The 111995-nt window shown below is 70.4% G+C and carries 104 protein-coding genes, 3 rRNA genes and 3 pseudogenes (2 of these 110 cut by a window edge); 52 read left to right on the top strand and 58 right to left on the bottom strand.

From position 1 onward, the window contains the following. The 3 genes from BLU27_RS06715 to rrf form a co-directional block, all read left to right on the top strand. A 16S ribosomal RNA gene (locus BLU27_RS06715) occupies nucleotides 1–1465 on the top strand (it extends 52 nt beyond the left edge of the window). A 455-nt stretch (nucleotides 1466–1920) separates the two neighbouring features. Then, a 23S ribosomal RNA gene (locus tag BLU27_RS06720) occupies nucleotides 1921–5048 on the top strand. A 187-nt stretch (nucleotides 5049–5235) separates the two neighbouring features. After that, nucleotides 5236–5352, top strand: a 5S ribosomal RNA gene (gene rrf, locus BLU27_RS06725). The 16S, 23S and 5S rRNA genes sit together here, the layout of an rRNA operon. 199 nt (nucleotides 5353–5551) lie before the next feature. On the opposite strand, the gene BLU27_RS06730 is transcribed toward rrf, so the two are convergent. The 4 genes from BLU27_RS06730 to BLU27_RS06745 are packed head-to-tail and all read right to left on the bottom strand — an operon-like array spanning nucleotide 5552 to nucleotide 11191. Next, nucleotides 5552–7006: a glycosyltransferase gene (locus tag BLU27_RS06730; RefSeq protein WP_092651629.1), complete on the bottom strand. Its 1455-nt coding sequence runs from the start codon at nucleotides 7004–7006 to the stop codon at nucleotides 5552–5554. Next, complete coding sequence (gene wecB / locus BLU27_RS06735) at nucleotides 7003–8115, bottom strand: non-hydrolyzing UDP-N-acetylglucosamine 2-epimerase (protein WP_092651631.1); 1113 nt, start codon at nucleotides 8113–8115, stop codon at nucleotides 7003–7005. The genes BLU27_RS06730 and wecB (BLU27_RS06735) overlap by 4 nt, the downstream gene beginning before the upstream one ends. Beyond that, nucleotides 8112–9437, bottom strand: a complete 1326-nt coding sequence (locus BLU27_RS06740) for a glycosyltransferase (RefSeq protein WP_092651632.1) — start codon at nucleotides 9435–9437, stop codon at nucleotides 8112–8114. The genes wecB (BLU27_RS06735) and BLU27_RS06740 overlap by 4 nt, the downstream gene beginning before the upstream one ends. Beyond that, nucleotides 9431–11191, bottom strand: a complete 1761-nt coding sequence (locus BLU27_RS06745; RefSeq protein ID WP_157728274.1) for a glycosyltransferase family 4 protein — start codon at nucleotides 11189–11191, stop codon at nucleotides 9431–9433. Before BLU27_RS06745 ends, BLU27_RS06740 begins: the two co-directional genes overlap by 7 nt. 366 nt (nucleotides 11192–11557) lie before the next feature. Between BLU27_RS06745 and BLU27_RS06750 the strand changes: the two genes are divergently transcribed. Then, a complete protein-coding gene (locus BLU27_RS06750; RefSeq protein WP_157728275.1) occupies nucleotides 11558–13627 on the top strand; it encodes a hypothetical protein in 2070 nt (689 codons plus the stop codon). 51 nt (nucleotides 13628–13678) lie between these two features. On the opposite strand, the gene BLU27_RS06755 is transcribed toward BLU27_RS06750, so the two are convergent. Genes BLU27_RS06755 through BLU27_RS06775 form a run of 5 tightly spaced genes read right to left on the bottom strand, consistent with a single transcriptional unit; the run spans nucleotide 13679 to nucleotide 19340 of the window. Continuing rightward, a complete protein-coding gene (locus tag BLU27_RS06755; RefSeq protein ID WP_172804895.1) occupies nucleotides 13679–14503 on the bottom strand; it encodes an ABC transporter ATP-binding protein in 825 nt (274 codons plus the stop codon). Then, on the bottom strand, nucleotides 14496–15458 hold the full coding sequence (locus tag BLU27_RS06760; protein WP_241827823.1) for an ABC transporter ATP-binding protein: 963 nt from the start codon (nucleotides 15456–15458) through the stop codon (nucleotides 14496–14498). The genes BLU27_RS06755 and BLU27_RS06760 overlap by 8 nt, the downstream gene beginning before the upstream one ends. Then, nucleotides 15455–16387: an ABC transporter permease gene (locus BLU27_RS06765; protein ID WP_092651640.1), complete on the bottom strand. Its 933-nt coding sequence runs from the start codon at nucleotides 16385–16387 to the stop codon at nucleotides 15455–15457. The genes BLU27_RS06760 and BLU27_RS06765 overlap by 4 nt, the downstream gene beginning before the upstream one ends. 9 nt (nucleotides 16388–16396) lie before the next feature. Next, nucleotides 16397–17407 (bottom strand): ABC transporter permease, encoded by a 1011-nt coding sequence (locus BLU27_RS06770; RefSeq protein WP_092651642.1) that lies wholly within the window; start codon nucleotides 17405–17407, stop codon nucleotides 16397–16399. 10 nt (nucleotides 17408–17417) lie between these two features. Beyond that, nucleotides 17418–19340 (bottom strand): ABC transporter substrate-binding protein, encoded by a 1923-nt coding sequence (locus tag BLU27_RS06775; RefSeq protein ID WP_157728276.1) that lies wholly within the window; start codon nucleotides 19338–19340, stop codon nucleotides 17418–17420. Between the two features lie 348 nt (nucleotides 19341–19688). On the opposite strand from BLU27_RS06775, the gene BLU27_RS06785 reads away from it, so the two are divergent. Further along, nucleotides 19689–20942 carry a nucleotide sugar dehydrogenase gene (locus BLU27_RS06785; RefSeq protein ID WP_197681711.1) on the top strand — a complete coding sequence of 418 codons (1254 nt, stop codon included), beginning with the start codon at nucleotides 19689–19691 and terminating at the stop codon, nucleotides 20940–20942. After that, the gene (locus BLU27_RS06790) at nucleotides 20942–22069 is read left to right on the top strand and encodes a glycosyltransferase family 4 protein (RefSeq protein WP_092651650.1); all 1128 of its coding nucleotides are present in this window, start codon (nucleotides 20942–20944) and stop codon (nucleotides 22067–22069) included. The genes BLU27_RS06785 and BLU27_RS06790 overlap by 1 nt, the downstream gene beginning before the upstream one ends. Before the next feature lie 33 nt (nucleotides 22070–22102). On the opposite strand, the gene BLU27_RS06795 is transcribed toward BLU27_RS06790, so the two are convergent. The 3 genes from BLU27_RS06795 to wecB (BLU27_RS06805) all read right to left on the bottom strand — a co-directional run bounded on the left by BLU27_RS06795 (nucleotide 22103) and on the right by wecB (BLU27_RS06805) (nucleotide 24457). After that, the gene (locus BLU27_RS06795; protein WP_092651652.1) at nucleotides 22103–22558 is read right to left on the bottom strand and encodes a VTT domain-containing protein; all 456 of its coding nucleotides are present in this window, start codon (nucleotides 22556–22558) and stop codon (nucleotides 22103–22105) included. Further along, nucleotides 22558–23250 (bottom strand): CDP-alcohol phosphatidyltransferase family protein, encoded by a 693-nt coding sequence (locus tag BLU27_RS06800; RefSeq protein ID WP_197681712.1) that lies wholly within the window; start codon nucleotides 23248–23250, stop codon nucleotides 22558–22560. Before BLU27_RS06800 ends, BLU27_RS06795 begins: the two co-directional genes overlap by 1 nt. Before the next feature lie 139 nt (nucleotides 23251–23389). After that, on the bottom strand, nucleotides 23390–24457 hold the full coding sequence (gene wecB / locus BLU27_RS06805) for a non-hydrolyzing UDP-N-acetylglucosamine 2-epimerase (RefSeq protein ID WP_092657283.1): 1068 nt from the start codon (nucleotides 24455–24457) through the stop codon (nucleotides 23390–23392). 219 nt (nucleotides 24458–24676) lie between these two features. Between wecB (BLU27_RS06805) and BLU27_RS06810 the strand changes: the two genes are divergently transcribed. Continuing rightward, nucleotides 24677–26002 carry a nucleotide sugar dehydrogenase gene (locus BLU27_RS06810; protein ID WP_092651654.1) on the top strand — a complete coding sequence of 442 codons (1326 nt, stop codon included), beginning with the start codon at nucleotides 24677–24679 and terminating at the stop codon, nucleotides 26000–26002. Between the two features lie 47 nt (nucleotides 26003–26049). Here BLU27_RS06810 and BLU27_RS29800 read toward each other — a convergent pair whose 3' ends face one another. After that, a complete protein-coding gene (locus tag BLU27_RS29800) occupies nucleotides 26050–27306 on the bottom strand; it encodes a lysozyme (RefSeq protein WP_197681713.1) in 1257 nt (418 codons plus the stop codon). Nucleotides 27307–28019: 713 nt separating this feature from the next. On the opposite strand from BLU27_RS29800, the gene BLU27_RS06825 reads away from it, so the two are divergent. Next, nucleotides 28020–28697, top strand: a complete 678-nt coding sequence (locus tag BLU27_RS06825; RefSeq protein ID WP_092651656.1) for a sugar transferase — start codon at nucleotides 28020–28022, stop codon at nucleotides 28695–28697. Between the two features lie 87 nt (nucleotides 28698–28784). Here BLU27_RS06825 and BLU27_RS06830 read toward each other — a convergent pair whose 3' ends face one another. Then, complete coding sequence (locus tag BLU27_RS06830) at nucleotides 28785–29489, bottom strand: LbetaH domain-containing protein (protein WP_092651658.1); 705 nt, start codon at nucleotides 29487–29489, stop codon at nucleotides 28785–28787. Between the two features lie 206 nt (nucleotides 29490–29695). On the opposite strand from BLU27_RS06830, the gene cysD reads away from it, so the two are divergent. Together cysD and cysN are read left to right on the top strand one after the other, a co-directional pair. Further along, nucleotides 29696–30601 (top strand): sulfate adenylyltransferase subunit CysD, encoded by a 906-nt coding sequence (cysD, locus tag BLU27_RS06835; protein WP_092651660.1) that lies wholly within the window; start codon nucleotides 29696–29698, stop codon nucleotides 30599–30601. Then, nucleotides 30601–31851 (top strand): sulfate adenylyltransferase subunit CysN, encoded by a 1251-nt coding sequence (gene cysN / locus BLU27_RS06840; RefSeq protein ID WP_092651662.1) that lies wholly within the window; start codon nucleotides 30601–30603, stop codon nucleotides 31849–31851. Before cysD ends, cysN begins: the two co-directional genes overlap by 1 nt. Nucleotides 31852–31973: 122 nt before the next feature. On the opposite strand, the gene BLU27_RS06845 is transcribed toward cysN, so the two are convergent. From BLU27_RS06845 to BLU27_RS06855, 3 genes are all read right to left on the bottom strand, one after another. Beyond that, nucleotides 31974–33143 (bottom strand): glycine C-acetyltransferase, encoded by a 1170-nt coding sequence (locus BLU27_RS06845; RefSeq protein ID WP_197681882.1) that lies wholly within the window; start codon nucleotides 33141–33143, stop codon nucleotides 31974–31976. Nucleotides 33144–33154: 11 nt separating this feature from the next. Beyond that, complete coding sequence (gene tdh / locus BLU27_RS06850) at nucleotides 33155–34225, bottom strand: L-threonine 3-dehydrogenase (RefSeq protein WP_092651666.1); 1071 nt, start codon at nucleotides 34223–34225, stop codon at nucleotides 33155–33157. A gap of 124 nt (nucleotides 34226–34349) precedes the next feature. Then, entirely contained in the window at nucleotides 34350–34922 is a 573-nt protein-coding gene (locus BLU27_RS06855; protein ID WP_092651668.1) for a TIGR03086 family metal-binding protein, read from the bottom strand. Between the two features lie 57 nt (nucleotides 34923–34979). On the opposite strand from BLU27_RS06855, the gene BLU27_RS06860 reads away from it, so the two are divergent. Continuing rightward, on the top strand, nucleotides 34980–35345 hold the full coding sequence (locus tag BLU27_RS06860; RefSeq protein WP_157728278.1) for a hypothetical protein: 366 nt from the start codon (nucleotides 34980–34982) through the stop codon (nucleotides 35343–35345). Nucleotides 35346–35366: 21 nt separating this feature from the next. Here BLU27_RS06860 and BLU27_RS06865 read toward each other — a convergent pair whose 3' ends face one another. Then, nucleotides 35367–36884 carry a serine hydrolase domain-containing protein gene (locus BLU27_RS06865; protein ID WP_092651672.1) on the bottom strand — a complete coding sequence of 506 codons (1518 nt, stop codon included), beginning with the start codon at nucleotides 36882–36884 and terminating at the stop codon, nucleotides 35367–35369. A 183-nt stretch (nucleotides 36885–37067) separates the two neighbouring features. Here BLU27_RS06865 and purF point away from each other — a divergent pair, with 183 nt between their 5' ends. Beyond that, entirely contained in the window at nucleotides 37068–38558 is a 1491-nt protein-coding gene (gene purF / locus BLU27_RS06870; protein WP_092651675.1) for an amidophosphoribosyltransferase, read from the top strand. A gap of 58 nt (nucleotides 38559–38616) precedes the next feature. Beyond that, nucleotides 38617–39705: a phosphoribosylformylglycinamidine cyclo-ligase gene (purM, locus tag BLU27_RS06875; protein WP_092651677.1), complete on the top strand. Its 1089-nt coding sequence runs from the start codon at nucleotides 38617–38619 to the stop codon at nucleotides 39703–39705. 15 nt (nucleotides 39706–39720) lie between these two features. Here the strand turns inward: purM and BLU27_RS06880 are convergent, their stop codons facing one another. Next, nucleotides 39721–39927, bottom strand: a complete 207-nt coding sequence (locus BLU27_RS06880) for a DUF3073 domain-containing protein (protein ID WP_092651680.1) — start codon at nucleotides 39925–39927, stop codon at nucleotides 39721–39723. Between the two features lie 545 nt (nucleotides 39928–40472). Between BLU27_RS06880 and BLU27_RS29510 the strand changes: the two genes are divergently transcribed. Together BLU27_RS29510 and BLU27_RS06890 are read left to right on the top strand one after the other, a co-directional pair. Further along, nucleotides 40473–41339, top strand: a complete 867-nt coding sequence (locus BLU27_RS29510) for an NAD-dependent epimerase/dehydratase family protein (RefSeq protein WP_172804896.1) — start codon at nucleotides 40473–40475, stop codon at nucleotides 41337–41339. Nucleotides 41340–41474: 135 nt separating this feature from the next. Continuing rightward, nucleotides 41475–42152, top strand: coding sequence for a ThuA domain-containing protein (locus tag BLU27_RS06890; protein WP_157728279.1), 678 nt, complete (start codon nucleotides 41475–41477; stop codon nucleotides 42150–42152). Nucleotides 42153–42251: 99 nt separating this feature from the next. Here BLU27_RS06890 and BLU27_RS06895 read toward each other — a convergent pair whose 3' ends face one another. After that, nucleotides 42252–43334 carry a Glu/Leu/Phe/Val dehydrogenase family protein gene (locus BLU27_RS06895; RefSeq protein WP_092651686.1) on the bottom strand — a complete coding sequence of 361 codons (1083 nt, stop codon included), beginning with the start codon at nucleotides 43332–43334 and terminating at the stop codon, nucleotides 42252–42254. 135 nt (nucleotides 43335–43469) lie between these two features. Here BLU27_RS06895 and BLU27_RS06900 point away from each other — a divergent pair, with 135 nt between their 5' ends. From BLU27_RS06900 to BLU27_RS06930, 7 genes are all read left to right on the top strand, one after another. Continuing rightward, nucleotides 43470–44300 (top strand): DUF8083 family protein, encoded by an 831-nt coding sequence (locus BLU27_RS06900; RefSeq protein ID WP_157728280.1) that lies wholly within the window; start codon nucleotides 43470–43472, stop codon nucleotides 44298–44300. Nucleotides 44301–44540: 240 nt separating this feature from the next. Further along, nucleotides 44541–44759: a BldC family transcriptional regulator gene (locus BLU27_RS06905; protein WP_092651690.1), complete on the top strand. Its 219-nt coding sequence runs from the start codon at nucleotides 44541–44543 to the stop codon at nucleotides 44757–44759. Nucleotides 44760–45081: 322 nt separating this feature from the next. Further along, complete coding sequence (locus BLU27_RS28840; RefSeq protein ID WP_197681714.1) at nucleotides 45082–45990, top strand: DUF4129 domain-containing protein; 909 nt, start codon at nucleotides 45082–45084, stop codon at nucleotides 45988–45990. Then, nucleotides 45987–46622, top strand: a complete 636-nt coding sequence (locus BLU27_RS06915; RefSeq protein ID WP_092651691.1) for a hypothetical protein — start codon at nucleotides 45987–45989, stop codon at nucleotides 46620–46622. The genes BLU27_RS28840 and BLU27_RS06915 overlap by 4 nt, the downstream gene beginning before the upstream one ends. After that, nucleotides 46619–47659: an AAA family ATPase gene (locus tag BLU27_RS06920; protein WP_241827824.1), complete on the top strand. Its 1041-nt coding sequence runs from the start codon at nucleotides 46619–46621 to the stop codon at nucleotides 47657–47659. The genes BLU27_RS06915 and BLU27_RS06920 overlap by 4 nt, the downstream gene beginning before the upstream one ends. After that, the gene (locus BLU27_RS06925) at nucleotides 47656–49002 is read left to right on the top strand and encodes a DUF58 domain-containing protein (protein WP_092651693.1); all 1347 of its coding nucleotides are present in this window, start codon (nucleotides 47656–47658) and stop codon (nucleotides 49000–49002) included. The genes BLU27_RS06920 and BLU27_RS06925 overlap by 4 nt, the downstream gene beginning before the upstream one ends. Continuing rightward, entirely contained in the window at nucleotides 48999–49613 is a 615-nt protein-coding gene (locus tag BLU27_RS06930; protein WP_092651695.1) for a hypothetical protein, read from the top strand. The genes BLU27_RS06925 and BLU27_RS06930 overlap by 4 nt, the downstream gene beginning before the upstream one ends. Nucleotides 49614–49704: 91 nt before the next feature. On the opposite strand, the gene BLU27_RS06935 is transcribed toward BLU27_RS06930, so the two are convergent. Both BLU27_RS06935 and BLU27_RS06940 read right to left on the bottom strand, forming a co-directional pair. Then, nucleotides 49705–50154 (bottom strand): DoxX family protein, encoded by a 450-nt coding sequence (locus tag BLU27_RS06935; protein ID WP_092651697.1) that lies wholly within the window; start codon nucleotides 50152–50154, stop codon nucleotides 49705–49707. Nucleotides 50155–50245: 91 nt separating this feature from the next. Beyond that, nucleotides 50246–50767, bottom strand: a complete 522-nt coding sequence (locus tag BLU27_RS06940; RefSeq protein WP_092651699.1) for a VOC family protein — start codon at nucleotides 50765–50767, stop codon at nucleotides 50246–50248. A 105-nt stretch (nucleotides 50768–50872) separates the two neighbouring features. Here BLU27_RS06940 and BLU27_RS06945 point away from each other — a divergent pair, with 105 nt between their 5' ends. From BLU27_RS06945 to BLU27_RS06955, 3 genes are read left to right on the top strand one after another with little or no spacing between them, the layout of a single operon-like run. Further along, on the top strand, nucleotides 50873–51373 hold the full coding sequence (locus tag BLU27_RS06945; RefSeq protein ID WP_092651701.1) for a MarR family winged helix-turn-helix transcriptional regulator: 501 nt from the start codon (nucleotides 50873–50875) through the stop codon (nucleotides 51371–51373). A gap of 45 nt (nucleotides 51374–51418) precedes the next feature. Then, complete coding sequence (locus BLU27_RS06950) at nucleotides 51419–52072, top strand: HAD family hydrolase (protein ID WP_092657291.1); 654 nt, start codon at nucleotides 51419–51421, stop codon at nucleotides 52070–52072. Nucleotides 52073–52079: 7 nt separating this feature from the next. After that, nucleotides 52080–52589: a hypothetical protein gene (locus BLU27_RS06955; protein ID WP_092651703.1), complete on the top strand. Its 510-nt coding sequence runs from the start codon at nucleotides 52080–52082 to the stop codon at nucleotides 52587–52589. 45 nt (nucleotides 52590–52634) lie between these two features. Here BLU27_RS06955 and BLU27_RS06960 read toward each other — a convergent pair whose 3' ends face one another. After that, nucleotides 52635–55553, bottom strand: a complete 2919-nt coding sequence (locus BLU27_RS06960; RefSeq protein WP_206744640.1) for a helix-turn-helix transcriptional regulator — start codon at nucleotides 55551–55553, stop codon at nucleotides 52635–52637. A 148-nt stretch (nucleotides 55554–55701) separates the two neighbouring features. Here BLU27_RS06960 and BLU27_RS06965 point away from each other — a divergent pair, with 148 nt between their 5' ends. After that, entirely contained in the window at nucleotides 55702–56070 is a 369-nt protein-coding gene (locus BLU27_RS06965; protein ID WP_092651707.1) for a nuclear transport factor 2 family protein, read from the top strand. A 165-nt stretch (nucleotides 56071–56235) separates the two neighbouring features. Beyond that, on the top strand, nucleotides 56236–57207 hold the full coding sequence (locus tag BLU27_RS06970) for a zinc-binding dehydrogenase (protein ID WP_092657293.1): 972 nt from the start codon (nucleotides 56236–56238) through the stop codon (nucleotides 57205–57207). 182 nt (nucleotides 57208–57389) lie between these two features. Here the strand turns inward: BLU27_RS06970 and BLU27_RS06975 are convergent, their stop codons facing one another. After that, the gene (locus BLU27_RS06975; protein WP_241827825.1) at nucleotides 57390–58517 is read right to left on the bottom strand and encodes a L,D-transpeptidase; all 1128 of its coding nucleotides are present in this window, start codon (nucleotides 58515–58517) and stop codon (nucleotides 57390–57392) included. 535 nt (nucleotides 58518–59052) lie between these two features. On the opposite strand from BLU27_RS06975, the gene BLU27_RS06980 reads away from it, so the two are divergent. Continuing rightward, nucleotides 59053–59991 (top strand): sulfotransferase domain-containing protein, encoded by a 939-nt coding sequence (locus tag BLU27_RS06980; protein WP_092651709.1) that lies wholly within the window; start codon nucleotides 59053–59055, stop codon nucleotides 59989–59991. Between the two features lie 28 nt (nucleotides 59992–60019). Here BLU27_RS06980 and BLU27_RS06985 read toward each other — a convergent pair whose 3' ends face one another. Further along, nucleotides 60020–60496: an NUDIX hydrolase gene (locus BLU27_RS06985; RefSeq protein WP_092651711.1), complete on the bottom strand. Its 477-nt coding sequence runs from the start codon at nucleotides 60494–60496 to the stop codon at nucleotides 60020–60022. 260 nt (nucleotides 60497–60756) lie between these two features. Between BLU27_RS06985 and BLU27_RS06990 the strand changes: the two genes are divergently transcribed. Beyond that, complete coding sequence (locus BLU27_RS06990; protein ID WP_092651713.1) at nucleotides 60757–62172, top strand: SGNH/GDSL hydrolase family protein; 1416 nt, start codon at nucleotides 60757–60759, stop codon at nucleotides 62170–62172. Between the two features lie 98 nt (nucleotides 62173–62270). Here the strand turns inward: BLU27_RS06990 and BLU27_RS06995 are convergent, their stop codons facing one another. Then, a complete protein-coding gene (locus BLU27_RS06995) occupies nucleotides 62271–62657 on the bottom strand; it encodes a VOC family protein (protein WP_092651715.1) in 387 nt (128 codons plus the stop codon). Between the two features lie 69 nt (nucleotides 62658–62726). On the opposite strand from BLU27_RS06995, the gene BLU27_RS07000 reads away from it, so the two are divergent. The 3 genes from BLU27_RS07000 (at nucleotide 62727) to BLU27_RS07010 (ending at nucleotide 65512) form a co-directional block, all read left to right on the top strand. Then, the gene (locus tag BLU27_RS07000) at nucleotides 62727–63500 is read left to right on the top strand and encodes a TetR/AcrR family transcriptional regulator (protein ID WP_197681715.1); all 774 of its coding nucleotides are present in this window, start codon (nucleotides 62727–62729) and stop codon (nucleotides 63498–63500) included. 129 nt (nucleotides 63501–63629) lie between these two features. Continuing rightward, nucleotides 63630–64427, top strand: coding sequence for an SDR family NAD(P)-dependent oxidoreductase (locus tag BLU27_RS07005; RefSeq protein ID WP_092651717.1), 798 nt, complete (start codon nucleotides 63630–63632; stop codon nucleotides 64425–64427). A gap of 65 nt (nucleotides 64428–64492) precedes the next feature. Continuing rightward, nucleotides 64493–65512, top strand: a complete 1020-nt coding sequence (locus BLU27_RS07010) for a pentapeptide repeat-containing protein (protein WP_092651719.1) — start codon at nucleotides 64493–64495, stop codon at nucleotides 65510–65512. Here BLU27_RS07010 and BLU27_RS07015 read toward each other — a convergent pair. Together BLU27_RS07015 and BLU27_RS07020 are read right to left on the bottom strand one after the other, a co-directional pair. Beyond that, nucleotides 65484–66029 (bottom strand): hypothetical protein, encoded by a 546-nt coding sequence (locus BLU27_RS07015; RefSeq protein ID WP_092651721.1) that lies wholly within the window; start codon nucleotides 66027–66029, stop codon nucleotides 65484–65486. The two genes, BLU27_RS07010 and BLU27_RS07015, sit on opposite strands and share 29 nt — an antisense overlap. Before the next feature lie 3 nt (nucleotides 66030–66032). Beyond that, entirely contained in the window at nucleotides 66033–67238 is a 1206-nt protein-coding gene (locus BLU27_RS07020) for an MFS transporter (protein ID WP_092651723.1), read from the bottom strand. 174 nt (nucleotides 67239–67412) lie between these two features. On the opposite strand from BLU27_RS07020, the gene asnB reads away from it, so the two are divergent. Beyond that, a complete protein-coding gene (gene asnB / locus BLU27_RS07025) occupies nucleotides 67413–69359 on the top strand; it encodes an asparagine synthase (glutamine-hydrolyzing) (protein WP_092651725.1) in 1947 nt (648 codons plus the stop codon). 26 nt (nucleotides 69360–69385) lie between these two features. On the opposite strand, the gene BLU27_RS07030 is transcribed toward asnB, so the two are convergent. Further along, nucleotides 69386–69961 (bottom strand): GNAT family N-acetyltransferase, encoded by a 576-nt coding sequence (locus BLU27_RS07030; protein WP_092657299.1) that lies wholly within the window; start codon nucleotides 69959–69961, stop codon nucleotides 69386–69388. 116 nt (nucleotides 69962–70077) lie between these two features. Here BLU27_RS07030 and BLU27_RS07035 point away from each other — a divergent pair, with 116 nt between their 5' ends. The 3 genes from BLU27_RS07035 (at nucleotide 70078) to BLU27_RS07045 (ending at nucleotide 73619) form a co-directional block, all read left to right on the top strand. Then, the gene (locus BLU27_RS07035) at nucleotides 70078–71103 is read left to right on the top strand and encodes a serine hydrolase domain-containing protein (RefSeq protein WP_157728281.1); all 1026 of its coding nucleotides are present in this window, start codon (nucleotides 70078–70080) and stop codon (nucleotides 71101–71103) included. Between the two features lie 167 nt (nucleotides 71104–71270). Beyond that, a complete protein-coding gene (locus BLU27_RS07040; protein ID WP_197681716.1) occupies nucleotides 71271–72338 on the top strand; it encodes a YihY/virulence factor BrkB family protein in 1068 nt (355 codons plus the stop codon). Between the two features lie 120 nt (nucleotides 72339–72458). Further along, a complete protein-coding gene (locus BLU27_RS07045) occupies nucleotides 72459–73619 on the top strand; it encodes a mechanosensitive ion channel family protein (protein WP_197681717.1) in 1161 nt (386 codons plus the stop codon). On the opposite strand, the gene BLU27_RS07050 is transcribed toward BLU27_RS07045, so the two are convergent. The 4 genes from BLU27_RS07050 to BLU27_RS07060 form a co-directional block, all read right to left on the bottom strand. After that, nucleotides 73560–74468, bottom strand: coding sequence for an aminoglycoside phosphotransferase family protein (locus BLU27_RS07050; protein ID WP_241827826.1), 909 nt, complete (start codon nucleotides 74466–74468; stop codon nucleotides 73560–73562). The two genes, BLU27_RS07045 and BLU27_RS07050, sit on opposite strands and share 60 nt — an antisense overlap. 125 nt (nucleotides 74469–74593) lie before the next feature. Then, entirely contained in the window at nucleotides 74594–74770 is a 177-nt protein-coding gene (locus BLU27_RS28845; protein WP_157728282.1) for a hypothetical protein, read from the bottom strand. After that, nucleotides 74767–76524: a DUF222 domain-containing protein gene (locus tag BLU27_RS07055; RefSeq protein ID WP_092651729.1), complete on the bottom strand. Its 1758-nt coding sequence runs from the start codon at nucleotides 76522–76524 to the stop codon at nucleotides 74767–74769. The genes BLU27_RS28845 and BLU27_RS07055 overlap by 4 nt, the downstream gene beginning before the upstream one ends. A 155-nt stretch (nucleotides 76525–76679) precedes the next feature. Beyond that, nucleotides 76680–77201, bottom strand: a complete 522-nt coding sequence (locus BLU27_RS07060) for a DinB family protein (RefSeq protein ID WP_092651731.1) — start codon at nucleotides 77199–77201, stop codon at nucleotides 76680–76682. A 162-nt stretch (nucleotides 77202–77363) separates the two neighbouring features. Between BLU27_RS07060 and BLU27_RS07065 the strand changes: the two genes are divergently transcribed. After that, nucleotides 77364–77753, top strand: a complete 390-nt coding sequence (locus BLU27_RS07065) for a hypothetical protein (protein WP_092651733.1) — start codon at nucleotides 77364–77366, stop codon at nucleotides 77751–77753. Between the two features lie 63 nt (nucleotides 77754–77816). On the opposite strand, the gene BLU27_RS07070 is transcribed toward BLU27_RS07065, so the two are convergent. The 3 genes and pseudogenes from BLU27_RS07070 to BLU27_RS31125 all read right to left on the bottom strand — a co-directional run. Beyond that, nucleotides 77817–80210, bottom strand: coding sequence for an N-acetylmuramoyl-L-alanine amidase (locus BLU27_RS07070; protein ID WP_197681718.1), 2394 nt, complete (start codon nucleotides 80208–80210; stop codon nucleotides 77817–77819). A 163-nt stretch (nucleotides 80211–80373) separates the two neighbouring features. Then, a complete protein-coding gene (locus tag BLU27_RS07075) occupies nucleotides 80374–81354 on the bottom strand; it encodes an aminotransferase-like domain-containing protein (protein WP_197681719.1) in 981 nt (326 codons plus the stop codon). 2 nt (nucleotides 81355–81356) lie between these two features. Next, nucleotides 81357–81557 (bottom strand): annotated as a pseudogene (locus BLU27_RS31125) (hypothetical protein); the annotation flags it as partial. A 46-nt stretch (nucleotides 81558–81603) separates the two neighbouring features. Here BLU27_RS31125 and BLU27_RS07080 point away from each other — a divergent pair. Beyond that, on the top strand, nucleotides 81604–82290 hold the full coding sequence (locus BLU27_RS07080; RefSeq protein WP_197681720.1) for a pyridoxamine 5'-phosphate oxidase family protein: 687 nt from the start codon (nucleotides 81604–81606) through the stop codon (nucleotides 82288–82290). On the opposite strand, the gene BLU27_RS07085 is transcribed toward BLU27_RS07080, so the two are convergent. Both BLU27_RS07085 and BLU27_RS07090 read right to left on the bottom strand, forming a co-directional pair. Next, nucleotides 82269–82964 carry a TMEM175 family protein gene (locus BLU27_RS07085; protein ID WP_092651735.1) on the bottom strand — a complete coding sequence of 232 codons (696 nt, stop codon included), beginning with the start codon at nucleotides 82962–82964 and terminating at the stop codon, nucleotides 82269–82271. The two genes, BLU27_RS07080 and BLU27_RS07085, sit on opposite strands and share 22 nt — an antisense overlap. Nucleotides 82965–83086: 122 nt before the next feature. After that, nucleotides 83087–84457 carry a serine hydrolase gene (locus BLU27_RS07090; protein WP_092651737.1) on the bottom strand — a complete coding sequence of 457 codons (1371 nt, stop codon included), beginning with the start codon at nucleotides 84455–84457 and terminating at the stop codon, nucleotides 83087–83089. 337 nt (nucleotides 84458–84794) lie between these two features. Between BLU27_RS07090 and BLU27_RS07095 the strand changes: the two genes are divergently transcribed. Beyond that, entirely contained in the window at nucleotides 84795–85772 is a 978-nt protein-coding gene (locus BLU27_RS07095; RefSeq protein WP_092651739.1) for a hypothetical protein, read from the top strand. A 29-nt stretch (nucleotides 85773–85801) separates the two neighbouring features. On the opposite strand, the gene BLU27_RS07100 is transcribed toward BLU27_RS07095, so the two are convergent. Together BLU27_RS07100 and BLU27_RS31130 are read right to left on the bottom strand one after the other, a co-directional pair. After that, nucleotides 85802–86434: a C1 family peptidase gene (locus BLU27_RS07100; RefSeq protein WP_241827827.1), complete on the bottom strand. Its 633-nt coding sequence runs from the start codon at nucleotides 86432–86434 to the stop codon at nucleotides 85802–85804. Between the two features lie 87 nt (nucleotides 86435–86521). Continuing rightward, a pseudogene (locus BLU27_RS31130) lies at nucleotides 86522–86659 on the bottom strand (hypothetical protein); the annotation flags it as partial. Between the two features lie 149 nt (nucleotides 86660–86808). Between BLU27_RS31130 and BLU27_RS31135 the strand changes: the two are divergent. Beyond that, a complete protein-coding gene (locus BLU27_RS31135; RefSeq protein ID WP_172804898.1) occupies nucleotides 86809–87930 on the top strand; it encodes a hypothetical protein in 1122 nt (373 codons plus the stop codon). On the opposite strand, the gene BLU27_RS07105 is transcribed toward BLU27_RS31135, so the two are convergent. Together BLU27_RS07105 and BLU27_RS07110 are read right to left on the bottom strand one after the other, a co-directional pair. Further along, nucleotides 87923–88801, bottom strand: a complete 879-nt coding sequence (locus BLU27_RS07105; protein WP_157728284.1) for a phosphotransferase — start codon at nucleotides 88799–88801, stop codon at nucleotides 87923–87925. The genes BLU27_RS31135 and BLU27_RS07105 overlap by 8 nt on opposite strands. A gap of 102 nt (nucleotides 88802–88903) precedes the next feature. Further along, a complete protein-coding gene (locus BLU27_RS07110; protein ID WP_092651744.1) occupies nucleotides 88904–89773 on the bottom strand; it encodes an alpha/beta fold hydrolase in 870 nt (289 codons plus the stop codon). 246 nt (nucleotides 89774–90019) lie between these two features. Here BLU27_RS07110 and BLU27_RS07115 point away from each other — a divergent pair, with 246 nt between their 5' ends. Together BLU27_RS07115 and BLU27_RS07120 are read left to right on the top strand one after the other, a co-directional pair. Beyond that, entirely contained in the window at nucleotides 90020–90679 is a 660-nt protein-coding gene (locus BLU27_RS07115; RefSeq protein ID WP_092651746.1) for an SGNH/GDSL hydrolase family protein, read from the top strand. A gap of 200 nt (nucleotides 90680–90879) precedes the next feature. Beyond that, nucleotides 90880–92316 (top strand): globin domain-containing protein, encoded by a 1437-nt coding sequence (locus BLU27_RS07120; RefSeq protein WP_172804899.1) that lies wholly within the window; start codon nucleotides 90880–90882, stop codon nucleotides 92314–92316. Between the two features lie 168 nt (nucleotides 92317–92484). On the opposite strand, the gene BLU27_RS30795 is transcribed toward BLU27_RS07120, so the two are convergent. The 6 genes from BLU27_RS30795 to BLU27_RS07150 all read right to left on the bottom strand — a co-directional run bounded on the left by BLU27_RS30795 (nucleotide 92485) and on the right by BLU27_RS07150 (nucleotide 96158). Beyond that, a complete protein-coding gene (locus BLU27_RS30795) occupies nucleotides 92485–92607 on the bottom strand; it encodes a hypothetical protein (protein WP_277869285.1) in 123 nt (40 codons plus the stop codon). A gap of 122 nt (nucleotides 92608–92729) precedes the next feature. Continuing rightward, nucleotides 92730–93323: a class I SAM-dependent methyltransferase gene (locus BLU27_RS07130; RefSeq protein ID WP_092651752.1), complete on the bottom strand. Its 594-nt coding sequence runs from the start codon at nucleotides 93321–93323 to the stop codon at nucleotides 92730–92732. Between the two features lie 70 nt (nucleotides 93324–93393). Beyond that, on the bottom strand, nucleotides 93394–93897 hold the full coding sequence (locus BLU27_RS07135) for a GNAT family N-acetyltransferase (RefSeq protein ID WP_241827829.1): 504 nt from the start codon (nucleotides 93895–93897) through the stop codon (nucleotides 93394–93396). 82 nt (nucleotides 93898–93979) lie between these two features. Further along, the gene (locus tag BLU27_RS07140; protein ID WP_157728285.1) at nucleotides 93980–94930 is read right to left on the bottom strand and encodes an aminoglycoside phosphotransferase family protein; all 951 of its coding nucleotides are present in this window, start codon (nucleotides 94928–94930) and stop codon (nucleotides 93980–93982) included. Nucleotides 94931–95019: 89 nt separating this feature from the next. Then, the gene (locus tag BLU27_RS07145; RefSeq protein WP_092651756.1) at nucleotides 95020–95658 is read right to left on the bottom strand and encodes a class I SAM-dependent methyltransferase; all 639 of its coding nucleotides are present in this window, start codon (nucleotides 95656–95658) and stop codon (nucleotides 95020–95022) included. Further along, nucleotides 95655–96158: a MarR family winged helix-turn-helix transcriptional regulator gene (locus BLU27_RS07150; protein WP_092651758.1), complete on the bottom strand. Its 504-nt coding sequence runs from the start codon at nucleotides 96156–96158 to the stop codon at nucleotides 95655–95657. The genes BLU27_RS07145 and BLU27_RS07150 overlap by 4 nt, the downstream gene beginning before the upstream one ends. Before the next feature lie 127 nt (nucleotides 96159–96285). Between BLU27_RS07150 and BLU27_RS07155 the strand changes: the two genes are divergently transcribed. Beyond that, on the top strand, nucleotides 96286–96534 hold the full coding sequence (locus BLU27_RS07155; RefSeq protein ID WP_092657311.1) for a hypothetical protein: 249 nt from the start codon (nucleotides 96286–96288) through the stop codon (nucleotides 96532–96534). Here the strand turns inward: BLU27_RS07155 and BLU27_RS07160 are convergent. Further along, complete coding sequence (locus tag BLU27_RS07160) at nucleotides 96525–96932, bottom strand: VOC family protein (protein WP_197681721.1); 408 nt, start codon at nucleotides 96930–96932, stop codon at nucleotides 96525–96527. The genes BLU27_RS07155 and BLU27_RS07160 overlap by 10 nt on opposite strands. Nucleotides 96933–97048: 116 nt before the next feature. Between BLU27_RS07160 and BLU27_RS07165 the strand changes: the two genes are divergently transcribed. Next, nucleotides 97049–97639, top strand: a complete 591-nt coding sequence (locus tag BLU27_RS07165; RefSeq protein ID WP_092651760.1) for a GNAT family N-acetyltransferase — start codon at nucleotides 97049–97051, stop codon at nucleotides 97637–97639. Here the strand turns inward: BLU27_RS07165 and BLU27_RS07170 are convergent. Then, nucleotides 97628–99679 (bottom strand): beta-L-arabinofuranosidase domain-containing protein, encoded by a 2052-nt coding sequence (locus BLU27_RS07170; RefSeq protein WP_157728286.1) that lies wholly within the window; start codon nucleotides 99677–99679, stop codon nucleotides 97628–97630. The genes BLU27_RS07165 and BLU27_RS07170 overlap by 12 nt on opposite strands. Before the next feature lie 212 nt (nucleotides 99680–99891). Here BLU27_RS07170 and BLU27_RS07175 point away from each other — a divergent pair, with 212 nt between their 5' ends. Next, complete coding sequence (locus tag BLU27_RS07175; protein ID WP_092651764.1) at nucleotides 99892–100239, top strand: DoxX family protein; 348 nt, start codon at nucleotides 99892–99894, stop codon at nucleotides 100237–100239. 42 nt (nucleotides 100240–100281) lie between these two features. Further along, complete coding sequence (locus BLU27_RS07180; protein ID WP_092651766.1) at nucleotides 100282–100818, top strand: DinB family protein; 537 nt, start codon at nucleotides 100282–100284, stop codon at nucleotides 100816–100818. Nucleotides 100819–100825: 7 nt separating this feature from the next. Here BLU27_RS07180 and BLU27_RS07185 read toward each other — a convergent pair whose 3' ends face one another. Next, nucleotides 100826–101725 carry an aminoglycoside phosphotransferase family protein gene (locus BLU27_RS07185; protein WP_092657315.1) on the bottom strand — a complete coding sequence of 300 codons (900 nt, stop codon included), beginning with the start codon at nucleotides 101723–101725 and terminating at the stop codon, nucleotides 100826–100828. A gap of 216 nt (nucleotides 101726–101941) precedes the next feature. Between BLU27_RS07185 and BLU27_RS07190 the strand changes: the two genes are divergently transcribed. From BLU27_RS07190 to BLU27_RS07200, 3 genes are all read left to right on the top strand, one after another. Then, nucleotides 101942–102646 carry an alpha/beta fold hydrolase gene (locus tag BLU27_RS07190; RefSeq protein ID WP_172804900.1) on the top strand — a complete coding sequence of 235 codons (705 nt, stop codon included), beginning with the start codon at nucleotides 101942–101944 and terminating at the stop codon, nucleotides 102644–102646. Nucleotides 102647–102721: 75 nt separating this feature from the next. Continuing rightward, on the top strand, nucleotides 102722–103318 hold the full coding sequence (locus BLU27_RS07195; protein ID WP_197681722.1) for a hypothetical protein: 597 nt from the start codon (nucleotides 102722–102724) through the stop codon (nucleotides 103316–103318). Nucleotides 103319–103347: 29 nt separating this feature from the next. After that, nucleotides 103348–104175: a serine/threonine protein kinase gene (locus BLU27_RS07200; protein ID WP_157728287.1), complete on the top strand. Its 828-nt coding sequence runs from the start codon at nucleotides 103348–103350 to the stop codon at nucleotides 104173–104175. Between the two features lie 31 nt (nucleotides 104176–104206). On the opposite strand, the gene BLU27_RS07205 is transcribed toward BLU27_RS07200, so the two are convergent. Next, complete coding sequence (locus tag BLU27_RS07205) at nucleotides 104207–104581, bottom strand: VOC family protein (RefSeq protein ID WP_092651770.1); 375 nt, start codon at nucleotides 104579–104581, stop codon at nucleotides 104207–104209. A gap of 16 nt (nucleotides 104582–104597) precedes the next feature. Beyond that, complete coding sequence (locus BLU27_RS29805; RefSeq protein WP_197681723.1) at nucleotides 104598–105554, bottom strand: GNAT family N-acetyltransferase; 957 nt, start codon at nucleotides 105552–105554, stop codon at nucleotides 104598–104600. Nucleotides 105555–105920: 366 nt separating this feature from the next. Here BLU27_RS29805 and BLU27_RS07220 point away from each other — a divergent pair, with 366 nt between their 5' ends. Continuing rightward, nucleotides 105921–106655, top strand: a complete 735-nt coding sequence (locus BLU27_RS07220; protein WP_197681724.1) for a hypothetical protein — start codon at nucleotides 105921–105923, stop codon at nucleotides 106653–106655. A 29-nt stretch (nucleotides 106656–106684) separates the two neighbouring features. Here BLU27_RS07220 and BLU27_RS30260 read toward each other — a convergent pair whose 3' ends face one another. Beyond that, a complete protein-coding gene (locus BLU27_RS30260) occupies nucleotides 106685–107275 on the bottom strand; it encodes a hypothetical protein (protein ID WP_338417604.1) in 591 nt (196 codons plus the stop codon). 11 nt (nucleotides 107276–107286) lie between these two features. Beyond that, a complete protein-coding gene (locus BLU27_RS30265; RefSeq protein WP_241827830.1) occupies nucleotides 107287–107703 on the bottom strand; it encodes a glutamine synthetase beta-grasp domain-containing protein in 417 nt (138 codons plus the stop codon). Between the two features lie 190 nt (nucleotides 107704–107893). Here BLU27_RS30265 and BLU27_RS07230 point away from each other — a divergent pair, with 190 nt between their 5' ends. After that, complete coding sequence (locus BLU27_RS07230; protein WP_092651773.1) at nucleotides 107894–108715, top strand: phytanoyl-CoA dioxygenase family protein; 822 nt, start codon at nucleotides 107894–107896, stop codon at nucleotides 108713–108715. 48 nt (nucleotides 108716–108763) lie between these two features. On the opposite strand, the gene BLU27_RS28850 is transcribed toward BLU27_RS07230, so the two are convergent. Together BLU27_RS28850 and BLU27_RS31140 are read right to left on the bottom strand one after the other, a co-directional pair. After that, nucleotides 108764–109177: a LytR C-terminal domain-containing protein gene (locus tag BLU27_RS28850; RefSeq protein WP_157728288.1), complete on the bottom strand. Its 414-nt coding sequence runs from the start codon at nucleotides 109175–109177 to the stop codon at nucleotides 108764–108766. A 340-nt stretch (nucleotides 109178–109517) separates the two neighbouring features. Beyond that, nucleotides 109518–110420, bottom strand: a pseudogene (locus BLU27_RS31140) (LCP family protein); the annotation flags it as partial. Nucleotides 110421–110513: 93 nt separating this feature from the next. On the opposite strand from BLU27_RS31140, the gene BLU27_RS07245 reads away from it, so the two are divergent. After that, nucleotides 110514–111902 (top strand): phenylacetate--CoA ligase family protein, encoded by a 1389-nt coding sequence (locus BLU27_RS07245; protein WP_092657326.1) that lies wholly within the window; start codon nucleotides 110514–110516, stop codon nucleotides 111900–111902. A gap of 8 nt (nucleotides 111903–111910) precedes the next feature. Here the strand turns inward: BLU27_RS07245 and BLU27_RS07250 are convergent, their stop codons facing one another. Then, nucleotides 111911–111995: the 3' portion of an SDR family NAD(P)-dependent oxidoreductase gene (locus BLU27_RS07250; protein WP_241827999.1), read on the bottom strand. Its footprint extends 677 nt past the window's final position; only the last 85 of its 762 coding nucleotides appear in the window; its start codon lies off the right edge, out of view; the stop codon is at nucleotides 111911–111913.

Here is a 111995-nt window from a genome sequence, read left to right on the forward strand (position 1 = left end):
ACATGCAAGTCGAGCGGAAAGGCCCTTCGGGGTACTCGAGCGGCGAACGGGTGAGTAACACGTGAGCAACCTGCCTTCAGCTCTGGGATAAGCCTGGGAAACTGGGTCTAATACCGGATATGACCTCTGCCTGCATGGGTGGTGGTGGAAAGATTTATCGGCTGAAGATGGGCTCGCGGCCTATCAGCTTGTTGGTGGGGTGATGGCCTACCAAGGCTTTTACGGGTAGCCGGCCTGAGAGGGCGACCGGCCACACTGGGACTGAGACACGGCCCAGACTCCTACGGGAGGCAGCAGTGGGGAATATTGCACAATGGGCGGAAGCCTGATGCAGCAACGCCGCGTGAGGGATGACGGCCTTCGGGTTGTAAACCTCTTTCAGCGGGGACGAAGCGTGAGTGACGGTACCCGCAGAAGAAGCGCCGGCCAACTACGTGCCAGCAGCCGCGGTAACACGTAGGGCGCGAGCGTTGTCCGGAATTATTGGGCGTAAAGGGCTCGTAGGCGGTTTGTTGCGTCGAAAGTGAAAATCCGGGGCTTAACTCCGGACTTGCTTTCGATACGGGCAGACTAGAGGTAGGCAGGGGAGAGTGGAATTCCTGGTGTAGCGGTGGAATGCGCAGATATCAGGAGGAACACCGGTGGCGAAGGCGGCTCTCTGGGCCTTACCTGACGCTGAGGAGCGAAAGCGTGGGGAGCGAACAGGATTAGATACCCTGGTAGTCCACGCCGTAAACGTTGGGCGCTAGGTGTGGGGGACTTCCACGTTCTCCGTGCCGCAGCTAACGCATTAAGCGCCCCGCCTGGGGAGTACGGCCGCAAGGCTAAAACTCAAAGGAATTGACGGGGGCCCGCACAAGCGGCGGAGCATGTTGCTTAATTCGATGCAACGCGAAGAACCTTACCTGGGTTTGACATGCAGAGAAATCTCGTAGAGATACGGGGTCCGTAAGGGCTCTGCACAGGTGGTGCATGGCTGTCGTCAGCTCGTGTCGTGAGATGTTGGGTTAAGTCCCGCAACGAGCGCAACCCTCGTCCTATGTTGCCAGCGGGTAATGCCGGGAACTCATAGGAGACTGCCGGGGTCAACTCGGAGGAAGGTGGGGATGAGGTCAAGTCATCATGCCCCTTATGTCCAGGGCTGCAAACATGCTACAATGGTCGGTACAATGGGCTGCGAAATCGTAAGGTGGAGCGAATCCCTAAAAGCCGGCCTCAGTTCGGATCGGGGTCTGCAACTCGACCCCGTGAAGTTGGAGTCGCTAGTAATCGCGGATCAGCAACGCCGCGGTGAATACGTTCCCGGGCCTTGTACACACCGCCCGTCAAGTCATGAAAGTCGGCAATACCCGAAGCCGGTGACCTAACCCCTTGTGGGATGGAGCCGTCGAAGGTGGGGCTGGCGATTAGGACTAAGTCGTAACAAGGTAGCCGTACCGGAAGGTGCGGCTGGATCACCTCCTTTCTAAGGAGCTTTTCTGGTGGCCGCCGTTGGTGGTTGTCCAGGGCGCCGTTGTCCGGCCGTGTGTGTCGGAGCGGTGAGCTCATTAGTGGAGCATCGGCTAGTGGGTGTTCGTCCACGGTTTCCGCGTGGCCTAGTACTACCCCTCTGTTTGCTTGCTGCCTTTGGTGGTGGGTTGGGGGGTGTGGAACGGGGCGTGGGTTGTGGGTGGCGCTGAGGCACGTTGTTGGGTCCTGAGGGATCAGGCCAGGGCCATGTGTGGTTGTGGTTTGGTTTCCTTGGGTTGTCGGGCCGTTCCTTCACCGGACGGCCACCCGGGTTCGCGCTGGCGGTTGTTTTTTGCCGGGGTTTGCTTGTGGTGGTTTGCGGTGGTTGTGGGGTGGTGTCCGTTCGTTTCTTGAGAACTGCATAGTGGACGCGAGCATCTTTGTTTTGCCGAGAACTGTGTCTGTTTGTTGTGACAAGTTAGTAAGGGCACTCGGTGGATGCCTTGGCACCAGAAGCCGATGAAGGACGTAGGAGCCTGCGATAAGCCCCGGGGAGTTGGCAACCGAGCTGTGATCCGGGGGTGTCCGAATGGGGAAACCCGGCTGGAGTCATGTCCAGTCACCGGCGCCTGAACACATAGGGCGTTCGGAGGGAACGCGGGGAAGTGAAACATCTCAGTACCCGCAGGAAGAGAAAACAATTGTGATTCCGTGAGTAGCGGCGAGCGAAAGCGGAAGAGGCTAAACCGTGTAGGTGTGATAGCTGGCAGGTGTTGCCTATGCGGGGTTGTGGGATCGTCCGGTCGGAGCTGCTGATCCGGCGAGGAGTTATAAACCGCTGCGGAAGTCGAAGGGTCTGGAAAGTCCCGGCATAGCAGGTGATACCCCTGTAGACGTAACGTGGTGGCTCCTGGGCGTGTTCCCAAGTAGCACGGGACCCGTGAAATCCTGTGTGAATCTGGCGGGACCACCCGCCAAGCCTAAATACTTTCTGGTGACCGATAGTGAACCAGTACCGTGAGGGAAAGGTGAAAAGTACCCCGGGAGGGGAGTGAAATAGTCCCTGAAACCGTGTGCCTACAATCCGTCGGAGCGTCCCTTCGGGGGTGTGACGGCGTGCCTTTTGAAGAATGAGCCTGCGAGTTAGTGGTGCGTGGCGAGGTTAACCCGTGTGGGGAAGCCGTAGCGAAAGCGAGTCCGAACAGGGCGTTGAGTCGCGTGCTCTAGACCCGAAGCGGAGTGATCTACCCATGGGCAGGGTGAAGCGCGGGTAAGACCGCGTGGAGGCCCGAACCCACCGGCGTTGAAAAGCCGGGGGATGACCTGTGGGTAGGGGTGAAAGGCCAATCAAACTCCGTGATAGCTGGTTCTCCCCGAAATGCATTTAGGTGCAGCGTCGCGTGTTTCCTACCGGAGGTAGAGCACTGGATGGTCTAGGGGGCCGACAAGCTTACCGAAATCAGCCAAACTCCGAATGCCGGTAGGTGAGAGCGCGGCAGTGAGACTGCGGGGGATAAGCTTCGTAGTCGAGAGGGAAACAGCCCAGATCACCAGCTAAGGCCCCTAAGCGTTCGCTAAGTGGAAAAGGATGTGGAGTCGCAGAGACAACCAGGAGGTTGGCTTAGAAGCAGCCACCCTTGAAAGAGTGCGTAATAGCTCACTGGTCAAGTGATTCTGCGCCGACAATGTAGCGGGGCTCAAGCGAACCGCCGAAGCTGTGGCATTCACGTATTGTTCGGCTCTGCCCTTCGGGGTGGGTCCAGACGTGTGGATGGGTAGGGGAGCGTCGTGTGGCGTGTGAAGCGGCGGGGTGACCCAGCCGTGGATGCTACACGAGTGAGAATGCAGGCATGAGTAGCGAAAGAGGAGTGAGAAACTCCTCCGCCGAATGACCAAGGGTTCCAGGGCCAGGCTAATCCGCCCTGGGTAAGTCGGGACCTAAGGCGAGGCCGACAGGCGTAGTCGATGGACAACGGGTTGATATTCCCGTACCGGCTTTGTCGCGCCCATGCCGAGCCCGGTGATGCTAAGCGCCCGAGCCTGGTTCGACCTTTCGGGGTTGTTCTGGGTGAGCGCGTGACCCGATCCGGTAGTAGGCAAGCGATGGGGTGACGCAGGAGGGTAGCTCTACGCGGCGATGGTAGGCGAAAGCTGATCCGCGGGCAAAGGTGTAGGACGAGACGTTGGCAAATCCGCGTCTCATGTGTCTGAGACCTGATGCCGAGCCGATTGAGGCGAAGTGAGTGATCCCATGCTGCCGAGAAAAACCTCTAGTGAGTGACAAGGCCGCCCGTACCCCAAACCGACACAGGTGGTCAGGTAGAGAATACCAAGGCGATCGGGCGAACCGTGGTTAAGGAACTCGGCAAAATGCCCCCGTAACTTCGGGAGAAGGGGGACCGGATCCGTGAGGGGACTTGCTCCCTGCAGCGGTGAAGGTCGCAGAGACCAGGCCCAAGCGACTGTTTACTAAAAACACAGGTCCGTGCGAAGTCGCAAGACGATGTATACGGACTGACGCCTGCCCGGTGCTGGAACGTTAAGGGGACCGGTTAGATCCTTCGGGGTCGAAGCTGAGAACTTAAGCGCCAGTAAACGGCGGTGGTAACTATAACCATCCTAAGGTAGCGAAATTCCTTGTCGGGTAAGTTCCGACCTGCACGAATGGCGTAACGACTTGGGCGCTGTCTCAACCACGGACCCGGCGAAATTGCACTACGAGTAAAGATGCTCGTTACGCGCAGCAGGACGGAAAGACCCCGGGACCTTTACTACAGCTTGGTATTGGTGGTCGGTTCGGTTTGTGTAGGATAGGTGGGAGACTGTGAAGCCCGGACGCCAGTTCGGGTGGAGTCAACGTTGAAATACCACTCTGATCGTATTGGCTGTCTAACCTCGGTCCGTTATCCGGATCAGGGACAGTGCCTGGTGGGTAGTTTAACTGGGGCGGTTGCCTCCCAAAATGTAACGGAGGCGCCCAAAGGTTCCCTCAGCCTGGTTGGCAATCAGGTGGCGAGTGCAAGTGCACAAGGGAGCTTGACTGTGAGACCGACAGGTCGAGCAGGGACGAAAGTCGGGACTAGTGATCTTACGGTGGCACGTGGAAGCGCCGTGACTCAACGGATAAAAGGTACCCCGGGGATAACAGGCTGATCTTGCCCAAGAGTCCATATCGACGGCATGGTTTGGCACCTCGATGTCGGCTCGTCGCATCCTGGGGCCGGAGCAGGTCCCAAGGGTTGGGCTGTTCGCCCATTAAAGCGGTACGCGAGCTGGGTTTAGAACGTCGTGAGACAGTTCGGTCCCTATCCGCTGTGCGCGCAGGAGACTTGAGAAGGGCTGTCCCTAGTACGAGAGGACCGGGACGGACGAACCTCTGGTGTGCCAGTTGTTCTGCCAAGAGCACCGCTGGTTGGCTACGTTCGGAAGTGATAACCGCTGAAGGCATCTAAGCGGGAAGCACGCTTCAAGATGAGGTCTCCCACCGGGTCAACCGGGTAAGGCCCCCAGAAGACGACTGGGTTGATAGGCCAGATGTGGAAGCGAGGACTAACGACTCGTGAAGCTGACTGGTACTAATAGGCCGAGGGCTTGTCACACACCACACCCGCAGGGTGTGAACACGACACGTGTGACCTCGAAGCGAAACAAACGACTGTGTGCGTCCACTATGCGGTTCTGAAGACACGAACCACCCACCCCGGCCGGCAACCGGCATCCCACAAAGGATTGCTGGTTTTTGCTGGTGCGCGGTCTGCTGGTTGCTGGTTCACATCTTCACAGCGTTACGGCGGTCATGGCGAAGGGGAAACACCCGGTCCCATTCCGAACCCGGAAGTTAAGCTCTTCAGCGCCGATGGTACTGCAGGAGGGATCCTGTGGGAGAGTAGGACGCCGCCGGACATACATTGGTTGAGGGCCACCCCACACGGGGTGGCCCTCAGTCATTTCTGAAGCTCTTTCACGTGCCGCCGGGTCCGTTCACCAAAACGCCCGGGTCCATTCACCCCAACGCGACACTGACCCGTCGGCGGCTGAGCCCGGGCTACCGGGTGCGCGGAGGGGGTCCGGTACCGCTCCGGGGATTCCGGAGGTTCCCGGGTCAGGCGTGGTCGGTGACCGTCCGGCGTCGGTCCGCTTCGGCCTCCGCCGGCCACCGGTAGACGTCGTGGGCGATCGCGAGGCGACGGGCGCGGTAGGCCGGGGAGCTGTCCGGCAGCACGTGCTCGACCGGATGGTCGCCGCGCAGTTGGGCCGGGTCCAGCCGGTCGGTGACGATCGGCCGGACGGCCAGGGGGCGGGTGGGCCCGGGGACCGGTATCCGACCCAGCGCGCGGCGCACGGCGGAGGTCCCTGCCGGACCGAGCATGCGCATCACGCCGGCCCGGGCCTCCAGGTCGAAGGCCCGCAACCGTTCGGCTCGGCCGGCCCGATGGCCGGTGAAGCGCGCCAGGTCGCCCAGCAGCTGCGCCATGGCCAGGTGTCCGGTCGGCGTCGGCAGTCGCGCACACGTGGCAGCCAGCTCGGTCCGTACGGCGGGGTCCAGCAGCCGTGCACACGCCGCCGCGACGCCGGGCGCGGAGTCGTCCGCCGCCAGCACGGCGAGCCCGTCCTGGGCCACCGCGGCGGACCGCGCTTGTTGGTCGTCGGTGGCGGTGGCGGCGTTCGGCACCAGAACGGTCGGGACCCCGGCCGGCAGCAGTTCGTGCACCGCGTTGTAGCCGGCCGCGCTCACCGCCGCGTCGAACGCCGCGAGGTGGCGGGCCAGCGGGTAGACGCCCACGAGCTCGTGGACGCGAGCCGCCTCCGCGGGTGGCAGCCCGGACCGGGCCAGCGGCGCCCGGGTCACCGCCACCTGCCACTCCGGGCGGTCGAGAAACGTCCGGATCGCCGCCAGCGCGGGAGTGACCGCGTCGTTGATCGACCCGGCGCCGAGGGTGACCAGGGCGGTGGGCCGTTCCGGGTCGAGGCCGAGCGCGGCCGCCGCCTCCGGTCGCGACAGTGGGCGACTCTGCGGCCAGACGCTGATCGGAGGCACCCGTACGGCGTTCCGGCGCCCGGCCGTGGCGCCCCGGTCGGCCTCCGCGGCCAGGTCGCCTGGTTCGACGACCAGGTCGAAGAACGGGTCGGCGGCCAGCGCCCGCCGGTTCGCGCCCGGCCGCCACATCCCCCGGCGTACCCAGACGAACGCGACCTCGGGGTGTGCGGCCCGGGCCCGGAGCAGTCCGAGGTAGGGCGCCACTCCGTCGAAGACGAAGGTGTCGGCGCCCGTCTCGGCCAGCAACGCGCCGACGCGCGCGGCGAGGTAACCGTGCCAGGACAGGTGCGGCATCCAGTTGCGGTGGTGGCTCGGGCAGTACTCCGCCCGCAGCCCGTGCCGGGTCACCACGTGCACGGCCTGGGAGAGGGAGAAGACGATGGGTTCGGCGTCCACCGTGTCCTGGACCGCGAGCGCGACGGCGGCCTGGCGGGCCAGGTGACCCATCCCGGTGCCGTTGCTGGTGGCCAGGACGATCCGGCGCGCCGGGGCTCGCCCGCGGGCGGAGGTGTCGCTCATCCGGTCGGGTCGACCGTGCCCGCCGCGGAGGACCGGTCGGCCAGCCAGGCGGAGACGATCGCGGCGATCCGCGGCCCGGCCTGCCCGTCCCACAGCGGCGGAACCGGCCACGACGACGGGCGCCCGCGGTCGGCGATCTGCGCCAGTTCGGCCGGCAGCGTGTCCGCCCGTACCAGCCGGTTGGTGCCGTGGCTGATGGTCGCCGGTCGTTCGGTGGACGGCCGAAGGGTGAGGCAGGGTACGCCGAGCACGGTGGTCTCCTCCTGCACGCCGCCGGAGTCGGTGAGAACCGCCTCGGCGCCGCGGACGAGCGACATGAACTCGACGTACCCCAGCGGGTCCACGACCTGGATGCCCGGGTGGTCGGCGAAGCCCAACTCGAGCAGCCGGGCCCGGCCGCGCGGGTGCAGCGGAACCACGATCGGCATCAGGTCGGCGCACTTGTGCATCGCCTGCACCAGCGTGCGGGCCTGCGTCTCGCTGTCGACGTTGCCGGGACGGTGCAGCGTGGCCACGGCGTACCGGCCGTTCAGCCCGTGCGCATCCTGCGCCGGACCGGGCTCGAAACGGTCCAGGTGGGTGAGCAACGTGTCGATCATCGGGTTGCCGACGAGGTGGATCCGGTCGTCCGGTACGCCTTCGCGGGCCAGGTGGCCGATCGCCTCCGGGCTGGTCACGAACGCGAGATCGGACAGCGCGTCGGTGACCTTGCGGTTGATCTCCTCCGGCATGGTCAGGTCGAAGCTGCGCAGCCCGGCCTCCACGTGTGCCAGCGGTACGCCGAGCTTCGCGCAGACCAGGGCCGCCGCCACCGTGGAGTTGACGTCGCCGTACACGACGACGAGTTCGGGCGGCTCGGCTGTGAACAGTTCCTCCAGCGCGACCATCACCGCTGCCGTCTGACTCGCGTGCGAGCCCGAGCCGACGCCCAGGTTGACGTCCGGGCGGGGCAGGTCCAGCTCCTGGAAGAAGATCTCCGACATCCGGTCGTCGTAGTGCTGTCCGGTGTGCACCAGCCGCTGCTCGACCCCGAGGCGGGCGAGTGCGGCCAGCACCGGTGCGGCCTTGGGAAAGTTCGGTCGGGCGCCGGTGATGTGCACGACGGTCACGGTGTTCCTCCTTGGACGTGGTCTGGGTCGTGCCCTGAGGCGAGCGCAGGGTCGGGCTCTGGGTCGTGCTCTGGGTCGAGCCAGCCGCGCACGGCGGCGGCGAAGGTGGCCGAGACCCGGGCGGGGGCGAGGCGCGCGGCGGCCGCGGCGGCGCTCGCCCGGGCCTGTGGTGTGGCGAGCACCTGCGCTGCCTCGGTGAGGGCTTCGAGCAGGCCGTCGACGCTGCCGGCGGTGGGGTTGCCGAAGGCGCCGGCGTACGAGGATTCGGCGTACGAGGATTCGGCGTACGAGGTACCGGTGTGCGTGGTCCTCCCGTCGTACCGCAGCGTGTGGTTCGCCTCCAGCCGCAGCCCGGGTGCCGCGTCGTCGCGGACCACCGCCGGCAATCCGAACGTGAGCGCGAGCGCTCGGGCGCCGGAGTTCAGCGAACGGCGGTACGGCAGCACCGCGACGTCGGCTGCCCGGAGGTAGACCTGCATCTCCTCCACCGGGATCTTCCGCAGCGAAGCGTGCGCGGTGGGATGCGCCCGCACCCGGTCCCGGAACGCCAGCGTCTCCGGGTCCGACCCCGCCGGTCCGGCGACGAGCAGGGCGTACCGCCCGGGTTCGCGTTCACACAACCGGTCGAACGCGTCGAGCAGTTCGGTGATCCCCTTGTACGGCTGGACCCGGCCGAGCAGCAGGAAGACGGTGGTGCCGTCGGGCAGGCCCAGCTCGGCCCGGGCCTGCGCGCGCGGCATCCACGAGGGATAGGCGTCCTGGTAGCACGGGTGAGGGACCGCGAGCTCCTTGGCCGCGGGGATGTCGAACCACGGCGCGACCAGCTCGCGGGTGCGCGGGCTCATCACGTGCACGCGTTCGGCCAGGGAGACGACGTTCTGCCGCAGCTCGGCGTCCAGCTCCGGGTAGCGGGTCTCGTGCGGAAGTATGTTGTGCACCGTCCACAGCAGCCGCGCGCCGGTGTCGCACAGCTGTGCCAGCCCGTCCAGGAACGCCTTCACCCGATCGCGGGCGTCGGCCTCGTCGCGTGCCTTGGCCAGCACGAAGTTGAGCCAGTGCAGATGTACGACGAACTCCACGCCCGAGCCGGCGACCATCTCCGCCACCTGCCGGGTGATGGTGAGGTCGTACGTCGGCAACGGCGTGAACCCGGCCGGGCGCAGCCGAGAGTAGAGCAGGTCCTGGAAGGGGTTCCCGGGCATGACCGGGAAGTATCCGAACAGCACGCCGTCCGGCCGGGTCCAGTCGTGCGCGGCCAGTTCGCGGGCCGCGTCGTCGACGGCCAGGGCGGCTTCGTGGCCGAGGCGCCGGGTGATCAGCACACCGATCCCTCTCGTGCAGTACGTCTCAGCCGGCCCTGCTCACCCTCACGGCCCGACCGGCCGGGCCGGAGCAGGTCGGCGTACGCCTGACCGAACGCGCCGGCCACCGCGTCCCAGGACCGCTCGGCGGCGACCCACTCCGCCGCGTTGTCAACCAGCAGTTGCCGGGCGGGCACGTCGTCCATCAACTCGGCGGCCGCGGCTGCCAGCGCACCCGCGTCGCCGGCCGGGAACACCTGTCCACGTGGGGCTCCCGCGACTCCTGGCGTGCTGCCCACGATCTCGGCCAGCGCGGGCAGGTCGGCGACCAGAACGGGGATCCGCATCGCCATCGCCTCGAACGGCTTCATCGGCGAGACCATCCGGGCGGCGCGCTCGTCCACCCGGGGCACCACGAACAGGTCGATCTGGGCGTAGTGCCCGGCCACCTCGTCGAAGGACACGTTGCCGGTGAACACCACGTGCTCGGCCACGTCGAGGCGCCGAGCGAGCTGCTCCAGCTCGGGACGGCGGCCACCGTCGCCGACCAGCAGCCCGGTCACCCCGCGTCCCCGCGCCCGCAGCCTGGCCACCGCCTCGATCAGCACCTCCTGTCCCTCCCGCGGGTGGGACAGGTTGCTCACGTAGCCGAGGGTGAACGTGTCCGTCAGTCCCAGTCTGCGGCGCAGGTCCGGGTCACGCGGGCGGGGCGCGAACCGGTCGAGGTCGACGCCGTTGGGCACCACCCGCACCTTGTCGGCCGGGATGCCGTGGCGTTCGACGATCTCGTCCCGCATCGGCGAGGACAACGTGAGGACGAGGGAGGCTTCGCGCATCATCGCGGTCTCGGTGGCGAACCGGCGGCGCGGATAGTCCGCGGTCTCGGCGAGTTGGGCGTCGGCGGTCCAGGTCGTCTCGAAGAAGCTGCGCACCTCGTACAACCACGGGATGCCGGCCCAGCGGGCGACCGCACCGGCGGCCAGCGCGGCCTCGTATCCCCGGTGCCCGGACGAGACGTGCAGCAGGGCGGGGCGCTCGCGGGCGACGACCCCGGCGAGGGTGGCGGCGGCCAGACCGGCGTACTCGTCGTAACCGAGGTCGCGGAGGCGGCGGCCGGCGTTCGGCAGCAGATGGTGGTACGTCACGCCTTCGACGATGCTGCGCTCCGGCGCGGGCGTCCCGTCGGTCAGGTCCAGGGTGCCGGGGAAACCGGGCTCGGTCACGCCCATGACGTCCCAGCCCGCGCGGGCGAGTGCGCGCAGCGACTCGTGGGACCGGGTGCAGAACCCGTTGTGCAGATAGGGCCTGGACTCCTTGGCGACGTAGAGCACCCGGCCCTCGCGCGCGCGGTAACCCCGCGGAGCGGGTGCGGTGACCACCGGCCGCCAGCGCGGGTCGGTCTCCCGGGCCCGGCCGACCGCCCTGCGGGCCTCCCGCCAGTGCGCGGGCAGCCCTGTGAGCTCGGCCCGGGCGACCGCGTACGACCCGGCCTCGGTGACCGCACCCCGCTTCGTCGCCACCCGAAGTCCCAGCTCGAGCGCGGCCTCGTCGACCGGGTCGCGCCGCAGCACGGCCTCTACGCGCGCCGCGGCCTCGGCGTACTCCCCGGCGCCGAGGCTCGCCCGGGCGGTGCTCAGACCGGTCCGCGCCACGAGCGCGGTCTGCCCGCCGAGCACCGTCCGCTGGAGCTGACGCAGCCGCCGACGGGCCCTAGGAGAGAGGTGCTGCCGGGCGAGCGCACGCCCGCGCCGGGCCAGGTCGTCCGCGAAACTCAACCTCCGCCCCCTTTGGCTCGTACGAGGTGCCGCGTCGGTCTGCACTCTGTCCCGGACCGGTCGCGCGCGGTGAGCGCGGGCCCGGATTGCCCAGCTTGCCAAACAAAGTGAGGCACCGGCGGCGAACAGCGAGATCGGGCGGATCCGAAGCCGAATGTCACCGTGCGTGAGGGTGCGGGTTCGTCCTCGGCGCCGTCGCGCAGACCGTGAACGGGCCCGGCTTTACCGGACTGTTCGACGTCGGTGCTCGGCATCGGTGGCGAGTGTCCCTATGCTCCGGTCGTGGCTGACGACACACCTCTTGGCGTAAAGCAGGCGCGGCCGGCACTCCGGGGAGGCCCGGAAGGCTCCCCTGCGCCGGCCGTCGTGGGCAGCGTAGTTGTGCTGTGCGACCCGAACTGGCCCGCTGAGCCGGGTGTGTGCTGTTGGCGCGCGAACGTTCATGCCGCCTTCACCGAACTCGACCTGGACGTTCACCAGGTCCCGTGGTCGCCTCCGCCGCCGGACGTCGTGGAGCCGAGCACGGCACCCACCGCGCGGGTGCCCAGCGCGGCCGGGGTGGCGGTGCGGTTCGTCGGCCGGGCCGCGCGCGCCGGTGCATACGCCGTCGCCCGGCGGACCAACACCGCGGCCAGGCGGGTGGGCCACGAGTTCGGCGTGCACGTGTCCCGGCGGCGGGCGCCCGGTACGCCGGCTCCGGTGGAGCCGGTCCCCGCCCGCACCTCCGGCGCTCCCGACCCCCAGCTCGCCGCCCTGGCCGGCGCCCGGCTGGTGCTCGCCGAGTCCGCCGCGGCGGCCCTGGCCGCGGTCGACTCCGGCGTACCCGGTGCCGTCGTGTGGCTGTTCGCCGTCCCGCCCGAACGCGCCGCCCCCGGTGAGCCGGTGACCTGGGCCGGGCAGTTGCGGGAGGCCGCGCCGCTCGTCGGCGGGCTGGTCGCGGACAGCCTGGACGCCGCGGGGGTCCTGGAGCGGGTGGCCGGCCCCGCCCGCACAGTCGTCTTCCCGCCGCTGGCCGCCGACCGGCCCTGCCCGACCTGCGGTGGCCGTGACGGCCGTCCCGCTGGGCGTTCGGGCCGCGCGGGTGACGTACATCCCGATGACGTTCCCGGTCACCTCGCGCTGTGGCGGCGGCTGCTGGACGAGACGGCGGAAGGCGCGGCTCCCGAGCCGACGGCGTACTCCTATCCCGTGGCCCGGCTGCGCGGCGACAGGGGTCCGTGGACGCCGCCCGACCTGGACCGCTGGGGCGCCGAGCCGTGGCCACGGACCGGTGAGCCGCACGCGGAGTGGACCGCAGCCGCTCAGGACGCCGGCGCCCGGGAGCTCCTCGCCCTGCTCCCGCCGCTCGCCGAGCCCGAGCCGTCCGCCGAGCCGTCCGCCGAGCCGTCCGCCGGCGGGATCGTGCGGGTCCGGGTGTTCGGGCACGACATGAAGTTCATGCGCGGCCTGGCCGCCAAGCTCGGGCAGCGGCCCGACCTGGAGGTGGCCGTCGACGAGTGGCGTACGCCCGGCGCCCGCAACGACGGCATCACCGAGAACCTCGCCCGCTCCGGCCGGCTCCTGGTGGCCGAGTGGGCCCGGCCGAACGCGGTCTGGCTGTCCCAGACCAAGCGCCCCGACCAGCGGCTGGTCGTACGCCTGCACCGGTTCGAGATCGAGAGCGCCTACCCTCCGAAGATCCAGCTCGACGCGGTGGACGCGGTGGTCTACATCGCGCCGCACATGCGCCGGCGCATCCGGACCGAGCTCGGCTGGCCGGACGGCAAGCTGGTCTACATCCCGAACTACGTGGACCTCACCGCCCTGGACCGGCCGAAGTACGCCGAGGCGCGCTTCACCCTCGGCATGGTCGGGATCACACCCGGCCTGAAGCGGTTCGACCTGGCCCTGGACCTGCTCGCCGCGCTGCGCCGGGAGGACCCGCGTTTCCACCTGCTGGTGCGCAGCCGGATGGGCTGGGCGCACAAGCCGTCCTGGGAGCGTCCCCAGGAACGCCGCGACACCCAGCGCAGCCTGGAGCGGGTGGAGAAGGACCCGCTGCTGCGCGGCGCGGTGGTGTTCGACGCGTACGGGCAGGACATGCCCGCGTGGTACCGCAAGGTGGGCCACATCCTGTCGCTGTCGGACGTGGAGGGTTCGCACGCCGCGCTGGCGGAGGGCATGGGCTCGGGCGCGGTGCCGGTGATCCGGGCCTGGGAGGGCGCCGCCGAGGCGTACGGCGAGGACGCGCTGTGCGGCTCCCTGGCCGAGGCGGTGGCGCGGGTGACCGAGACCGCCGACCAGGCGACCTGGGAGGAGCGGTCGGCGTGGGCTAAGGCCGAGGTCGCCCGGCGGTTCGACCCCGACCAGGTGGTGGCCGCGTGGGTGGACCTGGCCCACGACCGGGTGGACCAGGCGCGGGCGAGGTTCGCGGCGTACGCCGACGTCCGCGCCTGACAGTCGCTCGGCCGTGGCCGTTGAGCCGCCGGCCGTTCAGCCGTGGGCCGTTCAGCCGTCGGCTGCCCAGGCGGCGTCCGGGTCGGGCACCGGGATCGAGCTGACCAGCAGCCGGGAGTACTCGTGCTGCGGGTTGTCGATCACCTCGCGGGTGTCGCCGCGTTCGACGATCGAGCCCCGGTAGAGGATGCAGATCTCGTCGCCGACCTGGTAGGCCGTGGACAGGTCGTGGGTGATGTAGAGGAACGAGATGCCGCGCTCGTCCCGTAGCCGCAGCATGATGTCCAGGATCAGCGCCCGCAGGGACGCGTCCACCATCGACACCGGCTCGTCGGCCACGATCAGCCGGGGCTGGATGAGGTACGCCCGGGCCATCATCAGCCGCTGCCGCTGGCCGCCGGACAGCTGGTGCGGGTGCTTGTCGAGGACCTCCGCGCCGCGCATCCCGACCACCCGCAGCGCGTCCTCGACGAGGTCGCGGGCCTGCGCCTTCGACGTCGCCAGCCGGAAGTGCCGCACCGCCAGGTCGAAGACGTGGCGTACGCGGTAGAAGGGGTTGTAGACCCCGAACGGGTCCTGGAAGATCGCCTGGACCTCGCGGCGGTACGTGAGGAAACCCTCCTTGTCGAGGGTGGTGACGTCCCGGCCCCGGTGCAGCACCTGGCCGGAGGTCAGTGTGGTGAAGCCCAGGATGGCGTCTGACAAGGTCGTCTTGCCGCTGCCGCTCTCCCCGGCGATGGTGGTGATGCCGGCCGGTGTCTCGTGCAGTGTCAACGACACGTTGTCGAGGGCGGTGGTCCGCTCGTCGCCCTTGCCGTACACCTTCACCGCCGACCGGACCTCCAGCAGCGGTGGCACTGTGGTCTGTTCAGCCATCGACCGTCACCTCCAGGTCGGACGTGGCCACCAGGTGGCCGGGGGCGACCTCGACCATCGCCGGCGTGGGCCTTCGGGTGCGCAGGTCGGGTGCGCGAACGTCGCGGACCACCAGCGGCCGGCGTTCCCGGATGGACGGGATGGAGGCGATCAGGTGCCGGGTGTACGCGTGCCGCGGGTCGCGCAGGACGTCGCGTACGGAGCCGATCTCCACGATGTTCCCCGCGTACATCACCGCGATCCGGTCGACGAGCTGGGCCTGCAGCGCCATGTCGTGCCCGATCAGGATCATCGAGCTGTTCAGCCGCTTCTTCACGTCCAGCAGGGTCTGGGCGACCGCCTTCTGTACCACGACGTCCAGCGCGCTGGTGGGTTCGTCGGCGATGATCACCGCCGGGTCCAGCGCGATCGCCATCGCGATGCAGACCCGCTGCTTCATCCCGCCGGAGAGTTCGTGCGGGTAGAGGTCGACCACGCGTTCGGGCAGGTTGACCAGCGACAGCAGCCGGACGATACGTTCGCGCAGCGCCCGGCGCGGCTGGCGGCCCTCGTGCGTCTCGATCGCGTCGCCGAGCTGGCGGCGTACGCGGAGCACGGGGTTCAGGGAGTTCATCGAGCCCTGCGGGATGAGGGCGATGTCGCGCCAGCGGCGGGCCCGCAGCTCCGGCTCGGACATCGCCAGCAGATCGGCGTCGCCGAGGCGGACCGAGCCGCCCACCACCCGGCCGGGTGGCGTGGTCAGCCGCAGGATCGCCATCGCCACCGTCGACTTGCCCGAACCGGACTCACCGACCAGCCCGAGCGTCTCCCCGCGGCCGAGGGCGAACGACACGCCGTTCGCGGCCACCACGTCCCCGCCGGCCGTGCGGTAGTGGACCCGCAGGTCCCGCACCGACAGGACGGGCTCGCCGGCGGTCGTACCCGGGCTCATGCCGGTCCTCCCGCCCGCGCTCATGCCTTCGCTCCCCGCAGCCGCGGATTGGCCACCTCGTCCAGGCCGATCGCCAGCAGGAACAGCCCGATGAAGATCACCATCAGCACCAGGGTCGGGAATCCCCACCACCACCACATCCCGCGCAGGATCGCCGACCCGCTGATCGCGTTGGACACCGTCATGCCGAGTGTCGGGATGCGCTGCGGCCCGAGGCCGAGCGCCTCCAGCCCGACCGCGGCCAGGATGCCGCCGGAGGTCGCGCCGATGAAGCTGGCCGCGAGGTAGGGCAGCAGGTTCGGCATCATCTCCCCGAACATGATGTGCCGCGTGGGCAGCGCGGTGAGCCGGGCCATCCGGACGTACCCCTGCTCGCGCATCGACAGCACCTGCGCCCGGATCAGCCGGGTCGGCCCGGCCCAGGCGAACAACGCCACGATCAGCGCCATCGTGGTGACGTCCATCTGCCGTACGTACGCCGAGATGACCACCAGGATCGCCAGCGTCGGGATGGTGAGCGCGGTGTCGGACAGCGTACGGATCACTGTGTCGACGACTCCGCCGCGATAGCCGGCGGCGAACCCGAGCACCGTGCCGACCAGCATGCTCGTGATGCCCACGACCAGGCCGACCTGCAGCGTCGTCGGGCCGCCCACGACCAGCAGGGCGAGCATGTCCCGGCCGCTGTTCTCGGTGCCCAGTGGGTGCGCGAGCGACCCGCCCGGCAGCCAGAACGGCGGCAGGTTGAGGGGTGAGCTGGCCGCCCTGGCGAGGGTGGTGTCCCACAGCAGCCGGCCCACCAGCGTGAGCACCAGCACGCCGGCGACCATGCCGGCGCCGGCCAGCAACTTGCGGTTGCGCCACGGCGACGTCGGCCGGCGGCCGGCCGGGTCGGTTGCCTCGGCGGGCTCGTCCGCCCGTTCCTGGATCTGGGTGACGGCGGTCGGGTCCATGGCCGGCCGTCACCTCCTCTCGTAGGAGATGCGCGGATCGAGCAGCGGGTAGACCAGGTCGATGATCAGTACCGCGGTGACCGTGGTGAGGATCAGGATGAACACGATGCCCTGCATCACGGTGTAGTCGGTGGTGGAGATCGCCTGGTAGAGCAGCGCACCCATGCCGGGATAGCCGAAGAGGTACTCCACCAGCACGGTGCCGCCGACGATCCCGCCGATGCCGAGCACGAGCGCGGTGACCTGGGGCAGGATCGCGTTGCGGATCTCGTACCGGAAAAGGATGTCCAGCGGCCGCAGCCCCTTCGCGCGGGCCAGCGTCAGGTAGTCCTCCCCGGCGACGGTGACCATCATCCCCCGCATGCCGAGCGCCCAGAACCCCATGCTGGCAAGGACGATCGACAACGCCGGCAGGGTGCCGTGCTGCACCACGCTGTTCACGAACGCCAGGCTGAGCCCGGGCGTCAGGTCGCCGCGGTAGCCGCCGGAGATCGGGAACAGCCGCAGGGTGAAGACGAACACGTAGATCAGGACGATCCCCAGGATGTAGAACGGGATCGCGGTGAACGTCAGCGACACCGGCAGGAACACCCGCAGCAGCGACGGCGTACGCCGCCACGCCATCAGCGCACCGATGACGCTGCCGGCGAGGAACGACAGCGCCGTCGCGACGACCAGCAGGCCGACCGTCCACGGCAGCGCCCGCCCGATCATCGTGCCCACCTGCGCGGGGAACTGCGCCAGCGAGTAACCGAAGTCGAACGTCGCCATGCTCTTCAGGTAGTGGAGGTACTGCACCGGCAGCGGGTCGTCCAGGCCGAACCTCGCCCGCCAGGCGGCGACCAGCTTGCCGCTGCCCTCGACGTAGCCCGCCTGCGAGGTGATCCGGGTGATCATCGCCTGTACCGGATCGCCCGGCGCCAGCCGCGGGATGAAGAACATCAGCGTCGCGCTCGCCCAGATGGTGAACAGGAACATCCCCACCCGGCGGACGACGTACCCCACGCTCAGTCCGCGCACGGCCGGCTCCTCACGCGCTCACCGGGCGCAGGTGATGGATGATCTGGTGCGCGTTCGCCCAGTCCAGCGTGGGCTGGAGGTAGTCGTTCTTCTTGGTCGCCCAGCCGGTCCAGTACGTCGTGTCGAACGCGTACAGCTTGCGGGCGTGCGCGATCGGCAGGAACGGCAGGTCGCGCAGCCACAGCCGGGCGGCGGCGAGGAACGGCTTGTCCAGGGCCGGGTCGTCCAGCGGGAGGTTCGCCATCTGGTCGACGGACTTCGTGTAGTCGGCGTTCTTCCAGCGGACCGCGTTGGAGGACGCGGCCTTGCCGACCGGGACGACCGCCTTCGCCGAGAACAGCTGCATCGAGAACCAGGGTTCGGTGACCGAGCCGCAGGCGCTCCAGTCGCTGGCGGCCTCGAACTTCCCGTTGCCGAGGTTGTCGCCCCACGTGCCGATGGCGAGCTTGCGGACGGTCGCGTTGATGCCGGCCCGCTGCAGTTGCTCCCCGATCACCTCGGCGTACCGCCAGATCTCGATGAAGTCGGTCGGCGCGTCGATCTGCAGCCGGAGGTCCCTGCCGTTCTTCTGGTAGTAGCCGTCGCCCTTGCGCGTGTAGCCCTTCGCGGTCAGGATGCGGTTCGTCTGCTCCGGGTCGTGTTTGCCGATCGGGAACTCCTCGAACAGCCCGGCGTCCTCGATCTTCTGCACCCACCGCTGCATGGGCGGGTAGTTGGGGAAGAAGAACCTCGCCGGCGTGGTCGTGCCCTCGTAGGCGATCTTCACGATCTCGTCCCGGTCGAGGGCGTGGTTGAGCGCCCAGCGCATCTGCGGGTCGTTCCATGGCTCGACCGCGTTGTTGACCGACAGCAGCCGGGTGCACGGGTCCGGCCAGGCGTACGGCTTGTCCGGCAGCCAGGAGATCACCTTCGGGTTGCGCGCCTTCAGGCTCTCGAACGCACCGGCGGTGAGGTCGGCCACGGAGTCGAGTTGGTGGTCGGCGGCCCGGGCAACCCGGATGTCCTCGGTCTCGTTCACCACCCACTGCAGGTGCTCCGGCTTGGGCAGCGGCAGGAAGCCCGCCTTCGCGCCCCACCAGTCGCTGCGGCGCTCGTAGGTGAACCGCGTCGGACTCGCCGAGGTGAGGCGGTACGGGCCGGTGAACACCGGCGAGGACTTCTTGTCGTAGTTCTTGAACGTCGTGGGGTCCTTGCCCCGCCACACGTGCTCGGGCACGATCACCAGGCTGCTGTGGATCTTGACCGAGAAGTAGTCCAGCTGGAACCTCGGGTTCGGCTTGTTCAACGTGAAACGCACCGTCAGCGGGTCGACCTTCTCGACCGTCTTCACCCACTCCTGGATCGCGGCCGCGTTGTTGAGTTCCGCGCTGCCCTTCCGCAGGAGGTCGATGGTGAACACCACGTCGTCGGCGTCGTAGTCCTCCCCGTCGGACCACTTGATGCCGTCCCGGAGCTTCAGCGTCCAGACGGTGCTGGCGTCGTTCGGGGTGAACGTGAGCCCGAGCCAGGGCTCGGTCTTTCCCGTCTCGTAGTCGAGGATGAACAGCGGCTCGGCCATCGCCTGGTGGAAGCCGGCGTTGTTGGTGAACCCGGGTACGAACGGGTTCCACAGGTCCGGGCTCTGCACCCGGCCGCCGTGGTAGTCGAACACGACCGTGCGGGCCCGGGTGCTGGTGCCGCCCCCGCCCGCCCCGCCGCCGGCACCTCCGCCGCCGGCTCCGTCTCCGCCGCCGCCTCCGCCGGCTCCCTCACCCTCGCAGGCGGCCAGCAGCGCGGGCAGGCCGCCGACCGCCGCTCCGGCGAGGACGGCGCGCTGCAGGAAAGCCCTCCGGGAGGGCGGGCCGGCGTGCTCCGGGAGGTCGGGCCGGCCGGGGTGGCCGACCCCGGAGGGCGGGCCGGCGTAGTCGGGTCCTGTCGTGGGGTGGTGGGTCATCGCGGCGCCGGCCTTCCTCGTGGGTGTCGGCCGGTGAGTCAGGCCGTCACTGCCGATTCTTCGCCGGACAGACTGGGCGGCCCGAAGATCATCGGTCAAGAGAGGTCAACCACCCTGGCCAGCCCGAGCCGGTTTCGGCCCACCGCGCCCCGTCCCGGCACCGGATTTCGGCGTCCGGGCCCGGTTTCGGCGGGGCGAAGACCGGATGAACGCCGCCGGGCCACGAAATGGACGGATCTCACTGATCGGGTTTGAACGGTTACCAAAACGGTAACTTTCCCCTAACTCTCCCCGGCTCGGCGTCATTTCGCGGCTCCGGCGGGGGACTCCCAACCTAGGGTGCGGAGCGTGCGTGACCTCGCTGTCGTCGGTCTTGGATACGTCGGTCTTCCCTTGGTCCGTGAGGCCTGCCGGGCGGGACTTCGAGTCGTCGGACTCGATGTCTCTCCGCGCGTGGTCGCGGGCCTGGCAGCCGGGCGTTCCCACATCGACGATCTCTCCGATGCCGACGTGACCGCCATGCTGGCCGCCGGGCTGACCGTGACCACAGACGCCGACGAGGCGTTGAGTTCGGTGGGCACGGTGGTGATCTGCGTGCCGACGCCGCTCGACGACGACGGCGGCCCCGACCTGATGGCGGTGCGGTCGGCCGCAGCCACCGTGGCGGACCATCTGCGGCCGGGCATGCTGGTCGTGCTCGAGTCGACGACCTATCCCGGTACCACCGACGAGGTGGTACGCCCGATCCTGGAGAAGTCCGGGCTGACCGCCGGGGTGCAGTTCGCGTTGGCGTTCTCGCCCGAACGCATCGACCCCGGCAACCCCACCTACGGCCTGCGCAACACCCCGAAGGTGGTCGGCGGGCACACAGCGCAATGCACCGAGCGGGCGGTGGACTTCTACGGCCGGATCTGTGACCGGGTGGTGCGGGCGAAGGGCACCCGCGAGGCCGAGATGGCCAAGCTGCTGGAGAACACCTACCGGCACGTGAACATCGCTCTGGTCAACGAGATGGCGATCTTCTGCCACGAACTCGGCATCGACCTGCGGGACGCGATCGAGGCGGCGGCCACCAAGCCGTTCGGGTTCCAGGCCTTCCACCCCGGCCCCGGTGTGGGCGGGCACTGCATCCCGATCGACCCCAACTACCTGTCGTACAAGGTCAAACGGCTCGGTTACCCGTTCCGGTTCGTGGAGCTGGCCCAGGAGATCAACCAGCGGATGCCGTCCTACGTCGCCCAGCGGGTCCAGGACCTCGTCAACGACGCCGGCAAGTCGGTACGCGGGTCCACGGTGCTGATCCTCGGGGTCACCTACAAGCCGAACATCGCCGACCAGCGTGAGTCGCCGTCGCGACCGGTGGCCCGCCGGCTGCGCCGGATGGGCACCAACCTGGTCTTCCACGACCCCTACGTCACCGAGTGGGAGGTCGACGGGGAGCCGGTACCGCGGGTGGACGACCTGGACGAGGCCCTGGACACCGCCGACCTGGCCCTCCTGCTGCAGGACCACGCCGTCTACGACCCGCAGACCCTCTCCCGCGCGCGGCTGCTGTTCGACACCCGTGGGCGGGTCCGCGACGGGACGGCCGAGGTCCTCTGATGCCCGGCCTGCGCGTACTCGTGTGCACCGTCGTGCACCATCCGCAGGACGCGCGCATCCTTCACCGGCAGATCCGGGCCATGCTGGACGCCGGACACTCGGTGACCTACGCCGCGCCCTTCTCGGCGTACGCCACCACGGCCTGGCCGGAGCTGACGGCGGTCGACCTGCCTCGGGCGCTGGGCCGGCACCGCTCCGACGCGCTCCGCGAGGCCCGGCGCGTCCTGCGAACCCACGGGGCGGACGCCGACGTGGTGTTGCTGCACGACCCTGAGCTGCTCCTCGTCCTGCCCGGCCTCGACCTTCCCGGCGCGGTGGTGTGGGACGTGCACGAGGACACCGGTGCGGCTCTGGTGGCCAAGAGCTGGCTTCCCGGTGCCGTGCGGCCGCTGGCCCGGGCGGGCGTGCGGATGGTCGAGGGGTGGGCCGAACGCAACCTCCGGCTGATCCTCGCCGAGCCGGGCTACCGCAGTCGGTTCAGGCGGATCCACCCGGTCGTGCCCAACACCACCTACGTGCCCGACTCGGTGGAACCGTCCGGCCGGGACCGGGTGGTCTACGTCGGGCATCTGTCGGTCGCCCGCGGCGTCGACGTGATGCTCGAGACCGCACGGCGGCTGGCCGGCAGCGGGCTGGAGATCGACGTGGTGGGGCACGCCGACTCCTACTCCCGCCGGGCGCTGGTCCGCGCCCAGCAGGACGGCTTCCTGCGCTGGCACGGCTACGTCCCCAACGACAGGGCGCTGGCGCTGGTCGACGGCGCCATGTGCGGCCTGTCCCTGCTGCGCGACCTGCCCAACTACCGCCACTCGATGCCCACCAAGGTGCTGGAGTACATGGCTCGCGGCGTCCCCGTGGTCTCCACCCCCCTGCCGGCGGCGGTGTCCCTGATCCAGGTGAACAAGTGCGGGCTCGTGGTGCCCTTCGACGATGCCGAGGCCACCGTGACCGGGATCCTGCGGCTGCGCGACGACACGGAGCTGCGGGCCTCGATGGCAAAGCGCGGGCACGCGGCGGCGCTTACCGGCTACCACTGGCCGCAGACCGCCCGGGAGTTCCTGATGCGACTGGAGGCCTGGGCGCACGCGGCCCGGCCACACCAGTGCATCACCCTCGGCAGCCTCTGACTCGCCCGGTCGAGGGTCGCGGGGCGCATCGGTTCAGAGCAGGGCGTTGATGATCCCCAGCAACGAGGCGAACCGCAGCAGCCGGCCGACGAAGCCGACCACCACGAACAACGTGATCGACACCCGGAGCTGGCCGGCCAGCACCGAGACCACGGCGAACGGCGGGAATCCCAGCGCCGCCGAGACGAGCAGCACCACCGCGGCCAGCCACGGCCGGTCACCGATCCGGCGCTGCCAGGTGAGGAACGCGTCCCGCCACTTCGGCGACTCGGTCTTCTTGCGTACCCACCGCCACTCCATCGAGTTGCGGCCGATCAGGAAGAACGCCACCTTGCCCACCATCTGCCCGCCGGCCGCCGCGGCTGCGACCAGCCAGATGGAGTGGCCGGTGAAGGTGGCGGCCACCGCGCCGACGTACGCCTCGGCGTTGAGCAGCGGGATCAGCGCGGACGCGATGCAGTAGCAGAACGTCGCGGTGAGCAGTCCCATCAGGCCGCCTGGCCCGGTTGCTCTGCCTGCTCTGTCGGCGCCGCCTGGGCGTGGGCCGCCGGGTTCGGCCGGCCGGCCGTCTGCGGAAGCGGCAGTCCGAGCCGGTTGAGCCGGACCAGCGACCAGACCTTGACCGCGAGCAGGCCGAGCGCCACCGCGGTGCACAGGAGTACCGAATGGGTGAACACCATGAGCAGCGCCACCGCCGAGGAGTTGGCGGCCTTGCCCGGCTTGGACCAGTTCGCCAGCCAGATCGGCCGGTCGACCAGGTGGAAGTAGTTGGGGCTGCGCAGCGGCCAGGCCAGGAACGCCAGCGACACGAACGTGTCCACGACCGCGAACTCGAGCAGGAAGATCCCTACCGGCAGCGCCATCGCCGGCTCCAGCCAGACCAGCCCGACGTAGAACGCGCCCGCGCACAGCCGGTCGCTCACGATGTCGAACACCGCGCCGATCCGGGTCTCGGTGTCGGTGAGCCGGGCCAGGGCGCCGTCGGCCATGTCGCCCACCCAGTAGACCGCCAGCGCGACGAGCAGGAGGGTCAGCGACCGGTCGTACGCGGCGTACAACGCGACGCCCACGGACGCCACGGTGCGGACGAAGGTGACGACGGTCGCACCGGTGAGCAGGCGTTCGGCCTCCGGGCGCTGCCAGCCCCGCTCCGCGCGGGCCGAGGTGGTCATGGTCGCCATCAGTCCCACCCCTTGCGGTACCGCCCGGTGACGTCGTAAGGCCACACCATAACGGGTGATCGGCGGTGGACGGCGCGTACCGGACCAGGGATGGGGCCACCGGACGGACTGGGAGGAATGTGCTCCGGAGAACGGACGGTCAGCCCGCCTCCAGCGCCTCGACTGTCCGGCGCGCGGCGTGCCCGTCGCCGTAGGGGGTGCCGCGTTCGGCCGTCGGGGCCGGCCGGGCGGCCAGCTCCTTGAGCTGGGCGAGGTGCGGGTCGAGGACGTTCCAGCCGCCGGCCAGGGTCTCGGTCCACTCGGTCTCCGTACGCAGCGTCGTGCAGGGAACGCCGAGCAGGAACGCCTCCTTCTGCAGGCCACCGGAGTCGGTGACCACGCCGCGGGAGCCGAGGACAGCGCGCACCATGTCGGGGTAGGCGAGCGGCGGAAGGACGCGCAGGGCCGGCCGGGCCAGGTCGATGCCGAACTCCGCGCACCGTGCGAGCAGGCGGGGATGGGCGAGCAGGGCGACCGGGACGTCCAACCCGGCGAGCGCGTCGACCACCGCGGCGAGCCGGGCCGGGTCGTCGGTGTTGTCGGCGCGGTGCACGGTCGCGACCAGGTAGCCGTCGGGCTCGCCGCCGACGGCCTCGTGGAGTTCGGCGGGCAGGGGCGTGCCGGCCACGGCGTCGCGTACGCCGAAGCACACGTCGGTCATCACGTCGCCCACCAGGACCGAGCGGGCGGCCAGGCCCTCGTCGGACAGGTGGGCCATGGCCGCGTCGGTCGGCGCGAGCAGCAGGTCGGCGGCGTGGTCGGTGAGGACGCGGTTGTGTTCCTCGGGCATCCGCCGGTTGAACGACCGCAGCCCCGCCTCGAGGTGCGCGACCCGCAGGTGCTGCTTCACCGCGGACAGTGTGCCGGCCAGGGTGGAGTTGGTGTCGCCGTACACCAGCACCCAGTCCGGACGCCGCTGCGCCAGCACCGGGTCCAGAGCGGTCAGCATCGCGCCGGTCTGCGCGCCGTGCGTGCCCGAGCCCACGCCGAGATGGACGTCCGGCGCGGGTATCGCGAGGTCGGTGAAGAACACCTCCGACATCCGGGTGTCGTAGTGCTGACCGGTGTGCACGATCACGTGCCGGTGTCCGGTCGCGGCGAACGCGGCGGCGACCGGGGCCAGCTTGACGAACTGCGGCCGGGCGCCCACGACGCTCAGCACCGTCAGCGGGCGCACTGGACGCCCGGCTTGCTCGGCTTGCTCTGGTTGCTCTGGATGCATGGTCACTGCGGCTCCTCGAGGTGAGCCGGCACCTCGAGGAGACGCCGGCGACCTGCCCGGAACGTTAGCGGCGCGTCACACTCCGTACCGGACTTCGCGGCAGGTTACCCTAGCCAGCGACCCGCCGAAGTCCTCGGATCCCTTCCCAGGAAGACGTGTTGCACCGTGAAGATCACCGTTGTCGGCCTGGGCAAGATCGGCTTGCCACTGGCCGTCCAGTTCGCCGGTAAGGGCCACAGCGTCACCGGCGTGGACATCAACCCGCGGGTCGTGGAGTCGGTGAACGCCGGTATCGAGCCCTTCCCGGGCGAGGCAGAGTTGGACGTACGCCTGAAGCAGGCGGTGGCCGACGGAGCGCTGACGGCCACGTCCGACTACTCCCGCGCGGTTCCGCAGGCGGAGTACATCGTCGTGGTGGTGCCGCTGTTCGTCGACGACGACGGCGTGCCCGACTTCGGCTGGATGGACTCCGCCACCACGGCGATCGCCGCGCACCTGCGCGCCGGCACGACCGTGATCTACGAGACCACCCTGCCGGTGGGCACCTGCCGAACCCGCTGGAAACCCGCACTGGAACAGGGATCGGCGCTCACCGAGGGCACCGACTTCTGGGTGGTCTTCTCACCCGAACGCGTGCTCACCGGTCGCGTATTCGCCGACCTGCGGAAATATCCGAAACTGATCGGCGGGCTCGACCCGGCCGGTGCCGCGCGGGCACGGGCGTTCTACGAAGCGGTGCTCGACTTCGACCCCCGGACCGACCTACCGCGGCCCAACGGCGTGTGGGATCTGGGTTCTGCCGAAGCGGCCGAGCTGGCGAAGCTCGCCGAGACGACCTACCGCGATGTCAACATCGGCTTGGCGAACCAGTTCGCGCGGTTCGCCGAGGCCAACGGCATCGACGCGCTCGCCGTGATCGACGCTGCCAACTCCCAGCCCTACAGCCACATCCACCGCCCGGGCATCGCCGTGGGCGGGCACTGCATCCCGGTCTACCCGCGGCTGTACCTCTGGAACGACCCGGCCGCGACCGTGGTGCGGGCCGCCCGCGACGCCAACGCCGCGATGCCTGCGTACGCCGTCGAGGTGCTGGCGCAGACGTACGGCGACCTGTCCGACGCACGGGTGGTGGTGCTCGGCGCCGCCTACCGGGGCGGAGTGAAGGAGACCGCGTTCTCCGGGGTGTTCGCGACGGTCGCCGCCCTGCGCCGCAAGGGCGCCCGGGCGGTCGTACACGACCCGCTGTACGACGACGACGAGCTGACCGCGCTCGGGTTCACCGCCTACCGCCTCGGTACGCCCGTCGACGCGGCGATCCTCCAGGCCGACCACCCGGACTACCGCGCGATCGGGCCGGCCGACCTGCCCGGCGTACGCGCCCTGGTCGACGGGCGCGCGGTCACCGACGCGAGCCGCTGGGCCGGGGTGCCCCGCCGGGTGATCGGTGTCGCGCCGGCGGGTGAACCCGGCGAGACCGCCGACCGGAGCTGACGCCCTCGACGTTCAGGGCGGTCGGCACGGTCAGGCGGTCGGCACGGTCAGCGCGGCCAGCGCTGGTTGGCGAAGGTCCGCAGGTCTTCCATTGATCCGTTGAAGTAGTTCTTGTCGATCGGGACCTCGGTGTACTGCCAGAAGGTGTGGCCCTTCTGCCAGCCACCAGGCATCGGGCCGGGCTCGGGGTTGTAGCTCGCGATCCACAGCGGGTTGCGGCCGAACGCCGTGCTGTTGCCGACGCACTGCCGCCACCACGAGCCGTTGGTGTAGATGACCGGGAGCCGGCCGGTGAGCCGCCTGTACTCGTCGCTGAAGTCGCGGACGAACTCGACGATCTGGTTCGCCGACAGGTCGTAGCAGGTGGACACCCCGACCGCCTCGCCGAACTCGATGTCGAGCTCGCCGGGCAGGGTCTTGCCGTCGGGCTTCCAGTCCCCGCCGTTGGCGACGAAGAACCGTGCCTGCTCGGCGCCGCTGGACTGGTCGGGCCGGCCGAAGTGGTAGGTGCCGTGCAGCATGCCGACCTTCGCCGAACCGTTGAACTGCTGGTCGAAGAACGGGTTCTTGTAGGTCGTGCCCTCGGTGGCCTTGACGTAGGCGAACCGGAAGCCCTGGTCCCGGTAGTAGGGCCAGTCCACGTTGCCCTGGTGGCTCGCCACGTCGATACCGGGCGCCCCTCTGGTCAGCCCGCGCGGCTCCCACCGGGTCTCGGCCGGCTTCGCCGCGGTCTTCTTCGTGGCTTCTGCCTTCTTCGCGGCGGCGTCCTTCGCGGATGTGGCTCGCGTGAGCTTCTTCGCGGCCTCGGCCCTGCGGAGTTCGGCGACCCTGCGTTCGGCCGCCTTCTTCGCGGTCGCGGCCCGTGCGACCTCGCGCACCGCCGCGGCGTGCTGCTGGTTGGCGAGCCGCAGGGCGATGACTGCCTGTTTGAGGTCGGTCACCTCACGGGTGCCGGCGACGACCCCGTCGGGTGCTGGTGGCCTGGCGGGCTGAGCGGCCTGGCGCTGCGCGGCGGCAGCCGCGGCGCCCGGCCGGTAGCGGGCGAGGTAGTCGGGGCCACCGAACGACTGCGGGGACATCCGGAGGCCCGGGATGCCGGCCAGGTCGCCCTCGGTCCTCGGCCCGGCCGCGCCGGCCGCCCGGGATGCCTCGGCGGACGTGGTGGCGTACGACGGTGCGGCGACCCCGAGCGTGAGCGCGGCCGCGCCGACCAGAGTGGCGGCGCTCCGGGTGAGTGAGGCACGGCGCGAGCGGAGGCGTGGCTGCTCGGTGGCGTGGCTACGCGCGGATGCGGAAAGCCGCACTGAGGACTCCTTCGTTCGGGTGTGCGTCGTTCACACGGGCCACCCGTTCGAGGAGAAAAGTCCTGCGAAACTTCTCGGATTCCTGGCACACATGACCGGGTTGCCGATGCTGTCGGTGCCGGGGCATGTCGGAGGCCGTGTTCGTTTGTGTTCGTTTTCGGCCCCCGTGGCCGTGCTGCATTGTGCGTGATTTCGGTGAGAGCTTTCAAATTCATGTCCCGGCATGCGGAAGCGCAGTGCGGGAGGAAAGCGAAATGTCCTGACGAACCACCCTGCCAGGCGGCGTGGACGAATTTTTCACAGGTCGATCTTCGAACGACGGTGCAGCCAAGCGTCGACGGCGGATTCCAAGCGTGCAGACGATCTACGGGGTCAGAACCGCGAGCGCCGCCGGACCTGTTGTCGCCCTGTTTGTCGCACCCAACAGGTTTGTCGCGGACAGTATGAGGAGATCCTTTCTGGGCATCGACGGTCACGCCTGCGGGTATCTCCTGCGACGTGAGAACGCCCACAGATCTTCGCATCGGCGAGTCGCATCGGCTGTTCTCGCGGACGGCCCGGACAACTGCCCGAAAGATCGTTCTGTCCGCACCACCCGGCATCTGTTCGTTTCGGCCATCCTGTCCGTTGATCCCTCAGGGAACCTCGACGGACGTCTGCCGTACGGCGGTCACCGGAACAGGCGCGGGTGGCTTGTCGCCGATGGGGGTGCTGTGAGAATCCAGGTGGCGCGAGGGGTCAAGCGGGCGTTCGACATCGGGTTCGCCCTCGCCGGGTTGGGTGTCCTCTCGCCGCTGGTCCTCCTCATCTGGGTGGCGGTCCGATGGCGGCTGGGGGCCCCCGTGCTCTTCAGTCAGCAGCGCACCGGGATGAACGGCCGGCCGTTCGCCGTCCTGAAGTTCCGTACGATGACGGACCGTCGCGACCGCTTGGGCGACCTGCTCCCCGACCACCAGAGGCTCACCCGGCTGGGCCGGTTGCTGCGCGCGCTGAGCCTGGACGAGATCCCGCAGCTGATCAACGTCCTGCGCGGCGACATGAGCATCGTCGGCCCGCGACCCCTGCTGAGGAAGTACGACCTCTGGTACACCCCGCACGAACGCCGCCGGTTCGACGTCCGCCCCGGTATCACCGGGCTGGCACAGATCGCCGGCCGCAACACCGTCGGCTGGAGCGCCCGGCTGAGCCTGGACGTGGAGTACGTCGAGCGGGGGTCGCTGTGGCTGGACCTGAAGATCGTCCTGCGGACCGTGAAGATCGTCTTCACCCGCGAGGGCGTGGTGGTCGACTCCCGAGCGCTGATGTCCGACCTGGACGAGGAGCGCGGCGAGGCGCTGACCGACGAACTCGTACTGGACGCGACGGCCCGGCGGCTGCTGCGTACCGGCTGACGGTTCGCGGGCGGGGCGGACGGGAGGACGGGACGGACCGGGCGGAAGGGACGGCCGGCGCCGCCGGCTCCGTGCCGTCGGGGCTGCTCAGCGCGGCTGCGGCCGGGCCGGAACGCCGACCACCACGGTCCGCGCGGCCACGTCCCTGGTCACCACCGCCCCGGCGCCGACGAAGGCGCCCGCGCCCACGGTCAGTCCCTGCCGCACGAACGCGTTCGAGCCCACGGTGGCGCCGGTGGCGAGGTGGACCGAGCCGGCGACGTTGGCGCCGGGCAGCACCGTGGTCACGTCGGCCAGCCGGCAGTCGTGGCCGACCGTGCTGGTGTAGCTGATCTGTACGTGCCGGCCGAGCACGCACGAGGACGACACGTAGGCCATGGCGAGCACGACGCTCCCGGCCCCGAGGACCGTCTCCGGGCCGATCACCGCGCGGGGGTGCACGACCGTGCGAGGGGTCAGCCCGCGCCCCTCGAACTCCGCGGACAGCCGGGCCCGGACACCGGGGTCGGAGATCGCCACCACGAAGTCGTCGTCGACCTCGTCGGGGTGGACGACCGGCAGGCCGCGGGTCTTCTCGCCGGCGAGCGCGTGGTCGCAGAACACCACCGGCTCGGTCACCGTGCGGCCGCTACCGGGAGCGCCGGGGGCGCCGCCGGCGCCGTTGCCGAGGGCACCGTTCCCGGCGCTGCCGTTGCCCGGCCGACCAGACGCCGACGCACTGTCGCGGGCGGCGAGTACTGCGTCGTAGGTCTCCCGGCCGAAGCCGCCCGCTCCCACGATGAACAGCGTCATCGCATCCCTCCCGAGGCCATGCGTGCTCCCCTTCCGTTACGGTCGTGTCCGTCGGCCGCGTGATGTCCAGGATCCGGTGATGCGAGTGGGTTCCCGTCAGGGTGCAGGTACCATCGCTCCGTCCGTCCACGTTGCCGAGATTTTCGAAGTTGCTGCCCATGGGTGGTCCGCCGGAGGACTCACCTCGAAGACCACCTGGTGGTGTTATGCCCCTCGACTACCGCTTGTCCCACCTGCAGGCCCTCGAGTCCGAATCCATCCACATCATTCGTGAGGTGGCGGCGGAGTTCGAGCGGCCGGCGCTGCTGTTCTCCGGCGGCAAGGACTCCTGCGTGATGCTGCGCCTCGCCCAGAAGGCGTTCTGGCCGGCCCGCATTCCGTTCGCCCTTTTGCACGTCGACACCGGGCACAACTTCCCCGAGGTGATCGACTTCCGCGACCGGCTGGTGGCCGACCTCGGCGTACGCCTGGTGGTCGGCTCGGTGCAGGAGGCCATCGACGAGGGGCGGCTGACCGAGCGTCCCGGGCAGAGCCGCAACCCGCTGCAGACCCAGGTCCTGCTGGAGACGGTCGAGAAGCACAACTTCGACGCGCTCATGGGCGGGGCGCGCCGCGACGAGGAGAAGGCCCGCGCGAAGGAACGCGTCTTCTCCTTCCGCGACGAGTTCGGCCAGTGGGACCCCAAGAACCAACGCCCCGAGCTCTGGAACATCTACAACGGCCGGATCCACCCCGGAGAGTCGATCCGGGCGTTCCCGCTGTCCAACTGGACCGAGCTCGACATCTGGCAGTACATCTCCGACGACAGCGTGGAGATCCCGTCCATCTACTTCGCGCACCGGCGCAAGGTGTTCGAACGCGACGGCATGCTGCTCGCGGAGTCGGCGGTCCTGCCCCGGCGGGAGGGCGAGGAGCTGCACGAGGCGACGGTCCGTTACCGCACGGTCGGCGACATCTCCTGCACCGGAGCGGTGGAGTCGACCGCGGCCACCGTGGCCGACATCATCACCGAGGTGGCCACCAGCCGGATCACCGAGCGCGGCGCGACCCGCGCCGACGACCGGGTGAGCGAGGCCTCGATGGAAGACCGCAAGCGGGAAGGTTATTTCTAGTGGATCTCCTGCGCTTCGCCACGGCGGGCAGCGTCGACGACGGCAAGAGCACCCTGATCGGGCGCCTGCTCTACGACTCCAAGGCGATCTTCGAGGACCAGCTGGAGTCCGTCGAACGCACCAGCCGCGACCGGGGCTTCGAGTACACCAACCTCGCGCTGCTCACCGACGGGCTGCGGGCCGAGCGCGAGCAGGGCATCACCATCGACGTGGCGTACCGCTACTTCGCCACTCCCAACCGCAAGTTCATCATCGCCGACACCCCTGGCCACATCCAGTACACCCGCAACATGGTGACCGGCGCCTCCAACGCCGACCTCGCGCTGGTGCTGGTCGACGCGCGCAACGGCCTGGTCGAGCAGACCCGCCGGCACGCGTTCCTGGTCTCGCTGCTGCGGGTGCCGCACCTGGTCGTCTGCGTCAACAAGATGGACCTGGTCGACTACGACCAGGAGGTGTACGAGCGGATCAAGCAGGAGTTCCTGGGCTTCGCCACCAAGCTGACGATCCCCGACCTGCAGGTGATCCCGATCTCCGCGCTCGCCGGCGACAACGTCGTAGAGCGGTCGGCCAACATGCCGTGGTACGACGGCCCGTCGCTGCTGCACCACCTGGAGAACGTCCACGTCGCCAGCGACCGCAACCTCCAGGACCCCCGGCTGCCGGTGCAGTACGTCATCCGCCCGCACTCCGACGACTACCACGACTACCGCGGGTACGCCGGGCAGGTGGTCGGCGGGGTGTTCAAGCCCGGTGACGAGGTGATGGTGCTCCCGTCCGGGATGACGTCGCGGATCAAACGCATCGACACCGCCGACGGCCCGGTCGACGAGGCGTTCTCACCCATGTCGGTGACGGTGTTGCTCGAGGACGACCTCGACGTCTCCCGCGGCGACCTCATCTGCCGCCCGCACAACAAGCCCACGGTCGCGCAGAACCTCAGCGCCATGGTGAGCTGGATGACCGACGCGCCGCTCCGGCCCGGGCAGCGGATCTACGTCAAGCACACCACCCGCACCGCGCGGGCGATCGTGAAGAAGCTGCACTACCGGCTCGACGTCAACACCCTGCACCGCGACGAGAGTGCCGAGCAGCTCGCGCTGAACGAGATCGGAAGGGTCGACCTACGGGTGGCCCAGCCGTTGTTCGTCGACGACTACGCACGCAACCGGCAGACCGGCGGCTTCGTCCTGGTCGACGAGGCCACCAACGTCACCGTCGGCGCCGGCATGGTGATGAACGCCGACTAGGGGCGTACGTCTGCCGGGTCGTCGGATTCTTCCGCGGAAGAATCCGGGCCTGCTGTGGCGCCGGCTCGGCTTCCTGGCCGAGGCCGAGCCCCGGCCGACGCGACCTGGTCGGCCTAGCTGACCTAGCTGACCTTGTCCCGGGCCTGGGCGAACGCGGCCGCCGCGTGCTCGAGGTCCTCACGGGTGTGGGCGGCCGAGACCTGCGTACGGATCCGGGCCGTCCCGTGTGGCACGACGGGGTACGAGAACGCCGTCACGTACACGCCGAGGTCGAGCAGCGCCGCCGCCATCCGGCCCGCGAGGACGGCGTCCCCGAACATCACCGGGATGATCGGGTGCTCCCCCGGGAGGACGTCGAAGCCCTCGTCCTCCAGCCGCTGCCGGAAGAACGCCGTGTTGTCGCGCAGCCGCTGCCGCAGCTCGTCGGAGGAGTCCAGCAGGTCGAACGCCGCGATCGAGGCAGCCGCGATCGCCGGCGCGAGGGAGTTGGAGAAGAGGTACGGCCGGGACCGCTGCCGCAGCAGCTCGACGATCTCGGCCCGGGCGCTGGTGTAGCCGCCGCTGGCCCCGCCGAGCGCCTTGCCCAGCGTGCCGGTGAGGATGTCCACCCGGTCGGCCACGCCGTGCAGCTCCGGCGTACCCCGTCCGTGCTCGCCGACGAAGCCCACCGCGTGGGAGTCGTCGACCATCACCAGCGCGCCGTAGGCGTCGGCGAGGTCGCAGATCTCGCGCAGCGGGGCGAGGTAGCCGTCCATGGAGAAGACACCGTCGGTGGCGATCATCCTGAACCGCGCGTCCGAGGCGTCCTTCAGCTGCGCCTCGAGGTCGGCCATGTCGCGGTTGCGGTAGCGGAAGCGGCGCGCCTTGCACAGTCGTACGCCGTCGATGATGCTCGCGTGGTTGAGCGCGTCGGAGATGATCGCGTCCTCCGGGCCGAGCAGCGTCTCGAACAGCCCGGCGTTGGCATCGAAGCAGGAGCTGTAGAGGATCGTGTCGTCGGTGCCGAGGAACGCCGAGATCCGGTTCTCCAGCCGCTTGTGCAGCTCCTGGGTGCCGCAGATGAACCGCACCGAGGCCATCCCGAAGCCCCACTCGTCCAGCCCGGCCTTCGCCGCGGCGATGAGGTCGGGGTGGTCGGCCAACCCGAGGTAGTTGTTGGCGCACAGGTTGAGGACCCGCTGGCCGTCGGCGACGCCGACGTTGGCGTTCTGTGGCGTGGTGAGCGGGCGCTCGTCCTTGGCGAGCCCGGCCGCCCGGATCTCCGCGAGCTGGGTCCGCAGGTGGTCGCGCATCGTGTCGGCCATCAGCCAAGTCCGTCCTTCCGGGGTCGGCTCCCCGCCGGTGGGTCCTGTCTCCAGTCGAGGATCACCTTGCCGCAGTTGCCGTCGCGCAGGGTCGCGAAGGCCTGTTCGTACTCGGTGACCGGGAACCGGTGGGTGACCACCGGCGAGATGTCCAGGCCCTCCTCGACCAGCACCGACATCGCGTACCACGTCTCGTACATCTGCCGGCCGTAGATGCCCTGGATGGTCAGCATGGAGAGTACGACCCGGCTCCAGTCGATGCTGATCGGCCCGGACGCCAGCCCGAGAACCGCGATCCGGCCGCCGTGCGACATCGAGTCGACCATGGCCGGCAGCGCGCTCGGGTGCCCGGACATCTCCAGCCCGACGTCGAAGCCCTCCTTCATGCCGAGGTCCGCCTGGACCTGCGGAAGGGTGGTACGGGAGACGTCGACGGCCGCGGTGACGCCCACCTTGCGGGCGAGTTCGAGGCGGTACGGGTTGACGTCGGTGATCACCACGTGGCGCGCACCGGCGTGCCGGACGACGGCCGCGGCCATCAGGCCGATCGGGCCGGCGCCGGTGATCAGGACGTCCTCGTTGACCACGGGGAACGCCAGCGCGGTGTGCACGGCGTTGCCGAACGGATCGAAGATCGTTGCCACGTCGAGGTTGATGTCGGCCGGGTGCTTCCACAGGTTGCCGGCCGGCAGGGTGAGGTGGTCGGCGAACGCGCCCGCCCGGTTGATCCCCACTCCCTGGGTGTGTGCGCACAGGTGCCGGCGGCCGGCCATGCAGTTGCGGCAGCGCCCGCACACCAGGTGACCTTCGCCGCTCACCAGGTCACCGACCGCCACCCGGTCCACCCCGGCGCCGACCTCCACCACCCGGCCGACGAACTCGTGGCCGACCACCAGCGGGACGGACACGTGGGTGCGGGCCCACTCGTCCCAGTTGAGGATGTGCAGGTCGGTGCCGCAGATGCCGGTCTGGAGAACCTGTACGAGCGCCTCACCGGGGCCCGGCTCGGGTTCGGGGACCTCCTCGAGCCACAGGCCGGGCTCGGCCTTGGCCTTCACGAGCGCGCGCATTGCTTGTCTCCGCTGCTGGTGTCGTCCCGGTGTGGTGGCCGGGTCTTCGTCGGGCCGCGGTCGGGGTCTCCGGCCGGGCCCACCGGTCTGTGCCGCCGATCAGGCCGCTGATCCGTGCCGCCGATCAGGGCCGACGGCCGACAAGGGCGATCAGTTGGTCCTGGATGTCGTCGGAGGCGGTGCGGACCGGCGGCGCGAGCATACTGCTGCCCTCCCACTGGGGTACCCGCACCGAGGCGTACTCCCAGACGTGCCGGACCGCGCGGGGGTCCAGCCGGTCGTCCAGGCCTGCACCCCGGGCCAGGTCCCAGGCGTGCACCACGAGGTCGGTCAGCATCTGTTCGGCGTACTCCTGTGCCGAGGTGTCACCGAACGACAGGTGGACGGTGTCGTCGTCCCTCGCCTCCTTCCACGCGGCCAGCGAGGCGGCGATGGCGGCGTCCCAGGCGGCCACCGGATCCTCGCCCAGCACGTCCCCGTCGTAGCGGTCCCCGACCTGCTCGATGGTCTCGCCGCGAAGCAGGTGCGGTGCCCAGAGGTGCTCGCCGACCAGGTGGTTGACCAGGTCGCGAACCGACCATTCCGTGCAGGGGGTGGGTGCGTTCCAGCCGTCGGGCGGTACGCCGTGCACGCGGGCGCCGAACTCCCGGGCCGCGGCGGGGATCAGGGTCCGGGCGGAATCTTGGATCATCGTCATGTGAACGACCTCCCGGTGACGCTGGCGACTCGGCCGGCTACCTGATAGCGTTCGAACATGCTTTCGAATGCCTCTCGCGTGTCGTCGGGCGGGCTCGACGAGATCGACGCGGTAGCCCTCGGCCAGGCCGGCCTGCAGGCTCTGGCGCTCGCCGGCACCGCAATCCTCGCACGCTACGTGACCGCCGAAAGTCACGCTGACGGAATGGCCGAACTCGAAGGCGTGGTCCCGCACCCGCAGTGGACGATCCTGATGCGGGCGATCAGCGCCTTCTCCGAGCCGGCGCCAGACGACGGGGCCGCGCCGGGAGAGCCCGGTGAGCGCGATCAGGGCGACCGGCAGGCGGCGGCGCTCACCGCCATGTGCCGGCGCGCCCGGACCACGCTGACCAGGGAGCACCAGATGGCGCCCCGACGTGGCTGACGTGCGAGCTCCGACCCGATCTCAGGGGGTGTTCTGGCCGCCGTCGGTGCCCCTGCGGTCACCGCCGGCCGTGCCGTTCCCGCCGATCCCGGCCCACCCGGTCGGGTGCACGCCGCCTGGGATCGGGGCGTTCGGGTCGTACGGCTCGCGGGTGTAGACGAAGGTCGCTATGTCCAGGTGGGTCACCTCGCCGCGGGGGCCGCGGCCGACCCGCAGCGTCTCCCCGGCGTAGTAGCCGTCCAGCCCGGTCCAGGTGCCGTCGGCGTTCGGCCGAAACCGCGACGCGCGGCCGCTCTCGCCGAGGGGGCGCAGGTCGAGCATCCCGTCCCGCCCGGCACGCAGCGCCGACGCCGTGGGGCCCCAGTACCACGGCCCCACCAGCTCCAGCGTCCCCTCGGGCAGCTGCGGCACCGGAGTCCACTCCGGCACGAGCCGGGGCTCACGCGCCTCCACCACGTCGATCAGGTCCGACACCAGGCCGAGCGGCCGCAGCCCCGAGGTCGTGTTGCCCAGGCAGACGCCGCCGAGGTTCTGCTCGACGTCGACGTACAACCCGGCGAGGAAACCCGGCATCGAGCCGCCGTGGCCGACGAGGGTGCGCTCACCGACCCGCAGCACCTGCCAGCCGAGCCCGTATCCGAACGTCCAGGTCGGCGCCTGCTCCACCGCGTGCGGCTCGCGCATCTCCGCCAGCGTGCCCGGGTCGAGCACGCCGCCGGTGTCCCCGGCCACGAACGCCGCCCACCGGGTCAGGTCGGCGACGGTCGACCACAGCTGCCCGGCCGGTGCCATCGCGCCCGCGTCGTGGTCGGGTTCGGGGAGTACGACGTCGGCCCACGGATGTACGGCGAACCCCGACGCGTGCGGCTGCTGCGGTGCGTACGTCGTACGGCGAAGTTCCAGCGGCTCCAGCACCTCGGTCCGCAGCGCCTCCCACCACGAGCAGCCGCGGTGCCGGGCAACGACCTCGCCGAGCACGCCGAAGCCCAGGTTGGAGTAGTGGTAGCGGCGGCCGGCCCGGTGCCTGGCCGTCCCGGCGTCCAGCGTCTCGGCGAGCCCGGGCCACTCCGCGCCCGGAGTGCGCTCCCACCAGGGGCCGTTCGTCTCCGCCTGCAGCCCGGACACGTGCGCGAGCAGCTGCGCGAGCGTACGGTCACCGAACGGCGTACCCGGCACGTGCCGGTCAAGCGGGTCGGCGAAGTCCAGCCGGCCCTCGTCCCGCAGCCGGGCCACCAGCACCGCGGTGAACGTCTTGCTGATCGACCCGATCCGCGACTGCGTGTCCGCGTCCGGGCGGGTGCCGTCGACCCGGCCGCGGCCGCCGCTCCAGGCGAGCGCGCCGTCGCGCATCACCCCGGCGGTGAGGGCAGGGATCCGTCCGGTGGACTGCTCCAGGGCGACCCGCCGCAGCAGCTCCGCTCCGGTCTCCGGCCGTACCGGCCCGGGCGCGGGCTCAGTCGGCTCCGCGGGCGACCGGACGGGCTCGGGCAGAACGGGCGGCTCTGGTGGGACGGACTCGACATCTCGGCGCTCTGGCATCCGGCCAGGTTAGAGCCGCGTCCGCGGCCGATCGGGTTCGGACCAGCTACCGGCGCGCAGCGTGGCCGCACGCGGCGCGCTCCCCGGCGCATCCCCCGTGCAGCACCGGGCGCACCCCCGGGCGCACCCCCCCGGGTGCACGCCCCGCGCGGGCTGTCCGGGACACCTGGTTACACTCGAACCGTGCCGGGCGGCGACGGACTGCTCTCATTCGACCTTCATCCCGACGACAAAGGCCCGAAGGACGCCTGTGGCGTCTTCGGAGTCTGGGCGCCTGGGGAGGAGGTCGCGAAGCTTACCTATTTCGGGCTCTATGCCCTGCAGCACCGCGGCCAGGAATCAGCGGGCATCGCGGTCAGCAACGGGCAGCAGGTGCTCGTCTACAAGGACATGGGCCTGGTCTCCCAGGTGTTCGACGAGGCGATCCTCGAGTCGCTCGTCGGCCACCTCGCGGTCGGCCACTGCCGCTACTCCACGACCGGGGCGAGCGTGTGGGCCAACGCCCAGCCGACGTTCCGGTCGACGAGTGCCGGTGGGCTGGCCCTGGCCCACAACGGAAACCTCACCAACAGCGCGGACCTGCTCGAACTCGCCGCGAAACGGGCGGCCGAGGCCGATCTCGCCGAGTCGCCCGCTGACCGGGGCTCGACCAACGACACCGGCCTGATCACCCGGCTGCTCGCCACCTACCCCGACCGGCCGCTGCTGGACGCGGCGCAGGCGGTGTGCGCGGAGCTGCGGGGCGCCTTCTCGCTGGTGTTCATGGACGAGAACACGCTGTACGCCGCCCGCGACCCGCAGGGCATCCGCCCGTTGGTGATCGGCCGGCTGGGCGCCGGCTGGGTGGTGGCCAGCGAGAACGCCGCCCTGGACATCGTGGGCGCTGAGTTCGTCCGCGAGGTGGAGCCGGGCGAGCTGGTCGCGCTCGACGGCGACGGCGTACGCACCCGGCGGTTCGCGCCCGCGGAGCCCAAGGGCTGCCTGTTCGAGTTCGTCTACCTCTCCCGCCCCGACACCAGGATCTCCGGACGTTCGGTGCACGAGACCCGGGTCGAGGTCGGCCGCCGGCTGGCCCGCGACTTCCCCGTCGAGGCCGACCTGGTGATCCCGGTGCCGGAGTCGGCGACGCCGGGCGCCATCGGGTACGCCGAGGAGAGCGGCATCCCGTACGGCCACGGCCTGGTCAAGAACAGCTACGTCGGACGAACCTTCATCCAGCCCAGCCAGACCCTGCGCCAGCTCGGTATCCGGCTCAAGTACAACCCGCTGCGCGAGGTGATCGAGGGCAAGCGCCTGGTCATGGTGGACGACTCCATCGTGCGCGGCAACACCCAGCGGGCACTTGTCCGGATGCTCCGCGAGGCCGGCGCCAGCGAGGTGCACGTCCGGATCGCCAGCCCTCCGGTGAAGTGGCCCTGCTTCTACGGCATCGACTTCGCCTCCCCCAAGGAGCTGATCGCGGCCGAGCAGACCGTGGACGAGATCTGCGCCTCGATCGGTGCGGACTCCATCGGCTTCATCTCGCTGGAGTCGCTGACCGAGGCGAGCAGCGTCCCCGCCGACCGGTTGTGCCGGGCCTGTTTCGACGGCAGCTATCCGGTGCCGATCCCGGAGGCCGCCAGCCGGCACGGAAAGTTCCAGCTCGAGGTCGTTGGCCCCGCCGCGGGCAACTGACGCGAGCCCTACGCCCACGTCCGTACGTGAGCCGCACCCGACGAAAGGACACCCAGCAGTGACCCAGTCCGCGGAACCCAACAGCGGGCAGACGTCGGGGGCGTCCTACGCCGCGGCCGGTGTCGACATCGAGGCCGGTGACCGGGCCGTCAGCCTGATGCGCACCTGGGTGGAGAAGACCCGGCGGCCGGAGGTCGTCGGCGGGGTGGGCGGCTTCGCCGGCCTGTTCGACGCCTCGGCGCTGCGCGGCTACCGACGGCCACTGCTGGCGACCTCCACCGACGGGGTCGGTACGAAGGTCGCGATCGCCCAGGCACTGGACAAGCACGACACGATCGGCTTCGACCTGGTGGGCATGCTGGTCGACGACCTGGTTGTCTGCGGTGCCGAGCCGCTGTTCCTGACCGACTACATCGCCTGCGGCAAGGTCGTACCCGAACGCATCGCGGCCATCGTCAGGGGCATCGCCGAGGCCTGCGTGCACGCCGGCTGCGCTCTGGTGGGCGGGGAGACCGCCGAGCACCCGGGGCTGCTGTCGCCGGGGGAGTACGACGTGGCCGGGGCGACCACGGGGGTGGTGGAGGCCGACGAACTGCTCGGTCCGGACCGCGTACGCCCGGGCGACGTGGTGGTGGCGATGGCCTCGTCCGGACTGCACTCCAACGGCTACTCCCTGGTCCGGCACGTGCTCGCGGCGTCCGGGCGGGACCTGACAGACCACGTGGACGACCTGGGCCGCACGCTCGGGGAGGAACTGCTGGAGCCGACCCGCGTCTACGCCAAGGACTGCCTGGCGCTCAACCGCGAGGTCGACGTACACGCGATGTCGCACATCACCGGTGGCGGGCTGGCGGCGAACGTCGCCCGCGTGCTCCCGGCAGGCGTGGAGGTCGAGATCGACCGGTCGACGTGGACTCCGCCGCGGATCTGCACCCTGGTCGGGGAGTGGGGCCACGTCGAGCAGTCCGAACTCGAGCGGACGCTCAACATGGGTGTGGGCATGGTTGCCCTGGTGAACGCAGACGACGCCGATGCCGCGGTCGGCGTTCTTGCCAACCGCGGCATCCACGCGTGGATCGCCGGGAAAGTGCTCGCAGGCGAGGGTTCAGCGCATCTCACGGGCAGCTACGGAAGGAGCTGCCCGTGATGAGGTCGGCCGTGGTCAGCGGCGACGTGCGATGCGATAGTCCTCGTCGGCCCCGTCTTCGTCAGGCTCGTCGGGGTCATCCTGCCCGCCACGAACGTTGCCGTTCGCTTCCTCACGACTCGACAGCTCTCGCTGCAGCGCTTCGAGGTCGGTGTCGTGGGTGCGGTACTTCAGCTCCCGGGCGACCTTCGTCTGCTTGGCCTTAGCACGGCCGCGCCCCATGGGTCGACCCCCTCGCACAACATAAACCGGGGCAACACGTCATGGACGTGTGCCCTCGGGCTCACGGTCTCATCTGCTCGTGGGTCAACGGTACCGGCATGTGCCCGGATCGTGCACCTGGGGTGGGTCCGGATCATCCCGCGACGCCGCGACGGGCCGGAGGGGACGTGCCGGAACCAGGAGATTCCGTACGTCGTGCCCTGCTCGGCCCGCCACGGTCCTGCCCCGCGGGGAAAGGGCCCGCCTCCGGCCCTGAGCAGGCCCTGAAGCGGTCCTGGGCGGCTGCTGGGCGGGTGCCGGCGGGTTCCCCGGGGGGACGGATTGCCGGCCCGCGCGAGAACGGACGCACCCGGTTGATCGGGTCGCACAGGGAGGGCGCCTGTCCGGTTTCGGGCAGGCGCGGAAGTGACGCGGATCCGTCGCGGAGCCATCGCGGAACCGTCCAGGGGGACGGAGTCCGGGATCGGGCACGTCCGTCCGTCCGCCGGAATCGCACCGAACGCTCCCGGCATGGTGCGATAGAGGTGGACTGGCGAAGAGTGCCGATGACCCAACGACACGACGGGACGGGCGACCAGCGGATGACCCAGCGCAGTGTGCTGCTCACCGGAGCGGCAGGCAACGTGGCCCGGCTCCTGCTACCCGGTCTCGCCGGTTACTCGCTCCGGCTGACCGACCGGCCGGACCGGGCCGGTTCGATCCCGGCCGACTCCGCCGGGGCGGCGCTGGTCGGCACGGACGAGGCACCGACCGCCGACCCGGGCTCCGTCGAGGTCCGCCCCGGCGACCTGGCCGATACGGACTTCGTGGCCGCCGCGGTCGCCGGCATGGACACCGTCGTGCACCTGGCCGCCGACCCCAGCCCCCAGGCCTCCTGGGAGGACCTGCGAGGGCCGAACTTCGACGTGGTGGCGTCCGTCCTGGAGGCGGCGCTGGCGGCCGGGGTGCGCCGGGTGGTGCTGGCAAGTTCGGTGCACGCGATGGGCGCCTACGTTCGCCGCGGCGAGGTGCCGATCGACCCGGCGTGGCCGCCGTCGCCGTGCTGCCTGTACGGCGCGAGCAAGGCGTTCACCGAGGCGATCGGGCGTACGTACGCCTACCGCACGGACCTGTCGGTGGTGTGCCTGCGGTTCGGGGGCGTCCAGCCCCGGCCGGGCTCGGTCGGCGGGCTGCCGTCCTGGATCGGGCCGGAGGACCTGCGGGCGCTGGTGGTCGGCGCGGTGGAGGCCGACGCCGCGAAGGTGCCGTTCGGCGTCTACCACGGGATCTCCGCCAACACCCGCCACGAGTGGGACACCGGCAACGCCACCGCCGACCTCGGCTACGCGCCGGCCCAGGACTCCGAGGCGTTCGCCGACTCGGTGGACCCGGACGAGGAGCGCGGGCTGTGCGCGGTCGGTCCGCTGTCCTAGCCGCAGCCGACAAGTTTCGCACCACCAGATCCCCGTGAGGCCCGTACCCGACACACCGGCGTCTCGGTGTTACGTCCTCGCGGTCCCGCCGGCCGGCGACCCGTCAACCGCCGGCCACCTCTCGTAGGAGGAAACGTGAGCGAGCAGGGAAAGATCCGCGTCCTCGTCTGGTCCGAGCACACCGCCCCCAAGGAGTGGTACCCGCACGACATCAACGGCGCGGTCGCCGACGGCCTGCGCCAGGACAAGGACCAGGGGTTCCAGGTGAGCACGGCCGAGCTCACCGACCCGGACCAGGGCGTGTCCGAGGAGGTGCTCGCGCAGACCGACGTACTGGCCTGGTGGGGACACCTCCTGCACGGGCACGTCCGCGACGCGACCGTCGACCGGATCGAGCGGCACGTCAAGGAACGCGGGATGGGCTTCCTCGCCCTGCACTCCTCGCACATGGCCAAGCCGTTCACCCGGCTGATCGGTGACGACGGCCGGATCGGCGGCGTGAAGCACGACGCCGGCCCGGAGTCGATCAAGGTGCTGGCTCCGGAGCACCCGATCGCCGCGGGCGTGACCGACTTCGCCATCGAGGACGAGGAGATGTACGACGAGGAGTTCGGCTGCGGCAAGCCGGACACGGTGGTGTTCCACTCGACGTTCCCGGGCGGGCACGAGTTCCGGTCCGGGTGCGCGTACACCGTCGGCAACGGGCGGGTGTTCTACTTCCGGCCGGGCCACGAGGAGAACCCCACGTACTACCGGGACGACGTACGCCACATCATCCGCAACGCCGCCCGCTGGGTCGCCGGCCGCTCCTGACCTGTCCCCGGCGCTCGGCGCGGGAGAACAGCACCGCGACGACACCACACGACCGCGGGTCCGGCCGGAGTGCCGGGCCCGCGGTCGTGTCTGACCCGGTCAGCTGGTCGGCCCGCCGAGCCACAGCGGCCGGCCGCGGCCCGCGTCGGCCATCCGGCGTTCGGCCAGCCGGTCGGCGGCGACCACGGGGGGTACGCCTTCGGCGTCGGCCGCCTGCAGGACCTCCCGGGTGGTGTCGAGGATCCGTGCAGCACGGGCCCTCGCCCGTTCGAAGTCGAACCCGTGCAGCTCGTCGGCCACCTGGATCAGGCCGCCCGCGTTGACGAGGTAGTCGGGCGCGTAGAGGATGCCGCGGTCCTGCAGAAGCTTCTCGATACCCGGGTGGGCGAGCTGGTTGTTGGCGCCGCCACAGACGATGCCGGCCCGCAGCCGGGGCACGCTGGTGTCGTCCAGCGCGCCGCCGAGGGCGCAGGGTGAGTAGACGTCGAGGTCGGCCTCGACCAGCGCCATGGTGTCGGTCACCACGTCGATCTCGGGGTGCTCCTGGCGTACCCGCTCCACGGCGGCCTCGCTGACGTCGGTGATCACGGCTTCGCCTCCGTCGGCGAGCACGTGGTCGAGGAGGTGCCGGCCGACCTTGCCGACACCGGCGACGCCCACGCGGCGGCCGCGGAGGGTCGGCGTCCCCCACCGGTGCTCGGCGCAGGCGCGCATGCCCTGGAAGACGCCGAACGCGGTGAGCACGGAGGAGTCGCCGGCGCCGCCGTGTTCGACGGTGCGGCCGGTGACGTGGCGGGACTCCTGGGCGATCACGTCCATGTCGGGCGAGTACGTGCCGACGTCGCAGGCGGTGATGTAACGCCCGCCGAGGGACTCGACGAACCGGCCGTAGGAGCGCAGGAGCGGCTCGGTCTTGTCCCGGTCGGGATCCCCGATGATCACGGCCTTCCCGCCGCCGAGGGCGAGTCCGGCCAGGGCGGCCTTGTAGGACATCGCGGTGGAGAGGTTGAGGGCGTCGGCCACGGCCGCGTCCTCGCTGGGGTACGGGTGGAACCTGGTGCCGCCGAGCGCCGGCCCGAGAGCCGTGGAGGAGATCGCGATGATCGCCTGCAGGCCGGTCGTCTCGTCGGCGCAGAAGACCAGCTGCTCGTGGCCGGGGTGCCGGCCGAAGAACTCCGTCACGTTGGTGACTCCTCGCTGCTGCGTGCCCGCAGGGGGTGGGGCGGGCCGTCCGGATCCACCTTAGAGCGGATAACGGCTGCTCAGGATCTCACTGGACAGGTGCCGCGAACCAACGGAGAGGTGCACGATGGGAGCATGCGGACTTCGGTCGTCACGCCGTACTGCTGCTACCTGCGGGTTTACGAGCCGCTGGGCGCATTCCCGGCCCGGGAACGGACATCGTGGGAAGCGCAGGTCCGGGTGCCCGAACGTCCGGAAACGTCGTCTTTGGCCGTGGCCGAGCAGCGGGAGTCGCTCGCCGCCTTGTTACCGATGCTGCCACCTGGTGCCGTGTCGCGGGCGCGTCGCGCTTATGCCATGGAGGTGGGGGGCAACCTCCTGCTGTGTCCGGACGAATCCGCCCTTCGGGTCCGCCAGGCACTCGGTGATCTCATGATGTCGTTGCCTGAGCACGTGCTGCGGGTCCTGCTGCCCGCGGGCGGCCTGGACCGTGTCGACTTCGACGCGCTCAGTGAGGACATGTGTCCGCCGGACGCAGAACCCCACATCCTGACCGCGCGCTGGCACGTTCCGCTCGCTTGGTTCGTCATCTTTGGTGATGAGGACCGCAGTATCGGGATGGATCCTGTGGAGCTTCGCTACCGCGCACCCATGGTGGAGGCGCGCCGCCGGCTCAGCCGTGCCCACCGGCTGCTGACCCGGGCTCGTCCCGAGTGGGAGATGGAGCCGCTTCGCACGCTCGGCCGCTGGATCGAGTCGTTCCATCCGCACAGCTGGGTGGAGTTGGACTACGGCGGCCTCGTGCGGCTGATGGGCTCGGAGCGGATCACCGCGGACCGCTCCGCCAGGGATGTGGCTGCCGCCCTCCAGGCGGTGGCGAAGGGTGACGACGAGGAGGCGATAGGGATCTACCACCGCCTACGGAAGCAGTGGTGGGAGCTGCGCGAAAAAGAGCGCGCATCGTGAAACACTGGAACAGGTCCGGAAATTCTGGCAAAACTGGGCGGAACGACCGGATTCGGGTTACGGTGAGTCACGTGAGGAGAGGGGTGGACTAGTATCACTACGTCACGTGGGGGATGCATAACGCGGCGTGACCAAAGTGGTGCTTGTCCTGACACAAGCCTCTGTCCTCGATGAGGGATTCGATGCACCATGGAGGGTGCGGGACGGACGAATGTCCGGTTCTCGTGGAGGAGGCCGCTCATGACGACACGTACGCCGGAGACCGAGTCTCTGCTGACGCCGGCAGAGGTCGCGGCCATGTTCAGGGTCGACCCCAAAACAGTGACCCGGTGGGCTAAGGCAGGCAAGCTCAGCTCGATCCGGACACTTGGGGGACACCGGCGTTACCGTGAGTCCGAGGTGCGAGCGCTGCTGGCCGGGGTACTCCCCGAACAGCGCGGGGGAGCCGAGAGCCGCTGAGAAGGTGGTTGTCTCACGCTCGGACACGCAGGTACTGACGAGGTGGCGGTCCATCCCGATGAGGGAGGGGCCGCCACTTTCGTGTGTACGGACAGTTTCGACCGCAAGCGTGAGGGCGGTGAGGCCGGACCTTCGGCGGGTCGTCGGACCGCGAAGCCCGGCCGCACGAGTTGCATCACGCTGAGTGAATGCCGAGCACGTCACCGGAGCGGCTGTCAGGGTCCGGCCAGATCGTTGCGGATTCGCGATTGGCGGGGCCGAACGTCGTCCGGCAGGCTGACGACGCTGACCGTCGAGGTGCCGGGGGACGGAAGGGGCGGCTGTGCGTGCACGCGGACCGGCGGCCCGCTGGGCCGGCGCGGCCATGGTCGCCATGGTGCTGGTGCTCCTCGCCGCCGGCGCCGTCGGCCTCGGCTGGCAGGACCAGATCTCCCTGGACACCCGGCAGATCTCGGCGAAGACGATCGTCGCGATCTTCGGGGTGCTGCTGGGCCTTGGCCTCGCGCTGTTCGTCGCGGCGCTGCTCGTCGGGCCCTCGCTTCGCCGCGGGGACCGACCGCAGCGAACCGGCGGGCTGAGCATGGTGATCGGCGCCGTGGTGATGCTCGCGATCGTGCTGGCAGTCTTCGCCTTCCGTGACCAGATCCAATCGGCCCTGCAGAACCACGGCGCCACCCCCACGACGCCGCCCACCGCCCCGCCGGCCGGTGCCGGGGCCGCCACCGCCGCGCCACGGCCGCAGCCCGGCGCTCGCCCCAGCTGGAACTGGCCGGTCGCCGTCGCCGCCGGGTTCGTCGCCGGGCTGATCGCTCTCGCGCTGGCCCTGGTCGCTCGCCGGCAGGCTCCGCAGCCGCAGGAGGCCCTGGCCGAACCGTCCGCGGCGGAGGTGCACGCGGTGGTCTCCGCCGGCCGGGCCGCGTTGGCCGACCTGGACGAGCCGAGGGCGGCCGTGATCGGTGCGTACGCCGCGATGGAGGAGGCGCTCGCACGGACGGGGGTCGCTCGCGCTGCCGCCGACACCCCGGCCACCCTGCTCCGGAGGGCGGTGGACGCCGGGCTGTTCAGTTCCGCGGGCGCCGCCGCGGCGGAGGAACTCACCGGGCTGTTCCGGCAGGCCCGCTACACCCGGCGGGAGCTCGACCCGCAGGTGCGCATTCGCGCGGTGGACGTACTCGGCCGGCTGGACAGCGAACTACGCGTGGCGGCGACCCGGGACGAGGCGGACAGGTGAGGCAGCTTCGCCCGATCCTGGTCGTCCTGCTGCTCGCCGCGACCGCCACCCAGCGGTTGCAGGGACTGCTGCTCGGGCTCACCGTCATGGCCGTGTTCGAGGTCCTCGGAGCGTTGCTGCGGCTGCAGGGCCCCGAACGCCCGCGCCGCCGTCCGTTGTGGGACTGGCTTCGGCGGCTGCCGTTCCCGCGGCGTCGGCGGAGGAGCTCGGCGGGATCGTTCCCGGCGTACGAACGGATCGTCGCCGACATCGGCTGGGCGAGGTTCTCCCGGCGCGACTTCGACGTCGGGCTGCGCGAACGCCTGCTGGCCGCCGCGTCGGTACGGCTGGCCGAGGGGCACGGCGTCGACCTGGCCGCAAACCCCGAGGCCGCCCGCCGGCTGCTGGGCGAGGAGGCCTGGGACCTGCTGGGTCCGGAACGGTCGGCGTCGACCGACCGGACCGCGCCCGGGCCTGACCTGAGCACGCTGGACCGGCTGGTCGGCACCCTCGAACGCCTTCGCCCCGAGGCGAGCCCCGAGACAAGCACCGAGACAAGCCCCGAGGCAGGTCCCGAGGCGGGCCCCGCAAGTACCGAGCCGAATCCCGCGACCGGTCAGGTCGACCGGCCGGAAAGGAGCACCTCACCGTGACGACACCGCAGAACCCGTCGGCCACGCACCACCCACCGGCCGCGCAGGACCGACCGGCGCTGAGCCCGGAGCAGACCCGGGAGCGGGCGCTGGCCGTCCTGGCCGAGATGGAACGCGTGATCGTCGGCAAGCGCGGACCGCTCACCCTCGTCCTGCTCGGCATCCTCGCCGACGGCCACGTTCTGTTGGAGGACCTGCCCGGCCTGGGCAAGACGCTGCTCGCCCGGTCGTTCGCGCGGGCGCTCGGCCTGCGGTTCACCCGGGTGCAGTTCACGCCGGACCTGCTGCCCCAGGACCTCACCGGTGCGTCGATCTACCACCAGAAGACCGGTGAGTTCGCGTTCCGCGAAGGTCCGGTCTTCACCCAACTGCTGCTCGCCGACGAGATCAACCGCACGCCGCCGAAGACGCAGGCCGCCCTGCTCGAGGCGATGGAGGAACGGCAGGTGTCCGCCGACGGGGTGACCCGCGCACTGCCCGCGCCGTTCGTGGTGCTGGCCACGGAGAACCCGATCGAGTACGAGGGCACCTACCCGCTGCCGGAGGCGCAGCTGGACCGGTTCGTGCTGCGTACCCGGCTCGGCTACCTCACCGCCGAGCTGGAGGCGGACATGGTGCGCCGCCGGCTGGACCGGGGCGCCGAGCGGCCGGTACCGAACCAGGTCGTGGAGCCGGCCGAGCTGGCGGCCATGAGCGCGTCTCTGGAGCAGGTCGAGGTGCACGACGACGTGCTGGCGTACGTCGTGGCGCTGGTTCAGGCCACCCGCGAACACCCCAAGGCGCAGGTCGGCGCCAGCCCGCGCGGCACCCTGGCGGTGACCCAGCTGGCCCGGGGCGCCGCGGTGCTGGCCGGCCGCGACTACGTCACGCCTGAGGACGTGCAGCAGGTCGCTGTCGCCGCGCTCGGGCACCGGCTGGTGCTGCGGCCGGAGCTGTGGGTACGCCGGGTGTCCGGCGAGGACGTGATCACCGAACTCCTCGGCCGGGTGCCGACGCCCAGCACCCGGGTCTTCGACCGCACCGGCGCCGCCCGGTGACCACGCCGCCGCCGGCGCCGGAGCTGACACCGCCGAGGGCGACGCCGCCGCCGACGCGGCCGGCGTCGCCGTTGCCGGGCGTCGAGGTCACGCCGACCTGGCGGATGAGCAGGCTCGCGGTCCGGCTGGCGGTGTTCGGCGCGCTGGCGCTGGTGGCCGGCATCGTCGCGGCCCGGCCAGAACCCGTCCTGGTGGCCGCGCCCTGCCTGGTCGCCCTGGTCGTCGCGCTGCGCCGGCCACGGCCGGAGACGGTCCGGGTGGAGGCGGCCCTGTCCGAGCCGCGCAGCTTCGAGGACGAGGACGTCGAGGTGCACGTCGTGGTGCGCGCGGAGGAGGTGCTCGGGGAGATCGGGCTCGACCTGGCGCTGCCGCGGACGTTCGAGGTCGACGGACAGCGGGCGTGCCGGGAGTTCGAGGTACGGAGCGTGTCGCACACCTGGACGGTTCGGGCGCGGCGGTGGGGGCGCTGGCGGGCGGGGCCGCTGCGGTTACGGGTACGCAGCCGCGGCTGGGGTTACGTCGGGACCGCCACGCTCTCCCTGGCCGAGCTCACCGTCTTCCCGCCGCCCTCCGCGGTCCGCGAGGTCGCCGTACCGCCCAGGCTGCTGGCCCGGGTGGGCAGCCACGTGGCCAGGCGCGCCGGCCCCGGGGTGGAGTTCGCGGGAATCCGTACGTACGCCCCCGGTGATCCGGTGCGCCGGGTCAACTGGCCGGTGAGCACCCGCCGCGACGAGCTGTACGTCAACGAGTACGCCGCCGAGCGGGCCGCGGACGTGGTGGCGGTCGTGGACACCACCGTGGACCTCGGGCCGTTCGGGCGGTCCTCCCTCGACCTGGCGGTGCGCGGGGCGGCGACGGTGGTCCAGGCATACCTGCGGTACGCCGACCGGGTGGGGGTGGTCACGCTCGGCGGCGCGCTGCGGTGGCTGGCGCCCGACGTCGGGACCCGGCAGTACTACCGCATCGTGGAGACCCTGCTCGCGTCCCGCGTGGACGAGAGCTACCTCGAGCCGGACGTCGCCCACTTCCCGCCGCAGGCGCTGCCGCCGGGCGCGCTGGCGTTCGTGTTCACCCCGCTGGTCGACGCGCGCGCCGCCGAGGCCGTACGAGACCTGCGCGAACGCGGGCACCCGGTGATCGTGGTCGACGTGCTGTCCGCCGAACCCGAGCCCTCGCCCCGGGAGCCGGACAGCGAGCTGGCCGTGCGGGTCTGGCGGCTGGAGCGGGAGGTCCTGCTGCACAGCCTGGCGGAGATGGGCGTGACGGTGCTGTCCTGGGACGAGGAGGTCGGCATCGCCCTGGACCGGGTGCGGCTGGAGCCGCTGATGGGAGGTGCCCGATGAGGATCGGTCCGCTCACCGCGGCATCGGCGGCCGGGGCGTGCGTCCTCGGGTTCGTGGTGGTCCTGCTCGAGGTGCTGCCGCCGTCGGCGCTGGTCTGGGTCGGGCTGCCCACGGTGGTGGCGCTCTGCCTGGGATACGGGGGCGTGGTCGGAGCCGGTGTCCGGGGCCTCCGCGGTGTCGCGGGCATCCGGCGGCTGGGCGTCCTGGCCGACCTCGGGCTGGGGGCGTTCGGCACGACCGGGCTGGCGCTGGCCGCACTCGGCGTCATGCTGTCGGCCGACAGCGGGCGGTTGCCGGTGCCCACCGCAGCCGTGCTGGGGCTGCTGGCGCTGGCGTACCTCGTGCTGGTGGAACTCGCCCAGTCCCTGGCAGGGGAGGACGGCTGGCAGCCCGAGGGCACCCGGGCCGCGGGGTCCGGAGCGACCACGGCCGGGCTGCCCGGCTGGGTGCGGACGGTCGCACCGCTGCTCGCCGCCGGGCTCACCGGTGCGGTGGTGCTGTCGGTCGTCGTCGTACTCCCGCTCCCGCCGGCCGCCTGGCTGGTGGTGACCGCACCGGCGATCCTGGCCGTCGCCGTCATCCTCGCCCTGCCGCGCCGCTCCGGCCGCTGAAAAGGAGTCCGGCCCGCCGCTGAAACGGCCCCGGCCCGGCACGAAGTGACGCGCCGGGCCGAGAGCTTGGCCGGTCCTCGGTAGGGCTTGGTCAGGCCGGTGCGCCGACCTTGACTGTGGTCGTACGAGCGCGGCGGCCGAACAGCAGCGGGTCCAGGCCGATCCGCCCGGAACCGAACGCCGCCAGCAGCAGGGCTGCCAGCCCGATCGACACCACGAGCTCGAAGCCGCCCGCGGTGACGAAGACGCCGTTGCCGGCGTGCACGAGCGCGAACGCCCCGGCCATGTCGAGCGCGACGAGGACCCCGACGAGGGGCACCACGAGGCCCAGGACGAGGGCCGCGCCGCCGACGAGTTCGACCGCGGTCGCGAAGTAGGCGCTGGCGGTCGGCAGGGGGATGCCCATCTTGTCGAAGCTCGCGGCGGTGCCGGCGAGCCCGAACTCGTCGAACTTCTGCCAGCCGTGGGCGATCAGGACGACGCCGAGGCCGACCCGGGTGAGCAGGAGGGCGAGGTCGCGAACGATGCGCGGGGACTTCATCTGGTCGGTGGTCCTTCCGTGGTCGAGGCGGTGCGGGTCGTCGGGTTCACGGGTGGATTCACGAGCGGGTTCATCCCGGGCGACGCCGGATTCAGGCCGGATCGACCGCGGAGCTCGCGCCGGGCGTGGTCGCGCCGTACCGCCGCTTCTCCTGTTCCAGGTCGAGCGGGCGGATGCCCTTGCGGCCGGCGAGCGTGGCCTCGTCGAGCAGCTTGGCCGGAACGAACCACGCCACCTCGAACTCGATGCCGTCCGGGTCGCGGCCGTACAGGCTCTTGCTGGTGCTGTGGTCGCTGGCGCCGACCAGGGCCCCGGCGGCGACCAGTCGCTCCCGCACGGCGTCGAGCTCGGCGAGCGTGTCGACCTCCCACGCGAGGTGGTAGAGGCCGACGGTGACCCGGCCGGCCTGGGAGGCACCGGCCTGCGCGCCGATCTCGAACAGGCCGAGGTCGTGGTCGTTGGACGAGCCCGCGGCCTGGAGGAACGCCGCGCCGGTGAAGCCCTCCGGGGTCATGTCGACACGCCGGAAGCCGAGCACGTCGGAGTAGAACGCGACGCTGCGGTTCACGTCCCGTACGTACAGCACGGCGTGGTTGAGACGGGTGATCGGCATGGCGACCGTCCTCCCTGGAACGAGCCAGTTGGTTGAACGCTTGACTACCCCCCGACCATAACAGAGGATCATCAAGCGTTCAACTATTTCGGGTACGATGGAGCCGTGGCGGAAACCAGGTGGCTCGACGACGGTCAGCAGCGGGTCTGGCGGGACTTCCTCGCGGCGACCCGGCTGTTCTTCGAACGCCTCGACCAGGAGCTGCAGGCGGAGGCGGGGATGCCGCACGCCTACTACGAGATCCTCGTCCGGCTGTCGGAGCACCCCGACCGGGAGATGCGGATGAGCGAGCTGGCCGACCTGCTCGGCTCCTCCCGCAGCCGGCTCTCCCACGCCGTCGCCCGGCTGGAGGAACGCCGCTGGGTGCGCCGCCGCGCCTGCGCGACCGACCGGCGCGGGCACTTCGCGGCACTGACCGACGAGGGCTTCGCCGCGCTCGAGGCCGCGGCACCCGGGCACGTGGAGGGCGTACGCCGGCACCTGTTCGACCAGCTCAGCGACGACCAGGTGGCCGAGCTCGGCACGATCAGCGCCACCCTCGCCCGCCACCTGGAGGCCGGCCGCGAGAGTGCCGCCCGGCAGGCCCGCGAGACGGCCCAGGAGTGACGCCGTGGGACGGGACCCGATCCGGCATGGCCTAGGGTGCTCGGCGTGGCCTCGACGTACAAGCTGGTGATCTTCGACTGCGACGGCGTGCTCGTCGACAGTGAGCCCCTCGCCCTCCGGGTCGACACCGAACTCTTCGCCGAACTCGGCTGGCCGCTGTCCAGCGAGGAGATCGCGCGCCGGTTCGTGGGCCGGACCACCGACTACATGATGGGCGAGCTGGCCGCGCATCTCGGCGCGCCGGTGCCCGAGGACGTCCACGCCAGGTTCGTCGCGCGCTACCGCGAGGTGCTCGCCGCCGAGCTGCGCCCGGTCGAGGGGATCGTGGAGGCGCTCGACCGGATCGCCGGCCTGACCTGCGTCGCCTCCAGCGGCAGCCACGAGAAGATGCGGTTCACCCTCGGGCTCACCGGACTGTACGAACGCTTCGAAGGCCGCATCTTCAGCGCCACCGAGGTCGCGCACGGCAAGCCGGCTCCCGATCTGTTCCTGCACGCGGCGCGCTCGCTCGGTGTCGACCCGGCCGACTGTGCGGTGATCGAGGACAGCGAGTACGGCGTATTGGCCGCGCGTGCGGCCGGGATGACGGCGTACGGTTATGTCGGCGGCGGGATCATCCCCGCCGAACGGCTCGCAGGCCCTGGCACCACGTTGTTCAGCGACATGCACGAGCTTCCGGGACTGCTCGGGGAGGGGTGACCCGCCGATGTCCGAGGTCGGCCGGAAGGGTTACCGCGCGGGCATCCGCGCGGACGCACGACCTGGCGCCGGAGCGTCCTCGGGTGCCACCCGGTGGGCGCCGACACTGGTTCTGGCGTTCGCGTTCGTCGTCTCGATCTTCCACTACGTCGACAACACCGTTCGCTTCGACCGGTACGCCGTCAATCCCGACAGCCCGATCGCCGGCGCCGGGTCCTGGGTGGTCCCGGTGGCCTGGGTGGTGCTCACCGCCGTCGGCATGATCGGCTACCTCGCCTACCGCGAGGGACGCTGGTGGCCGGCGGTCGGCGGGATCGCGGTCTACTCCGTCAGCGGCCTGATCAGCGCGGCCCACTACACCGACGGGCCGCCCTCGGCGTTCGACGGCGTGCAGAACCTCCTCATCGTCGCCGACCTCGTGGCCGGGATCGCGGTGCTGGGGCTCGCGCTGTGGGTGATGTTCCGGCGCGCGCTGGTGGCCGACGCCCAGGCCGGCACGGCCCACCTGCAGGGCTGAGGCAACCTCGGTCCGCCCGGCGTCGCGGGCGGGCGGTGGCCGGAGTCAGCGGTCGGCGAGGACGATCGCGGCGAGCTGGGCCCGCGAGGTCACGCCGAGCTTCGGATAGGCCTTGTAGAGGTGGTAACCGACGGTACGCGGGCTGAGGAACAGCTGGGCGGCGATGTCCCGGTTGGACCTGCCCTCGGCGGCCAGCCGGACGATCTGGAGTTCCTGCGGAGTGAGCGTGGCCAGCAGGTCCGGCGCCTGACCGCCGGTCGGCCTGCTCGCCCCGGTCGGCCTGCTCGGCCTGGTCAGCGTGGCCGGCGCCCCGGCCGCGCGGAGCTCCGCCCGGGCACGGTCCGCCCAGGGATCCGCGGCCAGGTGTTCGAACGCGGTGAGTGCGGCCGCGAGCTGGGTACGGGCGGCGGTCGGGCGGTGAACCCGGCGCAGCCACTCGCCGTACAGCAGTCTGGTGCGCGCGGCGTCCCACGGCTTCGCCGACACCTCGTGGAGCTCGAGCGCCGCGGCGAAGTCCGCCTCGGCCTCGTCGTCCGGGGCCAGCAGCGCCCGGCATCGGCGGACGAGCGCGTCGACCCAGGGCTGGCGTACCCACGAGGCCCATTCGGTCAACCGGGCAAGGGGTTCGGCGGCCCTGTCCGGCGCGCCGAGGCGGATGGCGGCCTCCACCTGGTCGGGTGCGCAGCGGGTCGCGGGTACCTGGTGCCGGGCCGGGCCACGCGCGACGGTCTCGAGCCGGGCCAGGCACGCCTCGGGGCGACCGGTCGCGAGGTCGTGCGTCGCCATCGCCCACTGCGTCCACGTCGGGCCTGGGGAGGAGTCGCCCGCGGCGGCGGCCCGCACCGTGTCGACGAGTTCACGAAGGTGGGGTTCGTCGCCGCGCAGGGCAGCGAGGTAGGCGCGGACGCCCCCGAAGTGGCTCACCGCGTGTGCCTGCCCGGTGTCGGCACCGATCCGCATGGCCTCGTCCAACTGGGCAGCGGCGTTCCGGTGCCGGTCGAGGAAGAGTTCGGCCTCACCGAGCGAGCCGAGCGCACCCGCGAGCCAGCCGATCCGTCCGTCGGCGCGGACCTGGTCGGCGAAGGACGCGAACACGTCGTACGCCAGGTCGTCCTGGGCGGTGATCCAGGCCGCGCCACCGATCATCACCGTGGGGAGGAGGTCGCGGCTGCCGGCTCGCCCGAGCGCCTCGGCGACGATCGTCGGCGGCGGGCCGCCGTCCCGGTCGGTGTCGGCGGCGTCGCCGGTGTCGGTTGGCTTGGCGTTGTCGCCGGGGTCGCCGGGGTCGCCGGGGTCGCCGGGGTCGCCGGGGTCGCCGGGGTCGCCGGGGTCGCCGGCTCCGCCCGCCAGCCGGGCCAGCAGGGTCATCAGCGGGAGGATCGCCCGGTGCGGATGGTCGTCGGGCAGCCGTACGCCGCGCAGCCGGTCCGCCGTCGCCCGGCTCAGCTCGCGGTCGCCGGTGAACCAGGCGACGTACATCGCCTGCATCAACAGCCAGGCGGCCTGCGGCTGGTCGTGCGGGGCCGCCGCGGTGGCGCCGTCGAGCAGCAGGCGGTGCGCGGTCGGGAACGCGCCGGCCCAGAAATGGGCGGTCGCGCGGGCCAGCGCCAGCCGGGCGCGTTCGGTCGAACGCCCCTGGCGGAGCTCGCGCTGGTCGTCGGGGGTGTTCGGAACGCGGTCGGCGAGGGCGAGCGCCCGGGTGAAGTCGCCGGCCCGGGCGGCGGACTCGGCGGCCAGCAGTAACCGTCGGGCTCGGCTCCGCGTGGTGGTGCTCGACCGGGCGGCGCGTTCGTACGCCGTCGCGGCCGCCGCGTCCCCACCGCGCTCGGCCGCCCGGGTCGCGCTGGCCTCGAGTTCGGCGGCGACGCCTTCGTCGGGGCCGGTGCTCGCCAGCGCGAGATGCCATGCCCGCCGATCGCGGTCGGAGGGGTCGTCGAACGCCGCGGCCAGCGCCCGGTGCGCCTTCAGCCGCAGCCCGAGCGGAGCGCCCTCGTACACAGCGGAGCGCACCAACTGGTGTCGGAACCGGATCGTGCCCCCGTCGGCGACGACCAGACCGGCGGACTCGGCGTCGGCCAGGTCCGCGAGCCCGGCACCGAGCTCACCCGCCGCCCGGAGCACGACGTCGAGGTGCCCGGCGTCCTCGGCCGCGGCGACCAGCAGGGCGAGCTGCGTCCTCGGTGGGAGCCGGCGTACCTGACCGTCGAAGGCGACCCGCAGGCGTTCGGTCAGCGGCAGAGCGCCCGGCCGGATCGCCTCGCCGGTCGGCGCGGCGGCGAGCGCGGCGGGAAGCTCCGCCAGCGCCAGCGGGTTGCCGTGGGCCTCGGCGAGCACGCGAGCGCGCACCTGAGCTGTCAACGGTCCCTTGACGGGACGGGAGTCGAGCACGGCGGTCGCGGCGTCGGGGGCGAGCCCGGCGAGGCGGAGTTGGGCCAGTCCGGTCGAGGGGAAAGCATCCGCGGTGTCCCGGGCGGCGAACACCACGGCCACTCCGTCGGCGTCCAGCCGGCGGGCGGCGAACGTCAACGCGTCCGCCGACGCCCGGTCCAACCACTGCGCGTCGTCGACCAGGCAGACCGCACCGCCGTCCTCTGCGACCTCCGACAGCAGCGAGAGGACGCCTAACCCGACGAGGAACCGGTCGCCCCCGGCCGGGGCCGAGGACAGCCCGAACGCGGCCGAGAGCGCGCCGGCCTGGGGTGGTGCCAGCGCGCCGATCCGGTCCAGCACCGGGTGCAGCAGCAGGTGGAGTCCGGCGTACGGCAGCGCCGCCTCCGCCTCGATCCCGGCGCCGCGGAGCACGCGTACCCCCGCGGCCCGCGCCCGGTCGGCCAGGTCGTCGAGCAGCGCGGTCTTGCCGATGCCCGGCTCGCCTCGCAGGACGAGGACGCCGCTGCGGCCCGCCCGGGCGTCCTCGACCAGGGACGCCAGGCGTTCCTGCTCGCTCGCCCTGCCGTACAGCACGGTCGCACGGTACCTGGCGGCGACGGATCCCGGTCGGTCCCGGTCAGTCCCAGTCATTCGACAGATGCCGCGTACACCCCGCGATTCCTAGCGTGTGAGGCACATCGAAACGCACGACATGGCACGAAGCCAGTAGGAGGTAACCACCATGAGCGACTTCACCGAACTCGTCGAGCGCTACATCGCGACCTGGAACGAGACCGACGCGGCCGCCCGCCGGGCAGGCGTCGAGGCGGTTCTCGCCGAGGACGGCACCTACACCGACCCGCTGGTCGACGTGGCCGGCCACGACGCGTTCGACGCGACCATCGCGGCCGTGCAGGCGCAGTTCCCGGGCCTGGTGTTCCGGCTCGGCGGCGGCGTCGACACCCACCACGACATCGCGCGGTTCACCTGGGAGCTCGGGCCCGCTGACGGCGAGGCCCTGGTCGTGGGGTTCGACGTCGCGGTCCGCGGCGAGGACGGGAGGATCCGGGCGGTGCTCGGGTTCCTGGACAAGGTGCCCGCCGGCGCCTGAGGTCCGTACGACTTCCTCTCCTACCGCACGAATCCGTGCCCTCGGTTCCGGCTGCCGACGTACGCCCGTCGCTCGAACGGTTTGACCTGAACCAAGGTTGAGCCAGCATGGTGGCGGGCGTACTGCGGAACCGGTTGCGAAGCCCGAGGAGGGGATGTGGAACAGATGTGGGCCGTACGGGTGAAGGAGTTCGGCGGGCCGGAGGTGCTCGTGCCGGAGCAGGTGCCCGCGCCGGTCGCCGGGCCGGGGCAGGTCGTCATCGGCGTCGAGGTGGCGGACACCGGCTTCGTCGAGACCCAGATCCGGCGCGGGGCCTGGCGGGACTACTTCCCGGTCGAGCTCCCGTGGGTGCCCGGCAACGCGGTGGCCGGCCGGGTGCTCTCGGTCGGCGCGGACGTGGACCCGGGCTGGGTCGGACGCCGGGCGGCGTCCGCGACCGTCGAATGGGGCGGGTACGCCCAGCAGGCGCCGGCCCCCGCCGAAGCGCTGCTCGCGGTACCGGACGAGGTGGAGACGACCGTCGCGGCGGCCCTGCTGCACGACGGGGTCACCGCGCTCGGGGTGTTCGAACCGGCCGCGCCCGGGTCGGGTGAGACGGTGCTGATCACGGCTGCCGCGGGTGGCATGGGCGTACTCCTCGTCCAGTTGGCCCGGTCGGCGGGCGCCCGGGTGATCGGGGCGGCGCGAAGCGAGGCGAAGCTGGCCCACCTGCGGACGTACGGCATCGAGGTGGTCGACTACGGCGAGCCCCACTGGACGGCACGGGTGCGCGAGCTGGCCGGGCCGCGCGGAGTGGACGTCACCTTCGACGGCGCCGGAGGCGACATCGGGCGGACGGCGTTCGACCTGACCGCCGACGGGGGACGCATGTCCGCCCACGGAGCACCCGGCGGCGGTTTCGCCGCGATCGAGCCGAGCGAGGCGGAACGCCGCGGGGTGACGCTGCGCGGCATCGCCGACGTGCAGTTCGCACCGGTGGAGGCGGCCCGGCTGGCCGGCCGGGCACTGGAGCTTGCGGCCGCCGGCCGGCTCCGCCCGGTGATCGGGGCGAGGTTCCCCCTGGAACGCGCGGCCGACGCGCACGCCGCGATCGAGGCGCGGTCCGTGGTGGGCAAGACGTTGTTGACGGTGAACTGACAGTCGGGCTTCCGCCCGGGACGATTCGGGCGGGGGAGGAGCCCGCCGCTCCCTCCCCCGCCCTTCCTTCCCCCCGGCGCCGGCTCGTCCGCGACGGCTCCGGCAGCCGTCATCGCGTGCGGACGTCACCGACGCGTTCTGGCGGGGCCGGCCGGGCAGCTACCCGGGGCTGAGGTCCGGTCTCAGCCGAGCGCGCTGCCGGCCTTCCATTGCGTCCAGGAGAGGTTCCAGTCGCCGTACCCGTTGGTGAGTTCCATCCGCGGCCCGGCGGGGTTGTGCACCTCGACCGGATCGCCGATGCGGGTGTGGTGGAACAACCAGTCGGAGTCCTCGAGGTTCATGCCGACGCAGCCGTGGCTGACGTTGGAGTTGCCCTGGGAACCCGTCGACCATTCGGCGGTGTGCAGGAACTCACCGCTCACCGTGACCCGGATCGCGTACTGCGAGAGCAGGCTGTAGCTCTCCGGTACGCCGATCATTTCGTTGGTGAACACGTAGTCGGTCTGCTTGTCGATGATCACCTTGGTGCCCTGCCGGGTCTCCCAACCGGGCTTGCCGCCGGTGACCGCGATGGTGCGCTCGAGCTTCCCGTCGATGTACGTCCGCGCGTGGTGGTCCACCAGGTCGACCTTGGTGACCACGGAGTTGCCGATCTCGAAGTTGCGGGTGAGGTTCGCCGTGCCCCACACGTCCGCGCCGGCGTTCACCTTGTCCAGGTCGGCGCTCAGCGTCACCCTGGTGTGTGCCGGCCAGTACGTCTTCGGCCGGTAGTGGATCTCGGAGGGGCTGATCCAGTGCCAGGCCCCCACGACCGGTCTGGACGTCTTCACCTGCAGGCGTTTCTCCACCGCGGCGCGGTTGCGCACGGCCGCCGAGAACCGGACGGCGATGGGCATTGCCACGCCGACCTCGGCCCCCTCGCGCGGCATGACGTCGGTGTTCAGCGCCTTCGATGGCTGGGTGGTGCTGAACGTCCGGGACGTCTGTGAACTCTTCCCGTCGCGGTTGACCGCCTGCGCCTGCACGCTGTAGACCTCGGCCGGCACGAGTGCGCCGGTGGCTGTCCACGTCGTTCGCGCGGGGTTCAGCGAACCCGTCAGCGCGTGTCCGGTCGGGTCGGTCACCCGGACCCGGGTGAGCATGCCCCCGGAGGCCGCCACCCTGACCGGGGTGTGCAGGCCGACCGCCACCGCGTTGTCGAGCGGGTTGGTGGCGATCCGGGCCAGTGGTGCCCGGCCCTTGTCCTTGTCATTGTCCGGGGCGCCGGATCCCGTGCAACCCGCGGCGAGCGCGGTGCACGCGGCGAGCACGGCAATTCCGGCGCCTCGAATTCCGGCGCCTCGAATTCCGGCGCCTCGAATTCCGGCGCCGCCGTTCCGCCGGCGTGGCTGGATGAATTCGGCCGACCCCGGAAATTCGGGTGAACCGGTGAGTTTTGTCGGTGTCGAACCTGTGGTCTGCGCCGTGTGAGGCGGGCGCCCTCGTCGTAGGACCATCTCGACCCCCTGTACCGGCGGCCATCGGGCGAGGTGTTTGCTTCCTTCGGCAGGGCCTCGGCGCTGAGGTGGTGCACCTGTCTCGGGGAAGGTCGTCGCTGTGGTGCCACCCAAAGATTACCCAACGACAGAGTTCGGCAACGGGCAGTGAGAGTTTTTCGTCGTACGCCGTTCCCGCCCGCTCGGCGAGAGTTCGGAATGTCCGAAGCGAAACTGTCTCGGCTGATTTCTCGGGCTGGTGGAGAAGAGTGCGCAGAACGTTGTTTCGCGATTCAGCTCCGGACGGCCGGAACCCCACCAACAGGAAAATGCGTGCCGGCCCGGCGAACGGCTCGATAACATCCCGCGCATGCCCGGTGATCATGGCGGTGTGGTTCCGCCCGTTCGCTACCGTTCCTCCGACGAGGACAGCGCCCGCTGGCTGGAGTTCGCGTTCCGGCCCGGCGACATCGTGATCAGCACCCGTTCCAAGAGCGGAACGACCTGGATGCAGATGATCTGTGCGCTGCTGGTCTTCCGGACGCCCGACCTGTCCGCGCCGCTGAACGAGTTGTCGCCCTGGGTGGACTGGCTGGTCGAGCCCGCCGACAAGGTGTTCGCCCGGCTGGAGGCGCAGCGGCACCGCCGGTTCGTGAAGACGCACACGCCACTGGACGGTGTGGTGCTCGACCCACGGGCCACCTATGTCGTGGTCGCCCGCCACCCGCTGGACATGGCTGTCTCGCTCTATCACCAGGGCGCGAACATCGACCGCGACCGGCTGCGCGAACTCACCGGGCAACCCGCCGCCGAGCCGTCTCCGGAGAGGGCGCAGCCGGCTCGGCCCCGGCCGCCTCTGCGTGAGTGGCTGCTGTCGTGGGCCGCGAGTGAAGCCGATCCCCGGGAGGAGATGGACTCCCTGCCCGGGGTGGCGTGGCACCTGTCCGACGCGTGGGCCCGCCGCGACCAGCCGAACGTCGTCCTCGTCCACTACGACGACCTGTCCGCCGACCTCGAGGGGCAGATGCGCCGGCTCGCGGACATTCTCGGGATCGAGGTGCCGGAGGGGACGTGGCCGGCGCTCGTCCAGGCGGCGACGTTCGACCGGATGCGGGCCCGTGCCGACGAACTCACCCCCAACCCGGCCGGCGTTCTGAAGGACAACGCGGCGTTCTTCCGGCGCGGCCGGTCCGGGGCCGGCCGGGAGATTCTCGGCGACGACGAGTGGGCGAACTACCGGGCGCGTACGCAGGCGATGGTGCCGGCCGACCTGTGGGCGTGGCTCCACCGGGAGCAGGCCGCCGGCTGATCAGGGCTTCCGGCCGGAGGCCGCACTGTCACGTGAAACGGGCCGGCGTGCCAGGCCGCCACGCCAGCCCGTCGTCGATCCGCATGCGCATGGACGGATGGATGTCCAGGGCTGCCAGGTCGTTCACCGGGACCCACCGGGCGGCGCTGGTCTCGCCCGGCTGCGGGCGCAGCGAACCACCGATGGGCTCGGCCCGGAAGCAGACGCTGAACTGCTGGCGTACCTCGCCGTCGTCGTAGCGCATCACGTGCCGCGGGTCGGTGTAGACGCCGACCAGGCCGGTGACCTCCACGTCGAGCCCGGTCTCCTCCGCGGTCTCGCGTACGGCCGCGTGTACGGCGGACTCGCCGCGGTCGACGCCACCGCCGGGCAGCGCCCACCTGTCGTTGTCCACCTTGTGGATCAGCAGCAGGTGCCCGTCACGGACGACGACCGCGGTGACCGACGGAACGATGCTGGTGGGGAACGGCGCGTTCGGGTCGTCCCAGAAGTCGACGCGCGCCATGCGCTTCCTCCAGCCTGCGTTCTCCAGTGGGCCCTGTCGGTGGTGTCGAGCATGCTGTCCCGACGGACCAGTCCCGATCGATCAGTGTCGCTCGATCGGTCTCGATCGATCAGTTCCGACCGATCCGACCGATGCGACCGATGAGTTCCGGCCCGAACACAGGTCGACACCCCAGAGCGTTCCACACCGCTCCGCCGTTCCAGTGCCTCACCGTTCCACTGCCCGCACCGTTCGATCCCGCTTACCCGCAAGGAGTTCCCATGCGCTCGAAGACCGTCCCGGCAGGGGCGACCAGACTGTCCGCGGCGTTGGTGGCCGTGCTCGCGACGCTCGCGTTGCTGGCCGCGTCGGCCGCGGTCGTCGTCGGACCGGCAGCCACCGCGCGCGCCGACGACCGATCCCAGCACGACAGCCGAGCCCAGCACGCATCACAACCCGCATTCCCACCCGCATCTCAGCACGACGATCGATCACCGAACGGCGGCCGGCACCCGCGGGCCGCGCACTGGACCGCGGCGTGGGCCGCTGCAGTGCACCACCCGTTCACTCTGCCGGAGTGGTTCGGCCCCAACTGGTCGGAGGAGGGGTTCGCCGACCAGACGGTGCGGCAGGTCGTACGGGTCACCACCGGTGGTGCACAGGTTCGGGTCCGGCTGTCCAACCGTTTCGGTACGGCGCCGCTCCGGGTCACCGGGGTCACCGTCGCCAGGGCGGGCGACGGCGCCGCTGTCCGGCCCGGGACCTTGCGGCCGGTGACGTTCGGCGGCCGGACGAGCACGACCCTTCCTGTCGGCAGCGACCGCGTCTCCGACCCGGTGCGGCTGCCGACGCGGGCGCTGCAGCCGCTCGCGGTGACGATGTACTTCGCCCGGCCGACGGGTGCGACGACCTTCCACGAGGGCGGGCTGACCACGACCTACCGCGCGGCCGGTGACCACCGCTTCGCCAACGCGGCCGGGCCGTTCGGCGGCGAGACCACCCACTCCTACTACCTCCTCACCGGCGTGGACGTGACCCGCGGGCCTGGTCGCCAGACCGGCACCGTGGTGGCGTTCGGCGACTCCATCACCGACGGCGCCTTCTCCACCGCGAACGCCGACAACCGCTATCCGGACGAACTCGCCGAGCGCCTGGTGGCCGCCGGGCGGCGGCTCGGAGTCGTCAACCTGGGCATCAACGGCAACAAGGTTCTGGGTGACTCGACCTGCTTCGGTGAGCGGGGAGTCGGGCGGTTCGGGCGGGACGCGCTCGGCCAGCCCGGTGTCCGCACCGTGATCGTGCTCGAGGGCATCAACGACATCGGCTCCGGCGGGCTGCCGGACACCGGCTGCGGTACGGCGCCGAAGGTCACCGCCGGACAGATCATCGCCGGCCACCGCGCCATGATCGCGGCAGCGCACTCTCGCGGGGTCAGGATCCTGGGGGCGACGCTGACCCCGGTGAAGGGCAACGAGTACGGCTACGACACCCCGGAGAACGAGCGGATCCGCGACGAGGTGAACCGCTGGATCCGTACCAGCGGCGAGTACGACGGGGTGGTCGACTTCGACCGGGCGGTCGCCGACCCGAACGACCCGGACGCCTTCCTGCCGGCCTACGACGGCGGCGACCACCTGCACCCCAACGACGCGGGCATGCGGGCGATGGCCGAGGCGATCGACCTGGCCGACCTCTGACCTGCGGCAGGGGCCGGGTGCCGATCGGCACCCGGGCCCCTGCCCTTCTCATCGGTCGTTCGCTCGCGCTCGTCGCCGGTCGTTCGCTGGCGGCGTCGTCAGGAGCGGGGGCCGTTCCAGTCGACGAGCTGGACGATCACGCCGTTGGGGTCACGTACCTGAAAGGCACGCTCGCCCCACTCCTCGGCTGTCAGGGGCATGGTGATCGTCACACCCTCGGCCTGCAGGCGGGCGAGTTCGCCCTCCAGGTCCTCGACCACGAACGCGAGGATGATCCCGCGGGCGTGATCGTCCCGCTGGTCGTCGGGCAGGGTTTCCAGGCCCCGCCGCAGGAAGACGACGTTCATGCCGGTGTCCTCCCGGGTCAGCGAGGCGAAGCCGGGTGCGGCCATCTCCTCCACGAAGCTGAAGTGCCTGGTGAGAAAAGCGCTGGCGGCCGACACGTCGTCGACGTTCAGCGACACGGCGGACGAGGTGATCTTCACGGGACTCCCTGGTGATGCTTGGCCAGTAATGCCGTACACAGTACGTCGTACAGCGTACGATGCGCAAGAATGATTCCCGTGCCGATCGAACGCAGCAGCGCCGGCGACCCCGCCCGCACTCTCGCCCTGTTGTGGCGGGACCCCTCCGTGGTGCCCCGCCGTGGTCCCTCGCGCGGCCTGAGCCTGGACGCGGTGGTCGACGCCGCGACCGAACTCGCCGACGAGGAAGGACTCGCCGCGGTGACCATGCGGCGGGTGGCCGAGGCGGTCGGCGCCGCTCCGATGACGCTCTACACCTACGTCCGGGGCAAGGCGGAGTTGCTCGACCTGATGCTCGACGCGACGTACGCCCGGATGCGCCGCGCCGACACCGCCGGGGAGCCGTGGCGCCGGCGGCTCACCGCGGTCGCCGAGGAGAACCGCGCGCTCTACGACGCGCATCCGTGGGCTGCAGGCGTCTCCACCCTCCGCCCGCCGCTGGGCCCCGGGCTCGTGGCGAAGTACGAGCACGAACTCGCCGCGTTCGACGGGCTCGGGCTGACCGACGTCGACCGGGACGACTGCCTGACGTACCTCCTCGCGTTCGTCCAGGCCAACGCCCGGGCCCGGATCGAGGCCCGTGCGGCGGCGTCGGAGAGCGCGATGAACGACGAGCAGTGGTGGGCGGCCGCGGGACCGCTGCTGTCGAGGGTGCTCGACCCGCAGACCTATCCGCTGGCCACCCGGGTCGGTTCGGCGGCCGGCGCGGCGCACGGTAGCGCGCACGATCCCGATCATGCGTTCGCGTTCGGGCTGGCGCGGGTCCTCGACGGCCTGGCCGCGGTCATAGACCGGCCGTCGTAGCACCGCCGGTACGCCGGTCGGCGTAACCCGATCCGCTCCCGTCGGCCGATGACCCGGCCGCCGCCGTGCCCACAGGATGGTGCGAACCGCGAAGCCGGCCGTCTTCGCGAGGACACCTTGGGAGGGGCCATGACGGAGAGGACGCTCGACGGGCAGGTGGCGATCGTGACCGGGGCCAGCCGTGGCATCGGGGCTGTCACGGCTCGGGTGCTCGCGCAGAAAGGCGCGTCGGTGGTCTGCTCGGCGCGGGACGAGGTGGGACTGGCGGCGGTGGCGGAGGACATCACCGCGGCCGGCGGCAGTGCGATCGCCGTACCCACTGACGTCGGGGATGCCGGGGCGGTGGCCCGGCTGGTCACCCGCACGGTGGAGGCGTACGGGCGACTGACGATCGCCGTCAACAACGCCATGGGCGGCGGACACCCGCCGACCCGGCTGGCCGACGTCGCCGTCGACGACTTCGACAGCGCACTTCGGACCGGGCTGCGCGGAGTCTTCCTGTCCATGAAGTACGAGATCCCGGCGATGCTCGCCTCCGGTGGCGGCGCCATCGTGAACATGACCTCGACGGCCGGCGTGCACCCGATCGGCGGGCTGGCGGGCTACGTCTCGGCGAAGGCCGGGGTGATCGGGCTCACCCGCAGCGCCGCCCTGGACTACGCCGAGGCCGGAGTACGCGTCAACGCGCTGGCGCCCGGGCCGACCGCCACCGAGCGCCTACGGGCGGCCGACCCGAAGTCGATGCGACGAATCACCGACTCGGTGCCGATGCGCCGGATGGGCGCGGCCGAGGAGGTGGCCGCGGCCGTGGTCTGGTTGTGCTCGCCCGCGGCGGCGTTCGTCACCGGTACCGTCCTTCCGGTGGACGGCGGCATGCTGGCGGGTGCGGCCCCCTTCGGCCGGCCCGCCCCCGAGCGCGAGGCGTGAGCCGGGCGCGGACGCCCCGCACCCCTTCGCCGCCTGATCCACAGGACACGCCATAGCCTGGTTCGGTGAACGATTCCCGGGAGGAGCTCCGTGCCGACTGCGCGCGGTGTTTCGCCCTGTGCTGCGTCGTACCGGCGTTCGCGGCGTCGGCGGACTTCGCGATCGACAAGCCCGCCCGCACGCCCTGTCCCAACCTGCACCCGGACTTCCGCTGCGGGATCCACGACCGGCTGCGCCCTCGCGGGTTCCCCGGCTGTACGGCGTTCGACTGCCTCGGCGCGGGCCAGCAGGTCGCGCAGGTGACCTTCGGCGGCCGCGACTGGCGCGGACACCCGGACACCGCGCAGCCGATGTTCGACGCGTTCGTGGTGATGCGGCAGTTGTACGAGTTTCGCTGGTACCTCACCGAGGCGCTCGCGCTGACCGAGGAACTGGCGGCGGCCGAGGTGCGCGAGGCGAGCGGGACGGGCGAGACGACGGGGCGTCCGCGGACACCGGATCCGGCCGCTGTCCGCACACTGCGCGCGGAACTCACCGAGGTGCAGGACCTGACCGAACGCCACACCCGCGCCGACGTCGGCAGCCTGCGCGAACTCGACCTTGACGCCCACCGGTCCGCTGTCAACCCGCTCCTGCGGCGTACCAGCGAACTCGTCCGGTCCAAGTCGCTCGGACCGACACACCGGGGTGGAGGTGCCGTGGGTACGGCAGGCCGCGGGCGGGGGCGAGGCAGGCGGTCGCGTTCGGGTGGGGCGGACAGGGCAGGCCGGCGGGACAGGCACCGACGGCGCGGGGATCTGCGGGGCGCCGAACTCCCCGGAGCGGACCTGTTGGGCGCGGACCTGCGCGATGCCGACCTGCGCGGAGCGGATCTGCGCGGCGGCTACCTCATCGGTGCCGACCTGCGCGGAGCGAACCTCTCCCGGACGGACCTGATCGGTGCCGACCTGCGCGCGGCGGACCTGCGCGGTGCACACGTGCGCGAGGCGTTGTTCCTCACTCGTACGCAACTCGCGGCGGCCAACGGCGACCGAGCCACCGAGGTGCCGCCGTGGTTCACTCCGCCCGCTCACTGGACGAACTGATCGCCGCGCCGGCCCCTCCTGGCGTACCGCCCGCGTCCGTTGGGTCAGTTGTGCCTGTCACCCGGCGCCGGCGCGCGTACGCGAGCGGAGCGGCAACCAGCAACGCCGCCGAGGCCACCGCAAGCGCGGCCATCAGCGGGTTGAACCACACCGGAACGATCTCCTGGCCCCGGCACACCGTGCTGAGCGGCAGCAGGCCGGAGGAGTCGGGGAAGGCCCGCGCACCCATGGTGAAGTAGCACGTCTTGTCGGGGAAGAGCCCCGGCGAGTACCTCAGTACTCCGTACGCGTACGCCTCGACCGTCCCCACCGACACCAGGGCCGCGAGCCACCCCAGCGAGGAGACGGTGGCGAGAGCAGGCCGATCGCCGACGCGGTACCCGGTGCGGGAATGTTCGACGCGGCGGCGGACCAGGCGTACGACCCGGGTGGTGAGAACGCTGGCGGCGAGCAGGCAGGTAGCCGGTCCACCCACCGCCAACACCAGCAGCGCGATGAGAACCAGTGCCTTGAGCACGCCTCACGCCCCCGCCGGCACGGGCGGCGTTCCCATCGCTCGGCGCCCGCCGGACCAGGCGACGGCCATCGCCAGCACGCCCGCGGCCAGCGACACGAAGAACCCCGCGTTCGCGCCGTGGCTGTCGATCACCCGCCCGGCGACCGCGCCGCCCAGAGCGATCCCGCCGACCAGCGCGCTCGTCGACCAGGTGATGCCCTCACTGAGCCGGCTGGCGGGGACGGTCTCCTCGACCCGGGCCACGCTCGCGATCATCGTCGGCGAGATCGTCAGCCCGGTGAAGAACACGATCGGTGCCAGCAACCCGAGGTGGGAGACGAACGGCAACGGCACCATCGCCGCGGTGATGGCCGCCGTGCCGATCCGGAACCGTGTCAACGGCGGCTTGCGCAGGGTACGGCTGCCCAGGACCGCTGCGGAGATCATCGAACCGGTGGCGGTGATGCCGAGCAGAACGCCGGACCACGCCCGGGCGTCGGCCTGGGTGGCGAGGGCGATCACGGAGATGTCGAACGCGCCGAAGAGGGTGCCGATCCCCACGCTCGCGCCGACCACCGGGAACAGCGCCGGCCAGCCCAGCGGCGCCGCGGGGGTGCCGCCTCCGCCGCGGCCGTGGGCGGGCGGCTCGGTGTCGCGGAGCGCGGACAGCAGCAGGGTGCCGACCAGGCCGCAGCCCAGTGCGACCAGGAGCCCGGCGTTCGGGCTGATCCCGGTGGCGAGGAACGTCACCACCGGCGGCCCGATCATGAACAGCAGCTCGTCGGCCACCGCCTCCAGCGCGAACGCGGTCTGCAGGCTCGGCCCCCGTCCGAGCAGATGGCTCCACCGCGCCCGGACGTACGAACCGATCGACGGCGAGGTCGCCCCGGCCACCCCGGCCAGGACGACCGTCACCGCGAGCGGCGAGTCCACCTCGACCGCCACCACCAGCCCACCCAGCGCCGCCGCGTTCAGTCCGGCGACGGCGGGCAGGGTGCGGTGCTGGCCGTGCCGGTCCACCAGGCGGGCCTGCATCGGAGAGCAGACGGCTCGGAAGACCACGAAGACCGCGGACACCACGCCGGCCAGGCCGTACGAACCGGTCTTCGCCGAGACCAGGATGACCAGGCCCAGCGACACCATCGAGATCGGCAACCGGGCGAGCAGTCCGCTGGCCGAGAACCTCAGGGCGCCGGGTTGGCGCAGCAGACCGCGATAGGGGGCGAACACACCTCCGACACTAGAGCCCCGCTCAGCCGGAGCGTTCCGAGGATGGCGACCTATGTTGGACGGGTGGTGCGGTGGTGACGCGCCACCGTGACGGCGGGGGCCAGGTCGCGACGAGCCGGGCTCCCGGAGCGACCCGGCGGAGGCCGGCCCGGAGCGAAGGGGACGAACACCTGCATGTGTGGCATCACCGGCTGGGTGGACTTCGAGCGCGACCTTGACCACGAGCACGCGGTGCTGGCCGCGATGACGGCGACCATGGCCTGTCGGGGCCCCGACGACGAGGGGATGTGGACCGACGCGCACGTCGGGCTGGGGCACCGCCGGCTCTCGGTCATCGATCTCCAGGGCGGCCGGCAGCCGATGATGGCCGACAGTGGATGCGGCGCCGGCTCCGGAACGCCGGACCCCGGAGGCCCTGGAACGCCGGACCCCGGAGACCCTGGAACGCCGGACCCCGGAACTCCCGACCCCGGAACTCCGGCGGCCGTACTCACCTACAGCGGCGAGGTCTACAACTTCCGCGCGCTGCGCGAGGAGCTGGCCGCGGCCGGACACCGGTTCCGCACCCGCAGCGACACCGAGGTCGTCCTGCACGCCTACCTGGAGTGGGGCGATGACCTCGCCGGCCACCTCAACGGCATGTACGCGTTCGCCGTCTGGGACACCCGGGCGGAGTGCCTGCTGTTGGTCCGCGACCGGATGGGCATCAAGCCGCTGTACTACTACCCGACACCGCACGGTGTGCTGTTCGGTTCGGAGCCGAAGGCGATCCTGGCCAACCCGGCCGCGAGGCGGGTGCTGGACGCGGACGGCCTGCGGGACCTGCTGTCGTTCGTCAAGACGCCCGAGCACTCGCCGTTCGCCGGGATGTACGAGGTACGCCCGGGCTCGGTGGTCCGGATCGACCGCTCCGGCCTGCGCAAGCGCCGCTACTGGCAGCTCGAGGCCCGCGAACACCCCGACGACCTGGCCACCACGGTCGCGACGGTGCGCGAACTGCTGGACGACATCGTCACCCGCCAGCTCGTCTCCGACGTACCGCTGTGCACCCTGCTGTCCGGTGGCCTGGACTCCTCGGTGATCACCGCCTTGGCGGCGAACGGGCTGGCGGAGCGGGGCGCCGGGCCGGTCCGGTCGTTCGCCGTCGACTTCGTGGGCCAGACCGAACGGTTCAGGGCGGACGCGATGCGGGACGCGCCGGATGCGCCGTACGTCCACGAACTCGCCAAGCATGTGGCCGCGGACCACAGCGACATCGTGCTGGACACCCGGGACCTGATGGACCGGGAGGTGCGGTCGGCCGTGCTGCGGGCGAACGACGCGCCCAACGGCATGGGAGACATGTTCACCTCGCTCTACCTGCTGTTCAGGGCGATCCGTGGGCACTCGACCGTGGCGCTGTCCGGCGAGTCGGCCGACGAGGTGTTCGGCGGCTACCTGTGGTTCCACGACCCCGAGGCCGTGCACGCCGACACGTTCCCGTGGCTGGCGATGTTCGGGCGCGCGGGCGGTGAACGGCTGGGGCTGCTCGACTCCGGTCTGATCAAGGCGCTGGATCTGCCTGCCTACCGCGCGGACTCCTACGGCCAGGCGCTGGCCGAGGTGCCGAGGCTGCCCGGTGAGGTGGGCCTGGAACGCCGGATGCGGGAGGTCGGCTACTTCCACCTCACCCGGTTCGTGCAGTACCTGCTGGACCGCAAGGACCGGATGAGCATGGCCAGCGGCCTGGAGGTGCGGGTGCCGTTCTGCGACCACCGGCTGGTGGAGTACGTCTTCAACGCGCCATGGGCGATGAAGACGTTCGACGGACGGGAGAAGAGCCTGCTGCGCGCGGCCACCGCCGACCTCTTGCCGGAGTCCGTCTCCGCGCGGCGCAAGAGCCCGTACCCCTCGACCCAGGACCCGGCCTACGAGCAGGCACTGCACGAGGAGTTCGGCAGGCTGCTCGCCCGGCCGGACGCGCCGGTGATGCCTCTGGTCGATCGGGAGCAGGCCCACGCCATCCTCACCGAGTCGGTCGGGTCGGTGAGCTCGGAGTTCGCCCGGCGCGCCGTCGAGCTGGTGCTGGGACTCGACCAGTGGCTGGAGGAGTACGAGGTCGAAGTCGACCTGCCCGCCTGAGATCTCCTGACACCGGGCGTCGTCGGTCAGTCCGGGGCGGCGTAACAGTGGATGGTGACGGTCTGATCGGCGCCCCATCGCTGCTCGACGTAGCCGAGCCGGTGCCAGCCCAGCCGCTCGTAGAGAGCGACAGCGGACCGGTCGGAGTCCACCACGTCGAGGACCGGACGCAGGCCATGGGTTCGGGCGTACTCGACCGCCCGGGTCACCAGCCGCGTACCGGCACCCCGGCCCCGCGCGGCCGGGCCGACGGCCAACCGGCCGAGGACGGCGGGCCGCGGAGCTCCTTCGTGAGCACCCCCGTCCCGTTCGCGGAGCAGGCCCGGAGCCACGTCCCCGGGACGGCAGTGCGACAACGCGACGTGGCCCACGACCATTTCGTCCAGCAGCGCGACCCAGGCCGCGAGAGGAGACGAGCCCACCAGCCACTCGACCGGCCGCTCGGGCCAGATCAGCGGGTAGCCGTCGCGTTCGTGCACTTCGGTGAGCAGGCGTACGCAGCCGGGCAGGTCGGCGTCCTCCCGCGGGCGTACCCGAACCCGCCCGCCCTGGCCACCGACGCCGTCCGGGGCTTCGTCGTGGCGGGTTGGGCCGTCGTTCACGTCCTCATCCAACACCGGGCCCGGCAACCGCCCGCCCCCGGCTCGTGGATCCCTTGGCTGCGAGGACTCAAGCCCCCGCCCGTGGCATCATGCGGCATCACCGAAGTGGGGGGATGATGGACGACCTCGAAGTCTCTGACAATTCTGACGGCTTCCTGCCTTCCGCCGTCGAGGACCACCTGCGCGCGCGGATGGAGCAACACCACATCCCGGCCCTCGGCCTCGCCGTCGTCCGCGGCGGCAAGCCGGTGGCCAGGGCGTACGGCACCGCCAACCTTGAGTGGGACGTCCCCGCGACGACCGACACGGCGTTCCAGCTCGCGTCGGTGACGAAGCTGCTGACCGCCACCCTGCTGATGCTGGTGGTCGAGGACGGGACGCTGCGGCTCGACGCCCCGGTGGGGAAGTACCTCCCCGACGCCCCGCAGAGCTGGGAGCAGGTCACCGTACGCCGCCTCACGTCGCACACCTCCGGCCTGAGCGACGACGTCGGCAGTCCCGCGTCCGTCGAGGAGGCGGTGCACGCGGCGTTCGAGTGGCCGCTGGAGTACGAGCCGGGTTCGCAGGTGCGGTACGGCCTGTCGGACTATGTCGTACTGGCCTACCTCCTGGAGGCCGTGACCGGGCGGACCTTCCCCGACCTGCTGCGCGAGCGTCTCACCGAGCCCCTCGGGATGACCTCCACCCGGTTCGACAACGCGGCGGACGACGGTACGGCCCGGGTCAGCGACGTCCTGCCCCGGCGCGCCACCATCTACGACGTACGCGACGACCGCCGACAGGTGTACGCGTTCCTCTTCCCCGCCTGGACCTACGCGGCGGGCGGGCTCTACTCCTCACCCGCCGACCTCGCCACCTGGGCGGCGGCGCTGCGTGGTGGTGACCTGCTCTCGCCGGCCTCGGTACGGGAGATGTGGACGCCGGAACGACTGCGGGACGGGTCGGCCGGTCCGTTCGGCGTCGGCTGGATCGTCGACCAGCGCCACGGGAGCCCCGCGGTGGGCCACAGCGGTGGTCCCGCCCTGGCGGACGTGATGCACCTGGTGGACGACGACCTGACCGTGGCGGTGCTGACGAACCAGCAGAGCCTCCGCCCCTACCTCGCCGGTGAGGTCGCCGACCTGCTGCGTTCGGCCGGCTAGGCCCGTCCTGGGCGGATCTCGTACGGTTTCGGCTCGCTGCGTCGGGTAGCGGTTCCCCATACAGTCGTCCCAGCTGCGACTGCTCCGACACCACGGTCCACCCCCTGACCGGTCGTAGCCACACGGCACGGCCCGCCCGGGAAGACCGTCCAGCCGAAGGATGAGGGATGACGACACACGCTGGTGGCAACGGCGCGTCCGACAGGGACGCGCCCCCGGCGGACGCGGAGGAGAAGCCCGACAGTCCGCTCGACCTGAAGTCGCCGACCCGGAAGTTCATCCTCAAGAACACCTTCCGGGAGTTCCTCGACGACGAGTGCACCGACCTCGCGGCGGGGCTGACGTACTACGCCGTCCTCTCCCTCTTCCCCGCCATCCTGGCCCTGGTGTCCATCCTCGGGCTGGTCGGGCAGAGCAAGCAGACCACCTCGATGCTGATGGACATCCTGCGTGGCCTCGGCGCCGACAGGGCCGTCAGCACCATCCAGCCCGTGGTGGAGCAGCTGACGCGCAGCCAGTCGGCGGGATTCGCGCTGGTCATCGGTCTGGTGATGGCGTTCTGGTCCGCCTCCGGTTACGTCAACGCCTTCAGCCGGGCGATGAACCGCGTGTACGAGGTCCAGGAAGGCCGGCCGATCTGGAAGCTGCGGCCGGTGATGCTGGGCGTCACGGCGCTGGTGCTCCTCCTGGTGGCGCTCACCGCGGTCGGCCTGGTGATCAGCGGACCGCTGGCGAAGACGATCGGCGGCGTGATCGGGCTCAGCAGCGTCGCCGTCACGGTGTGGAGCATCGCCAAGTGGCCGGTGATGCTGTTCATCGTCATCTTCATCGTCGCGGTGCTCTACCACCTCACGCCCAACATCAGGCAGCCGAAGTTCCGCTGGCTGAGCATCGGTGCGGTCGTCGCCATCCTCACCTGGGTGGTCGTCTCGGTCGCGTTCGGCTTCTACGTCGCCAACTTCAGCAACTACAACAAGACCTACGGTTCGCTCGGCGGCGTCATCGTCTTCCTGCTGTGGATCTGGCTCACCAACCTGGCACTGCTGTTCGGCGCGGAACTGGACGCGGAGATGGAGCGCGGCCGGGAGTTGCAGGCTGGGCTCCCCGCAGAGGAGGAGATCCAGCTGCCGCCCCGCGACACCAGCAAGATCGACAAGGATGCGAAGAAGGAAGAGAAGGCGATCGACGAGGCGCGTGAACTCCGCGAGGAGGCGGCCGCGGCCGACGAGACGTGACCGGCTGACAGCACGTCGTCAGGTCAAGGGGGACCTCCTGCCGGGTGGTGCGGTGCGTCCTGGTTCCGGATGAGACCGTGAGGACGACCGCACCCATCTGGGGAGGATCGCCGAGGTTTCATGCAAGTAGTTGCCGCGATCAGCACTGCTGTGCCCGAGCCGATGCACACTCTCCTCGTCCTGGGCTGTACCGCGGCGGGCGCGCTCCTGGTGACCCTGGTCACCGGCAGGATCACCGCTCGTCTCGCGCGGTCGGAGAGTCAGCCGTTCTGGGGGCGGTTACGAAGGCGTTGTCACCGGCCGTGGACGGTGACGCTGCTGTCGGTGGCGTTGCTTGCTGCCCAGCCGAGCGCGGGTCTGCGCGGTGAGCCGGCAGGCGGCGTACGGCACCTGCTGGTCGTCACCACCATCGCGGCGGTGTCCTGGCTGGCCACGGCGGTGCTGTTCCTCGTAGAGGACGCCGCCCTGCGCCACGTCCGGGTCGACGTGACCGACAACCGGCGGGCTCGGAAGGTCCAGACGCAGCTGACCGCCCTGCGCAGGTTGACCGCCGTGTTGGTCACCCTCGTGGCCGCGTCCGCGATCTTCATGACGTTCGACGCGCTGCGCACCTACGGAGCGTCGATTCTGGCGTCCGCCGGGGTCGCCGGTGTGATCGCCGGTCTCGCTGCTCAGACGACCCTGGCGAACGTGTTCGCGGGCCTGCAGTTGGTGTTCACCGACGCGCTGCGGATCGACGACGTGGTGGTGGTCGAGGAGGAGTGGGGCCGGGTCGAGGAACTCACCCTGACCTACGTCGTGGTCAACCTGTGGGACGAACGGCGGCTGGTGCTGCCGGCGACGTACTTCACCACGACGCCGTTCCAGAACTGGACCCGCTCGGAGTCCCGCGTCATCGGCGCGGTCGTCTTCTACCTCGACCACAGCACCCCGATCCCGGAACTTCGCGCGGAGGCCCAGCGGATCATCGAGAAGAATCCGCTGTGGGACCGGCGCGACTGGACCCTGCAGGTCGTCGACACGACCGAACGCTCGATCGTCGTCCGGGTGCTGGCGTCGGCGGCGGACTCCGCGTCGGCGTGGGACCTGCGCTGTGACGTACGCGAGCACCTGCTCGGCTGGCTGCGGGACAACCACCCGAACTCGCTGCCCCGGTTGCGAACCGAGCGGGCCGGCCCTGACGGCTCAGCCGACTCCGGCGGCTCGGACGGCTCCGGCGGCTCAGCCCGACTCGTGGTCGGCGAGGACCTCTTCGACCACGCGCAGGTTGCCCGCCGCTAGCGGCCGGCCCTGCTCGGCGTCCTGGGCCAGGCCGAGCAGCGCCTTCCACAGCGCCCACCCACGGGCGCGGGCCCAGGTGCCGTCGTCCTGTGCGACCGTACGCCGGAACGCCTCCCGGCTCGGCCCGGCGAACATCGTCCACGCGATCACCAGGTCGCAGGCCGGGTCGCCGACGCCGCTGGTGCCGAAGTCGATGACCGCGGCCAGCCGCCCGTCGCGTACGAGCAGGTTGCCCTGCGCCACATCGCCGTGGAACCACACCGGTCGGCCTCGCCACTCCGCGGCGAGTGCCGCGTTCCAGACTGCTGTGGCTCGGTCGATGTCGAGGTGGTCCTCGAGAGTGCGCAGACAGCGCCTGGTCTCGTCGTCGTAGTACGCCGGGGGCGCGCCGCGGTAGAAGCTGTGCTCGCCCGCGGTCGGCCCGTTGGTCGCATCGACCCGCTGCAGAGCGAGGAGGAAGTCCGCCACCTCTTCGGCGAACGTCGACAGGTCGGCGATCCGGTCTGGACGAGCGGTGTCGCCGTCCAGCCAGCGGCGGATCGACCAGGGGTGCGGGTAACCCTCGCCCGGCTTGCCCAGCGCTACCGACACCGGAATCGGGACGGGCAGGTGCGGGCCGATCACCGACAGCCAGCGGTGCTCCTTCTCCACCGCCGGGACGTATCCCGGTGCGGTGGGCAGACGGACAGTCAACTCCTCGCCCAGGCGGTAGGTGCGGTTGTCCCACCCGTCGACCTCGACCGGGGTCACCGGAAGGTCACTCCACTGCGGGAACTGCGCGGCGAGCAGCCGCTTCACCAGTCCCGCGTCGATGCCGGCCCGTCCGTCGAGGTGTGTGTCCGAAAGCACCCGCGCAGTGTTCCAGCCGCCGCTGACGCCGGGCAACGCATTTGCCGTACGGAGCGCGACAGGTGGACGTGTGTCGCGAGGTCCGCTCCAGTGGCGGCGTCATCGCCTGCTCCAGCACACACGCCTTACGGCCGGCGGACTTTCTGCTGCGGGTCCACCCACTCTGGCGGGATGTACTCGGGGTGGCCGTGGTTGCTCATTCGTACTTGCCAGCCTTTGTGGTGGACGTAGGTGTGGTGCGTCCTGCACAGCAATACTCCGTTCGCGAGATCTGTCGGGCCGAAGTCCTCCCAGGCGGTCATGTGATGGGCGATACAGCGGCGTTCGGGTACTTGGCAGCCGGGGAAGTGGCAGTGGCTTCCGTCACGGACGGCGAAGGCGCGGCGTTGTGGTTCGGTGAAGAACCGGTCGGCCATGCCGACGTCGAGGATTTCGCCGTTGCCGGCGAGAGCGGCTCTCCGCCCAGGCCGAGGAGCCTGGCCGACCCGCCACCGCCGCACTTCTGACAGCCGTCATGGGGATCGATGGGGCCGTCAGGATTGATGGCAGCGTCGGGCGCCGCCGCACCTTCCTGCTGTTCGGCGTCGTTGTCGGCGTCTCCACCCGGATCACCGATGAGTGGTTCGGCCCCCGGATCGGGTCGGCGTCCGGGTCCAGCTTCGGACCCTGGTCCGGTTGCGGCGTTCGGTTGTGGGTGCCGCCCGGGTCCTCGCGGTGCGGGTATCCGTTCCCCAAACCCCGCGGGTTCTGGTGTGTCAGGTGGTGGTTTCTCTCTGCCTGGTTCGCATTCCTGAGCGGCCGGAGTGGCTGCCCCGACGGTCTCGCCGACGTCGCTCGTCACATCTGGGCCGCCGACACCGCCACTCGTCCCGACACCGCCACTCGTCCCGACACCGCCACCTGCGTCGGCCGCGCGCCGCGTGCCGTCGGTGTCTTCGCCGGACTTGTTCTTGTCCTTGGTGGGCTTGAAGTTCGTGATGCCCGTCGTGCCAGCGGCCTTCGTGCCGTCGCTGCGCTCCTTGCCGCTGCTCTGCTTGCCGCTGCTCTGCTTGCCGTTGCCTTGTTTCCGGTTCCTGCGGTCGGCTTGGCGTTTGGCCTCGGGGGTTTGGCAGGTGCAGGGGGTGGGGCGGACGGGATTGAGGTCGTCCATGGTGCCGAACCCGGTGCCTCGTAGGAGCTGGTCCAGTCCGATGGTGACGGTCACGCAGTCGCGTCCTCGGCCGCGGTTGGGGGATGCCTGCCATTCGGCCATCTGGGCGACCAGCTCTGCGAAGGCGTCCCCACGCTTTTGGTCCAGGGGGCGCCCGTCCGGCTCGGGGGCGTTGTCGCGGGCGATCAGCGTCTCGATGACCTTGCGGAGGGCTTCCATCTCCACCGCCGGAAGTTTGACCACCACGGTTTCGGAGCCGGGGATGCCGTTGGCGATGTAGCGCAAGGAGCGTTTGCGTTCGGCGGCGCGTTCGGCGTCGTCGAGTTCCTTGCCGAGGCGGCGTTCCCATTCTTCGGGGGCGAGGTACTGCAGCAGCGCCCGCCCCAGCAGGCGTATGTCGTCGGGGTTGCGCCGCTTGGACCAGGTGATCAGGTATTCCTCGGCCTTGACCCGCTGCTCAGGGCCGATGTGGGCGGGCATGTCCCTGACCGCGAACGCGATCACCTGCGCATGCTTCAACGACAACTCACCCCGCGCTAACGCGGCGGCCGTCAACGTCACAGTACGGTCCAGGTCCCGGGCCAGGCCGACCGTCGCGGCGGCCTCGTTCTTCGACATCCGCTGCGCAGTGCGCAGCCACGTCGCCGTGGCCGCCGCACCCGTCGTCTTGGCCACGTCACAGGCCTCACCCCGGGCGACCATCGCCAGTTTCAGCGCAGCCAGCTTCGCCTCATCGACCCCGTGCAACTCCAACAGCCGGCCAAGCCCTTCGGCACGCAGCGACAACATCGGCCCGGCAAGCGCCTCATCGAGAATGCCGCCGATCTGGACCAGCGCAGCCTCCAGCCGCTGCTCGGCATCACCGCCGCCATCCCAGCTCGGAGGCTTCCACGTGGTCGAATGCATGGTCGAATTCTAATAACGGCTACCGACACAAAGTCCTTTTCCACAGCACATTCCCGCAGGGCGCCGGTCCGCTACCTGTGGACGAAAAGGTGGTTCCGCAGTCTTCGCCGGTAGTCTTCGCCGGCCCCGTCCGGACCGCCGCGAACTCCGGCCGGTCAGCCTCGAGCCTCCGCGTTCGTACGGTCCCAGATTCGGCCGGTGGCCCAGGCGTACTCCCAGGCCTGGATGTCAGGCGGCTCGATGCCGAGGCCGGTCAGGATCGCGCAGACCTGCTCGCGGTGGTGGTTGGCGTGGTTGAGCGCCTGGGCGACGAAGATGCCGGCGCGGCATTCGCGCAGACCGTCGTCGATGACGACCACACGTTCGACGTCGATCGGATCGGCGAGAACGCCCTCCCAGACCTGCTCGGCATCCGCAGCCCAGTCGGCCAGTGTCCGAAGGTCGACTCCGTCCACACCGCTGTCGGCCCATTCGAGCTCACGTCGGGCCAAGCGGCGCACATAGCTCCCGTCGCAGGTGACGATGTGATGCAGCGTGGCGAGGATGCCGCCGAAGGTGCCGACCCCGGTCGCATTCACCAGTTGGTCCTCGGTGAGGTTCTGGTCCTGGCAGAAGGCGATGAGTTGTCTGGTCGCCCAGGCGTTGTGCCGAACGGCGTCGGACAGGACCTCGTTCATGACCGCCCCTCTCGAGCTGTGTTGGAGTGCGGCAGAGGGCCACACCGGAAGCGTGGGCGGATGCTACTTCGCCGCCCGTTTCGTTCTCCTCTGCTTTTCCGCCTTGACCTCGGGCCGGTCGGCATCTACAGCTGATGGCGTACGCCCGACAAGGAGGCCCTCATGGGGCTCGACGCGAACTACCCCGCCGTCACGATGAACGACCCGAACGGGCACGTGGCGGTCTACAACCAGGACCACGTGGTCATCGGGACTCTCGGCCCGACGCCCTACGAGTCGCCCTCGGTCAACGTCACCTGCCGACTCAAGAAGTGGGACGACGCGTACTGGTATCGCCTGCTGAACCCGAACGGGTGGTCCTTCCCGGCGACGAGCGCCTACGTGTCCGCGGACGAGACACACGAGCTCAACCCGGGGCAGCCGTACCCCATCCCCGAATGTTCGGACAGCAGCTGCCTGTCCACCGCCCGCCGGTTCGCGGGCCTGGCGCTGGCGGCGCTCGGCGCGGTCACCGGCGCGGGCGCGCTGTGGCGGCGTCGCCGCCGAAAGTGAGTTCGCGTCCGCGCAGGACCTCGCCCGCGGGCCGAACCGGTGCAGGCTGCGACTCGCTCGAGGTCACGGCAGGTAGACGAGTCCGTCGGTCGTGATGGTGGGGCGACCGCTGGTGCCGGCGACCACGATCCTCACGCTGTGCTTGGCGCTGCTGCTCCACCTTCGGGTCCAGATCGCGTTGCGGTACATCACGGTCGACGAGTAGAGATCGACCGTACTGACCTTGACACCGTCCACGTAGATGTACGCCTTGCCCGAGCCGCTGGCGCGGGAGACCACCCAGGCCGCGGACCTGCCGGTGAACGTCCAGCTGAGGCTCGCGCCGGCGGACGAACTGCTGTAGGAGGCGCCGCCCAGGTAGTGCGTGGAGGTCCTGGTCTGCCAGGACCCGGACCTGGTGGCGGACGTCTCCTGCTTGATCACCGGCGTGCCGCTGGTGGAACTCGACGCCGAGTTGCCGGCGTAGTCGTAGGCCCGCATCGCCCAGGTGGTGGCCGTGCCGGACTTGGCGGTGAGGTTCCAGGACGTGGTGGTGGGCCCGAACGTCAATGCGGTGGGCGCCGTGAGATGCACGTCCTTGAGGGCGGTGTTGTCAGTGCCCTTCCAGCCCAGCCGGACCGGCACCGCCGTCGTGTTCACGGTGCCGGTCCGCAAGGACAGCGCCGGCTTGGTGCTGAACGTCGGTGGAGTCGTGTCGGCGACGACTGACACGGCCGAAGTCGTCGCGGTCCTGCCGGACTGGTGGACGCCGCGTACCTGCACCTGGTGCCTGCCGACCGTCAAGGTGAGGTTGGCAGAGCGCGCCGAGCCGGAGGTCGTGGCCACGACGGAGCCGTCCACCAGCACCTGGAACCTCGAGATCAGCGCCGACGGTGTGGTGGTGGTCCACCCGAGGGTAAGGCCGCCCCTTGTGTAGTAGGTCGATCCGGACTTGACCGCTCCCGACAGTGAGGTGACCACGAGGCCCTGGACAGGCCCGGCCGCCCAGACGCGGATGGTGGGCAGCTTTGCGTAGAGGTCGCTGCCGGGGCATTCGGTGTTGTTGACGTCCCGGTGGCCGACGATCCGCGGGAACGTGTACGCGGTGCCCTTCGTGAAGTACCGGGAGTAGTAGCTGTGCAGGTTGTCGTCGCCCGCGGTCATGGTGACCGAACCCGCGGGGTCCGCGCCGTACTGGCCGAGCTTCCACGCGGCGAGCCTGGCGACCGACGTCAGCGTCGCGGTCGTGGGCGCGACGTCGTTGAAGTTGCCGAGTACGGCGAAGCCGCTCGTCTCGGCGTTCCAGCCTCGCGCGTGTGCGCCGTAGACCGGTCGGTCGACACCGCCCTTGCGTCCTTCGAAGATCGTGCCGCACCTGTCGAGCAGGAGGTTGTATCCGATGTCGCGGTATGCCCGCGACTCCACGTCGTAGGTGTAGATACCACGGACGATGGCTGCCGAATCCGCGCACGCGTAGCTGTTGGTGCCGGCGGTGTGGTGGACGACGACCGCCTCGACAGCGCCGGGCAGGTAGATCGGTTCGTCCGGGCTGAGCGTCTCGTCCGCGCCCCACCCCGCTCGGCCGGTGATCGCCGGTCGCGGCACCGTCGAGGGCGGCGCGGGCGGAATGGTCGGAGTCGGGCTCGCGGTCGGGGTGGGTGTGTCACTCGGTGTCGCGGTGGGAGTGGGCGAGGTCGGGTCGGGAGACGGCGTGTCGGTCGCGCTCGCGGTTGGGCTCGGCGACGCGGGGTCGGTCGCTACGGGACTGGGCGACGCGGGATCGGTCGGCGTCGGCGAGTCGGTCGGTACGGGGGAGTCGGTCGGTACGGGGGAGTCGCTCGGCGTCGGCGAGTCCATGGGGGTGGGCGAGTCGGTGGGAACGGGATCGACATTGCTGTACGCGGCGGGTTCGAGCCTCGTCCCGGTACGCCGGCCGGGATCGACCAGTTCCAGGCGAAGGCCCTTCGGCAGCCGCGACGGTCCGGCCCGTCGTACGGATGACGCGTCCCGCGCGCCGCCCAGGGTCGGTGTGACGCGCGCCTGTACGCCGTCGGAGGGGCCGACCCACAGCGGCTCCGTACCGCCGCGGACGCCCGTCCCGGAGTCGCCGGTGTCGGTGTCGGTGTCGGTGTCGGTCGGCAGGGTCCGCCACGGCGACCAGTGACCGGTGGCGGTCCGGCGTGTGGGCACCTGGATCGTGCCACCGGTCGCCGTCGGATCGGACCACGTCACCCCGAGCAGGCTGAACGACTCGGTATGCCGACGCGGGACCGAGGCCGTTCCGTTCGCGTCACTGGCCATCGGGACCGACCGCACCCTGGTAGGAACGGCACCGTGTGCGCTCTGCGCTCGCACCTGCGTGGGGCCGCTGGAGCCGGTCCCCTGCCACGCGGAGTTCGGGGAGGCCAGCACCATCGAACCGACCACTGCGAGTACCCCGGCCAGACCCAGTCCCCCGAACAGCGCAGACTTCCTCACCTGCCGCGACCTCACGCAGTGACCCCATTCTCCTGAAGAAGGCCTCGGCAAGCGTGGCCGTCCGGGTGGCAACAGCGGAGCCGACGACGGTTCGCGTCGGCGGCCGCGGGAGACCGTACAGCACGCGAAACGGTTTGCGCACTGTCGGAGGTTTGCCCGCCGCTCACCGCCCCGTCCCGTACAGCAGGTCGAGGAACCGGCCGAGCGTCGGGATGTAAGCGCTGCCGGTGGGCGCGCCGTACCCGACCACGAGCGCCTGCGCACTCACCTTGCCGGGCTCGTGCCAGTAGTCACCGAGGCCGTTCAACGCGATGCCGCGGCTTCGCGCCCGCGCCAGAAGGTCGAGTTCGGTGCCTCCTCGGCCGAGCGGGATCACGGCGTGCAGCCCGGCGGCGATCCCCGTCGGTAGCGGGCCCCCGCGTTCTGTCAGGCCGGCGACGAGCAGGTCGCGACGCCGACGGTAGGACTGGCGCAGGTACCGCAGATGACGGTCGAGGCTCCCGCGGTCGATGAGGTCGGCGAGGACGAGTTGGTCGAGTACGCCGCTGCCGCGGTCGGTCAGGGATTTCGCCTCGCCCAGCGGCTCGACGAGCGAACCGGGAAGAGCGAGCCAGCCGAGCCGGAGAGCCGGGGAGAGGATCTTGCTCGCCGTACCGACGTAGACGACGTGGTCCGGGTCGAGGGCCTGCATCGCGCCCACCGGCTGCCGGTCGTAGCGGAACTCGCCGTCGTAGTCGTCCTCGACGACGAACGCGCCGGTACGCCTGGCCCAGTCGACCAGCCGGGTCCGGCGAGCCGGTGCCAGCGTGACGCCGAGGGGGTACTGGTGAGCCGGCGTGGTGACCACCGCGGCGACGTCGAGTCCGTGCAGGACGTCGACCAGCAGTCCGTCGTCGTCGCACGGAACCGCGACGACGCGCAGCCCGGCCGCCTCGACGACACGGCGATAGCGCGGCGCGCACGGATCCTCCATCGCCACCGCATCCGCGCCGCGGCTGCGGAGCATCCGGCAGAGCAGGTCGAGCGCCTGGGTGTAACCACTGCAGACGAGTATCCGGTCCGGCCGGGTCCGTACCTCACGGACACGGCCGAGATAGCTCCCTCTGCCGTCAGCTGTGCGTACGCCGCCGTCACCGTGCCGCACGCGATCTCGAGGTCCGCGGCCAGCGCCCGGGTCGACGGCAACGGGGCGCCGACCGGCAACCTGCCGGACCGGATCGCCTCCCGGAGCGCGGCCTCCAGGCCGTGCCGCAGTCCTCGGGAGCGGTCGAGGCGCAGGACCAGATCCAGGCTCGAGCCGCGGTCGTACGACGGCGACGCCCGCGCACTGGACCACTCGGTTCGCATCGAACTGGAGCATAGCCGTGAGCCAATTCGGCTCTAGCGTTGTGCCGTGACCAGCCACAGCGACCCGATCACCTCCACGATCCGGACGCGGCTTCGCCGCAAGCCGGACAGAGGCCGCTTCGACCGGGCGAGCGTGGAACGCATCCTGGACGAGGGATTCGTCTGCCACGTCGGGACGGTGGACAGCGGGGGGCCGCGGGTGATCCCGACGTGCTACGGCCGGGTCGCCGACGTCCTGTATCTGCATGGTTCGACCGGGAGCACCTTGCTCCGCGCGCTGGCGGCCGGTACGCCCCTGTGCGTCACCGTCACCCTCGTCGACGGCCTGGTGCTAGGGCGGACGCAGCGCACCCACTCGGTCAACTACCGTTCGGCGGTGATCTACGGGCAAGCCAGGCTTGTCAGTGAACCGGGGGAGAAGGCGCGTGGGCTCGCCGCCATCGTCGAGCGTGTCGTACCGGGTCGGACCGCGGACGTACGGCCACCCAACCGTCGTGAGCTCGCCGAAACCCACGTTGTGGCGATAGGCATCGAGGAGGCGTCCGCCAAGGTACGCAGCGGTCCGCCACTGGACGGTCCGGACGACCTCGAAATCCCTGTGTGGGCAGGGGAAGTGCCTCTACGCACCGTTGCCGGTGAGCCGGTGCCCGACCCGGCCACACCCGCCGCCCACCGGGTACGCCCGCCTGACCCACCCGGCTACGTCCGTGACTACCGCCGGCTTGGTGAGTGAGGCCGCCGTGGGCCGATGAGCTGTTCGGCGCGCAGCGCGAACGGAATCGCCACCCAGCACAGGTACGCCAGTTGGGTCACGAACGCCAGCGGGATCGACACCACGAAAGCCACCAGCATCACCGTCAACCGTCGGTAGCCGCGGCTGAGGGCTTCCTTGTCCGCGCCCGGTCGGAGTAGCCGGTGACGTTGGATCTCCAGCAGGCACAGGAGAGAGAACGTCGCCGCAAGTACCTGCACGAGGGCATACAACATGAACCTCGCGGCGAACGCCCCGTCACCCACGATGACGCGGGTAGCGAACGGCGTCAACGTGATCGTCAACAGCCACAGCATGTTCCAGCGGACCAGTCGGCCGCCGAGGCGAGCCAGGTAGGTGAACGTCCGGTGGTGCATGAGCCAGTGGCTGCCGATCACCGCGAAACTGATCAAGAACGCCAGGTAATCCTCGCGGTGATCGACCGCGTCGCGCCAGAAGGCGGTACCGGTCGTTCCCTGGGGTACGTGCAGGTCCAACGCCAGCAACGTGATCGCGATGGCCACGACCGCGTCGGAGAAGAAGACCAGACGTTCGGTCCCGGGGTCTGCTTTCTCCACATTCTCCGCGTTGCCACCCACGTTCTCCCCGGCCGGAGCCGCGTCGGCCAACCGGGTCGAATGCTCCTCCGCGTTCATGTGCACAGAACTACCTCACCACTGTGGTCGAGCCACACGAGGGTCGGTCGGCAACGAGCGCGCCCTGCTACTCGACCCCGGGGGCCGACCCCAGACCCCGGAGCGTTCCCGCTCTGTGACTGTCAGCTGACCTTCGGCAGTGCGCGCAGCCCGAGGTGTGCGTACCTCGACCCGTCCTCCGACGTCGAGAACGCCACCGGCGTCCATGACCTCGCGTCCGCGGCCCGGGTGAGGAAGAGGTCCTTCTCCACCGGCACCAGGACGTACTCCTCGACCGGCTGGTCGACCACCTCCGCCAGCGCGTCGGTGACACTGACCCTGGCGACGAGGCCGCGGTCCTCGACGGTGAGCTCGACGCGGCGGCCGATGGTCGCGTACGTACCGGCGTACGCGGTGAGGTCGACCGTGACCGGCACGTCGGGCGGCGTCGGCAATGGCGGCAGCGCGAGGTCGCAGAACTCCGCAAGCAGCCCCTGGAACAGCTCCTGGTAGAGGTCCTCGGCCCGGCCGCCGTTGGTGAGCAGCGCTATTGCCACCCCGGCGTCCGGTACCACGCGCAGGAACGACGACTGTCCGATGGTCCCGCCGTCGTGGCCGAACGCCCGGCGCCCGTTCCAGTCGTACAGCGCCCAGCCGAGGCCCCAGCCCGCCGCGTTCGCGCCGCGGTGCAGTTGCACCGAGCGGGTGCGCATCGCCGCGACGGAGGCGTCGGTGAGCACCTCCCGGCCGTCAACACCGAGACCGCCGTCCAGGTGCACCCTGGCCATGCCGACCACGTCCCGGGCCGTCGCGCACAGGGTGCTCCCCGCCGGTGCGGTGGAAGCGGGCAGCTGCCACCGCGCGACAAGCTTGGGTGGCTGGTCGCCGTCGACGTCGTGGCCGTACGCCACCCGGAACCGCAACGCCTCCTCGGGCAGCGCCACGGTCTCGCGCAGACCGGCGGGATGGAGCATCCTGGTCCGCAGAGCCTCCCGCCAGGCCTGCCCGGTGAGGCGCTCGACGATTCGGCCGGCCAGGACGAAACCGGTGTTGCAGTACGACATGAGCGCGCCGACCGGGTGCACGAGGCCGAGGTCGGCGCAGGTCTCGACGTACTTCGTCACCGCGTCGTCACCTCGGCCGGTGTCCACGAAGTGGTCGCCCGGGATGCCACTGGTGTGGGTGAGCAGGTGGCGGACCGTGATCCTGCCGAGCGCGTCGGGGTCGGCCAGCCGGAGCTCGGGCAGAAGTTCCGAGACCTTCTGGTCGAGGTCGAGCCGGTGTTCGTCGACGAGCCGCATCACCAGCGTGGTCGTGAAGATCTTGGTGATCGATCCGATCTGGAAGACCGAGTCCGGGGTTACGGTCACGCCGGTCCCGGCGTTCAGGATGCCGGACGCCGCGGTCGACACGTCGCCGTCGGCGAGGACGGCGAGGGACGCCCCGGGAACACCGTGTCGGCGCACCATCTCGTCCAGGCGCTGCTGCCACTCCACGAACCGTCTCCCGGGCATGGGGGCACTCCATTCAGTCGGCAGCTCGAAATCGGCAGATGGGAAAAGCGTAATAAACGGCAGGGCCCACTTCAGCCGCACAATCAACTCGATACCGGGACGTTCGACGAACCGACGAGCGACCGCCGCAAGGGGAGGCGGCGACCCGTGGCGCACACCTGCGGGGCGGCGCGGGAGGAAAAGGGCCTTGAGGCCAGGGACGTTCGACTAGTCCGAAGGGGGACATCGGTAGCAGCCCGGACGGACGGATCGGCGGGACCCTCTATGGGCCGAATTCACGTCTGGCAGAAAGAGGGCGTCATGTCCGCCGAAGGCGCATCCGGGCAGAGGCGTCCGCATGATCGCGCGTGAGCTCGATACGACGGAGCGTGAGCTTCTCGTACGCGCGGCGATTCTGGCGCCGTCGGCACCCGAGGCGCGGTCGTGGCGGTTCCGGTTCAGCGCCGACACCGTCGACGTGTGCCTGGATCCCGTCGGGGTGCATCACGGCGAGCTGCAACCCGGCGGGGTGCATCACGGCGAGGACTCCGGTGGACGGCCGACGATGGTCGGAGTCGGTGCGGCGGTGTTCAACCTCAGGGTCGCCGCGGCGGCACTGGCGCGGGGAACGACCACGAAGCTGCTTCCCGACCCGGGTCGACCTGGGCTCCTCGCACAGGTGCGGGTCTGGCCGGGGCCGGGTGCGGAAGTCTGCCTGGCCGGCCTCCTCCTCCACCTGTACCGGCCGCGGTCGGGCCGACGTTCGTACGCCGACCGGCGGATCCCGCCCGCGATCCGACAGGAGCTGGAACATGCGGCGGCCACCGAGGGAGCCATCCTGAGCTGGCCGGACGACAGGCACGGCGAAGAACTCAGGACCTGGGACGGCTGCCACGGCGGCGTGCTGGACGGCGTACTGCATGGTGATCTGGCCGGCGTACTGGATGGTGACCTGGACGGCGGTCTGTATTGCCCGTCGTACGGGTACCAATGGACGCACGCGGTCCTGACCACGGACGCCGCGGCACCCGCCTGCCCGCGCGACTGGCTGGTCGCGGGGCAGGCGCTGCAGCGGGTCCTGCTGGTGGCGGCCCGGCACGGCCTGGCCGGCTCGGCGTTCGACGGGCTCGACGCGCTGGACGGGCAGCTGGGCGGGCTGGACGGGCTGGGCGAGTTCGACGGCTCGGTGGGTTGGCCGGGCAGGCTCGGGCCGTCGCGCCCACGGTGGGCGGACAGGCCCGCTCAGGTGGGGCTACGGCTCGGTTGGGGACCGTCGATCGCGCGTACGCCTCCCCGTCCGCTCACGGATTTCGTGGCCGACGACCTGTGCTCGTGAACCGGTGAAGGCGCAGGCCGACCTGTCGGTCAGGTCAGGCCCTTCGCGGCCGCCCACTGCTTCGCGACCTCCCACAGGTGGCTGTCGTCAGCGGTGCCGGGGTTGGGGTCCGGCTTCGGGCCGGGGTCTGGTGGCGGGACCAGGGCCCAGGTCGGCACGGTGACGTCACCCTGCTGGGACAACAGCCACTTCAGGTCGGCGGACTTCAGGTAGCCGATCCCGTCGACTCCCCAGCTCGTACCCCAGGAGTTGGTGAGGGTGTAGGTGCTGGTGTCCACGTCCAGCCCGTTCACCACGAGTTCGTGCCCACCGGCGATCCCGGAGGAGCGGTCGACCGGGATCAGTCCCTCGGAGTCGGGCTCGAACATGCTGTTAAGCCACGGAATACCGATCATGACCGGCGCCGACTGCAGCGCGGCGTTCATCGCGTCCAGGCTGAACGCGTGCTGGTACGACGTGGCCAACTCCAGAGCCTTCAGCGCCTTGGCCACACCCAGCCCGGACGATCCGGTGTCGTCGGGCGGGTAACTACCGGGGAACTCGTCCAGCTGAGTCGCCAGCGAGTACAGGCGTACGGCGAAGTCCTCGTCCAGGGGGTACGAACCCGCGGTGAAGGTTCCGTGGGACGCGGCGGCTGCCGCCGCGGTGATGTCGACCTTCACCAGACCCTGCCGCGCCGTGGAGTCGGTGCCGACGAGTCCGGTGGCGGCGTTTCCCGTGCAGTTGTGAACGCCGATGCCCTCGGCGACATACGACTCGTCGCCTTCAACGGAAAGGTTGTAGACAGGCCCCACGTAGTCCTCGACGCGCAGTTCCCGCACCTTACGCCAGACTGCGTCTCCGTCTCCCGGCATTGCCCAGGTCCGCTCGGCATGGTGACCGTCCATCGTGGCTGCCGCACTGCTGCGGCGCTGTTCTGGGGCGATTTACGCCAGTCGATCACTGGGTGCCTGCCGGTGGCTTGCGCTATGTCGTACATCGCAAGAGCCAGGTCTCTGCTTATCGTGACACCTTCACGCGAGCCATCACGTCGGTGGTGTCCATCCCCATCGAGCCAGCCGTCGAGCATGGCCGTCAGGAACTCCTTCGCACCACCCATCAGTGCATCGTGTGGCCTCTTGAGGCCACTGCCGTTGCCACAGAGCCCGGAGAGCAGCAACGACCAGCCTGTTCCGTGAAGGGTGACATTGATCGAGTTGTTGAGACGATGAGCGATGTGTGCCTCAACTCCCCACACGCCTTTGATGAGTTGCGCGGTCTCGGCGACGAGCGTGTCGGCCTCATGCTTTGCGAACGTCCATCGCGCCTTCGAGGCGTCACAGGACCCTTCGGCGAGAAACAGTCCCAGCAGACGGCCGGTGGGGGCATCGAGCGTGATCTTCTCGGGAAGCGCGTTGGCGTCCAGTTTCAGACCCTTGCGGCCGGGCAACCCGGACCACCGGTTACCTCGCGTCAGCCTGTGCGAAGGCTTGGTGACGAACTGTTCCACCGGGACGGACAAGACTGCCCCGTTGAGATACTTGGGAAGCGCGACCTCGTCGCCGATGCAAAGCTCACCAGCGGGCACATAGCCACGCGCCGTCAACACGGGATGTTCGCGCGTCAGGCGGAGGTGGGCGTGGCCACGGAGGAGGACGCGCACGAGCCCGCCTTCCTCGTCTCGCACCATTGTGCGAGTGACGCGGCCGATGTTGCCCTCGGCTGTCAGGACTTCGTCAAGAAGCCTGATGTCCTTGATCGCACACTCCCCACCATTGGCGAGGCGGACGCGCGTCTCAGGCGGGAAACAGGACCCGAGGTTGCCCTGGTCAAGGATCCCGATCCGTCTGTCCCAGTGGACGGTCTTGATGGCGGAACGGGGGAGCACGCCGACCGCGAAGGCCAGCGATCGTTCGTCGTGCTCGACGTTGCGACCGAGCCGAGGATCCTGGCGGTCGTACTCGTAGAGGTCCATCAGAGCCTGCCTTCCGCGGAGTGCGGTGGAGCGGGAAGAGTGGCGTCGAACGGTGAACAACAGGAACGGACCCGGAAACGGCGATTTCAGAGTACGTCCGAAACAGCGCACGGTCGCCGGTTCGACCGGAATCCGCCGCTCGTCACGACCGCCGGAATGCGGTGCCCGCCCAGCTCACGGCCAATACGCCGGTCGGCTAGGTGAAGTACGCGCGGCTGGTGAGGAACTCGTCGACGTCCGGGTTGCCGCCGCCCTCGCAGACCAGCATCCAGAACCGGCAGTACGCCCGGAACTCCTCGAAGCGCGGCAACGGCAGAACCGACTCGTACCCGCGGCGGAAATCCTCCGGGCGGGTGAGGCACGTCTCGACCACTGCCAGCTCCAGCTCGCGCGGGCCCACGACGTAGGAGTCGAGGTCGACCACGCCGGCCAGCGTTCCGTCGCGGTAGACGAACTGGTTGCCCGAGATGTCCGGCATTATCGGCGCCAGGTTGCCGGAGAAGACGTCCGGGTCCATGGCGGTCGCATGGCGTTCGAACCACGTCCCGATGTCGGGTCGATGCGTCCAGAACCGCGAGATCGTACGTCGCATGCTCGCGTTGGTTCGGGCCACGAACTCGGTCGGATCGAAGGCCTGCTCGGTCAGCGTCCCGTACCTGTCGTGGGCGCGCAGGTGCAGGCGCGCGACGTACTCCCCGAGTTGTTCGTGCACCTGGCCGGAGTCCGGGAACTCGTCCGGTTCCCACGCTGTGCCTTCCACCCAGGTGAAGATGTACGCCGGTCTGTCGCCGACCGTGGTGGATGCGACCGGACGCGGGGCCTGGACCAGGCGGTCCTCGTCGGCGGCCCGCAGGATCGGATCGACCCCCAGCAGTTGGTGGCCGTAGCGGAGACCGAACGTGTCCTGCATGTGCTGCCAGAACGGGGAAAGGCTCGAGGGACTCAACAAGGGAACGCGGAGCGAGTACCGCACGCCGGTGGCGGTCTCCAGCCGGTAAAGGACGTTCGAGTTCTTCGCCACCAGGCCAACAGAGGCGACGGTCTCGCCCAGAGCCTTCTCAGAGCTTGCCCGCACGAGGTCCTCAGTGGGCTCAGTCGTATGGCTCTCCTCGGGCGTCACCCGGCAAAGTTCAGCAAGTCCGCTGGCCGCCGGTCAACGAGTTAACCGTTCGACCGGTCACCTGCCCGCGCCGAGCACCTCCCGCAGTCTGCGTGCGAACGCCTCGGGCTGCCCGGCGAAGCCGGACTCGCCGCCCACGAACCCGCCGTGATGGCTGGGAAACACGGCCGCCTCCTGGCCCAGCAGCGCCGCAATGGTGCGCGACGTCCGGCCGGTGAGTGTCTCGCCGGACTCTTCGGCGACAGCGATCACGATCCGGGTCGGCGTCGCGGCGAGCGCGTCGAGGTCGGGCCGGTAATCGGTGACGGCCCACGAGCGTTCCGACAACAGCGGATCGTCCCGCGAACCATCGTCCTGGGCCGGCATCCCGAAGGCGGCCGGGTCCGGCGCCGGTTCGGCGAAGTAGTCCTCTGTGAACTCGCCCTGCCAGGAGGTCATCGCGATGAACGCCGCCATGCCGGCTCCCCAGCCTTTCGCCTCGTAGACGTCACGCACCTGGACCCGAGCGCGTTCGGCCATCGGGGCATCGGGCAGCATCGGGATCAAGGGTGGCTCGTGTGCCACCAGCGTGGTGACGTCGTCGGGGTGGGTCGCCACGAGGGCCAGGGCGGTCACGGCGCCACCGCTGCTGGCGAAGATCTCGACCGGACCTGAGCCCAGTGCCTGGATGAGGGTGTGCAGGTCGGTCGCCTGGGTCACGGGTGTGTTGTCGACACGTCCGTCCTTGCGAACGCTGCGGCCCAGACCGCGTGGGTCGTACGTGATCACGGTGCGGTCAGGAAAGTGCGAGGCCAGCGCGGCGAATCCGCCGGCGTCCATCGGCTGGCCGATCATCAACAGAGGCGGGCGTCCGTCGGCCGCCGGTAGCGTGCCGCGTACGTCGTAAACGAGGTCGACCTCGGGGGTCTGGAGCGTTCTGGTGTCCATGACCCGTGGACCGTCCGCGCATCGGAAACTCATCGGAGTCCGCGCCAGATTCTGGACGATCAATCGCGCGCGACCACCTCTCGGTGGCGATCGCCGGTGGGATCTCGTCGCTCGTGGCCGTACTGGTCGCGCTGTTTGCGTTCGAGATCATGCTTGCCGGTTCCGAGTTCCGGCAGTCTTACTTGGAAAGTGCAGGCCTCGTCCACCCTTGTGTGAGAAGAAGTGACCGAACGAAAGGGAGACTCGATGACCGACAAGAACATCATGTGTTTCGGTGATTCGCTCACCTGGGGCTGGGTGCCGGTGGCGGAGGGCGCCCCGTCGTGGCGGTACCCCCGGGACGTGCGGTGGACGGGAGTGCTCGCCGACCGGCTCGGCGACGGCTATCACGTCGTCGAGGAGGGGCTGAGTGCGCGCACCACGACGGCCGACGACCCGGCCGACCCGCGGCTCAACGGCTCGACCTACCTTCCTTCCGCCCTGGCCAGTCACCTGCCGCTGGACCTGGTCATCGTGATGCTCGGTACGAACGACACGAAGTCCTACCTTCGGCGTACGCCGAACGAGATCGCGACCGGCATGTCCCTCCTGCTGTCCCAGATCCTCACCTCCGCCGGCGGGGTCGGGACCGGCTATCCGGCGCCGAAGGTCCTCCTGGTAGCGCCGCCGCCGCTGGCCGAAATGGGTCACCCGTGGTTCGAGGTGATCTTCGAAGGCGGCCGGGAGAAGACGATCGAGCTCGCCAGGAAGTACGAGGCGCTGGCGAGCTTCCTGAAGATCCCGTTCTTCGACGCGGGCTCGGTGATCAGCACGGACGGTGTCGACGGGATCCACTTCACCGAGGACAACAACCGCGTACTCGGTGAAGCCCTGGCCGGTGAGGTGCGGCACATCCTCGGCGACTGATCCGCGGCGCAGGAACTCCCGGTACCCTGCCAGCGTCGGCGGGAGCGCGGTTCCTGCCGGGGACGGACGTCAGGATGCCGGGCAGACAGACAACGCGCGCGGACAGGCGTGGGAAGGCGGCCGCAACGCCTCCGGCCTCACTCGCGCATCGCGTCCTGCTGGAGCACTCGGCGGGCTTCCGGCCGTTCCGTGGCGATGGAATGTTCGAGCGGATCGGTGGGCAACCGACGGTTGACAGGCTGGTCGACGCTCTCTACGACGGGTTCGAGCACGACGACGTGCTCCGGCCGCTGTTCCCGCGCGACCTCGCCGACGGCCGGACGATGCAGAAGGTGTTCTTCGCCGAGTGGCTGGGCGGTCCACACCGATACAGCGAGCGGGCGTACGGCAGCCTGCACCATCGGCACGCGAGCGTACCGGTCACCCGTGCGGTGGCCGGCCGATGGCTCCGGCACTTCCGGCAGGCCCTGAACGACACCATCGTGTCGGAAGACGACCGGCGGAGGATTTTCGACCAGGCCCGCTCCCTGGCGTTGGCACTCGTCAACCGCTCCTCGCCGGTTGCCGACGCCCGTCAACGACAGGTTGCGCTGCACGGACTCGGTGGCCGGATCGTCAAGCGAGCAACGGATCTGGCCCGTCGCGGTGATGTCGGCGGGGTCGAGGTCACGCTGGCGGAGGAGCCGGACCTCCTGCTTCCCACGTACGCCGGCGCGATCATGCAGGAGGCCGCGCTCGCCGGGCGGGCTGATGTCGTCCGGTCGTTACTGCGTCACGGTGTCGGAGCCGATGTTCCGTTTCGTCTTCCGGTGGGCCTCGTCGGCCGGGCGTACGAACGGGTGGTGTTCGCGACGCCGCTGTGCGCCGCGCGGCTGAAGCGCCGTTCGGCGGTCGAGTCCCTGCTCCTGGACGCCGGCGCCAGGGAGGACGTCTTCACCGCCGCCTTCCTCGGCGACCTTCCCTCGCTCACACGGATGCTCGCGGCCGATCCGGACCTCGCGCAGGCGCCTGACCCGGCGGTCGACGTCCTCGACATAACGCCCGTCGATCACGCGGTCGCCAATGGGCAGGTCGAGGCGCTGCGGCTGCTCGTGGACCGGGACGCGGACGTGCTGGTCGGGTGCGTACGCGCGCTACGAGGTGCCGCCGAGCACGGGAGCGTGCCGATGGTCGAACTCCTGCTGGAGCGCGGTGTGGACGCGACTCGGATCGGCGTGGGCCGCTGGGTGCTGCATCCCGAGCTCGCTCCACTGCTGGCCGGCCGTGGCGCGTCGATCGACTCCTCGGGTGCGTGGATCGGCGCCAGCTGTACGGGAAACCAGGGACGCAAGGACGACCCGGACTACGTGCGGGCGCTGCTGCGGTACGGCGCCCGCGTGGACGACCGCCGGACCGGCGACGGCGGGCGCACCAGCGGAGTGGAGGCGTTGAACGCCACCGCTCTGCACTACGCGGCCAAGGCAGGATTCCTCAGGACGATCGAGGTGCTTCTCGAACACGGCGCGGATCCTGGCGCCGTGGACAGCCGTGGCCGCACTCCGCTCGACTGGCTGGAAGCCGCCGCCCGGTCGGTTCCCCGGGCGGCGGTCCGAGAGTTGCTGACGGGTCAGCGCTCGATGAAGATCGGGTTGGAGTAGAACCAGAGGTCATGACCGGCTTGTGCGGGGGTTGGCGCACCACGCGGAGCGCCTGGACCGTCTTGGCCTCGGTGTTCTGGGAAGGATCCGCGGGGAACGGGTCACGCGCGCCGAACCGTCGTTCGAGGTCGAAGAGGATGTCGCGTTCGGTCGAGACCCGCGGGATGATCAGGCTGGAGTGGTCCGCGGCGGGGAGATTGCGTCGCCGCCGATGACATGGATGGGTGGCGTGGTGGAGTTGTCGTAGCCCACGCTGAACTCGCTGTGGGTGGAGTACTGCCGTTCTGTCACGCACCACGCAGTGGGTGGTCACTGTCAGGGCGAGAACATCCTGCGCGCTTTACCAGCGCTTCAAGGTCCTTGATCACCGAGAGAACTTCGCCGATCAAGTTGTGCCGGCGAGCGTTCGGTCCTCAGGGGCGGCCGATCGCCAGGTATCGCTGGTCGGAGATCTCACGGCCCCAGAATGTCGGGTCGTCAAGGTACTGGAGGCGGACCGACCGGCATTGCGTACGCAGCAACGCCTCGCACTCCTCCGCTGCGATGCCGCCGCCGGTCTCCCACCTGCCCTCGACCAGAACGAGCTGACCGCCTGGGCGGAGCAACTGCACCCAGCGTTCGAGGGCGCCAGCCCGATCCGAGAGCGCCCACAGGACGTGTCGCGTGAGTACGACGTCGAAGGAGTGTGGCTGGTGAGGTGGCTGAGCCGCGTCCCCTTGATCGAACGCGACGTCGACTCCGGCCGCGGCGGCCTTGACCTTCGCGGTCTCCACCATGCGCTCCGCAAGATCGACGCCCGACACGCGGTAGCCGGCCTCGGCGAGGAGCACCGACAAGGTGCCGGTCCCGCAGCCGAGGTCCAGCACGTCCGCGGGGCCGGCCGGCAGAACGCCGAGAAGAAGATCCCGCCATGCGCGGCGTACGAGCGGGTCGAGGAGACCGTGGTCGGGCTCCTCGTCGAAGGTCGGCGCGAAGGCATTCCAGTAGTCGCGCATCTCGGCGGTCATGGAGCGCATCCTGCCAGGCCTAACCCCGAAACGACCCCGGGGCTGTGAGGATCGCGGAGCAGCGATCATGTCACGGCGTGAGCTTCTTGAGGTAGTAGACCAACGTCCACTGCCACTCGGACCTGCTCTCTCGGCCGACCTCGGCGTAGCCGACGCCTTCGTAGAAGGCCATCGCCTCGGGCATGTTGGTAGCCGTGTCGAGCCAGGCCTCGGTGAAGCCGCGTTGTGCCGCTTCGGTTTCCACGGCCGCCATCAGGCTGCGTCCGACGCCGCGGCGGCGCAGGGCCGGGTGGACCCGTACGTGCACGACCTCCGCTCGGGCGGGCCGTTCGCTCGGACGGAACCCGGCCATCCCGACCAGATGACCGTTCACTTCCGCCACGAGGAGGCTGCCTCCCGCTTCGAGCAGGGATGCGGTCGGGTCGGCGAGGTCGGGGAACTCCGCCGGTGGGCCGCCGGCGGCAGGAAGAGGGATCGGAACCGACGCGTCAGCAGTGGCGCCGTGGTGCGGCAACACCGCCATCGCCCACAGAACGGGCAGGTCTGTCGTTCGCACGGTTGTGATCGTGATCATCGGAGCAGCCTGGCATCACCGACTCCACAACGCAGCCGGGTTTTCCGTGCGTACTGCAGGGCCCTGGCGTGCAGGCACTCTCTCAACCCGTCAGCAAGGTGGACGTGGTTTCGATGATCGCGTCGTGGGTGGTCCGGTCGCCGATCGAGAGGTGCCAGGACGCCGCCTGGACGCCGAGCGCGAACAGCCACCTCCGCGTCCGCTCGCGATCGAGCTCGAGCCGGTCGGCCAAAGCGTCCACCCGCGCGGGAGTGACCGCGCCGTCCAGGTCGTGCTGGAGGAACAATGCCGCGTCGTACGACGGATCACCCACCATGGCGAGCGGATCGATGGCGAGCCATCCGCGCTGCGACAGCACGACGTTTCGCCGGTGGAAGTCGCCGTGCAGCAGGACGGAACGATTCGCGGACGCCGGCAGCGAGGTGAACAGCTGCGCAGCTTCACGAAACGGACCGGCGTCGACAACGTCGCCGAACTTCTCGGCGCGCTCCTCCATCAGCAAGGCGCGCTTGCCTGCCGCCGCGTCCAGGGACTCCAGGCAGTCGGCGTCGGACAGGCCGGGCAAATCGGCGGCCCACAGCTCCGGCAGCACCGCCACCGCGACGGCGTCGGCGTCGGCGGGCGAGAGGTGTTCCGCGTGGGTGCCGGGTACGCAGCACTCCATCAGCGTGGCCCGGATCGCCTCGTCGTGGGCGAACAGGCGTACGGCACCTCGGCCGGCCCAGGCCTTCAGCGCGGTGACGTGATCACTGGCGACGGGCATCGGCACAGTGATCTGAAGGACGGCCAGTTCACCGTCTCTCCGCCGCACCGGAGCGGTCCAGCTCGAGTCGCCACCGGGTTCGAACGCCGGCAGCAAGGTGAGGTCCCACCTGCGTGCACAGGTCGCGATGAGACGGGGGAGTTCGTCCAGCCAGGCGCCGCCCGCCGGGTAATAGGAGCGGATCCTCTCCGCGAGGCCGACAGGAACAAGTCGGTTGGCGATGCCGGCTTCGGCCTCGGCAGCCTGCGCCGCGTTCGTTGCCTCGGTCACGGGTTCCCTCTTCCAAGCCGACCAGTTGAACCGGCCGGATGGACCGACCGGATGAACCATCCAGTGAGGCGAAGTATGCCGGAGCGCGGTCAGTTAGGGAGGTGTTCAGCCGGCGACCTGCGGGCATGTACACGTTCGATCATGCCCAGGGTGAGGCGTTCGGACTCCTCGATCGAGACGCCGAGGCCGGCAAGCGTCGTGACCGGGCGGCGTGTGTAGCGCTCCCCCTGCAGGGGAACGCTGGCCACCTCCACCACATGTTGCACCGCGCGCAGCCACCACGTGGACGACACCACATGGTCGGCCAGCAGGAGTCTTCCGGCCGGCCGGAGCACGCGGAGTGCCTCGACGAGAGCGGCGCGTTCGTCCGGTACGCAGCACAGGGAGAAGGTGGCGACCACGGTGTCGAACGTCTCGGCCGGAAACGGCAGCGCGCCTGCGTCGGCGTGGTGGAACGTGACCGGGCGCCCGATCTGCTTGGCCTGATGCCGTGCGGCGTCCAGCATCCCCGGGCTCCAGTCGATCGCTGTCAAGTCGACGTTGCGGGGGTAGTGGCGCAGGTTTGCACCTGTGCCGACGGCGACCTCCAGCGTGGAGCCGCGGGCGCGCGCGCAGACCCAGCGCCGGCTGTCGGTGAGAAAGCGGCGTTCCGCTCCGGCCATCTTTGTGTCGTACGAGGAGGCACGCCGGTCCCAGTAGTCGACCAGGTTACGTGCCGACCGGCTCATGACGCCGAGGCCTTCGACGAGCCGGCGCGGTCGGGGCCGTTGGAACCGACGGCGCCGTCACAGGCCCCGCCGACGATCTGCGCGAGCGCAGACTTCACCTCTGCGAGCCGGCCCTTTCCGACCGCCGAGACCCAGCGGGACTCGAGGTCCGCGAAGTACTTCGTCGCGACTTCGGCTGCCTCCGTACCCCTGTCGGCGTAGACGACGACGCGGCCCCGGCCGTCGGTCGGGTCGGGGACCCGGCGAACGTAGTCGTGGCGTTCGAGGTAGTTGACCAGCTCACCCATCGCCTGCGGGGTCATCCCGGCACGCCTGGCAAGCGTGGTGGGCCGGGTGCCGTCGCAGTCCATGAACCGGAAGACGTTCAGGCAGTGCGTCGGTCGCAGGTCGTCGTAGCCGGAGTCCACGAGGTGCTGGACCAGATCGTCCATGAGGAGGGCGAACGCCTGGGCGATGAGCTGGGGCAGGAACGGAGTCGAGCTTGTGTCGTCTGCTGGCATTTCGTAAGGTTACCTTCTAAGGTTGCCTGATTATGTCTGCAACCTTAGCCGATCGGCCGGCCCGGCGAAACGCTTGTGCCGGGGAGTTGGCCGGGGAGTTTGGCCGGAGAGTTGGATGGAGAGGATCATGACCGCACGCAAGATCGCGCGGATACTGGTGGGTGCCGTTCTGGTGTTGCTCGGTGCCCTGTGGGTGTTGCAGGGGGCCGACCTCGTGCGCATCAAACCCGTACTCTGTGTGGCCGACTGTCAACCGCTGGTTGGCGGCTCGCCGGTCTGGCTCGCGGTCGGCGTGGTCGCGTTCCTCGCCGGGCTTGCGGTGCTGACCGTACGCCGGCAGGGCGGCCGGGGCCGTGCCGGGCAGCTTCAGGAGTAGAGGCAGAACGGGTGGCCCGCCGGGTCGAGCATGACGCGCACGTTGTCCTGCGGCTGGAAGTCCGCGACGACCGCGCCGAGTTCGACCGCGTGCTCCACCGCCGCCTGGAGGTCCTGCACCTCGATGTCCAGGTGCGACATCATCTGCTGTCGTCCCGGCACCTCCGGCCACACCGGCGGGACGTAGTGGGGCTCCCGCTGGATGGCGAGGTAGGCCACGCCCTCACCGGGGTAGAGCGTCACCCAGTTCGGCTCGTTCCCCCTGATCTCCCAGCCGAGCATCTCCGCGTAGAAGGTGCCCAGGACCTGGGGCTCGGGCGCGCCCAGCACGACACCCCAGTAGTCGCCCCTCTTCGCCGGGTCGGCAGAGGGGTCCGGGGTGGCGCGTCCGCGCAGCATGCGGGCAAGCAGACCATCCGCGCCCGCAGGCGGTCAAGAGCCCGGTGCGAGGGAGCGTCCCGAGCGTCAACCCAGTCCTGCGGGGTCGGCCGTCGACGGCCGGTACGGTCGGATGTGTGACAACAGTCGAGATCACCGTCGCCACCGCGGCCGACCGTGAGCGGGTGCTCGGTTCGCTGGTCGCCGCGTTTCCCACCGACCCGGTCCTGCGCTACCTCTTTCCCGACGAGGAGACCTACCCGGCGTACGCGGCGGCCTTCTTCGGAGACCTCTTCGACAGGCGGGTGCACAGCCAGACGATCTGGACGGTCGCCGGTGGCGCCTCGGTCGCGATGTGGGAGCCGCCGTCGACCGGAACCGTCCCGGCGGGCTCGGTCGACGCGCCGGGCGGCGGCCTCGCCGCGCAGGTGCCGGCCGATGCACACGCACGCGTGCGCGCCTACGACGAGGCCGTGCACGCGGCGCTGCCGACGGCACCCTTCTGGTATCTCGGTGTCCTGGGCACCCGTCCCGACAGCGCGGGGCGAGGCTTCGGCCGCGCCGTCATGCACGCCGGGCTCCGCCGCGCCGCCGCGGACGGTCTGCCGGCGGTCCTGGAGACCAGCAACCCCGCCAATGTCGAGATGTACCGCCGCGCCGGATGGGAAGTGTCGCGAACCGTGGACGAGCCGCTGCCGATCTGGGTGATGACCCAGCTACCGCGCTGAGGTCTGCGGGCCCGCGGCCGGGAAGACGGTGAGCCGTAGAAGAGTGTTGCCGTACGGCACCAGTTCGATCCGCTCGGTCTCGTCCCCCAGGCGTTCGGCGAGCGTGTCCGGTGCGGGCAGCGGCGGGGTCAGCGTGAACCGGCCCTCGACTTCGTGCTCGACCATGCGGAACCTGCCGTTCTCGAACGACGGCAGCAGGCGGCTCACCCGGTCGGTCTCGACCAGTGCCCAGTCGCGTACGCGCCGGGCCGGCACGCTGACCCTCACGGCCGGAGTGTCGACGTCCAGCGGAAACGCCTCGCCGTCCGTCCACACCACCTCGGCCGTGTCGGCGAGACTCGCCTCGTCGACCGCCAGGGCGTACGCCCATTCGCTTCCTGGCACGAGGGTGTATGCGGGAAAGCCGGGCAACCGGCGCTGAGGTCCGGCCAGCCGGAACTCGACCGGAGTCTGCTCCCAGTCGTCCTCGGTGTCGACGGTGAGGGTGGTGGAGACCGGCAGGCTCAGCGTCAGCGGACCGAGTTCGAGACTCGTCCCGCCGTCGGCCCAGCACCTCGACGTCAGCGGGAAAGGAAGTCGCACCTCGACCCGGTCGCCTGGCTGCCACTCGCGTTCGATCCGGTAGAAGGTTCCCGGGACCGGAGGCTGGTCGGTCGGCTCGCCGCCGACGGTGACAACCGGTGCTTGACACCACTCGGGGATGCGCACCGTGAAGGTGAAGCGAGCCGGATGCTCCGGGGTCACGGTGAACGTGACACCGGGCTCGAAGGGATACCGCGTCTGTTCCTCGATCGTCACGGCCGTTCCGGCAATCGGCGCCTCGATCCGGCTCGGGCCGAACAGCGCGGCCACGATCTCCTCGCCCCGGCCGTCGCCCCGGTTGCCGCCTCGGCCGCGCATCCACATGCGTTCGACGTAGTTCGGCAACGCACGCTGGATGTTGCCGGTGCAGCACTGCACCGGGTGTCCCGGGCGAAAGGACATCCGGTTGTCACCACGCGACATCGGGTTGTGGTTGCTGGCGTTGGTGGCGATCAACTGGTTGGCGCAGGAGAAGTACTGCAGTGCGGTGAAGTCCTTCGTCACCGCACCGGGTAGGGCGTTGAAGACGACGCGTTCCAACCGGTCGGCGTAGTGCGGATCGCCGGTGATCTGCAGCAGATGGCCCAGCGACCAGGTGTGGTCTGAGATGGTGCAGCTCTCGTGGGACTCCAGCGGTCCGTTGCCGCTCATCGCCTCCGCGCCGGAGTGCAGCCCGTCGGCCAACAGGTGGTCGCGTTCGACCTTGGCGTACGCGTGCACTGTCGCGTCCAGGCTCTCGCGGTCACCGGTCGCCGCATACATCAGCGCACCGAGCTTGGCGAGTTCGTTGAAGCTCACCCCGTGCGTCGTGACCGGTCGGTCCGAACGCATGCCGGCCAGGGTGAAGTCGCGGGCGTGCTCGCTGTCCTGCGCGTTGAACCGCGCGTACAGGTCGGTCGCCTGCTCCAGCAGGTCCGGCTCCCCGGTCTCGGCATACAGCGCGAGCAGGATCTCGACCCCGGACACGTCCCGCGCGAAGCCCATCGGGTGCGGCGTACTGCGGTAGTGGCGGACGAGGGCGTCGATCAGCCGCCGGTCGCCGGTGATGTCGTACTGCGCGAGTACGGCGCGGAAGAAGACGAGGTACGCCCACCGGTCACGGTCGCGGAACATCTCCGGGCCGATGAAACCGTCCGGCGCCGCCTTCGCGATCGCGCCCTCGACCTGCGCCACCGCCAGTTCGCGTACCGACTCGTCCCCGGCCAGGAATCCGGCCTTGAGCGCGCCGTCCACCCAGTACGCCGTCTGCTCGTACGGCCACCAGGCCATCGCCGGGTCGGCCACGTCCGCCAGCCGGGACGGGTCGTCCCAGAACGTGTGGTCCAGCGGATAGCCGCTGGTCTGCGGGTGGCCGGTGATCCCGGCGCACTGGCGGCGGAGGAACTCCAGCAGCCAGCCCCGCGGCCGGACCTGGGCCAGCCGGACGGGTTCGTACTGGGCGTGTGGCAGAGCGGCCATCGCATGGCTCCCGAACGTGATCGAGGTGGCGCGGACCGTGGTACGCGGACGCCCGGACCGACGGGACGCGGGCAGGGGCACCGCGAAGGCCAGGCGACCTCCGCCAGTGTTCCAGAGCCCTGTCACAGGTGCGTCCCGCCCGGTGTCTACGAGGTCGGAACCGGTCGGTCGGGACCTTGATCGGCCGGTGACCGCCGAAAGGAGCGACTTCCATGTCCGTCGCACATCTCGTGGTCACCCTCGCGGCCGCCGCCTGGGTGGGCTTCTCCGCTCTCTGTGTCTTCGTGCACGCCAGGTGGGTGGTGGGGCCGCTGACGGAGTACGGCGTTCCCCGGTCCTGGTGGCCGTGGCTCGGTACGGCCAAGGCGGCGGGAGCTGTCGGACTCGTGGTCGGACTGTTCGTCCCGTTCGTCGGTGTGGCAGCGGGCGTGGGCCTGATCCTCTACTTCGTCGGCGCCGTGATCACGGTCGTGCGAGCCCGCTCGTACGCGCACATCCCGTTCCCGTTGCTCTATCTGGCCCCGGTCGTGGTCGCGCTGGCTCTGGGCCCGGGGGTCTGAGCATCACCCCCGCGAGGGTCCCGAAGATCGTAGGCTGTCCGGATGAGGGAGCAGGACAACTCGGTTGGCGTCGTACGCGAGGATCCGCCTGTGGCGGCAGGGGAGCGGGCGATGCTCGAGTCGTGGTTGGAGTTTCACCGGGCGACCCTCCTGACCAAGTGCGAGGGCCTCACCGACGATGAGCTCAGGACAAGGTCGGTGCCACCGTCCTCGCTCAGCCTGCTGGGGCTGGTCGGTCACCTGACCGGGGTCGAGCGGAACTGGTTCCGGTCGGCGTTCGCACCCCTTGGTGCGCCGGTGACCGACGGTGCCGACGGCCGTACGGACATCGACTTCGACGACGTGGCGGACGTCGACACGGCCACTGTGATGGCGCGCTTCCACGCCGAGGTCGAACACAGCCGCCGGGTCGCGGCAGAGCAGCCGAGTCTGGACACGCTCGGCACCGGAATCCGCGGCGGACAGCGCATCGCGCCCTCACTGCGCTGGGTCTACGTGCACATGATCGAGGAGTACGCCCGCCACAACGGTCACGCCGACCTCCTTCGCGAGCGCATCGACGGCGCCGTCGGCGTCTGACCCGGCGTCAGGACATGGGCGAGTCCTCGACGAGGCGGGCAAGGGTGCGCACGGCCATGCTGCTCATAGCCGGATTCGTGTACTGGTAGTACCACCCGGCGCCCATCGCCTGCTCGAACGCCCACGCCTTGCCGCGTTCCCATTCCAGGTCGTCGCAACCGAGTTCGCGCCGCAGGATCCGGCGTGGACCGGCCTCGAGCAGGTGCCAGGCACCGACCAGCTCCAGCGCCGGGTCGGCGGGTCCCAGGCCGCCCACGTCGAGGACGCCTGCCAGCCTCCCGTCCGCGACGAGAACGTTGCCGGGGATGAGGTCGCCGTGGCTCATCACGTCCGGGTCGTCACCGCGGGGCAGGTCCCGCCACCGGGCCCACAACCGGCGCAGACGTGGGACGTCGAGTAGTTGCTCGCTCTCCCGAAGGCAGGTCTCGATCCATTCCTCGTGGTCTGCGATCGTGCCGCCGCGTCCGGAGCCGCCGAACGTGCGACCGCGTACGTCGATGGTGCGTACGTCGCGGATGAACTCGACCAGGTGGTACGCGAACGCCTCGGACTCCGAAGGATCGGCCTCGGTGGCGACGACTCCGGGCACCCAGGTCTGGACCGACCACGGCATCGGGTAGCCGAAGCCCGGCTCGCCGAGGCCGAGCGGCTCGGGGGTCGGGAAGCGCGTACGCCCCAGCAGTTCCCTGGCCGCGTCGGCCTCGCTCTCCAGCCAGCGCCGCGCCCTCTCCACGTCCTGCGGCTGCAACGGGAACCGTGCCGTCAGGCGTTCGCCGATGCGGAAGATGGCGTTGACGGTGCCCGCCGACGCGAGCTGGCGGATGGGCAGATCCCCCCACTGCGGGAACTGGCTGCGAACGAGGTCGGACACGGTGTCCGGGGAGACGGTGAGCTGGTCGGCATGCATCTGCACGCCTGGAGGATGCCGTGTGCCCGCGTACGGTGGCAAACGCGTTTCCCGCCGTGACGTCCGCCCAAGGGCCCCGTCGGCGCCTGGCGCGTCATGGCGGTGACGTACCAGGGCGCGGTCGACGCGATGCTCGGCCAGCGGCGATCCGTGCCTGAACCTGTGCCGCCTGTGCCTACAACCCGTGCCCGCGGCCGTGATGGATATGTTGCCGGCATGGACGATCTTCGTTCGGTCGACGTCGGCGAAGTACGGCTGGCGTACCGCGTCGCCGGCGATCCGAAGTCACCGCCTCTGATCCTGCTGCACGGTGTCGGGTCCGACGGGTCGAGCTGGAACCCGGTGGTGCCGGGCCTCGCGCGGGAATGGCGGGTGTACGTCCCTGACCTTCGTGGGTTCGGCCGCAGCGACTGGCCGGGCCGCTACTCGTTCGAGCTGATGGCGACCGACCTGCTCGGTTTCCTGGACGCGCTCGGCCTGGACCGGGTGGTTCTCACCGGGCACTCGATGGGTGGTGTCGTCAGCTACCTGCTGGCCCTGGACCACCCGGACCGGGTGAGTGCACTCGTCCTGGTGGAGACCCCGCCACCGTTGCCGCAGCGTCGACCCGAGCCGCAGCGGCCGGACGGGCAGGACGGCCCGCTCGGGTTCGACTGGCCGGTACGCCCAGCCATCGTGGGACAGGTCAACCGTCCAGACCCGTGCTGGTGGCAACGGCTCGCCGAGATCACCGCACCCACCCTGGTGGTGGCAGGGGGCCCGGCAAGCCCGTTCTCCCAGAAGGAGATCGACGCGATGGCGGCGCGGCTGCCGGCCGGGCAGCTCGTGACGATCGCCGTCGGCCACGGCGTGCACAAGGAGGCGCCGGAGGAGTTCGTCTCCGTGGTGCGCCGCTTTCTGGCAGGCGTACGGCCCGGGTGAGCTCACTCGTGCGGGGGAGAGACCTCGCGAGCCAGAGCGACGGCGTGACCGGCCGGTCCGCGCAGGATGGGGGCCATGCGTACCGCGACACGTGTGGTCCCGAACGGTGGCTTCGGGCCGGGGCCCGGAAGCCTGGGCTCGCGGGACGGTCGTCGGCCCCCGCGATGGGCGGTGCGTACGGCGCACCTGATCACGGTGATCGTCCTTCCGTCCGGGCTGTGGCGCGTGGGTGTCGTCCTCGGGTTCTCGATGGGTGTCAGCAACGCGGCAGGTGTGGACGCCTCCCTGGGGTTCGTGCCCGGGTGGCAGGTGGTGGCGATTCTGGGGCTGACCGTGCTGTCGGAGGGGATCGGCCTGTTGTCGCTCGGGCTGGTCCGGCGGTGGGGCGAGGTGTTCCCGCGATGGATGCCGCTGATCGGTGGCCGTCGCGTTCCGCCTGTGGGGGCTACGGTTCTGGCTGCCGTCGGCGCGATCGCCCTGACGGCGATCTGGACCTTCGCGACCGTCAACTTCTTCGTACTCACGGTGTTCGGTCCACCAGGAAAGGGTTTCGCGTTCGTCAACGGCTGGTGGGAAGCCCTGCTCATCCTGTGCTACGCCCCCCTCCTGCTGTGGGGACCGCTGCTGCTTGCGCTCGCCTGGGCCTACTACCGCCGCAGGTGCCGGGACTGACGCCGCGGGCGGGGACTAGCGTCTACGGAGTGTTTCCCACAGGGGTGTTTCCCACCGCGATCGACGACCAGCCGGTCCGTTACCTCGAACGGCTCGGTGAGGTCTTCGCGCGCTTCGGCGCGGACACCCAGGACTCCGGCAACGTCTCCTACGGCGTTGCCGTGGACGGCAGGCGGTACTTCGTCAAGACCGCCGGCGATCCGGCTGACACCACCCCGTACCTGGACTTCGGTGGCCGGGCAGCGCTTCTCCGGAACGCTGCCCGGCTTGCCGAAACCGTCCGGCACCCGCTCCTTCCGGCCTTCCACGGCCTGATCGAGTCGCCGAGCGGGCCTGTCCTCGTGTACGACTGGCGAGAGGGCGAGCACCTCGGCACGCCGTCAGCTCGGCGGAACGACCCGGACACCGCGTTCCAGCGCTTCCGCGCTCTGCCTGCCGAGGAGATCCTTGCGGCTCTCGACGGGCTGCTCGACCTGCACCTGGTGCTGGACGCGGCCGGCTGGGTGGAAGGGGACTTCTACGACGGTGCCCTGCTCTACGACTTCGGGCGGCGGTCCCTCACCGTGGTGGACCTGGACAGCTACCGCCCGGGGCCGTACCGCAACGACATGGGGCGGATGTTCGGCTCCAGCCGGTTCATGGCGCCGGAGGAGTTCTCACTCGGTGCGCCGATCGACAGCCGCACCACGGCGTACGTGATGGCTCGAACGGTGCTCGTCCTCCTGGCAGACGGCACCTCGGAACGGGATGCCTTCCGCGGACCGGACACCGTGTACGCGGTCGTGCAGGAGGCGGTCACCACGAGGTTCGCCGGCTACTCCGCGTTCCACCAGGCCTGGCTCGCGGCCAGGGTCTGATTCGTCGAGAACCTCCAGGGGCCGCGACGTCTCAGCTGTGGGCCGGACCGCCGAAGACGATGCAGAACGGATGCCCGACGAGATCGAGGAAGACCCGGAAACCCGTCTCGCGCCTGGCCTGCACGCGACGGGCGCCGAGGGCGAGAAGTTGCTGCTCGGCCACGTCGGCGTCGGCCACCCGCACGTCGAGGTGCATCTGCTGCGGGCGCTCGGGATCAGGCCAGCGCGGGGGAACCCAGTGCTCGGCTCGCTGGAACGCCACCTGCCGCATGCCGGGCTCCGAACCGATCACCACCCAGTCCTCACTGTCCTCGTTGACCCGCATACCAAGGATCTGGCAGTAGAAGGCGGCGAGAACGCGGGGGTCGGGACAGTCGATGACCGTCTTCTCAAGGTGTCCGATCATCTCCGCAGTATGCCTGTCAGAAGTCGATGCGCATGACGACGCGGTTCTTGGTGGGCCTGCTCACCTCGGCCATGCCGGCGGCGGCGAACATCGAAGCAGTGCCAAGATGGCTGGGTTCGGTGAGGTGGGGATAGGCCTCCAGCGCCCCGGCGCCTCGGCGGCGGGCGAGGTCGACGGCAGCGCGGGCGAGTGACCGGCTGATGCCGCGCCGGCGGAAGCCGGCACGAGTGACGAGACACGTCACCGCCCAGACGCTGTTGTCGTTCTTGTCCTCGGTGCGGCCCACCCAGGGGACCGGAACGTTGCGGAGCAAGCGTGGGTTGGCAGGGCGCGGGTCCACCGCGCACCAGCCGACGGGTTCGTCGTCGAGGTAGGCGACCAGGCCGCTCGTGGCCTTCGACTCAGGATGGCCGCAGGCGGTCTGCTCGCGGAGCCGGGCGGCAAGTTGCTCGGGCCCGACGGATGCCCACGTCTCCCGGGGCAGCATCTTGTACCGCTGGCACCAGCATCTGGACGGGTCACCGCTCGATCCGAAGATCGCTTCCAGATCCTGCCAGGTCGCCTTGTTGGCGGGAACGATCGTGAGCTGCTCGTCGGTGACCTGTGGTCTCTTCCGGCCACCCGGCCGGGCCGGGGGTGGGGACGGTCGGCGCGCCGCCGCCTTGCGCTGTCGGCGACCGTTCGGCTGGTCGACGGTGGTGACCTGGATCGTCACGGCGTCACCGGGCCCGAGCCGCAGGGGCTTGCGTACGGCATCCTTGAGCGGGACGACGTAGCCGCCGTCCTTGGGCCACAGCGAGGTCGACCACTCGGTGGAGCCGATCCGGGCGCGGACCGGGAGCATGCCCCATCCGTAGCTTGCGCCCGCCGGCGACTCGCGCAACGAGAGGCTCTCCTCCTCCGGCACGGTGACGAAGTGGTACGGCGCCGGGCCGCGCCACTCCCAGATCTCGCCGCTGAACTCAAGGTCCATCTGTCGCACCTCTCCCGCCGCCGGTTCCGGTCCCATGCCCCGTGCCGACGAGTATTGCGCCCCGCCGCAAGGATCGGCCCCAAGACGACGCCATCTCCCGAACGTCGATCGCCCGTTGGGAAGCAGGATCGCCCGCGCCGCCGGGCTCAGCGATGCCGGGCTCTACGGCCACTTCGCGCCGGCCTCAGACGGCCATGTCGAGCGTCACCGTCTTCCGGACAGGGCCCGGATGTCGGCCTGCCTCGCGACGCGGATTGAAGGCGAAGGGGTCTTGCTTCGACTCGTCATGGCGACGAGGCTGGGCAGAAGGACAAATCGCTGTAAATGCGTGGTTTCCATGTCGTCGACGGTGGACGAGGTGAGCGGATGAATCCTGAGCAGAACGTGTTGCCGCTGACGTTGCGGCGACGCGACGAGGACGGCGAGCCGGTGACGTCCACCCGGCAGGTCCCGGCGAGCCGGACGGCGCTGGTGCTCTGCGACGTCTGGGACCGCCACTGGAGCCGCGGCGCGGCCGAACGGGTCGACCTGCTTGCTCCGGTCATCGACCAGGTTGCCCGCCACCTGCGAAGCACCGGCGTACTGATCGTGCACGCGCCGTCGGAGACGCTGGACTCCTATCGCGGCCACCCGGCGCGTCGACGGATCCTGGACGTCCCCCGGGTGGAGCCGCCGTCCAACCCCGCGGTCCCGGAACCGCCGCTGCCCATCGACGACTCCGATGGCGGTTCGGACACCGGCGAGACGTCGTGGTCCGCCGTGTGGACGCGTCAGCACGCCGCCGTCGCGATCGAGGACGGTGACGCCATCTCCGACGACGGCGCCGAGATCTACAGCCTGCTCAGCCTGGAGAAACGCGACCTCGTTCTGGTCGCGGGCGTGCACACCAACATGTGCGTGCTGCGACGCTCGTTCGGGCTGAGAAACCTGGTGCGCTGGGGACTTTCGCCGGTCCTGCTGCGCGACCTGACCGACGCGATGTACAACCCGGCCATGCCGCCGTACGTCAGCCACCAGCGCGGGACAGAACTCGTGGTGGAGCACATCGAACGCTACCTGTGTCCCACGGCGCTCGGCGCCGACCTGCTTCCCCGAGCCTGACTCGACGAGCAGTCCGTCCCGTCCGGCCGTCAGACGAGGAACGCCTCGTCGAGGGCGGAGCAGCAGGTGCCGACGATCAGCCGGGTGACCACGTAGGGGTCGGCGTTGGCGTTCGGGCGCCGGTCCTCGATGTATCCCTTCTTGTCAACCTCGACCTGCCACGGGATGCGGACCGAGGCGCCACGGTTGGAGACGCCGTAGCTGTACTCGTTCCACGGCGCGGTCTCGTGAGCGCCGGTCAGTCGGGCCTCGATGCCTGCGCCGTACTGCCTGATGTGCTCGCGCGGCCTGTCGTCGCGGCCGAGAGCCTCGCAGGCCTCGATGATCGCGTCGTACCCCGCCCGCATCGCCTTGGTGGAGAAGTTGGTGTGCGCACCCGCGCCGTTCCAGTCGCCCTTGGCAGGCTTGGGATCCAGGGTTGCGGAGACGCCGAAGTCCTCGGCAGTGCGGTAGAGCAGCCACCGTGCGATCCACACCTGGTCGGCGACGTCCAGCGGGTTCAGCGGACCGACCTGGAACTCCCACTGGCCGGGCATGACCTCGGCGTTGATACCGGAGATCGTCAGGCCTGCGGCCAGGCAGTTGTCGAGGTGCTTCTCGACGATCTCCCGGCCGAAGATCTCGTCCGCTCCTACGCCGCAGTAGTAGCCGCCCTGGGGGCCGGGTAGCCGGCCTCCGGAAAGCCGAGCGGGCGGGAGCCCTGGAAGAAGGTGTACTCCTGCTCGATGCCGAAGAGCGGCTCCTGGCCCGCGAAACGCTCAGCCACAGGACGGAGCAGCGCCCGTGTGTTGGATCCGTGAGGCTTGTCGTCGACGGTGAAGACCTCGCAGAGTACGAGAACGGCGCTGCCACCGCGGATGGGATCCGGATACGTGGCAACCGGCCTGAGTACGAGGTCGGAGAAGTGGCCCGTGGCCTGGTTGGTGCTCGAACCGTCGAAGCCCCACGTGTCGGGCTCCGCACCGTCGCTGATGATCCTGGTCTTCGAGCGCAACTTGGCGGTCGGCTCCGTACCATCGATCCAGATGTACTCGGCCTTGTAGCTCACGGGGCACCATCCTTAAGGACGCGGGATCTCGCGGAAGTCGGGTGTCGCCCCAGCGTCACAAGGCGCGGTTTCGCACCAGTTGCCCGTGTGTTACACGCACGTGAACCGAACGCTCGCCGCGAGTCGCCGGCCTGCGGGACCGACGGCCTACCTGTTGACGAACGCGGCCGTCCCGGCGAAGGTCTGTCACATGTTGTCCGAGACGCAGATCGCTGCTTTCGTCCGTGACGGCTTCGTCCGGGTGTCGGCGGCGGTCCCGCGGGCGACCGTCGAGGCGTGTGTCGAGGTGATCTGGGACCGGCTCGCCGAGCACGGCGTCTCGCGTACGGACAGGTCGTCATGGTCGTCGCCGGTCGTACGCATCGACTGTCCCGAGGACGGGGCCGACGGTGAGCCGTTCGCCGCGGCCGGGACCTCCCCAGCGTTGTGGGAGGCGTACGACCAGCTGATCGGTCCGGACCGCTGGTGGAAGCGGCAGGGGGTCGGGGGCACGGTGCCCGTCCGCCTTCCCTCCAGGGAGGATCCCGGCGACGCCGGCTGGCACGTGGAGAGCAGTTTCCCGGTAGGTGACTCCTGGCACACCAACGTGCGCAGCCGCGACCGAGGGCTGCTCGCGCTCTTCCTCTTCACCGACGTGGGGCCCGACGACGCGCCGACCCGGGTGCGCGTCGGTTCGCACGTGGACGCGGCCCGGGTGCTCGCCCAGCGGGGCGACGAGGGGTTCGGCGGAGTGGAGCTGAGCCCGTTGGTGCGGCGGGCGAGCGCGGATCGGCCGGTCGCCCACGTCACCGGAGCGGCCGGGGACGTCTACCTGTGTCATCCGTTCCTGGTGCACGCGGCGTCCTGGCCACACCTCGGGACGACGCCGCGGATCATGGCGCAACCGGGGGTTGCGCTGCTGGGCTCGTTCGCGCTTGCGGACCGAGAGAACGCCTACCCGGTGGAGGCCACCATCATGGACGCCATCATGGACGCCATCGGTACGCCGGCAGCCGGAATCCCGACACGGTAAGGCGATCAACCGCCGCAGGTGGAAGCGTCCGGTGACGCGGAAGGGTCGTCAGCGCGTGGGTACCGGCGGGCCGTAGGACAGGTCCTCGCAGGGGTTGTCGGAGGCGGTCCGCGGCCGGACTGCCGGAACGGAGGTAGGCGGCGTCTCGGCGGTGGTCGTACGAGCCGCGTAGTCGCGGCCGAGCACGAGGGTCACTCCCGCGGCACCCGCACCGCCTGTCGGCAGCAGTCGCGCACGGGGGAAGAACGTGGCAAGAGTGCGGGCATCGGTGTGGTGGCCTGCGCCGTATCTGATCGTGGTCGTCGTCACGTCCGCCGGCCCGCCGTCGACGACCCGGTTGACGGTGAACCCGACTTGCTGCAGTTGACTCGCAGGGGCCCGCGCGAGGTGTGGAGTGGAGGTGCCGTTGTAGATGCCGACCTCTACTCCTAGGCCGGACACCGGGAGGCGGTTGTTGCTCACCCCTCCGTCCGGGGAGCGGGGGGCTGTCAAGGGGGGCTTGCCACCTGAGGGCCGCTCGCCACCGGACGGTGGAACGGCACCCAGCGGCCGATCGGCTCGAAGCGTCGCCCACACCCGGTCGGCGGCAGGCTGGACGAACGCGACCTTCGTCCGTCCTGCGTAGCGAGACGGCACGGTGACGAACTGGATGTCGTGCAGGCGCAGCGTGGCGCAGCGACATGGCGAAGGCGACCAGCTTCGGCGCCGACCCGAGCCCCGGGTCGACCGTGAGTGCCCTGGTGGCAGCTTCGGCGAGTGGCGCCAGCGTGACGGGATCGATCCCGGACCGGCGGATCTTCGCTGCCAGGCTCGCGAGGAACGCCTGCTGGCGTTTGATGCGGCCGATGTCGGAGCCGTCTCCGATGCCGTGCCGAAGGCGCACGTAGCCGAGGGCGCGTTGCCCGGAGACGGTCTGCACTCCCTTGGCGAACAGCAGACTGCCGCGGTCGCGGAGGTTCGGGTTCAGGTCACCGGTGTAGACGTCTTTGGGCACGCACACCCGGACCCCGCCGACCGCCTCCGTGATCGCGGCGAACCCCTTGAAATCCACGACGATCGTGTGGTCGACGCGAAGTCCGGTCAGGTTCTCCACCGTGTTCTGGGTGCACGCCGGGTTGCCCGCGTCAGTTGATCCCGTGTTGAACGCGGCGTTGAACATCGTTTGCCGGCGCGGTGCCGCCCAGCTGCCGTCGGGCAACCGGCACCGGGGGATGTCGACCAGGGCGTCCCGCGGAATCGACACCGCCACGGCGCGCCGGTGGTCGGCGTACACGTGCACCACGATGGCGGTGTCTGAGCGGCCCGCCGCGCCGGACCCGCCGGCGAGCTGGTCGTTCGTGCCGGCCCGCGAGTCCGACCCGATCAGCAGCAGGTTCGCCGGGACGGCGCCGTCTCGGGCGGGTTTGACGGGCGCCGGGCGGTTGGTGCCGATTCCCCGTCCGTCGAAGGCCCGGAGGTTGTCGTTCAGCCGGGAGGCGACCGTTCGGGCCACTGCGACAGCGCAGACCATCGCCACCAGGAGCAGCAGAACGGTAAGGCAGCCACGGCGCCGGCGGACACGAGTGGAGCGGTACTCCCGCGCGCCGTCCCGCGACATCCGACCCTCGTGCCTTCCTGATCGTCTCGTCTGGCTCCAGCTTCCCGACCGGGCTCCTGTCGACCAGAGTCGCATCGACGTGGCGGTGTCGTACACCGATGTGCTCATCGCCTGCTGGTGCGGGCGACAATCCGTCGCCGACACGCTGGGGCCAGGGCCGTTCGGCAGGTGTTCGAGCCGTTCCCGGGGGACACTGGGCAGGTGGCCCCGGCGGATCCGAAGGCGGCGTACGAGCGGCTGCGATCCGCTCACCTGAACGCCGTACGCGCCTCACTCGCCGATCATGTGGCGCGGCTCGCGTGGCCACGTGAACGCATCGACAGCTACCGAACCGAACGGCTGCGCTCTCTGCTCGGGTTCGCCCGTGAGCGCTCGGCCTTCCACGCCGCCCGGATGGGCGACGTCGACCCGGCCACCGCGACCGTCGACGATCTCGCGCGCCTGCCGGTGATGCTCAAGCAGGAGGTCGACGAGGAGTGGGACCGGATCGTCACAGTGCCGGGCACCGACCGTGCCGGTGCGGAACGGGTCCTGGCCGAACAGGAGTGGTACTCCTACACACCTTCTGGGCTGCAGGTGTTCAGTTCGGGCGGCTCCAGCGGCGTACGCGGTGTGTACGTGTGGGACTGGGAGCAGTTCGTCACTCTGGCCTGCCTCGCCTGGCGGTGGCAGACGCGGGCCGAGTTCGCCGTGAGCGCACCTGACGAGGGCCGTCAAGCCCGGCTTGCGGTGCTGGAGGCGGGTGAGCCGCCACATGCCAGCACGCCGTTGTTCGACGTCGCCACCGTGCCGTGGATGCGGACCTTCGTCATTCCCGCCGCGGCGCCCTTCGAGGAGGTCCTACGTGCGGTGACAGACGTACGACCGACGCACCTCGTGGGCTACGCGTCGGTGGTCGGCCGCCTCGCCCGGGCTGTGGCCGCCGGTGAGCTCGACATCCGCCCGGTCCGGGTGAGCACGAACTCCGAACCGCTCGGCGAGGAGGACCGCGACGCGATCGACACCGCCTGGGGCGCGCCGGTTCACAACCTCTGGGGATCGACCGAGATCGGCGTCCAGGCCGTCGGTTGTGGTCGAGGCGAGGGCCTGCACATCTGCGAGGACGAGGTGATCCTGGAACGCGTCGACGCTGCCGGGAAGCCCGTCGGTCCGGACGAGCCGGCCGCGCGGACGCTGGCCACCGGGCTCGCCGGCCGGGCGTTCCCGTTCGTCCGATACGACCTCGGCGACGAGGTCACGCTGCTGCCAGGACCGTGCCAGTGCGGGAGCGCGATGCGCCGGGTCGCGGACGTCGCCGGCCGCCGCGACGACGACTTCCGCTACGGCGACCGGGTGGTCCAGGCGGCGGCGTTCCGGCACGTGCTGGGTACCGACCCGCTGATCTCGGAGTACCAGGTACGCCAGACCGAGAGCGGCGCGGACGTGCTGGTGGTCGGGTCACCCGACGTACCCGCCGTGGTCGCCGCACTGGGCTCCTCGCTGCATCCGTACGGCGTCCCGGCCGCGGCGATCACCGTGCACATCGTCGAGGAGATTCCGCGCACCGCCGCGACCGGGAAGCTCAGGCGGTTCGTCCCCCTCGGGCGGTGACCGCATACTCAGTCCACGATCGCGCCGCAGGTGATGTTGAGCTCGGCACCGGTGATCGAGGCGGCGCGGTCGGAGGCGGCGAACGCGGCGGCG

The organism is Actinopolymorpha singaporensis, from assembly GCF_900104745.1.
GTDB lineage: Bacteria > Actinomycetota > Actinomycetes > Propionibacteriales > Actinopolymorphaceae > Actinopolymorpha > Actinopolymorpha singaporensis.

What these genes read in the sequence shown, in the direction of transcription:
- BLU27_RS06790 (WP_092651650.1), top strand. Translation starts at nt 20,942, where the DNA reads ATGCCCGGCCTGCGCGTACTCGTGTGCACCGTCGTGCACCATCCGCAG.
- BLU27_RS07005 (WP_092651717.1), top strand. Translation starts at nt 63,630, where the DNA reads ATGACGGAGAGGACGCTCGACGGGCAGGTGGCGATCGTGACCGGGGCC.
- BLU27_RS07000 (WP_197681715.1), top strand. Translation starts at nt 62,727, where the DNA reads ATGATTCCCGTGCCGATCGAACGCAGCAGCGCCGGCGACCCCGCCCGC.
- BLU27_RS07230 (WP_092651773.1), top strand. Translation starts at nt 107,894, where the DNA reads ATGTTGTCCGAGACGCAGATCGCTGCTTTCGTCCGTGACGGCTTCGTC.
- BLU27_RS06940 (WP_092651699.1), bottom strand. Translation starts at nt 50,767, where the DNA reads ATGCCGATCACCCGTCTCAACCACGCCGTGCTGTACGTACGGGACGTG.
- tdh (WP_092651666.1), bottom strand. Translation starts at nt 34,225, where the DNA reads ATGCGCGCGCTCGTGAAGGCCAAGGCCGAGCCCGGCCTGTGGCTCGAG.
- BLU27_RS06880 (WP_092651680.1), bottom strand. Translation starts at nt 39,927, where the DNA reads ATGGGGCGCGGCCGTGCTAAGGCCAAGCAGACGAAGGTCGCCCGGGAG.
- BLU27_RS07090 (WP_092651737.1), bottom strand. Translation starts at nt 84,457, where the DNA reads ATGCCCGGGAGACGGTTCGTGGAGTGGCAGCAGCGCCTGGACGAGATG.
- BLU27_RS07175 (WP_092651764.1), top strand. Translation starts at nt 99,892, where the DNA reads ATGTCCGTCGCACATCTCGTGGTCACCCTCGCGGCCGCCGCCTGGGTG.
- BLU27_RS07065 (WP_092651733.1), top strand. Translation starts at nt 77,364, where the DNA reads ATGGGGCTCGACGCGAACTACCCCGCCGTCACGATGAACGACCCGAAC.
- BLU27_RS07220 (WP_197681724.1), top strand. Translation starts at nt 105,921, where the DNA reads ATGAATCCTGAGCAGAACGTGTTGCCGCTGACGTTGCGGCGACGCGAC.
- BLU27_RS06795 (WP_092651652.1), bottom strand. Translation starts at nt 22,558, where the DNA reads ATGGGACTGCTCACCGCGACGTTCTGCTACTGCATCGCGTCCGCGCTG.
- BLU27_RS06990 (WP_092651713.1), top strand. Translation starts at nt 60,757, where the DNA reads ATGCGCTCGAAGACCGTCCCGGCAGGGGCGACCAGACTGTCCGCGGCG.
- BLU27_RS06930 (WP_092651695.1), top strand. Translation starts at nt 48,999, where the DNA reads ATGAGGATCGGTCCGCTCACCGCGGCATCGGCGGCCGGGGCGTGCGTC.
- BLU27_RS06845 (WP_197681882.1), bottom strand. Translation starts at nt 33,143, where the DNA reads ATGCGCGACCACCTGCGGACCCAGCTCGCGGAGATCCGGGCGGCCGGG.
- BLU27_RS06955 (WP_092651703.1), top strand. Translation starts at nt 52,080, where the DNA reads ATGTCCGAGGTCGGCCGGAAGGGTTACCGCGCGGGCATCCGCGCGGAC.
- BLU27_RS07045 (WP_197681717.1), top strand. Translation starts at nt 72,459, where the DNA reads ATGCAAGTAGTTGCCGCGATCAGCACTGCTGTGCCCGAGCCGATGCAC.
- BLU27_RS06980 (WP_092651709.1), top strand. Translation starts at nt 59,053, where the DNA reads ATGCCCGGTGATCATGGCGGTGTGGTTCCGCCCGTTCGCTACCGTTCC.
- BLU27_RS06965 (WP_092651707.1), top strand. Translation starts at nt 55,702, where the DNA reads ATGAGCGACTTCACCGAACTCGTCGAGCGCTACATCGCGACCTGGAAC.
- BLU27_RS07040 (WP_197681716.1), top strand. Translation starts at nt 71,271, where the DNA reads ATGACGACACACGCTGGTGGCAACGGCGCGTCCGACAGGGACGCGCCC.
- BLU27_RS06865 (WP_092651672.1), bottom strand. Translation starts at nt 36,884, where the DNA reads ATGCCAGAGCGCCGAGATGTCGAGTCCGTCCCACCAGAGCCGCCCGTT.
- BLU27_RS07205 (WP_092651770.1), bottom strand. Translation starts at nt 104,581, where the DNA reads ATGATCGGACACCTTGAGAAGACGGTCATCGACTGTCCCGACCCCCGC.
- BLU27_RS06905 (WP_092651690.1), top strand. Translation starts at nt 44,541, where the DNA reads ATGACGACACGTACGCCGGAGACCGAGTCTCTGCTGACGCCGGCAGAG.
- BLU27_RS06970 (WP_092657293.1), top strand. Translation starts at nt 56,236, where the DNA reads ATGTGGGCCGTACGGGTGAAGGAGTTCGGCGGGCCGGAGGTGCTCGTG.
- BLU27_RS07095 (WP_092651739.1), top strand. Translation starts at nt 84,795, where the DNA reads ATGATCGCGCGTGAGCTCGATACGACGGAGCGTGAGCTTCTCGTACGC.
- BLU27_RS07145 (WP_092651756.1), bottom strand. Translation starts at nt 95,658, where the DNA reads ATGAGCCGGTCGGCACGTAACCTGGTCGACTACTGGGACCGGCGTGCC.
- BLU27_RS07055 (WP_092651729.1), bottom strand. Translation starts at nt 76,524, where the DNA reads ATGCATTCGACCACGTGGAAGCCTCCGAGCTGGGATGGCGGCGGTGAT.
- BLU27_RS07160 (WP_197681721.1), bottom strand. Translation starts at nt 96,932, where the DNA reads ATGCTGCGCGGACGCGCCACCCCGGACCCCTCTGCCGACCCGGCGAAG.
- BLU27_RS28845 (WP_157728282.1), bottom strand. Translation starts at nt 74,770, where the DNA reads ATGACCGCCTGGGAGGACTTCGGCCCGACAGATCTCGCGAACGGAGTA.
- BLU27_RS07135 (WP_241827829.1), bottom strand. Translation starts at nt 93,897, where the DNA reads ATGATCACGATCACAACCGTGCGAACGACAGACCTGCCCGTTCTGTGG.
- BLU27_RS07190 (WP_172804900.1), top strand. Translation starts at nt 101,942, where the DNA reads ATGGACGATCTTCGTTCGGTCGACGTCGGCGAAGTACGGCTGGCGTAC.
- BLU27_RS06935 (WP_092651697.1), bottom strand. Translation starts at nt 50,154, where the DNA reads ATGAAGTCCCCGCGCATCGTTCGCGACCTCGCCCTCCTGCTCACCCGG.
- BLU27_RS07195 (WP_197681722.1), top strand. Translation starts at nt 102,722, where the DNA reads ATGCGTACCGCGACACGTGTGGTCCCGAACGGTGGCTTCGGGCCGGGG.
- BLU27_RS29510 (WP_172804896.1), top strand. Translation starts at nt 40,473, where the DNA reads ATGACCCAACGACACGACGGGACGGGCGACCAGCGGATGACCCAGCGC.
- BLU27_RS07150 (WP_092651758.1), bottom strand. Translation starts at nt 96,158, where the DNA reads ATGCCAGCAGACGACACAAGCTCGACTCCGTTCCTGCCCCAGCTCATC.
- BLU27_RS29805 (WP_197681723.1), bottom strand. Translation starts at nt 105,554, where the DNA reads ATGGACCTTGAGTTCAGCGGCGAGATCTGGGAGTGGCGCGGCCCGGCG.
- BLU27_RS06830 (WP_092651658.1), bottom strand. Translation starts at nt 29,489, where the DNA reads ATGACGCTGTTCATCGTGGGAGCGGGCGGCTTCGGCCGGGAGACCTAC.
- BLU27_RS07170 (WP_157728286.1), bottom strand. Translation starts at nt 99,679, where the DNA reads ATGGCCGCTCTGCCACACGCCCAGTACGAACCCGTCCGGCTGGCCCAG.
- BLU27_RS07180 (WP_092651766.1), top strand. Translation starts at nt 100,282, where the DNA reads ATGAGGGAGCAGGACAACTCGGTTGGCGTCGTACGCGAGGATCCGCCT.
- cysD (WP_092651660.1), top strand. Translation starts at nt 29,696, where the DNA reads ATGCCCCTCGACTACCGCTTGTCCCACCTGCAGGCCCTCGAGTCCGAA.
- BLU27_RS07115 (WP_092651746.1), top strand. Translation starts at nt 90,020, where the DNA reads ATGACCGACAAGAACATCATGTGTTTCGGTGATTCGCTCACCTGGGGC.
- BLU27_RS07185 (WP_092657315.1), bottom strand. Translation starts at nt 101,725, where the DNA reads ATGCATGCCGACCAGCTCACCGTCTCCCCGGACACCGTGTCCGACCTC.
- BLU27_RS06730 (WP_092651629.1), bottom strand. Translation starts at nt 7,006, where the DNA reads ATGAGCGACACCTCCGCCCGCGGGCGAGCCCCGGCGCGCCGGATCGTC.
- BLU27_RS06755 (WP_172804895.1), bottom strand. Translation starts at nt 14,503, where the DNA reads ATGGCTGAACAGACCACAGTGCCACCGCTGCTGGAGGTCCGGTCGGCG.
- BLU27_RS07060 (WP_092651731.1), bottom strand. Translation starts at nt 77,201, where the DNA reads ATGAACGAGGTCCTGTCCGACGCCGTTCGGCACAACGCCTGGGCGACC.
- BLU27_RS07035 (WP_157728281.1), top strand. Translation starts at nt 70,078, where the DNA reads ATGGACGACCTCGAAGTCTCTGACAATTCTGACGGCTTCCTGCCTTCC.
- BLU27_RS06860 (WP_157728278.1), top strand. Translation starts at nt 34,980, where the DNA reads ATGCTTTCGAATGCCTCTCGCGTGTCGTCGGGCGGGCTCGACGAGATC.
- BLU27_RS06900 (WP_157728280.1), top strand. Translation starts at nt 43,470, where the DNA reads ATGCGGACTTCGGTCGTCACGCCGTACTGCTGCTACCTGCGGGTTTAC.
- BLU27_RS07130 (WP_092651752.1), bottom strand. Translation starts at nt 93,323, where the DNA reads ATGACCGCCGAGATGCGCGACTACTGGAATGCCTTCGCGCCGACCTTC.
- BLU27_RS07155 (WP_092657311.1), top strand. Translation starts at nt 96,286, where the DNA reads ATGACCGCACGCAAGATCGCGCGGATACTGGTGGGTGCCGTTCTGGTG.
- BLU27_RS07110 (WP_092651744.1), bottom strand. Translation starts at nt 89,773, where the DNA reads ATGGACACCAGAACGCTCCAGACCCCCGAGGTCGACCTCGTTTACGAC.
- BLU27_RS06985 (WP_092651711.1), bottom strand. Translation starts at nt 60,496, where the DNA reads ATGGCGCGCGTCGACTTCTGGGACGACCCGAACGCGCCGTTCCCCACC.
- BLU27_RS06855 (WP_092651668.1), bottom strand. Translation starts at nt 34,922, where the DNA reads ATGACGATGATCCAAGATTCCGCCCGGACCCTGATCCCCGCCGCGGCC.
- BLU27_RS06800 (WP_197681712.1), bottom strand. Translation starts at nt 23,250, where the DNA reads ATGGCGACCATGACCACCTCGGCCCGCGCGGAGCGGGGCTGGCAGCGC.
- BLU27_RS07120 (WP_172804899.1), top strand. Translation starts at nt 90,880, where the DNA reads ATGTTCGAGCGGATCGGTGGGCAACCGACGGTTGACAGGCTGGTCGAC.
- BLU27_RS06765 (WP_092651640.1), bottom strand. Translation starts at nt 16,387, where the DNA reads ATGGACCCGACCGCCGTCACCCAGATCCAGGAACGGGCGGACGAGCCC.
- BLU27_RS06775 (WP_157728276.1), bottom strand. Translation starts at nt 19,340, where the DNA reads ATGACCCACCACCCCACGACAGGACCCGACTACGCCGGCCCGCCCTCC.
- asnB (WP_092651725.1), top strand. Translation starts at nt 67,413, where the DNA reads ATGTGTGGCATCACCGGCTGGGTGGACTTCGAGCGCGACCTTGACCAC.
- BLU27_RS06760 (WP_241827823.1), bottom strand. Translation starts at nt 15,458, where the DNA reads ATGAGCGCGGGCGGGAGGACCGGCATGAGCCCGGGTACGACCGCCGGC.
- BLU27_RS07085 (WP_092651735.1), bottom strand. Translation starts at nt 82,964, where the DNA reads ATGAACGCGGAGGAGCATTCGACCCGGTTGGCCGACGCGGCTCCGGCC.